The organism is Miniimonas arenae, from assembly GCF_006351005.1.
GTDB lineage: Bacteria > Actinomycetota > Actinomycetes > Actinomycetales > Beutenbergiaceae > Miniimonas > Miniimonas arenae.
On sequence record NZ_VENP01000001.1, the window covers coordinates 114,789 to 221,872 of the forward strand.

General features: G+C 74.2%; 92 protein-coding genes (1 of these 92 only partly in view). 22 read left to right on the top strand and 70 right to left on the bottom strand.

Annotated elements, in window-relative coordinates; translation table 11 throughout:
* Nucleotides 1–263 carry the 3' portion of a GNAT family N-acetyltransferase gene (locus FH969_RS00515; RefSeq protein ID WP_199916483.1) on the top strand. 382 nt of this gene lie to the left of the window's left edge, so only the last 263 of its 645 coding nucleotides appear in the window; its start codon lies beyond the left edge, outside the window; it ends in the stop codon at nt 261–263.
* Between the two features lie 95 nt (nt 264–358).
* The gene (locus FH969_RS00520; RefSeq protein ID WP_108719649.1) at nt 359–988 is read left to right on the top strand and encodes a TIGR00645 family protein; all 630 of its coding nucleotides are present in this window, start codon (nt 359–361) and stop codon (nt 986–988) included.
* 61 nt (nt 989–1,049) lie between these two features.
* Here FH969_RS00520 and FH969_RS00525 read toward each other — a convergent pair whose 3' ends face one another.
* The 13 genes from FH969_RS00525 to FH969_RS00585 form a co-directional block, all read right to left on the bottom strand.
* Entirely contained in the window at nt 1,050–1,520 is a 471-nt protein-coding gene (locus FH969_RS00525; RefSeq protein ID WP_108719648.1) for a tetratricopeptide repeat protein, read from the bottom strand.
* A complete protein-coding gene (dapB, locus tag FH969_RS00530; protein WP_139985367.1) occupies nt 1,517–2,260 on the bottom strand; it encodes a 4-hydroxy-tetrahydrodipicolinate reductase in 744 nt (247 codons plus the stop codon). The genes FH969_RS00525 and dapB overlap by 4 nt, the downstream gene beginning before the upstream one ends.
* Nucleotides 2,261–2,269: 9 nt before the next feature.
* Nucleotides 2,270–3,607: a M16 family metallopeptidase gene (locus FH969_RS00535; protein ID WP_108719646.1), complete on the bottom strand. Its 1,338-nt coding sequence runs from the start codon at nt 3,605–3,607 to the stop codon at nt 2,270–2,272.
* A 2-nt stretch (nt 3,608–3,609) separates the two neighbouring features.
* Entirely contained in the window at nt 3,610–5,838 is a 2,229-nt protein-coding gene (locus FH969_RS00540; protein WP_108719645.1) for a polyribonucleotide nucleotidyltransferase, read from the bottom strand.
* Nucleotides 5,839–6,084: 246 nt separating this feature from the next.
* Complete coding sequence (rpsO, locus tag FH969_RS00545; protein WP_108719644.1) at nt 6,085–6,354, bottom strand: 30S ribosomal protein S15; 270 nt, start codon at nt 6,352–6,354, stop codon at nt 6,085–6,087.
* A gap of 123 nt (nt 6,355–6,477) precedes the next feature.
* Nucleotides 6,478–7,428, bottom strand: a complete 951-nt coding sequence (locus FH969_RS00550) for a bifunctional riboflavin kinase/FAD synthetase (RefSeq protein WP_139985369.1) — start codon at nt 7,426–7,428, stop codon at nt 6,478–6,480.
* 45 nt (nt 7,429–7,473) lie between these two features.
* Nucleotides 7,474–8,202, bottom strand: coding sequence for an alpha/beta fold hydrolase (locus FH969_RS00555; protein ID WP_180359605.1), 729 nt, complete (start codon nt 8,200–8,202; stop codon nt 7,474–7,476).
* Nucleotides 8,203–8,708: 506 nt separating this feature from the next.
* Nucleotides 8,709–9,668 (bottom strand): tRNA pseudouridine(55) synthase TruB, encoded by a 960-nt coding sequence (gene truB / locus FH969_RS00560; protein ID WP_370445295.1) that lies wholly within the window; start codon nt 9,666–9,668, stop codon nt 8,709–8,711.
* A gap of 62 nt (nt 9,669–9,730) precedes the next feature.
* Complete coding sequence (rbfA, locus tag FH969_RS00565) at nt 9,731–10,246, bottom strand: 30S ribosome-binding factor RbfA (protein WP_139985373.1); 516 nt, start codon at nt 10,244–10,246, stop codon at nt 9,731–9,733.
* Nucleotides 10,243–13,290: a translation initiation factor IF-2 gene (gene infB / locus FH969_RS00570; protein ID WP_139985375.1), complete on the bottom strand. Its 3,048-nt coding sequence runs from the start codon at nt 13,288–13,290 to the stop codon at nt 10,243–10,245. Before infB ends, rbfA begins: the two co-directional genes overlap by 4 nt.
* Nucleotides 13,291–13,360: 70 nt before the next feature.
* The gene (locus tag FH969_RS00575) at nt 13,361–13,819 is read right to left on the bottom strand and encodes a YlxR family protein (protein WP_139985377.1); all 459 of its coding nucleotides are present in this window, start codon (nt 13,817–13,819) and stop codon (nt 13,361–13,363) included.
* Nucleotides 13,820–13,823: 4 nt separating this feature from the next.
* Nucleotides 13,824–14,864, bottom strand: coding sequence for a transcription termination factor NusA (gene nusA, locus FH969_RS00580; RefSeq protein WP_139985379.1), 1,041 nt, complete (start codon nt 14,862–14,864; stop codon nt 13,824–13,826).
* On the bottom strand, nt 14,864–15,361 hold the full coding sequence (locus FH969_RS00585) for a ribosome maturation factor RimP (RefSeq protein ID WP_139985381.1): 498 nt from the start codon (nt 15,359–15,361) through the stop codon (nt 14,864–14,866). The genes nusA and FH969_RS00585 overlap by 1 nt, the downstream gene beginning before the upstream one ends.
* A gap of 136 nt (nt 15,362–15,497) precedes the next feature.
* On the opposite strand from FH969_RS00585, the gene FH969_RS00590 reads away from it, so the two are divergent.
* Nucleotides 15,498–16,517: a hypothetical protein gene (locus FH969_RS00590; protein WP_139985383.1), complete on the top strand. Its 1,020-nt coding sequence runs from the start codon at nt 15,498–15,500 to the stop codon at nt 16,515–16,517.
* Between the two features lie 28 nt (nt 16,518–16,545).
* Here FH969_RS00590 and FH969_RS00595 read toward each other — a convergent pair whose 3' ends face one another.
* The 10 genes from FH969_RS00595 to rpsB form a co-directional block, all read right to left on the bottom strand.
* Entirely contained in the window at nt 16,546–18,348 is a 1,803-nt protein-coding gene (locus tag FH969_RS00595; protein WP_139985384.1) for a proline--tRNA ligase, read from the bottom strand.
* Between the two features lie 287 nt (nt 18,349–18,635).
* Nucleotides 18,636–19,484 carry a GNAT family N-acetyltransferase gene (locus FH969_RS00600; RefSeq protein ID WP_246071616.1) on the bottom strand — a complete coding sequence of 283 codons (849 nt, stop codon included), beginning with the start codon at nt 19,482–19,484 and terminating at the stop codon, nt 18,636–18,638.
* A 15-nt stretch (nt 19,485–19,499) separates the two neighbouring features.
* Nucleotides 19,500–20,807 (bottom strand): M50 family metallopeptidase, encoded by a 1,308-nt coding sequence (locus tag FH969_RS00605; RefSeq protein WP_139985387.1) that lies wholly within the window; start codon nt 20,805–20,807, stop codon nt 19,500–19,502.
* Nucleotides 20,807–21,361, bottom strand: coding sequence for a DivIVA domain-containing protein (locus FH969_RS00610; protein WP_108719632.1), 555 nt, complete (start codon nt 21,359–21,361; stop codon nt 20,807–20,809). The genes FH969_RS00605 and FH969_RS00610 overlap by 1 nt, the downstream gene beginning before the upstream one ends.
* The gene (gene rlmN, locus FH969_RS00615; protein WP_139985389.1) at nt 21,358–22,614 is read right to left on the bottom strand and encodes a dual-specificity RNA methyltransferase RlmN; all 1,257 of its coding nucleotides are present in this window, start codon (nt 22,612–22,614) and stop codon (nt 21,358–21,360) included. Before rlmN ends, FH969_RS00610 begins: the two co-directional genes overlap by 4 nt.
* An 11-nt stretch (nt 22,615–22,625) precedes the next feature.
* Nucleotides 22,626–23,879 carry a phosphatidate cytidylyltransferase gene (locus tag FH969_RS00620; RefSeq protein ID WP_246071617.1) on the bottom strand — a complete coding sequence of 418 codons (1,254 nt, stop codon included), beginning with the start codon at nt 23,877–23,879 and terminating at the stop codon, nt 22,626–22,628.
* 8 nt (nt 23,880–23,887) lie between these two features.
* Complete coding sequence (gene frr / locus FH969_RS00625) at nt 23,888–24,445, bottom strand: ribosome recycling factor (RefSeq protein ID WP_108719630.1); 558 nt, start codon at nt 24,443–24,445, stop codon at nt 23,888–23,890.
* 97 nt (nt 24,446–24,542) lie between these two features.
* Complete coding sequence (gene pyrH / locus FH969_RS00630) at nt 24,543–25,262, bottom strand: UMP kinase (RefSeq protein WP_139985391.1); 720 nt, start codon at nt 25,260–25,262, stop codon at nt 24,543–24,545.
* Nucleotides 25,263–25,424: 162 nt separating this feature from the next.
* Nucleotides 25,425–26,270 carry a translation elongation factor Ts gene (gene tsf, locus FH969_RS00635; RefSeq protein WP_108719628.1) on the bottom strand — a complete coding sequence of 282 codons (846 nt, stop codon included), beginning with the start codon at nt 26,268–26,270 and terminating at the stop codon, nt 25,425–25,427.
* 129 nt (nt 26,271–26,399) lie between these two features.
* Nucleotides 26,400–27,368: a 30S ribosomal protein S2 gene (rpsB, locus tag FH969_RS00640; RefSeq protein WP_139985393.1), complete on the bottom strand. Its 969-nt coding sequence runs from the start codon at nt 27,366–27,368 to the stop codon at nt 26,400–26,402.
* A 368-nt stretch (nt 27,369–27,736) separates the two neighbouring features.
* On the opposite strand from rpsB, the gene FH969_RS00645 reads away from it, so the two are divergent.
* Together FH969_RS00645 and FH969_RS00650 are read left to right on the top strand one after the other, a co-directional pair.
* The gene (locus FH969_RS00645; RefSeq protein WP_139985394.1) at nt 27,737–28,417 is read left to right on the top strand and encodes a M23 family metallopeptidase; all 681 of its coding nucleotides are present in this window, start codon (nt 27,737–27,739) and stop codon (nt 28,415–28,417) included.
* Between the two features lie 107 nt (nt 28,418–28,524).
* A complete protein-coding gene (locus tag FH969_RS00650) occupies nt 28,525–28,719 on the top strand; it encodes a hypothetical protein (protein ID WP_108719625.1) in 195 nt (64 codons plus the stop codon).
* 173 nt (nt 28,720–28,892) lie between these two features.
* Here the strand turns inward: FH969_RS00650 and FH969_RS00655 are convergent, their stop codons facing one another.
* The 5 genes from FH969_RS00655 to FH969_RS00675 all read right to left on the bottom strand — a co-directional run bounded on the left by FH969_RS00655 (nt 28,893) and on the right by FH969_RS00675 (nt 33,906).
* On the bottom strand, nt 28,893–30,014 hold the full coding sequence (locus FH969_RS00655; protein WP_281285311.1) for a tyrosine recombinase XerC: 1,122 nt from the start codon (nt 30,012–30,014) through the stop codon (nt 28,893–28,895).
* 81 nt (nt 30,015–30,095) lie between these two features.
* Complete coding sequence (gene dprA / locus FH969_RS00660) at nt 30,096–31,274, bottom strand: DNA-processing protein DprA (protein WP_139985396.1); 1,179 nt, start codon at nt 31,272–31,274, stop codon at nt 30,096–30,098.
* Complete coding sequence (locus FH969_RS00665) at nt 31,267–32,793, bottom strand: YifB family Mg chelatase-like AAA ATPase (RefSeq protein ID WP_108719623.1); 1,527 nt, start codon at nt 32,791–32,793, stop codon at nt 31,267–31,269. Before FH969_RS00665 ends, dprA begins: the two co-directional genes overlap by 8 nt.
* Nucleotides 32,793–33,149, bottom strand: coding sequence for a YraN family protein (locus FH969_RS00670; protein ID WP_139985398.1), 357 nt, complete (start codon nt 33,147–33,149; stop codon nt 32,793–32,795). Before FH969_RS00670 ends, FH969_RS00665 begins: the two co-directional genes overlap by 1 nt.
* Before the next feature lie 175 nt (nt 33,150–33,324).
* Entirely contained in the window at nt 33,325–33,906 is a 582-nt protein-coding gene (locus FH969_RS00675) for a CGNR zinc finger domain-containing protein (RefSeq protein ID WP_139985400.1), read from the bottom strand.
* Between the two features lie 117 nt (nt 33,907–34,023).
* On the opposite strand from FH969_RS00675, the gene FH969_RS00680 reads away from it, so the two are divergent.
* Nucleotides 34,024–35,172 (top strand): EamA family transporter, encoded by a 1,149-nt coding sequence (locus FH969_RS00680; RefSeq protein ID WP_139985401.1) that lies wholly within the window; start codon nt 34,024–34,026, stop codon nt 35,170–35,172.
* Here the strand turns inward: FH969_RS00680 and FH969_RS00685 are convergent.
* The 23 genes from FH969_RS00685 to ileS all read right to left on the bottom strand — a co-directional run bounded on the left by FH969_RS00685 (nt 35,129) and on the right by ileS (nt 61,014).
* Nucleotides 35,129–35,431, bottom strand: coding sequence for a DUF2469 domain-containing protein (locus FH969_RS00685; RefSeq protein ID WP_108719619.1), 303 nt, complete (start codon nt 35,429–35,431; stop codon nt 35,129–35,131). The two genes, FH969_RS00680 and FH969_RS00685, sit on opposite strands and share 44 nt — an antisense overlap.
* Nucleotides 35,428–36,258, bottom strand: coding sequence for a ribonuclease HII (locus FH969_RS00690; protein ID WP_139985503.1), 831 nt, complete (start codon nt 36,256–36,258; stop codon nt 35,428–35,430). The genes FH969_RS00685 and FH969_RS00690 overlap by 4 nt, the downstream gene beginning before the upstream one ends.
* 47 nt (nt 36,259–36,305) lie before the next feature.
* Entirely contained in the window at nt 36,306–37,109 is an 804-nt protein-coding gene (gene lepB, locus FH969_RS00695; RefSeq protein WP_108719618.1) for a signal peptidase I, read from the bottom strand.
* Nucleotides 37,110–37,167: 58 nt separating this feature from the next.
* Nucleotides 37,168–37,509, bottom strand: coding sequence for a 50S ribosomal protein L19 (gene rplS / locus FH969_RS00700; RefSeq protein WP_139985403.1), 342 nt, complete (start codon nt 37,507–37,509; stop codon nt 37,168–37,170).
* A 156-nt stretch (nt 37,510–37,665) separates the two neighbouring features.
* On the bottom strand, nt 37,666–39,063 hold the full coding sequence (gene trmD, locus FH969_RS16010; RefSeq protein ID WP_139985405.1) for a tRNA (guanosine(37)-N1)-methyltransferase TrmD: 1,398 nt from the start codon (nt 39,061–39,063) through the stop codon (nt 37,666–37,668).
* Nucleotides 39,060–39,701: a ribosome maturation factor RimM gene (rimM, locus tag FH969_RS00710; protein WP_246071619.1), complete on the bottom strand. Its 642-nt coding sequence runs from the start codon at nt 39,699–39,701 to the stop codon at nt 39,060–39,062. The genes trmD and rimM overlap by 4 nt, the downstream gene beginning before the upstream one ends.
* 88 nt (nt 39,702–39,789) lie before the next feature.
* Nucleotides 39,790–40,026, bottom strand: coding sequence for an RNA-binding protein (locus tag FH969_RS00715; protein WP_139985407.1), 237 nt, complete (start codon nt 40,024–40,026; stop codon nt 39,790–39,792).
* 5 nt (nt 40,027–40,031) lie between these two features.
* Nucleotides 40,032–40,478: a 30S ribosomal protein S16 gene (gene rpsP, locus FH969_RS00720; protein WP_108719614.1), complete on the bottom strand. Its 447-nt coding sequence runs from the start codon at nt 40,476–40,478 to the stop codon at nt 40,032–40,034.
* Between the two features lie 223 nt (nt 40,479–40,701).
* A complete protein-coding gene (gene ffh, locus FH969_RS00725; protein ID WP_139985409.1) occupies nt 40,702–42,267 on the bottom strand; it encodes a signal recognition particle protein in 1,566 nt (521 codons plus the stop codon).
* Nucleotides 42,268–42,314: 47 nt separating this feature from the next.
* Nucleotides 42,315–44,210 (bottom strand): [protein-PII] uridylyltransferase, encoded by a 1,896-nt coding sequence (locus FH969_RS00730; protein WP_246071620.1) that lies wholly within the window; start codon nt 44,208–44,210, stop codon nt 42,315–42,317.
* A 6-nt stretch (nt 44,211–44,216) separates the two neighbouring features.
* A complete protein-coding gene (locus FH969_RS00735; RefSeq protein ID WP_108719612.1) occupies nt 44,217–44,555 on the bottom strand; it encodes a P-II family nitrogen regulator in 339 nt (112 codons plus the stop codon).
* A gap of 2 nt (nt 44,556–44,557) precedes the next feature.
* Nucleotides 44,558–45,868 carry an ammonium transporter gene (locus tag FH969_RS00740; protein ID WP_139985411.1) on the bottom strand — a complete coding sequence of 437 codons (1,311 nt, stop codon included), beginning with the start codon at nt 45,866–45,868 and terminating at the stop codon, nt 44,558–44,560.
* Nucleotides 45,869–46,112: 244 nt separating this feature from the next.
* A complete protein-coding gene (ftsY, locus tag FH969_RS00745; protein ID WP_139985413.1) occupies nt 46,113–47,279 on the bottom strand; it encodes a signal recognition particle-docking protein FtsY in 1,167 nt (388 codons plus the stop codon).
* Nucleotides 47,279–47,626 (bottom strand): hypothetical protein, encoded by a 348-nt coding sequence (locus FH969_RS00750; protein ID WP_108719609.1) that lies wholly within the window; start codon nt 47,624–47,626, stop codon nt 47,279–47,281. The genes ftsY and FH969_RS00750 overlap by 1 nt, the downstream gene beginning before the upstream one ends.
* Before the next feature lie 110 nt (nt 47,627–47,736).
* Nucleotides 47,737–51,402 (bottom strand): chromosome segregation protein SMC, encoded by a 3,666-nt coding sequence (smc, locus tag FH969_RS00755; protein WP_180359606.1) that lies wholly within the window; start codon nt 51,400–51,402, stop codon nt 47,737–47,739.
* 201 nt (nt 51,403–51,603) lie between these two features.
* Nucleotides 51,604–52,026, bottom strand: coding sequence for a nucleoside-diphosphate kinase (gene ndk, locus FH969_RS00760; protein WP_139985415.1), 423 nt, complete (start codon nt 52,024–52,026; stop codon nt 51,604–51,606).
* A gap of 11 nt (nt 52,027–52,037) precedes the next feature.
* Nucleotides 52,038–52,586 (bottom strand): DUF4233 domain-containing protein, encoded by a 549-nt coding sequence (locus tag FH969_RS00765; RefSeq protein ID WP_139985417.1) that lies wholly within the window; start codon nt 52,584–52,586, stop codon nt 52,038–52,040.
* A gap of 25 nt (nt 52,587–52,611) precedes the next feature.
* Entirely contained in the window at nt 52,612–53,373 is a 762-nt protein-coding gene (dhaM, locus tag FH969_RS00770) for a dihydroxyacetone kinase phosphoryl donor subunit DhaM (RefSeq protein ID WP_139985419.1), read from the bottom strand.
* Nucleotides 53,370–54,017, bottom strand: a complete 648-nt coding sequence (dhaL, locus tag FH969_RS00775; RefSeq protein WP_139985421.1) for a dihydroxyacetone kinase subunit DhaL — start codon at nt 54,015–54,017, stop codon at nt 53,370–53,372. Before dhaL ends, dhaM begins: the two co-directional genes overlap by 4 nt.
* The gene (dhaK, locus tag FH969_RS00780) at nt 54,005–55,003 is read right to left on the bottom strand and encodes a dihydroxyacetone kinase subunit DhaK (protein WP_139985422.1); all 999 of its coding nucleotides are present in this window, start codon (nt 55,001–55,003) and stop codon (nt 54,005–54,007) included. Before dhaK ends, dhaL begins: the two co-directional genes overlap by 13 nt.
* Before the next feature lie 299 nt (nt 55,004–55,302).
* Nucleotides 55,303–55,947 (bottom strand): nucleoside/nucleotide kinase family protein, encoded by a 645-nt coding sequence (locus tag FH969_RS00785; protein ID WP_139985424.1) that lies wholly within the window; start codon nt 55,945–55,947, stop codon nt 55,303–55,305.
* A 139-nt stretch (nt 55,948–56,086) separates the two neighbouring features.
* The gene (locus FH969_RS00790) at nt 56,087–57,520 is read right to left on the bottom strand and encodes a bifunctional folylpolyglutamate synthase/dihydrofolate synthase (protein WP_139985426.1); all 1,434 of its coding nucleotides are present in this window, start codon (nt 57,518–57,520) and stop codon (nt 56,087–56,089) included.
* Nucleotides 57,517–61,014, bottom strand: a complete 3,498-nt coding sequence (gene ileS, locus FH969_RS00795) for an isoleucine--tRNA ligase (RefSeq protein WP_139985428.1) — start codon at nt 61,012–61,014, stop codon at nt 57,517–57,519. Before ileS ends, FH969_RS00790 begins: the two co-directional genes overlap by 4 nt.
* A gap of 450 nt (nt 61,015–61,464) precedes the next feature.
* Between ileS and FH969_RS00800 the strand changes: the two genes are divergently transcribed.
* The 3 genes from FH969_RS00800 (at nt 61,465) to FH969_RS00810 (ending at nt 66,166) form a co-directional block, all read left to right on the top strand.
* Entirely contained in the window at nt 61,465–62,145 is a 681-nt protein-coding gene (locus FH969_RS00800; RefSeq protein ID WP_139985430.1) for an HAD hydrolase-like protein, read from the top strand.
* Between the two features lie 176 nt (nt 62,146–62,321).
* Complete coding sequence (locus tag FH969_RS00805; protein ID WP_139985432.1) at nt 62,322–64,355, top strand: ABC transporter ATP-binding protein; 2,034 nt, start codon at nt 62,322–62,324, stop codon at nt 64,353–64,355.
* Complete coding sequence (locus FH969_RS00810) at nt 64,352–66,166, top strand: ABC transporter ATP-binding protein (RefSeq protein WP_139985434.1); 1,815 nt, start codon at nt 64,352–64,354, stop codon at nt 66,164–66,166. Before FH969_RS00805 ends, FH969_RS00810 begins: the two co-directional genes overlap by 4 nt.
* A gap of 31 nt (nt 66,167–66,197) precedes the next feature.
* Here the strand turns inward: FH969_RS00810 and FH969_RS00815 are convergent, their stop codons facing one another.
* From FH969_RS00815 to FH969_RS00830, 4 genes are all read right to left on the bottom strand, one after another.
* Nucleotides 66,198–68,180 (bottom strand): YhgE/Pip domain-containing protein, encoded by a 1,983-nt coding sequence (locus FH969_RS00815; protein ID WP_139985436.1) that lies wholly within the window; start codon nt 68,178–68,180, stop codon nt 66,198–66,200.
* Nucleotides 68,177–69,298 carry an ABC transporter ATP-binding protein gene (locus tag FH969_RS00820; protein WP_139985438.1) on the bottom strand — a complete coding sequence of 374 codons (1,122 nt, stop codon included), beginning with the start codon at nt 69,296–69,298 and terminating at the stop codon, nt 68,177–68,179. Before FH969_RS00820 ends, FH969_RS00815 begins: the two co-directional genes overlap by 4 nt.
* 19 nt (nt 69,299–69,317) lie before the next feature.
* Nucleotides 69,318–70,085 (bottom strand): SDR family NAD(P)-dependent oxidoreductase, encoded by a 768-nt coding sequence (locus tag FH969_RS00825; protein WP_139985440.1) that lies wholly within the window; start codon nt 70,083–70,085, stop codon nt 69,318–69,320.
* Nucleotides 70,086–70,249: 164 nt separating this feature from the next.
* Nucleotides 70,250–71,608: an aspartate aminotransferase family protein gene (locus FH969_RS00830; protein ID WP_425462440.1), complete on the bottom strand. Its 1,359-nt coding sequence runs from the start codon at nt 71,606–71,608 to the stop codon at nt 70,250–70,252.
* A 272-nt stretch (nt 71,609–71,880) separates the two neighbouring features.
* Between FH969_RS00830 and FH969_RS00835 the strand changes: the two genes are divergently transcribed.
* The 3 genes from FH969_RS00835 to FH969_RS00845 are packed head-to-tail and all read left to right on the top strand — an operon-like array spanning nt 71,881 to nt 75,037.
* Nucleotides 71,881–73,014 carry an ABC transporter substrate-binding protein gene (locus FH969_RS00835; RefSeq protein WP_139985444.1) on the top strand — a complete coding sequence of 378 codons (1,134 nt, stop codon included), beginning with the start codon at nt 71,881–71,883 and terminating at the stop codon, nt 73,012–73,014.
* Nucleotides 73,015–73,061: 47 nt separating this feature from the next.
* Complete coding sequence (locus tag FH969_RS00840; protein ID WP_425462441.1) at nt 73,062–74,141, top strand: putative F420-0 ABC transporter permease subunit; 1,080 nt, start codon at nt 73,062–73,064, stop codon at nt 74,139–74,141.
* The gene (locus FH969_RS00845; RefSeq protein ID WP_246071622.1) at nt 74,138–75,037 is read left to right on the top strand and encodes an ABC transporter ATP-binding protein; all 900 of its coding nucleotides are present in this window, start codon (nt 74,138–74,140) and stop codon (nt 75,035–75,037) included. Before FH969_RS00840 ends, FH969_RS00845 begins: the two co-directional genes overlap by 4 nt.
* Before the next feature lie 177 nt (nt 75,038–75,214).
* On the opposite strand, the gene cofE is transcribed toward FH969_RS00845, so the two are convergent.
* Entirely contained in the window at nt 75,215–76,021 is an 807-nt protein-coding gene (gene cofE / locus FH969_RS00850) for a coenzyme F420-0:L-glutamate ligase (protein ID WP_234417544.1), read from the bottom strand.
* Nucleotides 76,018–77,025: a TIGR03557 family F420-dependent LLM class oxidoreductase gene (locus tag FH969_RS00855; RefSeq protein ID WP_139985446.1), complete on the bottom strand. Its 1,008-nt coding sequence runs from the start codon at nt 77,023–77,025 to the stop codon at nt 76,018–76,020. The genes cofE and FH969_RS00855 overlap by 4 nt, the downstream gene beginning before the upstream one ends.
* 68 nt (nt 77,026–77,093) lie before the next feature.
* Here FH969_RS00855 and FH969_RS00860 point away from each other — a divergent pair, with 68 nt between their 5' ends.
* On the top strand, nt 77,094–77,702 hold the full coding sequence (locus FH969_RS00860) for a helix-turn-helix domain-containing protein (RefSeq protein ID WP_139985448.1): 609 nt from the start codon (nt 77,094–77,096) through the stop codon (nt 77,700–77,702).
* Here FH969_RS00860 and FH969_RS00865 read toward each other — a convergent pair.
* Complete coding sequence (locus FH969_RS00865) at nt 77,615–78,430, bottom strand: DUF1028 domain-containing protein (protein WP_108719588.1); 816 nt, start codon at nt 78,428–78,430, stop codon at nt 77,615–77,617. The genes FH969_RS00860 and FH969_RS00865 overlap by 88 nt on opposite strands.
* Nucleotides 78,431–78,549: 119 nt before the next feature.
* Between FH969_RS00865 and FH969_RS00870 the strand changes: the two genes are divergently transcribed.
* The 4 genes from FH969_RS00870 to FH969_RS00885 all read left to right on the top strand — a co-directional run bounded on the left by FH969_RS00870 (nt 78,550) and on the right by FH969_RS00885 (nt 83,762).
* Complete coding sequence (locus FH969_RS00870; protein ID WP_108719587.1) at nt 78,550–80,121, top strand: ABC transporter substrate-binding protein; 1,572 nt, start codon at nt 78,550–78,552, stop codon at nt 80,119–80,121.
* Between the two features lie 97 nt (nt 80,122–80,218).
* The gene (locus tag FH969_RS00875) at nt 80,219–81,187 is read left to right on the top strand and encodes an ABC transporter permease (protein WP_234417543.1); all 969 of its coding nucleotides are present in this window, start codon (nt 80,219–80,221) and stop codon (nt 81,185–81,187) included.
* Complete coding sequence (locus FH969_RS00880; protein WP_108719586.1) at nt 81,184–82,137, top strand: ABC transporter permease; 954 nt, start codon at nt 81,184–81,186, stop codon at nt 82,135–82,137. The genes FH969_RS00875 and FH969_RS00880 overlap by 4 nt, the downstream gene beginning before the upstream one ends.
* On the top strand, nt 82,134–83,762 hold the full coding sequence (locus FH969_RS00885) for an ABC transporter ATP-binding protein (RefSeq protein WP_139985450.1): 1,629 nt from the start codon (nt 82,134–82,136) through the stop codon (nt 83,760–83,762). Before FH969_RS00880 ends, FH969_RS00885 begins: the two co-directional genes overlap by 4 nt.
* 49 nt (nt 83,763–83,811) lie before the next feature.
* Here FH969_RS00885 and lysX read toward each other — a convergent pair whose 3' ends face one another.
* The 9 genes from lysX to pnuC all read right to left on the bottom strand — a co-directional run bounded on the left by lysX (nt 83,812) and on the right by pnuC (nt 96,288).
* Nucleotides 83,812–87,186 carry a bifunctional lysylphosphatidylglycerol synthetase/lysine--tRNA ligase LysX gene (gene lysX / locus FH969_RS00890; protein ID WP_108719584.1) on the bottom strand — a complete coding sequence of 1,125 codons (3,375 nt, stop codon included), beginning with the start codon at nt 87,184–87,186 and terminating at the stop codon, nt 83,812–83,814.
* 64 nt (nt 87,187–87,250) lie between these two features.
* Nucleotides 87,251–88,972 carry an AMP-binding protein gene (locus FH969_RS00895; protein ID WP_108719583.1) on the bottom strand — a complete coding sequence of 574 codons (1,722 nt, stop codon included), beginning with the start codon at nt 88,970–88,972 and terminating at the stop codon, nt 87,251–87,253.
* Nucleotides 88,959–89,582, bottom strand: coding sequence for a hypothetical protein (locus FH969_RS00900; protein ID WP_139985451.1), 624 nt, complete (start codon nt 89,580–89,582; stop codon nt 88,959–88,961). Before FH969_RS00900 ends, FH969_RS00895 begins: the two co-directional genes overlap by 14 nt.
* A complete protein-coding gene (locus FH969_RS00905; RefSeq protein WP_139985453.1) occupies nt 89,579–91,327 on the bottom strand; it encodes a hypothetical protein in 1,749 nt (582 codons plus the stop codon). The genes FH969_RS00900 and FH969_RS00905 overlap by 4 nt, the downstream gene beginning before the upstream one ends.
* Entirely contained in the window at nt 91,324–92,589 is a 1,266-nt protein-coding gene (locus tag FH969_RS00910; RefSeq protein WP_139985455.1) for a hypothetical protein, read from the bottom strand. The genes FH969_RS00905 and FH969_RS00910 overlap by 4 nt, the downstream gene beginning before the upstream one ends.
* Nucleotide 92,590: 1 nt before the next feature.
* Complete coding sequence (locus tag FH969_RS00915) at nt 92,591–94,186, bottom strand: AAA family ATPase (protein WP_246071623.1); 1,596 nt, start codon at nt 94,184–94,186, stop codon at nt 92,591–92,593.
* Nucleotides 94,187–94,272: 86 nt separating this feature from the next.
* A complete protein-coding gene (locus FH969_RS15045) occupies nt 94,273–94,410 on the bottom strand; it encodes a hypothetical protein (protein ID WP_180359607.1) in 138 nt (45 codons plus the stop codon).
* A gap of 178 nt (nt 94,411–94,588) precedes the next feature.
* Entirely contained in the window at nt 94,589–95,650 is a 1,062-nt protein-coding gene (locus FH969_RS00920) for an AAA family ATPase (RefSeq protein WP_139985457.1), read from the bottom strand.
* Nucleotides 95,647–96,288, bottom strand: a complete 642-nt coding sequence (gene pnuC, locus FH969_RS00925; protein WP_139985459.1) for a nicotinamide riboside transporter PnuC — start codon at nt 96,286–96,288, stop codon at nt 95,647–95,649. Before pnuC ends, FH969_RS00920 begins: the two co-directional genes overlap by 4 nt.
* 68 nt (nt 96,289–96,356) lie before the next feature.
* On the opposite strand from pnuC, the gene valS reads away from it, so the two are divergent.
* Together valS and FH969_RS00935 are read left to right on the top strand one after the other, a co-directional pair.
* Nucleotides 96,357–99,155 (top strand): valine--tRNA ligase, encoded by a 2,799-nt coding sequence (valS, locus tag FH969_RS00930; RefSeq protein ID WP_139985461.1) that lies wholly within the window; start codon nt 96,357–96,359, stop codon nt 99,153–99,155.
* A 124-nt stretch (nt 99,156–99,279) separates the two neighbouring features.
* Nucleotides 99,280–101,103, top strand: a complete 1,824-nt coding sequence (locus FH969_RS00935) for an AMP-dependent synthetase/ligase (RefSeq protein WP_139985463.1) — start codon at nt 99,280–99,282, stop codon at nt 101,101–101,103.
* A gap of 6 nt (nt 101,104–101,109) precedes the next feature.
* Here FH969_RS00935 and FH969_RS00940 read toward each other — a convergent pair whose 3' ends face one another.
* The 3 genes from FH969_RS00940 to FH969_RS16100 are packed head-to-tail and all read right to left on the bottom strand — an operon-like array spanning nt 101,110 to nt 103,135.
* Complete coding sequence (locus FH969_RS00940) at nt 101,110–102,228, bottom strand: CU044_5270 family protein (protein ID WP_108719579.1); 1,119 nt, start codon at nt 102,226–102,228, stop codon at nt 101,110–101,112.
* The gene (locus FH969_RS00945; protein ID WP_159096582.1) at nt 102,225–102,761 is read right to left on the bottom strand and encodes an RNA polymerase sigma factor; all 537 of its coding nucleotides are present in this window, start codon (nt 102,759–102,761) and stop codon (nt 102,225–102,227) included. The genes FH969_RS00940 and FH969_RS00945 overlap by 4 nt, the downstream gene beginning before the upstream one ends.
* Entirely contained in the window at nt 102,755–103,135 is a 381-nt protein-coding gene (locus FH969_RS16100; RefSeq protein ID WP_108719577.1) for a peptidase inhibitor family I36 protein, read from the bottom strand. Before FH969_RS16100 ends, FH969_RS00945 begins: the two co-directional genes overlap by 7 nt.
* Nucleotides 103,136–103,334: 199 nt before the next feature.
* Between FH969_RS16100 and FH969_RS00955 the strand changes: the two genes are divergently transcribed.
* Genes FH969_RS00955 through FH969_RS00965 form a run of 3 tightly spaced genes read left to right on the top strand, consistent with a single transcriptional unit; the run spans nt 103,335 to nt 106,870 of the window.
* A complete protein-coding gene (locus tag FH969_RS00955; protein ID WP_139985467.1) occupies nt 103,335–103,730 on the top strand; it encodes a hypothetical protein in 396 nt (131 codons plus the stop codon).
* Nucleotides 103,731–103,769: 39 nt separating this feature from the next.
* The gene (locus FH969_RS00960) at nt 103,770–104,453 is read left to right on the top strand and encodes an ABC transporter ATP-binding protein (RefSeq protein WP_139985469.1); all 684 of its coding nucleotides are present in this window, start codon (nt 103,770–103,772) and stop codon (nt 104,451–104,453) included.
* Nucleotides 104,450–106,870 (top strand): hypothetical protein, encoded by a 2,421-nt coding sequence (locus FH969_RS00965; RefSeq protein WP_139985471.1) that lies wholly within the window; start codon nt 104,450–104,452, stop codon nt 106,868–106,870. Before FH969_RS00960 ends, FH969_RS00965 begins: the two co-directional genes overlap by 4 nt.
* Nucleotides 106,871–107,084: the final 214 nt, after the last annotated feature.

Below are 107,084 nucleotides of genomic sequence, written 5' to 3' on the forward strand. Positions count from 1 at the left end.
TCCTCGCGCTCGAGGTGGCGCCCGACGCGCGCCGCGCGGGGCACGGCTCACGCCTCCTGGCGGCCGTCGCGGACCTCGCCCGCGAGCGCGGCGCGCACCACCTCGCGACGTGGACGGTGCGCAGCGACGCCGAGCGCACGGCGTTCCTCGAGGCGGCGGGTCTCGGGGAGGCGGGACTGCGCCGTCGGCTCGACGTGCCGGGCGGCGAGGTCGAGGAGATCCTGCTCACGGCGGTGCTCCCGGCGCACGGGAGCGCCCGGTAGCACCCGTGAGGACGCGAGCAACTTTCGAGCGGCCGGATACGTTAGGACGTTCGTCCCGGACCAGACCGTCCCAGCCCTAGGAGTCAAGGAACCCCGTGAGCACCTCCACGAGCCCGACCGCGGCGCCCGCGCGTGCCTTCTCGTCCCTCATCTTCGCGTCGCGGTGGCTCCAGGCCCCGCTCTACCTGGGCCTGATCATCGCCCAGATCGTCTACGTGGTGCAGTTCGCCAAGGAGCTCGTGCACCTCATCGACTACGCGATCGACAACCACCACGTGCCGGAGCAGTACGTGGGCTTCTCCGGCGAGGCGATCACCATGCTCATGGTGCTCGGACTCGTCGACGTGGTGATGATCAGCAACCTCCTCATCATGGTCATCATCGGCGGCTACGAGACGTTCGTCTCCCGGATGAACCTCGACGGCCACCCCGACCAGCCCGAGTGGCTGAACCACGTGAACGCCAACGTGCTCAAGACCAAGCTCGCGATGAGCATCATCGGGATCTCCTCGATCCACCTGCTGCGCACGTTCATCGAGTCCGCCTCGCGCGACGTCGACACCGACGAGATGATGTGGCAGACGTTCATCCACCTCGCGTTCGTGGCCTCCGCGCTCGCGCTCGCGCTCATCGACCGGATGACGCTCAGCCCGCGTCAGCGTGCCGCGAACGCCGAGCGCGGCGACGAGGGCGTGGCCTACCGCGTGGACGAGCCCGCCCACTGAGGACCCGACCGACGACAACCGATCCCCCGGCCGGCGCACGTGCGCGCTGGCAACTGACCGCTCAGCCGCGCCGTCCGGCGCGCTCGACCCGCTCGAGCCGGACGGCGCGGCGCAGCGACTCGCGCGCGTGCCGCCGGTCGCCCGCCGCGTCGTAGGCCCAGCCCAGGTGGAACCACGCGCGCCAGCTGTCCGGCTCGGCCGCGACCGCGTCCCGGGCCGCGAGGAACTGCTCGGCGGCCACGCTGCGGTCGATCCGCCCACCGGGCGAGCGGGGCAGGTCGTCCTCGTGCAGCCCGCCCTCGTCGGCGAGCCGCTTCGTGAGCGCGTCCACGGCCATCGCCTGACCGACCTCGCGCACCACGAACCACACCACGAGCAGCGGGATGATCAGCACGGCGAGGCCCAGGGCCACGCCGACCGCGCGGCCGCTCGTCACGAGCGCCCAGCCGCGCCACGCGACGGCCCACACGTAGAGCAGCAGGAGCGCCACGGCGATCGCCGCGACTCCGATCCCCCGCGCGCGCCGGCTCACAGGTCGAGGTAGGCGTCGAGCCCGACGGCGAGCCCCGGCCGGGTACCGATCTCGCGGATCGCGAGGAGCACCCCGGGCATGAAGCTGCTGCGGTCGAAGGAGTCCGTGCGGATCGTGAGCAGCTCCCCGGGGTTGGACAGGAAGACCTGCTCGTGCGCCACCAGCCCCTCCAGCCGCAACGCGTGCACGTGGACGCCGTCGACGTCGGCGCCGCGGGCACCGTCGGGGTCGAGCTCGGTGGCGTCCGGCATCGGGGGTGCACCCGCGGCCGCACGGGCCTGAGCGACGCCGCGGGCGGTGTGCACCGCGGTGCCCGACGGCGCGTCGACCTTGCGGGGGTGGTGCATCTCGACGACCTCGACCGAGGCGAACAGCGGGGCGGCGATGGCGGCGAACCGCATCGCGAGCACCGCCGAGAGCGCGAAGTTCGGGGCCACGAGCACCCCGAGGTCGGGGGTCTGTGCGAGGTGGGTGCGCACCCGCGCGAGGGCGGCGTCGTCCCAACCGGTTGTGCCGACGACAGCGTGCACCCCGGAGTCGAGCAGCGCGTGCACGTTGCCCTCGGTCACCGTGGGGACCGTGAAGTCGACCGCGACGTCGGCCACGCCTGCGAGGGCGGTGACGTCGTCACCCGCGTCGAGCTCCGCGACGAGCTCGAGGCCCTGCGCCGCGCGGACGGCCTGCGCCGTCGTCGTCCCCATCCGTCCCGCCGCGCCGAGCACGGCCACCCTGATCGTCACGGGGCAACCCTAGGCGAGGGACGCGAGCACCTCGCCCGCGACGTCGTGGGTCGCCGGGCCGACGACGACGAGCGAGCGCGGCCGGGCGAGCAGGTCGACGGCGAGCGCTCGCACGTCCTCGGCCGTCACCGCGCGGATGGCGGCGAGCGTCTCGTCGACGTCCCACCACTGCCCCAGCGTGACCTCGGCGCGGGACAGCCGCGACATCCGCGAGCCGGTGTCCTCCAGGCCGAGCACGAGCGAGCCGACGAGCTGGCCGATCGCCCGGTCGAGCTCCTCGGGTGTGACGCCGTCGGTCGCGAGCGAGCGCCACTCCTGCGCCATGAGCGTGGCGACCTCGGCCACGCGCGCGGGCTGACAGCCGGCCGCGAGGCCGAAGTACCCGGCCTCGGTGTAGCTGGTCGCGAACGAGTAGACGGAGTAGGCGAGGCCACGCTTCTCGCGGATCTCCTGGAACAGGCGCGAGGACATCCCCCCGCCGAGCACCGCGTTGAGGACGGAGAGCGCGAACCGGCGCTCGTCGTCGGCGGCGATCGCGCGGCCGCCGAGCACCACGGTCGCCTGCTCGGTCGAGCGGTGCACGGTGAGCGCCGTCCCCGGCGCCTCGGCGGGCGGCTGCTCGGTGCGCCGCGGCGCGGGCCGCGCGCCGCGGGCGAGCTCCCACCCGCCGTCGAGCGCGCCCTGGCGCACCATGGCGCACAGCGCGTCGTGGTCGACGGCGCCCGCGGCCGTGACGACCAGCTCGGCCGGGGTGTAGGTGCGCCGGTAGTGGTCCCAGACCGCGTCACGCGGGACCGCGCGGATCGTCTCGGGGGTGCCGCCGATCGGGCGGCCGAGCGGGTGGCCGGCCAGCACCGCGGCGGCGAAGGCCTCGTGCGCGACGTCGTTCGGGTCGTCGTCGGCCATCGCGAGCTCCTCAAGGATCACGCCGCGCTCGAGCTCGACGTCCTCGACGTCGAGCGTCGCCGAGGTGACCATGTCCAGGAGCACGTCGGTCGCCATGGCCTGGTCGGCCTGGAGCACGCGCGCGTAGTAGGAGGTGCTCTCCTTGCCGGTGACGGCATTCGCCTCGCCACCCACGGCGTCGAAGGCGGCGGCGATGTCGAGCGCGTCCCGGCGGTGGGTGCCCTTGAAGAGCAGGTGCTCGAGGAAGTGCGTGGAGCCGTGGTGGCCGTCGCGCTCGTCTCGCGAGCCGACGGCGACCGTGGCCGAGATCGAGACCGACCGCGTCGCGGGGATGGTCTCGGAGAGGACGCGGACCCCGCCCTCCAGGACGGTGCGGCGCAGCCGCGAGCCGTCCTGGAGGGTGAGGTCGAGCTCCTCGGTGGAACCGAGGGGCAGGGGCATGCTCAGGCGTCCGCGCCCACGGGCGCCTCGGCGCCGGCGGCCTTCTCGTCCTCGTCGATCACCGCGTGCAGCGACAGCTTGCCGCGCGGGTCGATCTCGGCGAGCTCGACCTGGACCTTCTGGCCGATCGAGAGGACGTCCTCGACGTTCTCCACCCGCTTGCCGCCGACGAGGCGACGGATCTGGCTGATGTGCAGCAGACCGTCCTTGCCGGGGCTGAGCGAGATGAACGCGCCGAAGGTCGTCGTCTTCACCACGGTGCCGACGAAGCGCTCGCCGACCTCGGGCATGTGCGGGTTCGCGATCGCGTTGATCGCCGCCCGCGCGGCCTCGGCGGACGGCCCGTCCGTCGCGCCGATGAACACGGTGCCGTCGTCCTCGATGGAGATGTCGGCGCCCGTGTCGTCCTGGATCTGGTTGATCATCTTGCCCTTCGGACCGATGACCTCGCCGATCTTGTCGACGGGGACCTGGACCGTGATGACGCGCGGCGCGGTGGCCGCCATCTCGTCGGGCGCGTCGATCGCCTCGGCCATGACGTCGAGGATCGTCAGGCGCGCCTCCTTGGCCTGCCCGAGGGCGCCGGCCAGGACGTGCGCGGGGATGCCGTCGAGCTTGGTGTCCAGCTGGATGGCGGTGACGAACTCGCGCGTACCGGCGACCTTGAAGTCCATGTCGCCGAACGCGTCCTCGGCACCGAGGATGTCGGTGAGCGCCGCGTAGCGGGTCTCCCCGTCGACCTCGTCCGAGACCAGGCCCATCGCGATGCCCGCGACGGCGGCACGCAGCGGCACACCGGCGTTGAGCAGCGAGAGCGTGGACGCGCAGACCGAGCCCATCGACGTCGAGCCGTTGGACCCGAGCGCCTCGGAGACCTGACGGATCGCGTAGGGGAACTCCTCGCGGCTGGGCAGCACCGGCACGATGGCGCGCTCGGCGAGCGCGCCGTGGCCGATCTCGCGGCGCTTGGGGCTGCCGACGCGACCGGTCTCACCGGTGGAGTAGGGCGGGAAGTTGTAGTTGTGCATGTAGCGCTTCTTGGTGACGGGCGACAGCGTGTCCAGCTGCTGCTCCATCTTCAGCATGTTCAGCGTGGTGACACCCAGGATCTGGGTCTCACCGCGCTCGAACAGCGCCGAGCCGTGCACGCGCGGGAGCACCTCGACCTCGGCCGAGAGCGGGCGGATGTCCCGCAGGCCGCGGCCGTCGATGCGGAAGGAGTCCGTGAGGATCCGACGGCGGATCGCGGCCTTGGTGAGGGAGCGGTACGCGGCGTGCAGCTCCTTCTCGCGGCCGTCGAAGCCGGCCTGCAGGGCGCCGACCGCGGCGTCGCGGACCTCGTCGAGGCGAGTCTCGCGGGTCTGCTTGTCCGCGATCGTGAGCGCCTCCTCGAGGGCGTTGCCGACCTCGGCCTTGACGGCCTCGAGGGCGTCGGCCTCGTAGTCGGGGAACAGCGGGAAGCTGCGCACCTCCTTGGCGGCGCGCGACGCGAGGTCGAGCTGCGCCTCGCAGAGCGCCCGGATGAACGGCTTCGCGGCCTCGAGACCGCCGGCGACGACGTCCTCGGTGGGCGCCTGCTGACCCTCGTTCTTGATGAGCTGCCAGGCGTTGTCGGTCGCCTCGGCCTCGATCATGGCGATCGCGACGTCGTCACCGACGATCCGCCCCGCCACGACCATCTCGAAGACGGCGGTCGCGGACTCGCTGTAGCGCGGGAACGCGACCCACTGGCCGTCGATGAGGGAGATGCGCACGGCGCCGACCGGGCCGGAGAACGGCAGGCCGGAGATCTGCGTGGACGCGGACGCGGCGTTGATCGCCAGCACGTCGTAGGTGTCGTCCGGGTGGATCGCCAGGACGGTCTCGACGACCTGGACCTCGTTGCGCAGGCCCTTGACGAACAGGGGGCGCAGCGGGCGGTCGATGAGGCGGCACGCGAGGATGGCCTCGGTGCTGGGGCGACCCTCGCGGCGGAAGAACGAGCCGGGGATCTTGCCCGCGGCGTACTGCCGCTCCTCGACGTCGACGGTCAGCGGGAAGAAGTCGAAGCCCTCGCGGGGGTGCTTGCCCGCGGTGGTGGTGGACAGCACGACGGTGTCCTCGTCGAGCGTGGCCAGCACGGCGCCGGCGGCCTGCTTGGCCAGCCGACCCGTCTCGAAGCGGATCGTGCGGGTGCCGTGGCGCCCGTTGTCGATGGTGGCCTCGGCGAACGTGATCTCGGGACCCTCCATGGGTGCCCTCCTTGTCGGTTCGTGCGCCGCGCCCGACGGAGGTCTTCGATCGAGGCCCACGCCTCGCCGTCGGACGTGCCGACCCGCGAGCCCGGGGGCCACTACCGAGGACCGACGGCGGAGCGCCGGCGCGGTGGTGAGGTGTTCAGTTGTGCACTGCGCCGGCCCGCTCGTCCAGGACGCGCGGAGCCGCGCAGCATGCGGCACCGGCCCGGTCCCTGGCGGGTCCGGGCCGGTGCGCGGGGTTCAGCGACGCAGACCGAGGCGCTCGATGATCGAGCGGTAGCGGTCGATGTCGATCTTCTGCAGGTAACCGAGCAGGCGACGACGCTGACCGACCAGGAGCATCAGGCCCCGGCGGCTGTGGTGGTCGTGCTTGTGGGTCTTGAGGTGCTCGGTCAGGTCCTTGATGCGCTGCGAGAGCATCGCGATCTGGACCTCCGGCGAACCGGTGTCACCCTCATGGGTCGCGTACTCGGCGATGATGGACTGCTTCACGGCGGCGTCGAGGGCCACGGTTCTCCTTCGTTGTTCGTTGCGCGGCGCGCCCGGGCTTGTTCACCGGGGCATGGGTTGTCCGCGGCCGTTCTGACGGCTCCCCCACCTTACACCAGCGGGCGCACGACGGCGTGGACCGCGTCAGCGCGCGACGCCGAGGATCGCCAGCGCGCGGGCGCAGTCGGCGTGCATCTGCGCGACGAGCGGGTCGATCCCGTCGAACCGGAGCGTCGGGCGCAGCAGCGCGACGAACTCCACGACGACCTCCTCGCCGTACAGGTCCAGGTCGGTGCGGCCGATGACGTGCGCCTCGACCTGGCGCGTCTCGCCGTCGAACGTCGGGTTGGTGCCCACCGAGATCGCGGAGGGCAGGCGGTCCCCCGCGCCGCCGTCGCGCACGAGCCAGCCCGCGTAGACGCCGTCCGCGGGGACCGCGCCGGCCGAGGCCGGGTCGAGGTTCGCCGTCGGGAAGCCCAGCTGACGCCCGCGCGCCTCGCCGTGCACGACGGCGCCGCGCATGTGGTGCGGTCGGCCGAGCAGCTCGGCGAGCTCCTCGACGTTGCCCTCGGCGAGCAGGGCCCGTGCCCAGGTGGAGGACCAGCGGCGCTGCTCGTCGGGGTCCAGGACGTCCTCGAGCACGTCGACCTCGAAGCCGAACCGCTCCCCGAGCTGCGCCATCGTGGCGCGGTCGCCGGCGTTGCCGGCGCCGAACCGCACGTCGTGGCCCACCACCACGAGGACGGGGGCGAGCGAGTCGACGAGGTAGCGCCGGACGAACCGCTCCGCCGGCTGCGCCGCGAAGTCGGCCGTGTACGCCACGACGAGCACGGCGTCCAGGCCGGTCTCGGCGAGGAGCGTGAGCTTGTCGGCGAGGCCGGTGAGCTGGGGCGGCGCCTCGCCGGGACGGTGCACGACGGCGGGGTGCGGGTCGAACGTCATCGCGACGGCGAGCGCACCCCGCGTGCGAGCCTCGCTCACCACGCGAGCGAGCACCTCGCGGTGGCCGGCGTGCACGCCGTCGAAGTTCCCGATCGTCACGACGCTCGGACCCGTGCCCGGCGGCACCTGCCCGAGTCCCTGCCAGACCTGCACGCTCGCTCCGCCTCCGTCCACCGCGCCGGCGGCGCGGACCGACGTCTAGCCTGCCACGCCCGCCAGGTGCTGACGCACGAGGACCGCAAGGACCTCCGGGGCGTCGCGCGGCACCATGTGGCCGACGCCGGGCACGATCTCCACGCGGGCGTGCGGCAGGGCCGCGCCGATGAGCGCGGTGTGCTCGGGCCGGATGACGTCCCGCTCGCCCGCGACGACGAGCGTCGCCACCTCGACCGTGTGCAGCGCGAGGGGATCGATGTCGGGGTCGTAGACCATGAGCCCGAGGCGCTCGGCGAGCGGGCGCAACGCCGGCAGGAACCGGGCGCCGAACGCCGACACGGCGTGGGCGGCGTCCGTGCTGGCTTTCGACACGGGCTTCAGCCCCGCCGGGAACAGGTTCGCACCGACGACGACGAGCGAGGAGACCGCACCCGGGTGCCGCAGCGCCAGCTCGAGCGCCATGTTGCCGCCGTCGCTGAACCCGAGCACGGGGACGCCGTGCAGGCCGAGGCGCCTCAGCACCTCGGCGACGTCGTCGGCCATGGACGCAATCCGCAGCAGGCCGTCGCCGTGCGGGGAGTGCCCGTGCGCGCGCGAGTCCAGGCCGACCAGGGTGTGGTGCGGTGCGAGGAGCGGAACGAGCCGGTCGAACAGGTGGTGGGTCTCGGAGTTGCCGTGCAGCACCACGAGGGGCGTCCCGGTGCCCGTGGCGACCGCCCAGAGCGGACCGATCAGCCGGCCGGGGTGGTGCAGCGTGGCGAGGTCCGTCATGGCGCTGACTGTGCCACGGGTGACGGTCATCGAGTGAGCATGCGCGCGGCGGCTGGGACCGCCCTGTGCGCGCGGGCGGAGCCACCCGTGTGCTCTGCCCGCGCCGGGCGCGGGCACCCTGCGGGCCGCCGGGCGCAACTGCGGGCCGCCGGGCGCAGCCGCGGGCCGCCGGGCACAGCCGCGGACCGCCGGGCACAGCCGCGGGCCGCCGGGCACAGCCGCGGACCGCCGGGTGCAGCCGCGGATCGCCGAGCGCAACTGCGGACGGCAGTGCACCGGTGCGGACAGCCGCCCCCGGCCCCCGGCGTGTCCTCCCCGACACGCCGCGCCGACGGGCTCCAGCCGCGTACCCGTCCGCAGTTGCGTACGACCCGTCCGCGGCTGGGCGGCGCCCGTGCTGGTCAGAGCGGCTCGGCCGGCTCAGGCGCCCTGCTGATCAGGCAGCTCAGGCGGCTCAGGCGGCCAGGCGGCCAGGCGGCTCAGGCGGCTCAGGCGGATCGGGCAGCTCAGGCGAGCACGATCACCGGGCGCGCGAGCATTTCCCCGCGGCGCGACTGGTCCTCCAGCACCGCGAGGAGCCGCCCGGTCCCGTCGATCGCGGCCACGGCGCCCAGCGATCCCGTGGGCGCGAGCCACCGTCCGAACGCGAGGTCCGCGGCCTCGGCGTCGTCGACCGGACGCACCGGCATCACGGCCGCCGCGGCCCGGGCCGGCGGCAGCAGGGCAGGCGCCAGCCCGGCGTCGGACTCCGACAGCGCGGCCGCCTCCTCGAGCGTGAGCGCGTCGGCGAGCGTGAACCCGCCCACGCGCGTGCGGCGCAGCGCGGTGAGGTGGCCGCCGCAGCCGAGCGACGCCCCGAGATCGCGCGCGAGGGCGCGGACGTAGGTGCCCGACGAGCACGTCACGGTGACGTCGACGTCGAGCACCTCGACCGGACCGCTCGGACCGAACGAGCCGCCCGGGGAGCTCGAGCCGCCCGAGCCGTCGCCGGCGTCGGCAACCGGAGCGACACCCCGCCGGATCGCGTGCACGTCGAACGCCGAGACCGTCACGGGCCGCGCGGCGAGCGCGACCTCCTCCCCCGAGCGGACGCGCGCGTAGGAGCGCTTGCCGTCCACCTTGATCGCGCTCACGGCGCTGGGCACCTGCTGGAGCGCTCCCGTGAGGCGAGCGACGCCGTCGTGCACCGCGGCGTCGGTGACGACCGTGGCACCGACGGCAGCGGTCACCTCGCCCTCGGCGTCGTCCGTCACGGTCGCCTGGCCCAGGCGGATGGTGGCGTCGTAGGTCTTGTCGGCGCCCACCACGTAGGTGAGCAGCCGGGTCGAGCGCCCGACGCCGAGCACCAGCACGCCGGTCGCCATCGGGTCGAGCGTGCCGGCATGGCCCACCTTGCGCGTGCGCAGCAGCCGGCGGGAGCGGGCGACGACGTCGTGCGACGTCCAGCCCGCGGGCTTGTCCAGCACGAGGAGGCCGTCCGGCTCCGCGGGTGCGGAGCCGGACGGCCTCGGTGTGCTCGTGTGCTCGGTCAGCGGGACGCCTCGTCGTACGCGGGCCCGACGGCGTCGCTCACGTCCGCGTCGCTCTCGCCGTCGGCCTCGCCGTCGGTCTCGTCGACGGACGCGTCCTCGGGTCGGCGGTACGGGTCGGCGTCGCCCGCGTAGGTGGCGCCCTCGGCGAGAGCGCGCACCTCCGCGTCACGCGCGGCGGCGATCCGCAGCGCCTCGGCGATGTCGGCCGCCGTCTGCGGCGTGTGGTCGAGCTGGAACGCGAGGGTCGGCGTGAGCCGCACCCCGGTCCGCTTCCCGACCTCCGAACGCAGCAGGCCCTTGGCCGACTCGAGCGCGGCGGCCGTGGCCGTCGCCTCCTCCTCGGTCCCGAGCACCGTGTAGAACACCGTGGCGTTCTGCAGGTCGCCGGTCACGTTGACGTCGGTGACGGTGACGAACCCGAGCCGCGGATCCTTGATCCGCTGCTCGAGCATCGTCGCCACGATCGTCTTGATCGCCTCGCCGAGCCGGATCGCGCGTGAGTTGTCGCTCATGCGCGCTCCTTCTCGCGGGTCTCGAACGTCTCGACGACGTCACCCTCGCGGATGTCGTTGAACGAGCCGAGCCCGATACCGCACTCGAAGCCGTCGCGCACCTCGGTGACGTCGTCCTTCTCGCGGCGCAGCGACTCGATGCGCAGGTTGTCCCCGACCACGACGCCGTCGCGCAGCACTCGCGCGGACGCGTTGCGCCGGATGAGACCGGAGCGCACGCGCGAACCCGCGATGTTGCCGAACTTGGAGCTGCGGAAGATCTGCAGGATCTCCGCCGTCCCGAGCTGGACCTCCTCGTAGATGGGCTTGAGCATGCCCTTGAGGGAGTTCTCGACGTCCTCGATGGCCGCGTAGATGACCGAGTAGTAGCGGATGTCGACGCCCTCGCGGTCGGCCAGCTCGGACACCCGGACGTCCGGGCGCACGTTGAAGCCGATGATGACGGCGTTGTCCACCGTCGCCAGGTTGACGTCGTTCTGCGTGATCGCACCGACACCGCGGTGGATGATCCGCAGGTCGACCTCGTCGCCCACGTCGATCTTGAGCAGCGCGTCCTCGAGTGCCTCGACGGCACCGGACACGTCGCCCTTGATGATGAGGTTGAGCGTGTCGACCTTGCCCTGCTCGACGGCCGCGTTGAAGTCCTCGAGGCTCATGCGCTTGCGACGCTTGGCCAGGAGGGCAGCACGCTCGGCGGCGTCACGCTTGTCGGCGATCTGCCGGGCCGTGCGGTCGTCCGGCGCCACCAGGAAGGAGTCGCCGGCCCGCGGGACCGAGGTCAGACCCAGCACCTGGACGGGCGCGGACGGGCCGGCCTCGCTCAGGTTGTCGCCGCGGTCGTCGAACATCGCCCGGACTCGGCCGTAGGCCGTGCCCGCCACGATGGAGTCGCCGACCTTGAGCGTGCCGGACTGGACCAGGACGGTCGCGACCGAGCCGCGACCCTTGTCCAGGTTCGCCTCGATGGCCACGCCGCGCGCGTCCTTGTTCGGGTTCGCCCGCAGGTCCAGGGCCGCGTCCGCGGTGAGCAGGACGGCCTCGAGCAGCTCGTCGATGCCCGTGCGGTTCTTGGCGGACACGTTGACGAACATCGTGTCGCCGCCGTACGCCTCGGCCACCAGGTTGTACTCGGTGAGCTGCTGCATCACCTTGTCGGGGTTCGCCCCCTCCTTGTCGACCTTGTTGACGGCGACGACGATCGGCACGTTGGCGGCCTGGGCGTGGTTGAGCGCCTCGACCGTCTGCGGCATCACGCCGTCGTCGGCCGCGACCACGAGGATCGCGATGTCGGTGACGTCGGCACCACGCGCACGCATGGCGGTGAACGCCTCGTGACCCGGGGTGTCGATGAAGGTGATCGCGCGGTCCTCGCCCTCGTGCTCCACCGACACCTGGTAGGCGCCGATGTGCTGGGTGATGCCGCCGGCCTCGCCCGCGACGACGTCCGTGGACCGGATGGCGTCGAGGAGCTTGGTCTTTCCGTGGTCGACGTGACCCATGACGGTGACGACCGGCGGGCGTGCCACCAGGTCCTCGTCGCCCTCGGCCTCGAGCTCGGCGTCCAGGTCGATGTCGAACTGGCCGAGCAGCTCGCGGTCCTCGTCCTCCGGGGACACGATCTCGACGACGTAGCCGAGCTCGACGCCCAGCGCCTCGAGGGTGCCCTCGTCGAGCGCCTGCGTGACAGTGGCCATCTCACCGAGGTGGAACAGCACCGTCACGAGGCTCGCGGGGTTCGCGTCGATCCGGTCGGCGAAGTCCGTCAGGCTCGCGCCACGACGGATCCGCACCACGGTGGTGCCGTCGCCGCGGGGAACCTGCACGCCGCCGATCGACGGCGCGGACATCTGCTCGAACTCCTGGCGCTTCGCCCGACGCGACTTGCGTGCGCGGACCGGCTTGCCCCCGGCGCGACCGAACGCGCCCTGGGTGCCGCCGCGACCACCACGGCCCGCGGGACCGCCGCCACCGGGACGACTCCCGCCGCCGGCGCCACCAGCACCGCCGCCGGGACCGCCGAAGCCGCCACCGCCGCCGGGACGACCACCGCCGCCGCCGTAACCGCCGCCGCCACCGGGACGACCGCGTCCGGGCGCGCCGGCGCCACCGCGTGCCGGGGCACCGGGACGGCCGACGGCGCTGCGGCCGGGCATCGAGGAGGGTGAGGGGCGAGGACCGCCGGGACGCGGGCCGGCCGCACCCGTGCCGCCGGGACGCGGACCGGCGGTGCCGCCGGGACGGGGCCCGGCGCTGCCACCGGAACCACCGGGACGAGGCATGCCCTGCGAGGCCGCGAACGGGTTGTTGCCCGGACGCGCGCCGGGACGCGGACCGGCAGCGCCACCGCCGCCGCCCGAGCCGCCGGAGCGCGGCATGCCCTGCGAGGGCGCGAACGGGTTGTTGCCCGGTCGCGTGGACTGACGCGGCCCGGGGGTCGCGCCGCGTGCGCCGTCGGGGCGCATCTGACCGCCACCCTCGGCGCGCCGCTGGTCACCCGGACGCGGGGTGCTCGCGGGACGCGGAGCCGGGCGAGCCGGCGCGGGCCGGAACTCGGCCGACGAGGAGCCCTCGGTCGGAGCCGGGGCCGTGGACGCGGCCGACCCAGCGGGGGCGGCCGGACGCTCGGACTCGGCCAGGCGCGGGGCGGTCTGCCCGGCCGGCGTGGCCGGGGCTGCGGCTGCGGGTGCCTGGGGCGCCGGCGGAGCGGGAGCCTGAGGCGCTGCGGGCGCGGGTGCCTGGGGTGCCGCCGGGGCGGACGCCTCGGCGGGGGCGGCGCTCGTCGCGCTCGTATCGGCCGGACGTGCCGTCGGACGGCTCGTGCGGGGCGCGGGGGTCGAGCCCCCGGCTGTCGGGGCGCCACCGGCCGGCGCACCCGCGGGCGCTCCGGAACCGGCGAGCTGCTCGCGAACGCGCCGCACCACGGGCGGCTCGATCGTCGAGGACGCCGACTTCGCGTACTCCCCCATCTCTTGCAGACGGGAGAGCATCGTCTTGCTGTCTATCCCGAGCTCTCGTGCCAGCTCGTGGACTCGGACCTTGGCCACAACACTCCTTCTCCGGGTCCACCCGGGAAGGGGGGACCACGATCAGTGGGTCGAGCTCATTGCTGAGTACTCATCGGGTGCCCATCGGCGTGTCAACCCGCTCTCGTCGCTCGTTGCTCTGCTCGATGCTCCTGCCTGGTGCAGAAGCTGATGCGGCGCCGTGCACCGCCCCCGACTCGAACCACGCGACCACCGCCGTCGTGTCCACCGGTCCCTGCAGACGCAGGGCCCGGACGACACCGCCGCGGCGGAGCGCCAGCTCGAGGCAGGACTGCGACGGGTGAAGCCACCCGCCACGCCCCGGTGCGCTGCGGCCCTCGTCGACGACCACCCGGGGGTGGTCGCCGTCCCGGACCAGGCGCACCAGCTCAGTTCGTGCCCCCTTGCCGCGGCACCCGACGCACGTGCGGACCGGGCCACCTGGACCCGGCGCGGGCCGCGCGTCAGCGCGGCTCGAGGTCGGGGCGGAGGTGGTCACCGGCTCGCGGACGTCGGGTGCGGACGAGCGTGGGGACACGGAACCGTCCATCAGTCTACCCCCGGGGCTGCCCGGCGGGCGACCCGGGGTCGCTCGGACCCTGCTCACCCTCGCCCTCGGCGTCGGACCGGATGTCGATCCGCCAGCCCGTCAGCCGCGCCGCGAGCCGCGCGTTCTGGCCCTCCTTGCCGATCGCGAGGGACAGCTGGTAGTCCGGCACGACGACGCGCGCGGCGCGCGCCTCGAGGTCCACCACCGTCACGCTGCTCACCCGCGCCGGCGACAGCGCCGCCGCGACGAACCGCGCCGGGTCGGTGTGGAAGTCGACGATGTCGATCTTCTCCCCCCGCAGCTCCGCCATGACGGCGCGCACGCGCTGACCCATCGGACCGATGCACGCCCCCTTGGCGTTCAGCCCGGCGACGCGCGAGGCGACGGCGACCTTGCTGCGGTGACCCGCCTCCCGAGCAAGGGCGATGATCTCCACGCTCCCGTCGGCGACCTCGGGCACCTCGTGCTCGAACAGCTTGCGGACGAAGTTGGGGTGCGTGCGCGAGAGCGTGATGAGGGGGCCGCGCGGACCGCGGGCCACCTCGGTCACGTACGCCCGGATGCGCTCACCGTGCTCGAACACCTCGCCCGGCACCTGCTCGTGCGCCGGCAGCGTGGCCTCCACGCCCTTGGCGAGCTCCACGAGCACCGCGCCCTGGCGGCCGCCCTGCTGCACCACACCCGACACGAGCTGGAGCTTCGTCCCGCGGAAGTCGCCCAGCACGCGCTCGTCCTCGGCGTCGCGCAGCCGCTGCACGATGACGCTGCGCGCCGTCGCGGCGGCCATCCGGCCGAAGCCCTCGGGAGTGTCCTCGTAGGTCTGCGTCACGGGCGGCTCGCCGTCGTCGCCCTCCGAGACGACCTCCGTGACGAGCACCGCCACGTGGCCCGTGGACCGGTCGAGCTCGACGCGCGCACCCGGCTTCGCGCCCGGCGTGCGCTCGTACGCGGTGAGCAGCGCCTGCTCGATCGCGCCGATCAGCACGTCGAGGGGAATCTCGTTCTCGCGGCCGATCAGCCGCAGTCCTGCCATGTCGACGTCCATCAGTCCTCCTCCAGCCGTCGCAGCTCGACCTCGACGACCGCGTTCTCGATCGTGGAATAGGGCACGACGGCGTCGCTCCCGTCCACGCGCAGGGTCACCCCGGTCTCGTCGGCACCGACCACGCGGCCGGTCACCGAGCGCGCCGCACCGTCCGCGATCGCGGCCGCCGTGCGACGCGCGGTCACCAGCCGACCCTCGGCGCGACGGAAGTGCCGAGGCGAGGTGAGCGGGCGGTCCACGCCGGGCGTGGTGACCTCGAGCGTGTAGGCGCCGGGGATGACGTCACGCTCGTCGAGGGCGGCGGAGATGGCCCGCGAGGCCTCGCCGAGCAGGTCCGACCCGAGGGACCCGGGTCCGTCGGCGAGGTCGAGCACCACGCGAACGAGGCGCCGCTTGCCGACCGAGCGCACCTCCACGGCCTCCAGAGCGAGGTCGTGGAGTCGGACGACCGGCTCGACCACGGCTCCGATGCGTCGGTCCAGGGTGTCGCTCGCCATCTCGTCTCCAGTTGTCGCCGTGCCCAGTCGCCCCGCGCGGGGCGCCCCCGGCGGACCGGCGCGCGGCGATCGAGACTCAGGTCCGATCGGCACGGCGTGGTCACCACCGGGGCCGCACAAGACTACCCTCGACCGCGTGCCAGGCCGTCCCCGCGCTTCGATCGCGCGCGCTCTCGCGGTGGCGAGCCTCGCCGTCGGGCTCTGCGTCGGACTCTCGGGCTGCGGGGTCCGCCTCGACGTCCCGCCCCCCGCGATCCCGACGGCGGACGCCGCCGAGCAGGCGCGTGCGGACGCCGTCGCGACGGCCGACGCGATCGCCGCACAGGCGACCGCGCTGGCGGGCCTCGGCGTGGCGGACCCGACCCTGGCGACCCAGATCGCGGCGGGCAGCACGGCCCAGGCCGGCGCCCTCGGCGGCACGTGGACGCCGCCGGCGCGGCCGAGCGCGAGCGCCGATCCGAGTGACGACGGGGCGAGTGCCACCGACGACGCCACCGGCGCGCCCACCTCGGCGGATCCGACCGTGGACCTCGTGAACGCCCTCGTCACCGGTGCCGCGCAGGCGCGCGCCGGCGCGGGTGCGACCTCGGGCGACACCGCGACGCTGCTGGGCTCGATCGCCGTCTGGCGCTCGCTCGCGGCGCACCAGCTCGCCTCGACCCTGCCTGCGGAGACGCTCACGGGAATCGCGCCCACCCTCCCGGCCGGGGGCACCGACCTCACCGCCGTCGGCCTGTCGAGCCTCTCGGGCGTCGACGACCTGATCCGCGGCCTGGACGCCGCGGCGTTCGGCTACGAGACGCTCGCGGCCCGCACCGACGACGACGCCCGGGCGGCCGACTGGGCCGCGCGCGCCACGGCGCTGCGCCGCGCGGGCGAGGCCGTGGCGAGCGCGGCCGACGTCTCGGGGACCGCGGCCGATCCGCGCGAGGCGCTGTACGACGTCGCCGATCTCGTCGCGCTCGACCCGTCCGCCGCGGCCGCCTCGCTCGAGACCGAGGTGGCCGGGCTCTGGCTCACGGCGCCGCTGCCCGCGGGCCTGCGCCCGGCGGGCGTGGACGCCGCCGTCGAGGCGCTCCTGCGTGCCCGCGAGCTGGGTCCGCTCGCGGCGCTCGACTCCCCCGCAGCCGTGCTGCCGGGACTCGCGGCGCCCTGACGCCGAGCCCGCCGCTGCCCGACCCGACTCAGCGCAGCGAGTCGACCGTCTCGGCGACCACGCCCACGGCCTCGGCCACCGGGACCTCGCGGGTCACGCCCGAGGCGCGCTGACGCACCTCGACCACGCCGTCCGCGAGGCCGCGGCCGACGACGACCACCACGGGCACGCCGAGCAGCTCGGCGTCGGCGAACTTCACGCCCGGTGACACCTTGCGCCGGTCGTCGTAGAGCACCTCGATGCCCGCGAGCTCGGCACCGGCAGCGATCGCCTCGGCCGCCTCGAACACGGCCTCGTCGCGGCCGGTGGCCACGAGGTGCACGTGCGCGGGCGCGACGGCGACGGGCCAGGTCAGGCCCTTGTCGTCGTGGTAGGCCTCGGCCAGGGCGGCGACGGCGCGGGAGACCCCGACCCCGTAGGAGCCCATGTGGACCAGGCGCGCCTTGCCGTTCTGGTCCAGGACCGTCAGGCCGAGGGCCTGGGAGTACTTCGTGCCCAGGTCGAACACGTGGCCCATCTCGATCCCGCGGGCGAGCTCGAGCGGGCCCGACCCGTCCGGCGCGGAGTCGCCGGCGCGCACGTCCGCGCCCTCGACCGTGCCGTCCGCGGTGAAGTCCCGGCCGGCGACGAGGTCGAACACGTGCCGGCCCGGCTGGTCCGCGCCGGTGATCCAGCGCGTGCCGGGCACGATGCGCGGGTCGAGCAGGTAGCGCACGGCGCCGGCCGTGATCGTGCCGTCCTCGGCGAGCGTGCGGGGCGCACCGTTCGGTCCCAGCGCGCCCGGGCCGATGTAGCCCTTGACGAGCTCGGGGTGCGCGGCGAAGTCCGCCTCGCCCGCCTGCTCGACCTCGGCCGGCGCGAGCGACGCCTCGAGCCGCTTCATGTCGACCTCGCGGTCGCCGGGCACGCCGATCACCACGACCTCGCGACGGCCGTCCGGCCAGGTGAGCGCGACGACGACGTTCTTGAGCGTGTCGGCCGCCGTCCAGGCGCGGTCGGGGCGCGGGAAACGCTCGTTCGCGACGGCTACGAGGGTCGCGATCGTCGGGGTGTCCGGCGTGTCCTCGACGTGCGCGGCCGGGACGTCGGAGGCGTCCACGTCCGGCGGAACCGGGGTCGTGACGGCCTCGACGTTCGCGGCGTACCCGCCGGGCGAGCGCACGAAGGTGTCCTCGCCGATCGGCGAGGGCACGAGGAACTCCTCGCTGCGCGACCCGCCCATCGCGCCCGACGTCGCCGTCACGATCACGTACGGCAGGCCGAGCCGGGTGAAGATCCGCTCGTACGCGTCGCGCTGCGCCTGGTAGGAGGCGCGGTGGCTCTCGGCGTCGAGATCGAACGTGTAGGCGTCCTTCATGATGAACTCGCGCCCACGCAGCAGGCCCGCACGCGGACGGGCCTCGTCGCGGTACTTCGTCTGGATCTGGAACAGCGTGAGCGGCAGGTCCTTGTAGGAGGAGTACAGGTCCTTGACGACCAGGGTGAACATCTCCTCGTGCGTGGGCGCGAGGAGATAGTCGTTCTCGCGGCGGTCCTTGAGCCGGAAGAGGTTGGGTCCGTACTCGGTCCACCGGTTGGTCGCCTCGTAGGGCTCGCGCGGCAGCAGCGCCGGGAAGTGGATCTCCTGGGCCCCCGCAGCGGCCATCTCCTCGCGCACGACTGCCTTGACCTTCGCGAGCACCCGCAGACCCAGCGGTAGCCAGGTGTAGATGCCGGGGGCCGCGCGCCGGATGTATCCGGCGCGCACCAGCAGCTTGTGGGAGTCGACCTCGGCGTCGACCGGGTCGTCGCGCAGGGTGCGCAGGAACAGGGAGGACATCCGCATCAGCACGCGAACCAGCCTAGTTCGCTGCGGGTGCGGCCCGTGCACGACGGCGAGCCCGCCTCGCGCGGGCGGGTGGCACCCGCGCGGGAGCGCCGGGTTGCGGTGACGGGCCACGCCGAGCGCTGGGTTACGGCTACGCGGCGACACCGAGCGCCGGGTTGTGGTCACGAGTGAGCGCCGTGGTGACCACAACTCAGCGCTCGCCGAGGCCCGGTGACCACAGCTCAGCGTTCGCGAATGCCGGGGCGCCGAACGCCGGCTCCGGCTCCCTCCGGCTACAACCGCACCTCCGGCTACAGCACGATCGTCGTGTACCCGCCGACCTGGTCGAACCCCACCCGGCGGTACGTGCGCCGCGCTGCGGTGTTGTAGTCGTTGACGTACAGCGAGACGGTGCGCGCTCCCAGCTCCCGGGCGCGCTCGACCACGGCGGCGGTGCCGGCCGCGCCGAGGCCACGCCCGCGCGCGTCGGGCGCCACCCAGACGCCCTGGATCTGCGCCACGCCGAGCGACATCGCGCCGATCTCCGCCTTGAACAGCACCCGCGCCGTCGGACCCTCGCCCTCCATCACCACGAACGAGCGGCCCGCCTCGAGCAGCTGGCGCACCCGCGCGGCGTAGCCGCCGCCGGCGGACAGCGGGGAGTACCCGTACTCCTCGGTGAACATCGCCACGCTCGCGGGGAGCATGACGTCGATCTCGTCGGGGCGGGCTGGGCGCACCCGGACGTCGCCGGGGATCCGGGGTGGCGTGGCGAGCGCGAGCGAGGGCTGCTCACGCACCTGGCGCGGCTCGGGCCACGCGAGCGCGAGCCGGTTCCACACCGCGTGCACGGCGGTGGCGTCGCCGACGAGCGACGCGAACCGCCGGCCCTGCTCGATCACGGCGCCGGCGATCTGGTCGAGCCCGCGTCCGCTCGGGCTCACCGGCACGATGTTCGGGCCGACCCAGGCGAGCGCCTGCAGCTCACCGTGCTCGAACGTCCCCCAGGCGCCGGCCCCCGCGTAGGAGCGCACACCGGACTCGTCCAGGCGCACCGACGCGAGCACCGCGGCGACGGGGTCGCGCGCGCACAAGGCGTACGCCGCGCCGAGGTCCTCGGGACGCAGCGGTCGCGCGCCGCTCGCGGCTGCCCACCTCACGCCGGCCACCTCACGTCAGCCGCCAAGGCTGACGGGCGCGACGAGGTCGCCGACGGTGAGCAGCACGAAGATCAGCAGGAACACGCCGACCACGACGTACGTGAGCGGCAGGAGGCGCGAGGTGTCCACGGGCCCGGGGTCGGGCCGTCCGCGCAGCCGGGCGATCCATCGTCGCGCGCCCTCCCACAGCGCCCCCGCGACGTGCCCGCCGTCGAGCGGCAGCAGCGGGATGAGGTTGAACACGAACAGTGCGAGGTTGAGCGACGCGAGGAGCTGCAGCTGCGTGAGGGCGAAGCCCGCGACGCCGAAGTCGGTCGGGGTCGCCGCGGCCTCGCCCGCGATGCGCCCGACCCCCACGATGCCGATGACGCCGGTGTCGCGCTCGCCGCCGCCGAAGGTCGCCGAGGCGATCGACACGAGGTGAGCGGGCAGCGACGCGACCCCCTGGAACGTCAGCCCCAGCATCGTGCCGAAGTCGCCGACGAGCTCCCCCACGCTCGCGGGCTCGAGCTCCGAGCGCGGGCTCACCCCGACCGTGGGCACCTCGCGCGTGACCGTGGCACCGTCGGCGTCCAGGACCTCCCGCTCGACCAGCTCGGGCGTCACCTCGAGCGTGACCTGCGCGCCGTCGCGCTCGACGACGACGGCGGTCGGTCCCGTCGAGGCGGCGATCGCCGCCTGGGCGTCGGCCCAGGAGGCGATCGGCGTGCCGCCCCACGACACGAGCGTGTCGCCGGGCTGCAGGCCGGCCGCCTGCGCGGGCGACGCGGGGTCTGACGCCGTGCACTCCTGCCCGGCGGCGGGCATGCAGGGCGACACGGCGCCGAGGGTCGTGGTCGAGGTCGGGAGCCCGATGCCGAGGTAGCACACGGCGAGGAGGACGAACGCGAGGACGAGGTTGGCGACCGGTCCGCCGAGCATGACGACGATGCGGCGCGGCACCGCGAGGGCGGTGAAGGTCCGGGACAGGCCGCCGGGCGGGATCTCGCTCGCGGAGAACTCCCGGGCGTCGGCTGCGGCCTCGCGCGCCCACCGACGCAGGCCGCGGGTGCCGGCCAGCTCGCGGCGGGAGGCCTTGGCCGGCGAGAGCTGCTCGGCCGTGGGGTACATGCCGACCATCCGGATGTATCCGCCGAGCGGGATCGCCTTGACGCCGTACTCGGTCTCGCCGCGCCGGCGCGACCACAGCGTCGGGCCGAACCCGACCATGTACTGGGTGACCAGCACCCCGAACCTCTTCGCGGGGACGAGGTGGCCCAGCTCGTGCCAGGCGATCGAGGCCAGCAGGCCGAGCACGAAGACTCCGACGCCGAGCCAGAACATCACTCGACGGCGAGCAGGACGTCCACCACGCGGTCGAGATAGGCGTCCACCGGGCCCTCGGCGTAGGCGCGCGGGCGCGGCGCGCTGCCGAACGTGGCGGCGCGGACCTCGGCCGCGGTGAGGGGTGTGCCGTCGTCGAAGTACGCGACGAGGCGGTCCAGGAGTGCGTCGACCGCGGCGGCGTCGTACCCGCGGCCGCGCTCGGGAGGGGCGAAGCGCGACCCCGCGGGGCGGGTCAGGCGCTCGTAGAGCACGGTCGCCCGCTCGACGACCCCGGACAGCCACGCCCCCTGGCCGTTGTCCGCGATGAACTCGGCACGCTCGGCGGAGACGAAGGCGGCCTCGAGCCGGTCGAGCGCGGCGTCGACGCTGGAGGCCCGGTAGCCGCGCCGGACGAGGTCGAACGCCGCGCTGCGCACGGCGTGCGCGTCGATGTCCGCGGCGCCGTCGTCGGTGGCCTCGTAGGCCTTCCTCGCGCGGGCGAAGAACTCGTCGACCTGCTCGGTGTCGTACCCCCGATGGGTCGGGGCGACCCGGGGGAAGAGCTGGGTCACGCCGTCGCCTCCTTCAGTCCTGAACCGCGCCGCGGCCGGCCCGGCTGCTCGTCTGCACCCGCGGCGAGCTGGCCGCACGCGCCGTCGATGTCACTGCCCCTGGTGTCACGGATCGTGGTCGGGATCCCTGCCCTGCGCAACCGTGCCACGAACTCGGCCTCGACGTCGGGAGCGCTCGCCGTCCACCGGGAACCGGGCGTCGGGTTGAGCGGGATCGGGTTGACGTGCACCCAGCCCCGCCCGCGCTTGACGAGCTCGTCCGCGAGCAGCGACGCCCGCCAGGCGTGGTCGTTGACGTCCCTGATCAGCGCGTACTCGATGGAGACGCGTCGACCGGTGATCTCGAAGTAGCGGCGGGCGGCGTCCAGCGCCTCCCCCACCTTCCACCGCGCGTTGATCGGGATGAGCTCGTCGCGCAGCGCGTCGTCGGGCGCGTGCAGCGACAGCGCCAGCGTCACGGGGATGCCCTCGTCCGCGAGCTTGTTCATCGCGGGGACGAGCCCGACCGTGGAGACGGTGACGTTGCGCGCGGACAGCCCGAGGCCGGCCGGCGCGGGCTCGATCATCCGGCGCACCGCCCCGACCACCGCCTTGTAGTTCGCGAGCGGCTCCCCCATCCCCATGAAGACGACGTTGGACAGCCGGGTCGGGCCGCCGGGCAGGTCGCCGTCGCGGCTGGCACGTGCGGCGAGGCGGACCTGCTCGACGATCTCCGCCGTCGAGAGGTTGCGGGTCAGACCCATCTGGCCGGTGGCGCAGAACGGGCACGCCATCCCGCACCCGGCCTGGCTGGAAACGCACAGCGTGGTGCGGTCGCGGTAGCGCATGAGGACCGACTCGACCTTCGAGCCGTCGTGCATCGACCAGAGCGTCTTGACGGTGTCGCCGCCGTCGGCCTCGAGCGTGCGCACGGGCGTGACGAGCTCGGGCAGCAGCGCGTCGACGAGCTCGCCGCGGGCACCCGACGGCAGGTCGGACATGTCGCCGACGTCGCGCGTGAGGTGCGTGAAGTAGTGCCGCGAGAGCTGGTCGGCACGGAAGGCGGGCACGCCGAGCTCCGCGACGGCGGCCTTGCGGCCCGCGAAGTCGAGGTCGGCGAGGTGGCGCGGCGGCTTGCCGCGCCGCGGTGCGGCCATCTGCAGGCGGGGACGGCCGCCGGGCGCGGGCCGGTCGGCGGTCGCGGTCGTCGGGGCGCCCGGTCCGGTCGGGTCGGTGGGTCCGACGGTCGGGGTGGGCAGCGGGGTCTCGGTCATCACATCTCCAGTCAGCTCGCCGGCACGAGCACGGCGAGGAGCGTCACGGCGACGGGGGCGACCATGAGGAGCGAGTCGACCCGGTCCAGGACCCCGCCGTGACCGGGCAGCAGCGAGCCCATGTCCTTCATGCCGAGGTCACGTTTGATGAGGGACTCGCCGAGGTCGCCCACGAGCGCGGCGAACACGCCGACGATCGCCACCACGACACCGACCCACCAGTGCGCGCCGAGCAGCGAGGTGGCCATCGGCCACGCCACCAGCACCCCCGCGAGCAGTGAGCCGGCGAGGCCCTCCCACGACTTCTTGGGGCTCACCGACGGGGCGATCGGGTGGCGGCCGAACGCGACGCCCGCGGCGTACCCGCCCGTGTCGCACGCCACGGCCAGGGCGACGACGAGCAGGACGCGCCACACGCCGTCGTCGGCGGACAGGGCCAGAGCCAGGAACGAGGCGAGGAACGGCACGTAGGCCGTGACCAGCAGCGCGGCCGAGGCGTTGCGCAGGGCGCGCACACCGGGCACGTCGATGACGGTCCACACCACGACGCCACCCGCGGTGAGGATGAACGCGACGAGCAGCGCCTCGGCGCCCACGAGGTACGCGGACACGAGCATGCCGACCGAGCCGACGAGGATCGGCAGCAGCGGGACCTCGATCCGCACGCGCGCCAGCGCACCGCGCAGCTCGACCAGCGCGCCGACGACGCCGGCCATCACCAGCAGGCCGAACAGCTCCTTCTGCAGGAAGAGGCTGAGCAGGAGCGCCGCGCCGAGGCCGACGCCCACGCCGATCGCGACCGGGAGGTTCCGGCCGGCCCGCGACGGCGGTGCCGTCAGCACCTCGCTCGGCGTCGGGTGGTCCACGAGCGGCTCGCGCGACGCCGAGTCGACGTCGGACACCGTCGCCCCCTCGGGCAGGGCGTCGGGCGCGACGTCGCCGACGGTCTCGTCCCCGCCGTCGCGCACGACGGCGGGCACCGCCTCGGGCGCGAGGGCCGGCTCCGCGTCAGGCTCGGCCGTGCGCACGACGGCGGACGCCGCCTCGGGCGCGGCCGGCACCGTCGCGGGTGGCTCGGCCGTGTGCTCGACGGCGACGCCTGCCTGCTCGGGCTCGGCGAGGGGTGCGGGCGTCCGCCCGAGGCGAGGCTCGCCGTCGGGCGCGACCGCCGGAAGCACGCCGCTCTCCCGGAGCCGGCGCAGCTCGCGCCGGGTCAGAGGGGCGCCGACGGGGGCGGTGTCGCCCTCGCGCGGGGTGTCCGTCACGGCCTGGCTCACACCTCGAGGAGCTCGCGCTCCTTGTGCGAGAGCAGGGAGTCGATCGTGTCCACGTGGGCCTTGGTGAGGGACTCGAGCTCCTTCTCGGCGCGCACGACCTCGTCCTCGCCGCTCTCGCCGTCCTTCACGAGACGGTCCAGCTCGTCCTTGGCCTTGCGGCGCACGGCGCGCACGGACACGCGCGCCTCCTCGCCCTTGTGCTTGGCGACCTTGACGTACTCCCGGCGCCGCTCCTCGGTGAGGGCGGGCAGGTTGACGCGGATGACGTTGCCGTCGTCGGTCGGGTTGACGCCGAGGTCGGACTCGCGCAGCGCCTTGATGATCTCGTTGGTCGCGGAGCGGTCGTACGGGTTGATGAGCACCACGCGCGCCTCGGGGATGGTGACACCCGCGAGCTGCTGCAGCGGCGTCGGGGATCCGTAGTAGTCCACGAGCACCTTGTGGAAGAGGCCCGCGTTGGCGCGACCGGTGCGGATCGAGCCGAGCTCGTCGCGCGCGACCTCCACGGCCTTGTCCATCTTGTCCTCGGCCTCGAGGAGAATGTCGTCGATCACTGGAACTGCTCCTTCGTGCGCCGCAGCGCGTCGTGGTGAGGCGTGGACCGCCCGAAACCTGTTCACCCCCGCACGCGTGCGCGGCGGGCTCGGCACCTCAGGCGGTCACCACCGTGCCGATACTCTCACCCCGGAGCGCGCGGGTGACATTGCCGCGCTCGCTCATGCCGAAGACCCGCATCGTCATGCCGTTGTCGCGGCACAGGCTGAAGGCGGTGGCGTCGAGCACCTTGAGGTCGCGCTGCAGGGCCTCGTCGAAGGTCAGGTGGTCGAGCTTCACCGCGGTGGGGTCGAGCCGGGGGTCGGCGGTGTACACGCCGTCGACCCCGTTCTTGCCGACGAGCACCTCGTCGCAGTGCACCTCGAGCGCCCGCTGGATCGAGACGGTGTCGGTGGAGAAGTACGGCATGCCGGCGCCGGCGCCGAAGATGACGGCGCGACCCTTCTCCATGTGCCGGATGGCGCGCAGCGGGATGTACGGCTCGGCCACCTGGCCCATCGCGATCGCGGTCTGGACGCGGGTGCTGACGCTGGCCTTCTCGAGGAAGTCCTGCAGCGCGAGGCAGTTCATCACCGTGCCGAGCATGCCCATGTAGTCGGCGCGGGCGCGGTCCATGCCGCGCTGGGAGAGCTCGGCGCCGCGGAAGAAGTTCCCGCCGCCCACGACGATGGCGACCTGCACGCCGTCGGCCACGGCCTCGGCGATCTCCGCGGCGGTGCGGGCGACCACGTCGGGGTCGAGCCCGATCGAACCGCCGCCGAACACCTCGCCGGACAGCTTCAGGAGCACGCGGCGGGGCTTGGTCGCGCTGGTCATGATCGCGTTCCTCTCGTTCCTACGGCTCGGGTGTGCGGCTCGGGTCCTGCGGCTCGGGTCCTGCGGCTCGGGTGCGGCTCTGACGGGCAGCGCTGCTGGGCCCTGGTGTGCATGCGGCCCCGCACCGTCGGAGTCCGACGGCGCGGGGCCGCACGTGGGAGGTCAGGCGCCGACGCGGTAGCGAACGAAGCCGGTGAGCTCGCCACCCGACTCCTTCACGACCTGACCGACGGTCTTCTTCGGGTCGCGCGCGTAGGCCTGCTCGAGGAGGACCTGGTCCTTGAAGAACCCGTTGAGGCGACCCTCGACGATCTTCGGCAGAGCGGCCTCCGGCTTGCCTTCGTTGCGCGAGATCTCCTCGGCGATCCGGCGCTCGTCGGCGACCGTCTGCTCCGGGACGTCCTCGCGCGAGAGGTACAGCGGGGAGTACGCGGCGATGTGCATCGCGACGTCGGACGCCACCTGGGCCGCCGCCGCGTCGCTCGCCACGATGACGCCGACCTGCGGGGGCAGGTCCTTCGCCGTCTTGTGCAGGTAGACCGCCACCCGCTCGCCGGGGACCCGGTGCACGCGGCGCACCACGATCTTCTCGCCGAGCGTCGCGGCGGCCTCGTCCACGACCTCCTGGACGGAGCGGTCGCCCACGAAGGCCGCGAGCAGCGCCTCGGTGTCGGCGGCCTCGGAGGCGACGGCCGCACCGAGGACGGTGTCGGCGAGGGCGAGGAACCTCTCGTTCTTCGCCACGAAGTCGGTCTCGGCGTTGACCTCCACGAGGACACCGACCTGACCGTCGGCGTCGGGCGCGTCGACCACGGCGGCGGCGACGAGGCCCTCCGAGGCGGAGCGACCCTCACGCTTCGCGACGCCCTTGAGGCCCTTGACGCGGATGATCTCCATCGCCTTGTCGACGTTGCCGTCGGCCTCGTCCAGCGCCTTCTTGACGTCGAGCATGCCAGCGCCCGACTTCTCCCGCAGTGCCTTGATGTCGGCGGCGGTGTAGTTCGCCATCTGTTCCGTCTCTCTTTCGTCCGTACTGACGTGCGTGCTGCGTGCGTGCTGTGCGCGGCTGAGGGTGCTGCCTGCGGCCGCGTGCGTGCGACCGCCCCGGGACGCGAGGCGTCCCGGCGCGGAGCGACGTCAGGCCTGCGTGTCCTCGGCGGTATCGGCCTCGGCGGTCTCGGCGGCAACCTCGGCCTCGAGCTCCTCGGCGACCTCCTGGGTGGCGACGGCCTCGGCGACAGCCTCGACCGCCACGGCCTCCGCCTCGACGGCGAGCTCCTCGGCCACCTCGGCGGCGGCGGCGGCCTCACCGGCGGTGACCTCGGACTCGACCGCGGCGGCCTCACCGGCGAGCAGCTCCTGCTCCCACTCGGCAAGGGGCTCGGCGGTCTCAGCGCCGGCCGCGGCACCACCCGAGTGGCGCGCGATGGTGCCCTCGGCGACGGCGTCGGCGACCACGCGGGTCAGCAGCGCGACGGCGCGGATCGCGTCGTCGTTGCCCGGGATCGGGAAGTCGACCTCGTCGGGGTCGCAGTTGGTGTCGAGGATCGCGACGACCGGGATGTTGAGCTTGCGGGCCTCGGCGATCGCGAGGTGCTCCTTCTTCGTGTCGACCACCCACACGGCGGAGGGGACCTTCGCCATCGTGCGGATGCCGCCAAGGGTGCGCTCGAGCTTGTCCTTCTCGCGGCGCATCATGAGGAGCTCCTTCTTCGTGCGGCCGGACGCGGCCACGTCGTCGAAGTCGATCTCCTCGAGCTCCGCGAGGCGCGCGAGGCGCTTGCTCACGGTCTGGAAGTTGGTGAGCATGCCACCCAGCCAGCGCTGGTTGACGTAGGGCATCCCGACGCGCGCGGCCTGCTCGGCCACGGCCTCCTGGGCCTGCTTCTTCGTGCCGACGAACAGGATCGTGCCGCCGTGGGCGACCGTCTCCTTGACGAAGGAGTACGCGCGGTCGATGTCCGCGAGCGACTTCTGCAGGTCGATGATGTAGATGCCGTTGCGCTCGGTGAAGATGAAGCGCTTCATCTTGGGGTTCCAGCGACGGGTCTGGTGCCCGAAGTGGACGCCGCTCTCGAGGAGCTGGCGCATGGTGACGACGGCCATGGCTCGTCCTTCCGGCGCGGATCGCTCCGCGCGTCGGGCGGGCCGCACGAGCGACCCGCGTAACGGTTCTCCGCCGGTACGGCGGCCTGGTGCTCACGACGCGTCGCGACCACCCGGAGGTGGACCGTGGACGGCGCGTCCCGGGGGCGCACTCCGTCGCGCGAGGCGACGGCTGCCGACCGGTGTGTGGGCACGCGATGTCAACCGGCACGGACCGGTTGCACCGAGAATCCTACCCCGTCCGCGGCGGGCCCCCCACCCGATCTCCTGGCGCCCCGGCTTGTCCCCCGCGGGCGCTCGCGCCGCGTCGTCCACCACCCGGCGGCGGCGGCCATGCGGACCCGATCGGACCGGCGCACGCTCGGGTGATGAGCTCCCTGCTGTTGCGCTCGGGCGCGGCGATCCTCGCCGTCGGCGGTCTGCTCGCGACGGCGCACGCCGCGACGCACGACGGCGAGCGCGCGGACACCCTCGACTCGCCCGCGGCCGTGGCGGGCGAGGCGGCGGGCGCGACGGCCGGCGCGACGGCCGGCGCGACGGCCGGCGCGACGGCCGGCGCGGGAACCCCGGCTGGTGGCGCTGCGGGAAGCGGGGCCGCACGCCCCCAGGCCGGGGGTGCGGCCGAGCTGCCCGGCCGCGTGACGTACGGGTGGCCGATCGAGCCCGCCGACGTCGTGCGCCCGTTCGACGACCCGGCGCAGCCCTGGCTCGCCGGCCACCGCGGCGTCGACCTCGCCGGGTCGGTCGGCGTACCGGTGCGCGCGGCGGCCGACGGCGTGGTCGCGTTCGCCGGCACGGTCGCCGGGCGCGGGGTCGTCTCGGTCGACCACGCCGACGGCATCCGCACGACGTACGAGCCGGTGACGGCGAGCGTCGTCGCGGGTCAGGCGGTGGCGGCGGGCGACGCGCTCGGGACGCTGGACGCCGGGCACGGGCGCGGGTCCGACCTGCACTGGGGCGCCCGGCGCGGACGGGACGACTACCTGGACCCGACACTGCTGGTCACCGGCGACGTCGTGATCCGGCTCCTCCCGCTCGAGGCGGGGTGACCGAGCACCCGCACGTCAATCCACGTTGACATGCTCGCCCACGCGCGTCATCCTGGGTTGACACGCGGGACGCGAGATCGCGACCCGACCGGATCGGAGGTGACGCGATGACGATGGCGATGGAGGACGACGGTCCCCTCGGCGAGCTGCGACGGATCACGCAGACGCGACGCGAGCTCGATCGTCGGGAGGAGATCGCGGTGCGCCGAGCCCGCTCTGCCGGCTTCTCGTGGGCCGCGATCGCGACCATGCTCGGCGTCACCCGCCAGGCGGTGCACAAGCGGTACGGCCGCCGCACCTGAGCCGCGATCTCGGTCGAGCCGCACGGACGGGGCTCCACGCCCTCCTCCCCAGGAGCAGACAGGTGCACCCTCACGAGTCGGGGGCGACCGCGGCGCCGGGAGTCACGCGCGGGGGTGTGCCTGGCGAACCGTTCTCCGTCAGGAACCGGGCCGTCCACACCGAGCGCCGGGAGTCACGCGCGGGGGTGTGCCTGGCGAAAGGCCGCGAGCAACCGCTCCGAGCTGACATGGGTGTAGCGCTGCGTCGTCGCGAGCGAGGCGTGGCCGAGCATCTCCTGGATCGACCGCAGGTCGGAGCCACCCTCGAGCAGGTGCGTGGCAGCCGAGTGCCGCAGACCGTGCGGTGCGAGGTCGGGCAGGCCGGCTCCGCCGGTGACCCGGTGGACCAGGGTCCGCACCGTGCGGGGATCGATCCGACGACCGCGAGCCCCGACGAACAGTGCTCGCCCCGCGGCCTCGCTCGCGAGCTCGGAGCGCAGGTCCAGCCAGGCGCGCAGCGCCTGCGCGGCGGGTCGGCCGAACGGCACGACGCGCTCCTTGTCCCCTTTGCCCACGACGCGCACGAGGCGCTCACCCAGGTCGAGGGACGTCACGTCGAGCGCGCACGCCTCCGAGACGCGCAGCGCCGCGCCGTAGAGCAGCTCGACGATGGCCTGGTCGCGGGCCGCGAGCGCACGATCGTGGGCCGACGGCGCGACCGGGGGCTCGCCGTCGGGCGCGGGATCGAGGAGCCGTTCGCGCTGGTCCCGGGAGCCCGCGACGTCGGGCCCTGGCGGGGCAGCGGGCGGACGGTCACCCGCACCAGCCCGTTCCCCCCGCGGGGCGGGCGGCGCAACGGCGGGTTCGGCACCGCGCGCCCGGGCGTCGAGGCCGGCGAGCGCCGTCCGGGCCTGCTCGGGCGTCAGCACGGCGGGCAGGGTGCGGTCGGCCTTCGGGCTGCGCAGCCGCAGCGCGGGATCGTGCGCCAGATGCCCGCTGCGGACGGCCCACGCGGAGAAGGTGCGCGCGGCGGCGCTGCGGCGAGCCGTCGTCGCGCGCGACAGCCCACGGGCGTTCTGGCGGGCGAGCCACTGCCGCAGGACCGCCAGGTCCAGCCGCGACAGGTCCGCCCCGGACGGTCCGCCCGGCACCTCGGCCAGCAGGTCGAGGACGTCGCCCACGTACGCGCGGACCGTGTGCACCGAGCGCGCGCGCTGCAGCCGCAGGTGCGCCGCGAACTCCTCCACGAGCGCGGCGTCCCCCGGGCGGGTGCCGTCGGGCACCACGATCCCCGCGTCCTGCGCGCTGGTCGTCACCGTGCCACCGTCGTCGTCGCACGCCCCCGGGGCAAGCCACCACACCGCGGGCCGTTCCTCCCGCTCTCACCTGCGACCCGATCACCGGGCCACCCGGCGCACGCGGTCGCCGTCGCGCACCGCGTGCCCGCGCAGCTCGAGCAGCCCGAGCGCGGCAAGGACCTCGCCGTGGGCGAGCCCGCACACGCGCACCACGGAGTCCGGGTGCGCCGCCCCGCGCGCGGGCAGCGCCTCCCAGACCAGCGCCTCCCGGGGCGCGAGCCCGGGCGGCACGTCGTCGAGTCGCACCGCGGAGTCGTCCCGCTCCCGGTCGCGCTCCATCCCCGCCGTCGCGGCCGGCCCGAGCTCGGCCACGAGCTCGCGCACCTCCTCGGCGTCCGTCACGCAGACCGCGAGCTGCTCACGCAGCAGGCGGTGACAGCCGGCCGAGGACGCCGAGGTGACCGGCCCGGGTACGGCCCCGACCGGCCGCAGCAGCCGCGCCGCGTGCTGCGCCGTCGACATCGTGCCGGACCGCCAGCCCGCCTCGACCACGACGCACGCCGCCGCGAGCGCGGCGATGAGGCGGTTGCGGGTGAGGAACCGGCTCCGGCTCGGTGCGCTTCCCGGGCCGAGCTCGGACACCACCGCGCCCTCGCGCGCGACCCGGGTCAGCAGCTCCGTGTGGCCGGTCGGGTAGAACCGGTCGAGGCCGCCGGCCATGACGGCGACGGTCGGGCCGTTCACCGCGAGGCTCGCCCGGTGCGCGACGGCGTCGATCCCGTACGCGCCGCCCGACACGACCACGCGCCCGTCCCCCGCAAGTGCCGCCGCGAGCTCGAACGCCACGTGCTCCCCGTACGGCGTCGCGGCCCGCGCCCCGACGATCGCGACGCCGCCCTCGATCGCGTGCGCCGCGAGCTCCGGGTCGCCCCGCACCCACAGGCACTGCGGGGCGCGCGGCCCGAGGTCGTCGAACGCGCGCGGCCACCGGCGGTCGGCCGGGTGCAGCACGGTGCCGCCGAGTCTCGTGATCTGCGCCAGCTCGCGCGCGGGGTCGAGCCCGTCGAGCCGCGGTCGCCACCGGGCACGCGCCCGTTCCCAAGGCTCTCGCTCCCCCGCCGGCGGGTCCCAGGCCTCGCGGCGCAGCCAGGCGAGCGCCGCCACGGGACCCAGCGCGGCGACGAGACCCACGGCGAGCTCGTCCCCCGGTTCCGCGAGCCGTGCCCAGGCGACGGCCGCGAGCCGCGGGTCCTCGACGTCGGCCGTCGGCTCAGCCATGACGGCCCCGCATCCGCAGCGTCATCGCACGGCCCACGTCGTCCGCGCCCGGCTGGTCCCGGCCCGCAAGGTCGGCGAGCGTCCAGGCCACCCTCTGCACGCGTTCGGCGCCGCGCAACGAGAGGTGCCCGTGCTCGACGGCGCGCGTCAGGTCCGCCCGCGCCTCGCGGGGCAGCGGGTGGTGCTTGCGCAGCCACGCCCCCGGCACGCCCGCGTTCGTGCGCCACGGGCAGCCCGCCCACCGCACCCGCATGCGCTCGCGAGCCTCCAGGACGCGCGCGGCGATCGGCGCCGAGGGCTCCCCGCCCGGACCCGCGAGCGCCGCCATCCGCGCGGCCGGCACGTCGACCTGCAGGTCGACCCGGTCCAGCAGCGGACCGCTGAGCCGGGCCAGGTAGCGGCGCCGCGCGAGCGGCGAGCACTCGCAGTCGACACCCTTGCCCGCCGACATCCCGCACGGGCACGGGTTCGCGGCGAGGACCAGCTGGAAACGCGCCGGATAGCGAGCCGAGGCGTCCGCGCGGTCGATCACCAGCTCACCGCTCTCGAGCGGCTGACGCAGCGTGTCCAGCACGCGCGGCGCGTACTCCGGGGCCTCGTCCAGGAGAAGCACGCCCAGGTGCGCGCGGCTCGCGGCCCCCGGACGAGGCACCCCGGCGCCCCCGCCGACGACGGCCGCGGCGCTCGCCGTGTGGTGCGGCGCCTCGAGCGGGGGCCGACGAATGAGGCCCTGGCGCGGATCGAGCGTGCCGGCCACCGAGTGCAGCGCCGTCACCTCGACCGCCTCGGCCTCGGTGAGGTCGGGCAGCAGACCGGGCAGCCGGGCCGCGAGCATCGTCTTGCCCGTCCCGGGAGGTCCGACGAGAAACAGGTGGTGGCCGCCCGCCGCCGCCACCTCGAGCGCGAACCGCGCCTCGGGCTGCCCGACGACGTCGGCCATGTCGAGCGCACCCGCCTCCCGAGGCTCGAGGTAGGACCTGGGGACCGCCGGCAGGTCGGGCACCGCGACCTGTCCGCCGTAGGAGTGCAGCAGCTCGGCGAGGTGACGCACGCCCACCACCTCGGCGCCCGGCACCATGCTCGCCTCGGCGACGTCGGCCTCGGGCACCACGACGTGCCGCAGGCCTGCTCCGACCGCCGCGTGCACCATGGGCAGCACCCCCCGGACCGGGTGCAGGCGGCCGTCGAGGCCGAGCTCGCCGAGGTGGACGGCGTCGGGTCGCCCGTCGCCCGCGACCCCCGCGGCCGCGAGGATCGCGACGGCGATGGCGAGGTCGAACGCCGTGCCGAACTTCGGCAGCCCGGCGGGCCAGAGGTTGACGGTGACGCGCTTCTGCGGGAACGCGACCGCGCACGACGACACCGCGGAACGCACCCGCTCGCGCGCCTCCATGAGCGTCCGGTCCGGCCGACCCACGAGGCCGAACGCCGGCAGCCCGGGGGCGAGGTGCGCCTCGACCTCGACGACGTGCCCGACCAGACCCTGCAGCGAGATCGCACGCGTGCTCCCCAGGCCCATCAGCCCACCGCCTGCAGGTGCGACAGCCGGACGGGCCCGACGGCGGGCAGGAGCACCGCGACGACGTCCAGCCGGACGTCGCTCGCCCGCGTCTCGTGCGTCGCGAGCCACTCCCCCGCCAGACGCCGCAGGCGGGCGAGCTTCACCGGTGTGACCGCCTCCGCGGGGTGTCCCATCGCCGTGCCGGTGCGCGTCTTCACCTCGACGACCACGATCGTCGCGCCGTCGCGCGCCACGAGGTCGAGCTCGCCTGCGCGGCAGCGCCAGTTCCGGTCGAGCACCTCCCAGCCGCGGCGGTGCGCCCACTGTGCCGCGATGTCCTCCCCGCGACGCCCGACGTCGTCCTTGTGCGCCATGGCCCACCTCCTCGCGCCCAGCGTCGGCGCGCGGGGTCGAGCGCACCAGGCCGGGTGTGCACGGCGCACCCGGCGTCGACGCGCGAGAGGGCCGGGGACAACTGGCGCGCGGGCCGGGCCGCAGGACGACGAGTCGTGCGCCGAGGGCAGCCGCGCGCTGCGCGCCGCAGCCGACTCAGCTGCGCGCCGACTCAGCCGCGCGCCGCAACAGCTCAGCCGCGCGCCGCGCGCGGTAGGCCTCCACGTGGGCCCGGTTCGCGCAGTTGTTGACGTCGCAGAACCGCCGCGAGGAGTTGCGCGAGAGGTCCACGAGCACGGCGGCGCAGTCGGCGCCCTCGCACCGCCGCAGGCGGTCGAACGCACCGGACCGGATCACGTCGACCATCGCCATCCCGGTCTCGACGAGCATCTGCACGTCGAGCGGGGCGTCCATCGGCACGGCGTGCAGGTGCCAGTCCCAGCTGTCGTGCCGCATGAGCCGCGGCGTCGCGTCGCCGTCGGCGAGCATCGCGTTGACGAGCGCGACCGCCTCGTCGCGGCAGACGTCCCACAGGGGCGCGATCCGGTCGCGCACGGCGCGGACCGCCGCCACCTCCGCCTCGTCCCCGTCGCGGCGGCCGCTGTAGCCGTGCGAGGCGTAGAAGCACTCGAGTGCGGCGACCGAGGCCATCCGGTCGACGCCGTCGCGCATCCGAGCCGTGTTGACGAGCGCCGAGGCCGCCACGAGCGCCGACGTGGTGTCAGGGCTGAACAGCATGTTGACTCCTGACTGGATTCGGGCCTACGGTCAGCAGCATCCTAGGCAGACGCTCCTGACCACGTCCCGAGCGCACCGCTCCACCCGCACCTCCGGTGCCCCGTCGCGAAGGCCGTCATGTCGTCTGCCCTGCCGACCCCGACCGGCCCGTCCGCCGGCCCCGCGACCGGCCCGACCGGCGCCGCGGCCGGCCCCGCGACCGGCCCCGTGATCCCCGGCGCCACGCCGTCCGCGGCGCTGCACCCGGGTCGGGACCGCGCCGTCGGGCTCGCGATCGGACTCGCCGCGGCTGCGGCCTTCGCGACGAGCGGACCGTTCGTGAAGCCGCTCCTGCAGGCCGGCTGGACCCCCGGCGGCGCGATCGTGGTGCGGCTCCTGATCGGGGCGGCGCTGCTCAGCGTCCCGACCGCGCTGGCACTGCGCGGGCGGTTCGCGTCGGTGCGCGCCAACTGGCGCTGGATCCTCGTGTTCGGCCTCACCGGCGTCGCGGCGCCGTCGACCCTGTACTTCCTCGCCGTGGAGCGGCTTCCGGTGGCCGTCGCGCTGCTGATCGAGTACACCGGCCCGCTGCTGCTCATCGCGTGGTCGTGGCTGCGCACCCGGCGGATGCCGGCACCGGGCGTGCTCGTCGGCGCGAGCCTCGCGATGCTCGGCCTCGTCGGCGTGCTCGACGTCACGGGCGCCGTTGCCCTCGACCCGGTCGGCCTGGTCTTCGCGGTGTGCTCGGCCCTGGGCAACGCGGCCTACTTCGCGCTCTCCGCCCGTCCGCTGACGATCCCGCCGCTCGCGATGGCGGGGCTGGGGATGTGGGTGGGCGCCGTCGCCGTCGTCCTGCTCGGCCTCGTCGGCCTGCTGCCGGTCGCGATGGTCGCCGGCGACGTCCCGATGCTCGGCGGTGAGGTCCCGGTCTGGGTGCCGCTGCTCGTCATCGGCGTCCTGCCGACCGCGGTGGCGTACGGGCTCTCGGTGATCTCGGTGCGCAAGCTGGGTGAGCGCGTCGCGTCGTTCGTCGCGCTCGCCGAGGTGCTGTTCGCCGTCGTGCTCGCGTGGCTGCTGCTGCGCGAGGCGCCGACGCTGGTGCAGTGGCTCGGCGGCGCCGCCGTCGTGGCGGGCGTGGCGCTCGTGCGGCGGTTCGCGGAGGTGAGCCCGGACGACCTGCCGCCCGCCGCCGCGCACGCCGAGCCGGTCGATGAAGCCGCCGGCCGGACGCCCGCCGCGCGCGTCACGGCATCTGCAGATCGGCCTTCGCCAGCTCCTCGACGTTGACGTCCTTGAACGTCACGACCCGCACCTGCTTGACGAACCGCGCCGAGCGGTAGACGTCCCAGACCCACGCGTCCGTCAGCGTCAGCTCGAAGAAGACCTCCCCGCCCGCGGACCGCACCTGCAGGTCGACGTTGTTGGCGAGGTAGAAGCGGCGCTCGGTCTCCACGACGTAGGAGAACAGCCCCACGACGTCGCGGTACTCGCGGTAGAGCGCGAGCTCCATCTCGGTCTCGTAGTTCTCCAGGTCCTCGGCACTCACAAGACCATCATGCCGTCCGACGGCGAGTCCTGCGTCCGTGGCACCCTCGGCACCGCCGGCATCCCCGTGGCGTGCGCGGCGGCCTCCCCGGAACCGGCCTCGGCACCGGCGACACCGGGAAGCGACCACGACCGGCGGTGCAGCGCGCTCGGACCGTGCTGCGCGAGCGCCGCGATGTGCGACGGCGAGGCGTAGCCCTTGTTCTCGGCCAAGTCGAAACGCGGGTCGCGCGCGTGCTCCGCGCGCATGAGGCCGTCCCGCTCGACCTTCGCGAGGATGCTCGCGGCGGCGACGCCCGTGCACGTCATGTCCGCCTTGATCCGGGTCCGGACGCGAGGCACGACGGCGAGCACCGGCTCGGGTGCGGCGGCGAACCCCGAGAACAGGTCCTCCGGCGGCGTCAGCCAGTCGTGGTTGCCGTCGAGCAGCACCACGTGCGGTGGGAGCGGCAGGGCCGCCAGCGCCCGGTGCCCGGCCAGGCGCAGTGCGGCGATGATGCCGATCGCGTCGATCTCCGCGGGGCTCGCGTGCCCGACGGCGCACGCCACCGCCCAGCGCCGGATCGGCGCGACGAGCGCCTCGCGGCGCGGCGGAGGCAGGAGCTTGGAGTCGCGCAGGCCCGACGGCGCCCGGCGGTCCAGGCAGGACACCACGACGCCGACCGACACCGGGCCGGCGAGGCAGCCGCGGCCGACCTCGTCCATCCCGGCGACCACGAGGCCGCCCTCGGCGAGCTCGCGCTCGACGCGGCGCGACGGCGTCACGGTGCGCGGCGGCGGGACGGGGCGCGACCCTCGGCGCGGGGGCGCGGTCGCAGGGGCAGACATGGTGGCGGTCACGGCACCACGGTAGGACGGCGCGGTGGCAGGGCGGGTCAGGACGGGTCCGGGACGTCCGCGAACGTCGCCCCGGGGCTGCGCAGGATCGTCCACCGGTCGGCGGGCCAGATCGTCACCTTGGCGACGCCGACGACGTTGTCGATCGGGACCATGCCGCCGCCCGGGTCGCCGAGGTGGTAGCGCGAGTCCCGGGAGTCCGAGCGGTTGTCGCCCATCACCCAGACGCTGCCCTCGGGCACCGTGACGTCGAACGTGATCTCGCTGGGGACCGCGCCGTCGATCACGTACGGCTCGTCGATGCCGACGCCGTTCACGGTGATCCGACCCGACGTGTCGCAGCACGTGACGTGGTCGCCGGGCATGCCGATGACGCGCTTGATGAGGTGCGAGCCGGTGTTGGCGGGCAGCAGCCCGACGAACTCCCCGACCCGCACGAGCGCCGAGCGCACCGGGTCCGTCTCGGTCTGGGCGTCGTCGAGCCAGCCACCGGGATCGACGAACACGACGATGTCCCCGCGGTTGAGGTCGAGGGGCCCGGGGACGAGGCGCGAGACGAGCACGCGATCCCCGATGTCGAGCGTCGTCTCCATCGACTGGCTGGGGATGTAGAACGCCTGGACCAGGAACGTCTTGATGAGGAGGGAGAGCACGAGCGCCGAGCCGAGGACCACGACGGTCTCGCGCAGCGCCGACAGCCCGCGTCGGCCCTTCGCGGGACGGCCCGGCTGGGCCGATGCGTCGGTGCGTCGCCGCGCCTGCGCTCGTTCGCCGTCGGACGTCCCGTGCCCGTCGTTCGCGGAGCCGGACGCGCCGGAGCCCGGCTCGTCAAGGTCGGTCATGGTCCTCCCTCGTCGGCCGGGCTCCGGTGCGGTGCTCAGGGTCGCGCGCCGCGGACGGTCAGCGCTTCTCCTTGATCTTCGCGGCCTTACCGCGCAGGTTACGCAGGTAGTAGAGCTTGGCGCGACGCACGTCACCGCGGGTGACGACCTCGATGTGGTCGATCGACGGCGTGTGCAGCGGGAAGATGCGCTCCACGCCGACGCCGAAGCTCACCTTGCGGACCGTGAAGGTCTCGCTCACGCCGCCGTTGGCGCGCGCGATGACGACGCCCTGGAAGACCTGGATGCGGGAACGGGTGCCCTCGACGACCTTCACGTGCACCTTGACGGTGTCACCGGGCCGGAAGGACGGGATGTCGTCGCGCAGCGAGGCTGCGTCGACGGAGTCGAGCTTCTGCATGTCTGCTCCTCGTCGTGGGCCACAGGACCCACGATGAATCGTGGCGCGCGATGGCGCCTGTGTCTCGATCGGGAAGGTCACGGAACGATCGGGCGGAGCCCCGCACGCCTCCCCTGTGGCAGAGACAACGGGTGCCGCCTGGCGCGACCCAGCGTCCTAGTCTGCCACACCGCCCGGCGTCGGGCCGAACCGGGTGAGCATCACCACGTCGGAGTGCTCTGCGCCGCCCACGACGTACGTGCGCGTGCCGACGACGGCGAACCCGTGCCGTGCGTAGCGCCGCTGCGCCGCGGCGTTGGCCGCGTTGGTGCCGAGCCAGACCGCGGCCACGCCACGTCCACGCGCCGCGGCGAGCGCGGCGTCCATGAGCGTCCCCGCGAGGCCGGTGCCGCGCGCCCGCGGCAGCAGGTAGAGCTTGGAGAGCTCGGCGAGGCAGTCCTGACCGTCGACGCCCACCGGGGCGCCGTCGCCCTGCGCCGCGCCGACCAGCACGAGCGCGTAGCCCAGCAGCTCGCCGTCGTGGTCCTCGAGCACGAGCACGAGGTGCTCGGGGTCGGCGAGGTGGGCCTCGAACGACGCGACCGACAGGTGCTCGGCGACGTGCGCCCGCACCTCGCCGAGCGTCGTGGAGTCCGGGCACGCGAGCGGGAACGTGATCGCGGCGACGTCGGCGAGGCGCGCCGCGTCGTCGGGCGCCGCGGGGCGCACCCGCACGGGACCGAGCAGCCGCCCGTCGCGCCCGACGACGACACCCGCCTCGGCGAGCACCGCACGGTCGCGCACATCGAGATCGGCGACGGCGAGTTCGCGCAGCAGCGCGGGCCGGCGCCGCGCGGTGCGGGTCAGCGCGACGTCGCGTCGCCAGCGCTGCACCGCGCCGTGGTGGCCGGACGTGAGCACGGCCGGCACCTCGAGGCCGTCCCAGTCCGCGGGCCGGGTGTAGACCGGGTACTCCAGCAGGGGCTGGGAGAACGACTCCTCGACCACCGACTCGGGGTTGCCCAGGACGCCGGGCAGCAGCCGCACGACCCCCTCGATCATCGCGAGCGCGGCGACCTCGCCGCCGTTGAGCACGTAGTCGCCGAGGGAGAGCTCGTGCACCGCGCGCACGCCCGGGGTGTCGGCGAGGCGCTCCACGAGTCGCGCGTCGATGCCCTCGTACCGGCCGCACGTGATCACCGCACGCACGTCGGGGCTGGCGAGGGTGGTCGCCAGGTCGGCCAGCGTCGCCTGCGTCAGCGGGACGCCCGACGGCGTGGGCACCAGCACGAGCACCTCGCGCGGGTCGGTCGTCGGCTCCGCGGAGGGGTCCGGCCGGTGCTGCGCCGTGGCCTCGATCGCCCGCAGCCACACGTCCGGACGCATCACCATGCCGGCGCCGCCGCCGAACGGCGCGTCGTCCACGGAGCGGTGCCGGTCGGTCGTGACGTCGCGCAGGTCGTGCACGCGCAGGTCCACGAGCCCGCTCGTGCGGGCCTTCCCGACCAGCGACAGGTCCAGGGGCGCCAGGTACTCGGGGAAGATCGAGACGACGTCGATCCGGGGCGTGCTCACGCGTCCGACCCGGGCGTCGGTGCCTCGGGACCGCCCGCCGGAGCCTCGTCGTCGGGGTCTTCGTCGAGGTCGTCGTCCTCGGGCTGGGGCTCGTCGGCGAGCAGCCCGCCGGGCGGGTCGAGCACGACGAACCCGCCTGCGACGTCGACCTCGGGCACGATCGCCGTCACGAACGGCACGAGGGTGCGCGCCCCGGACGGCTCGCGCACCACGAGCACGTCGTGCGCGGGCATCGACTCGACGGCGAGCACCGCCCCGAGCACGCGGCCGTCGCGAGCGCGCGCCTCCAGCCCGACGAGGTCGGCCGGGTACCAGGCGTCGCCCTCGAGCACCGCCGGCCCCAGCAGGAGCAGGCCGGACATCGCCTCGGCGTCGGTGCGGTCGGTGACCTGCTCGAAGGCGATGAGCGCGGCGGACCCGCTCGTGCGCCGTCGGGCGATCGTGAGCTCACCCACGCGCGGGTCGTCGGTGACGACCCGCTGACCCGGCGCGAGGCGGGACGGGTCGTCGGTGCGGATCTCCAGGCGGACGTCACCGCGCAGCCCGTTGGCCGCGCCGAGCCGGGCGAGGATGACGTAGCCGTCGGGGATCATGCGCTTCTCCTGGTCGGTCGGGCGGAACGTGCTGGTCGGCCGCATCGCGTGGATCGGCAGGTGGGCCGGAGACGCCGCAGGGCCGCCCGAGACGGACGGCCCTGCGGGGTGCTGCGGTGCTGCGCCCGAGTCCTCAGCGCCGGTCGACGTCGACGACGTCGATGCGCACGGGACCCTCGGCGATCGCGCCGACCACGGTGCGCAGCGCGCGCGCCGTGCGGCCGGACCGGCCGATCACCCGGCCGAGGTCGGCCGGGTTGACGCGGAGCTCGAGGTAGTCGCCGCGTCGCGCGGAGCGCGCGGTGACCTGCACGTCTTCGGGGTTGTCGACGATCCCCCGGACCAGGTGCTCGAGCGCGTCGGCCAGCATGGGGCTCAGGACTCCGTGCTCTCGGCGTCCTCCGCGGCCTCGGCCGCGGGCTCCTGCGCCGCGGCGGCGGCCTTGGCCTCGGACGCCTTGGCCTTGCGGAGCTCGGCGTCGGCCTCGACGGCGGCGATCGCCTCGGCGGTCTTGTCGGCGCTCACGGCGCCGTCCTTCGTGCGCAGGGTGCCCTCGGCGCCCGGGAGGCCCTTGAACTTCTGCCAGTCGCCGGTCACCTTGAGGAGCGCGAGGACCTGCTCGGTCGGCTGCGCGCCGACACCGAGCCAGTACTGCGCGCGGTCGGAGGAGATGTCGATGACCGACGGCTCCTCGGTCGGGTGGTACTTCCCGATCTCCTCGATGACGCGGCCGTCCCGGCGGGTGCGGGAGTCGGCGACGACGACGCGGTAGTACGGCGCGCGGATCTTGCCCAGGCGCTTGAGGCGAATCTTGACAGCCACGGTGGTGGTTACTCCTATGTCGGTGGTGAGCGCGGCCGACCCTGGGCGTGGGGACACCCGCCGGGGCGCTCGGGACACGACGTCCACCGGAGAGAGGGCCGGAGTCGTCGGGTTCAGCGGACCATTGTGCCAGACTCGCGGGCCCGTTCCGACATCGCACCGGTGCCGGCGCGAGCGCCCGGTCCGGGCGGCCCGCGTCGAGAGGCCTCGGCCGGCCCGGCTGCTAGCGCCCGAGGTACTTCGTCAGGTCCTCGGGCAGGTCGAGCGACGGCGGCGCCGACGGGTCGGTGAGGCCGAACGCGGAGCCCCTGCTGGCCGTCGGACGCTCGAGCGCCGCTCGCTCCGCGGCGGCGCGCTTGGCGGGGTTGCCGCTGCGGGACTTCTTGCCGCGCTGCACGGGCGGGGCCATCTTGCCCTTGGACTTCTTGCCCATCCCGGGCATCGAGCCGAGCCCGAAGCCGCCCCCGGCCATGTTCGGCGCGCCGCCGCCGCGGGCCATCGACCGCATCATCGTCTTGGCCTGCTCGAACCGGTCGAGCAGCTGGTTGACCTCGGTCACCGTGGTGCCCGAGCCGCGCGCGATGCGCGAGCGGCGGGAGCCGTTGATGATCTTCGGGGTGTCGCGCTCAGCGGGCGTCATGGACCGCACGATCGCCTCGACGCGGTCCACCTCGCGCTCGTCGAAGTTCTCCAGCTGCTCGCGGATCTGGGCCATCCCGGGCAGCATCCCGAGCATCTTCTTCATCGACCCGAGCTGCCGCATCTGCTGCATCTGGGTGAGGAAGTCCTGGAGGGTGAAGTCGCCGTCGCCCGCGATCTTGTTCGCGAGCTCGGCCGCCTGGTCCTCGTCGAAGGCGCGCTCGGCCTGCTCGATGAGCGTGAGCATGTCGCCCATGTCGAGGATCCGCGACGCCATCCGGTCGGCGTGGAACCGCTCGAAGTCGCCGACCTTCTCCCCCGTCGAGGCGAACATCACGGGTACGCCCGTGACGGAGGCCACCGACAGGGCGGCACCACCGCGCGCGTCACCGTCGAGCTTGGACAGCACGACACCGGTGAAGCCGACGCCCTCGGCGAACGCGTTCGCGGTGGTAACGGCGTCCTGGCCGATCATGGCGTCGATGACGAAGAGGATCTCGTCGGGCTGCGTGGCGTCGCGGATGTCCGCGGCCTGCTGCATCATCTCGGCGTCGACACCGAGGCGGCCCGCGGTGTCGACCACGACGACGTCGTAGAACTGCTCCTTCGCGTGCGCGACGCCGGAGCGCGCCACCTCGACCGGGTTGCCCACCCCGTTGCCCGGCTCGGGCGCCCAGACCGCGACGCCGGCGCCCTGGCCGACGATCTGCAGCTGCTGGACGGCGTTCGGACGCTGCAGGTCGGCGGCGACGAGGAGCGGGGTGTGGCCCTGCTCGGTGAGCCAGCGGCCGAGCTTGCCGGCGAGCGTCGTCTTGCCCGCACCCTGCAGACCGGCGAGCAGGAACACCGTCGGGGGCCGCTTGGCAAACCGCAGCTCGCGGGCCTGCCCGCCGAGGATCCGGGTGAGCTCCTCGTGGACGATCTTGACGATCTGCTGCGCGGGGTTGAGCGCCTTCGACAGCTCGGCCGCCTCGGCCCGCTCGCGCACCGTGGCGGTGAAGTCGCGCACCACCGGAAGGGCGACGTCGGCGTCCAGGAGCGCACGGCGGATCTCGGAGATCGACGCCGCGATGTCGGCGTCGGAGAGGCGGCCGCGGCCACGCAGGGACGAGACGGCGGCGTTGATGCGGTCGGACAGGCTGGCGAACACGTGACCTCGCTGGTTCGGGGGGAACGGCCCTCAGGGTATCGCGGGCGTCAGTCCACCAGCTGCGCGAGGGCCCGCCGGTACAGCGCCTCGACGAGCTGCGCGCGCCACGGCGTCCACGCCTTCGGCCCGGCCGCGCGCGCGTCCGCCTCGGTGAGCACCCGCAGGAGGGTGAGCGTCTCGCGGTCGTGGCCCACGCCGTCGAGCAGGCGCGCCGTGGTCGCGGGGTCCTCGAGGTCCGCCCGGGTCGCGAGGTCGGGGAGCAGCAGGTGGTGGCGCACGAGGCCCACCACGGCGTCGGCGTCCGGGGCGGGGACGCCGAGGGTGCGCAGCAGCGGCGCGACGCGGCGGGCTCCCTCGACGCTGTGGTCGGCGACGCCGGACACCTTGCCGAGGTCGTGGAAGATCGCGGTGAGCAGGAGGACGTCGCGCCGCGGCACGTCCTTGCCCAGCTGGGAGGCGTTCGCCGCGGTCTCGACCATGTGCCGGTCCACGGTCCAGGTGTGGATCGGGTTGCGCTGCGGACGGTTGCGCACCTCGCGCCACTGCGGGAACCAGGTCGTCACGACGCCGGCGAGGTCGAGCGCCTCCCACACGTCGACCTGCGAGGCGCCGGAGCCGAGCAGCGCGAGCAGGTGCTGGCGGGCCAGGGCCGGCCACGGCTCGGGCGGCGGCGGAGCGGTGGCGAGCGAGGCGACCGTGACGGGCGAGAGCGGCAGGCCCGTGCGCGCCGAGGTCGCGGCGGCGCGCAGCGGGAGGAGCGGATCCTCCTCGGGCCGCACCTGCGCGGCCAGGACGACCTCGCCGTCGTGCTCCACGAGGCCGTCTGCGAGCGCGCGCAGGCGCGGCGCGACCCGGCGGCCGCGGACGAGGAACGGTGCGCGCACCGAGGGCCGGCGCAGCGCCTGACGCGCGCTGCGCACCGTGATGTCGAGCGTGTAGGAGACCGTGCGGGCCGACTCGGCGATGGAGGCGAGCAGGTCGTCGCGGTCGGCGTAGCCGCAGCGCGCCGCGACGGCGTCCGCGTCCACCTGGAGCAGGCGACTGGTGTGCCGGCCGGTCTCCAGCGCGACGGCGTCGCGCACCGTGAGCAGGTGGTCGTGCGCGCGGTCGAACGCGCCGTGCGGGCGGTCGGTGAGCCACGTCGCGACGAGCGCCTCGACCACGACGGCGTCGCGGATCCCGCCACGCGCCTCCTTGAGGTCGGGCTCGATGAGGTAGGCGAGCTCACCGCTGCGCTCGGCACGCTTGCGGGTCGAGGTGAGCAGCTCCGGCAGGCGCCGGCGGGCGGCGCCGCGCCAGTCCTCGAGCACCGCGGTGCGCGCGCGGCTCACGACCACCGGGTCGCCGGCGACCCCGCGCAGGTCGAGCAGGCCGACGGCGGCGACGAGGTCCTTGGAGGCGATCTGGCGGCACTGCGCGAGCGTGCGCACCGAGTGGTCCAGGTCCAGGCCCGCGTCCCACACGGGGTACCAGAGCGCGCTCGCGAGCGCCTCGACCTGGTCAGGGGTGAACGTGCGGCCGTCGTGCACGAGCAGGCAGTCCAGGTCCGACGTGGGCCCGGCGTCGCGCCGCCCCTGCGAGCCCACGACGGCGAGCGCGGCACCCTCGGACAGGTCGAGTCCCAGCTTCTCCCCCGCATCGCGCCACAGCGCGGCGAGCGCCTCGTCGACGACGTCGGCCAACGCCCGACGGTAGGCCTGACCCTCGAGCAGGTCGGAGTCCTCGTCGGCCGCGAACGGCGCGACCGCCGGCCGCACGCCGTCGGCGAGGCCCGCCGTCGGGCCCTGCCCTGGGCTCGCCATCGGGCCCTGCCCCTGGCTCGCTGCCGTGCTGGCTGTGCTGGAGCCCGGTCCGCCGGGCAGCTCGAGCCGGACGCGGCGGAGGTCCCGCACCGTGCGGTGCGGGACCTCCCCCGGCACGTCCGCTCCGGTCTGAGCGGTCACGCGCTGCTACAGGGCGCCGGGGCCGTGCTCGCCGGTCCGGACGCGCACGACGTCGTCGACCGGGACCACCCACACCTTGCCGTCACCGATCTTGCCGGTCTGCGCTGCCTGCACGACGACGTCCGCCACCGTGCCGGCCGCCTCGTCCTCGACGAGCACCTCGACGCGGACCTTCGGCACGAGGTCGACGGTGTACTCGGCGCCGCGGTAGACCTCGGTGTGACCGCGCTGACGGCCGTAGCCGCTCGCCTCGCTCACGGTCATGCCGCGGATCCCGGCGGCCTCGAGGGCCGCCTTCACGTCGTCGAGCCGGTGCGGCTGGATGACTGCGGTGACAAGCTTCATGCTCACGCCTCCCCGAAGTTGCGGGACGTACCCAGGGTCTCGTACGCGGTCTCGCCGTGGGTGACGAGGTCGATGCCGCTGACCTCGTCATCCTGGCTGATCCGCAGACCCATCGTCGCCTTGATGATGGAACCGATCACGAACGTCAGCACGCCGGAGAACACCACCGCGAAGAGCGCCACGATGATCTGCGCGAGCAGCTGGTTGACGCCGCCGCCGTAGAACAGACCGTTCATCGCGCCGTCCGGGATCCAGGTGCCGTTGACGTTGTCGCCGACGTGCGCGAACAGCCCGATGAGCACCGTACCCGTGAGGCCGCCCACGAGGTGGACGCCGACCACGTCGAGCGAGTCGTCGTAGCCGTACTTGTACTTGAGCCCGACGGCGAGCGCGCACAGGATGCCGGCGATGATGCCGATGGCCAGGGCGCCCACCGTGTCCACCGCGGCGGCGGCCGGCGTGATGGCCACGAGGCCCGCGACGATGCCCGAGGCGGCGCCGAGGGACGTGGCGTGTCCGTCGCGGACCTTCTCCGTGGCGAGCCAGGCGATCATCGCGATCGCGGCGGCGGCCGTCGTGTTCACCCAGGCACGTCCGGCGGTGCCGTCGGCCGCGAGCTCGGAGCCCGCGTTGAAGCCGAACCAGCCGAACCACAGCAGGGCGGCGCCCAGCATGACGAACGGCAGGTTGTGCGGACGCATCGGCTCCTTGCCGAAGCCCTTGCGCCGGCCGAGCAGGATCGCCAGCACAAGGCCTGCGACACCGGCGTTGATGTGGACGACCGTGCCGCCCGCGAAGTCGATCGGCGTGGCGATGGACGACGTGATGCCGTCCGCGCCCAGGAGGCCGCCGCCCCAGACCATGTGCGCCATCGGGATGTACACGAAGGTGACCCACACGGCGGCGAACACGAGCCAGGACGAGAACTTCATCCGGTCCGCGACCGAGCCGGAGATCAGCGCGACCGTGATGATCGCGAACGTCGCCTGGAACCCGATGAACACGAGGACCGGCAGGCCCACCGCGGAGACGAAGCTCGTCGCGTCGTCCAGGTTGTTCGACCCGAAGAACTCGAACGGGTTGCCGATGATCCCCCCGATATCGGTCCCGAATGCGCCGGAGTAGCCGTACAGGAACCAGATCGGCGCGATCAGTCCCATGGCTCCGAAGCTCATCATCATCATGTTGAGCACGGACTTGCCCCGCACCATGCCGCCGTAGAAGAACGCCAGACCCGGCGTCATCAGCAGCACGAGAGCGGAGGAGGCCAGCATCCAGGCGGTGTTGCCCGTATCCAGCACGAACTCTTCCATCCACGTCCCCTCTCCTCACCAGCCGGGTGGCTGGGTCCGGGAAGGAATCTCGCGGAGCCATGTCACGCGCCGCGGCGCGCGACGTTACGGGAACGTGACAGCGGCCCTGGCCACGTGAACTTCTCGTTGCGCGGGCTGCGAAAGCGGCCCACGCCGTCCGGATCGTGGGACAGCGCGCCCATGACGTGGCGCGACGGCGGCACGCCGAGGCGCTGGGACGGCGCTGGAAGAGCTCGCGGCCGTCTCAGCCGAGCAGGGCGTCGACGAACGACTCCGGGTCGAACGGTGCGAGGTCGTCCGGGCCCTCGCCCAGGCCGACGAGCTTCACGGGGATGCCGAGCTCGCGCTGGACCGCGACGACGATGCCGCCCTTGGCGCTCCCGTCGAGCTTGGTGAGCACGATGCCGGTGAGCTGGGCGACCTCGGCGAACACGCGTGCCTGACGCAGCCCGTTCTGCCCGGTCGTCGCGTCCAGGACGAGGAGCGACTCGGTGATCGGCGCGCGCCGGCTCGCCACACGGGCGATCTTGCCGAGCTCGTCCATGAGGCCGGCCTTGTTCTGCAGGCGACCGGCGGTGTCGATGATGACGACGTCCACGCCGTCGGCGACGCCGCGGTCCACCGCGTCGTGGGCCACGCTCGCCGGGTCCGCGCCGTCACGGTCGCTGCGCACGACCTCGACGCCGACCCGCTGGGCCCACGTGGCAAGCTGGTCGGCCGCGGCCGCGCGGAAGGTGTCGGCGGCGCCGAGGAGAACGGTCTGGTCCTGCGCGACGAGCAGGCGCGCCAGCTTGCCGACGGTGGTGGTCTTGCCGGTCCCGTTGACGCCGACCATGAGCACGGTCGCGGGCAGCCAGGTGCCGTCCACCTCGCGGCGCGCCGTCGCGAGCGTGCGGTCCATCGTGGGGTCGACCTGGGCCAGGAGCAGCTCGCGCAGCGTGGCCCGGATCGCGACGGGGTCCCGCGTGCCGTCCACGCGCAGCCGGGTGCGCAGCTCGGTGAGCAGCGCCGTGGTCGGCTCGAGGCCGAGGTCGGCCTGCAGCAGGGTCTCCTCGAGCTCCTCCCACGCCGCCTCGTCGAGCCGGTCGCGGCCGAGCACGGCGAGCAGGGCCTGGCCGAGCGCGCCGGACCGTGCCAGCCGCGAGCGGAGGCGGACCAGCCGGCTCGGCACGCTCTCCGGGGTGGTGAGCTCCGGCGCGGTGGCGGCGGGTGGTGCGCGGGACGGCTCGGCCGTCTCGACCGGTTCCTCGCCCGAGGGCGGCGCCGGCCCGGTCGGCGGGGTGGTGGGCTCCGCGACGGGCGGGGCCGCAGGCGGGAGCGCGCGACGGCGGCGGCGCGGGACGAGCAGCGCCAGCGAGCCGACGACGAGGACGACGACGCCGATGAGGACCGGCAGGACCCAGTCGGCCATCAGGAGTGGGAGTCTCCCCGCACACGGCCCGCGAGGGCGCGCGAGGAGCTGACGATCGACTCCAGGCCGTGCTCGATCCCGTGCTCGACGCGGGCCGGGACCGTCACGTACCCGTCGGCCTGCTCGGCGTCCGCGAGGAGGTCGGCGATGCCCACCGTCTCGCCGTCCGCGGCGGCGCGATGCTCCTCGACGATGCCGGGACCACCCACGCGTTCACCGCGCACGAGGTCCGACAGACGGTTGCGCCAGCCCTCCTCGGGGCGCCGCACGACCATCATGACGGCGAGCAGACCCCCGGCGAGCAGGACGGCCAGGACGATGGCCCAGACGGCGGAGAAGGCAGGCATGCGTCCAGTATCGCCCGGGCGTCCCGGCGCGTCGGGGGCGCCACGCCCGTCGAGAAGCGAAGGGGTCGTGAAGGTGCGTGAGGTCGCTCACCCGCGCGGAGCGGGGCCGGTCAGACGTCGGGATCGCCGGGCTCGCCGTCGCGCTCGATGCGCTGACCGATGACGGCGGACACGCCGTCGCCCCGCATGGTCACCCCGTACAGGGCGTCCGCGATCTCCATCGTGCGCTTCTGGTGCGTGATGACGATGAGCTGGGAGCTGCTGCGCAGCTCGGCGAAGATCTCCAGGAGCCGACCGAGGTTGACGTCGTCGAGCGCGGCCTCGACCTCGTCCATGACGTAGAACGGGCTCGGGCGGGCGCGGAAGATCGCGACCAGCAGCGCCACGGCCGTCAGCGAGCGCTCGCCACCGGACAGCAGCGACAGCCGCTTGACCTTCTTGCCCGGCGGGCGAGCCTCGACCTCGATCCCGGTGGTGAGCATGTCGTCGGGCTCGGTGAGCAGCAGCCGCCCCTCGCCGCCGGGGAAGAGCCGCGCGAACACGCCGCGGAACTCGCGCTCGGTGTCGACCCACGCCTCGGTGAACACCTGCTCGACGCGCGCGTCGATCTCCTTGACGATCTCGAGCAGATCCGCGCGGGACTTGCGCACGTCGGCGAGCTGCTCCACGAGGAACGCGTGCCGCTCCTCCAGTGCCGCGTGCTCCTCCAGGGCCAGCGGGTTGACCTTGCCCAGCAGCGCCAGGGCGCGTTCGGCCGATCGCAGGCGCTTCTTCTGCCGGTCGCGGTCGTAGGGCTCGGTGGGGGTGCTCGCGTCCGGGTCGTCGGGGGCGTCGGTGGCTTCGGTGGCGTCGGTGGCGTCGGATCCCGCGACCCCGAGCAGCGGCACCGGCACGTCGGGTCCGAACTCGGCCAGCAGGATCTCGGGGTCTAGTGCGAGCTCGTCCAGGCTGCGCTGCTCGAGGGCCTCCACCCGCATCCGCTGCTCGGCGCGCGCGAGCTCGTCGCGGTGGAACGCGTCGGTGAGCTCCGCCAGGCGCCGCGCGAGCACGTCGACCCGCGTGCGAGTCGTCGCGATCCGCTCGTCCACCTCGGCCCGCTGCTGCTGGGCGGCGTCGCGGTCCTCCGCCGCGCGCGCGAGCGAGGTCTCCAGCAGCACGAGCGTGGCCGACGCCGCCTGCCGCACGCGGTCGGCCACCGCGGCGCGACGCTGCCGGGCCGCCTCGAGGCTCGCCGCCCGCGCCCGGGCGTCCCGCTCGACCCGGGCGGCCCGCTCGAGGCTCGCCGCGCGGCCGGCGGCCGCCCGCGTGCGCTCCTCGACGGTGCGCATGGCGAGGCGTGCGTCGGTCTCCGCGGAGCGGGCCGCGCGCGCCGCGTCGGCGCACGCGTCCCGGTGCTCGGTGGCGCGGTCGAGGTCGGCTGCCGCGTCGGCGGGCTCGGCCTGGGCCACCTCCAGGCGCGCGAGCAGGTCCGCGAGCTCGCTCTCGCGCTCCTCGCGGCCTGCCTCGGCGGCGGCGATCGCGGCCTCGGCCCGCTGCGCCTCGCCGCGCGCACCGCGGATCGCGGCGCTCAGCCGGCCCAGCCGCTCGGCGACGGCGGTGAACGCGGCGTCGGACGCGTGCAGGTCCGCCAGGGTGGCGTCGTAGGCCGCCTGCGCCGATGCGGCGCCCTCCCGCGCCGCCTGGAGCGCGAACCTCGCCCGGTCGCCGCGCTCACGCGCCGCGTCCCGCTCCCGCGCCGCCTCCTCGCGCGCCGCCGTGATCGCGAGCAGGTTGGCCTCGCCCGACACCCCGCCGCTCGCGTGCGTCGCGGTCAGCACGTCGCCCTCGCGCGTCGCCACCACGCGCACCCCGGGTGCGGCGAGCGCCGCACGGGCCGCGCCGAGGTCCTCGACCAGCGCCACGCCGTCGAGCAGGCCGACGACGGCGGAGCGCACGTCCGCGCGGATCGTCACCTCCGCGAGGGCCCAGGTCGCCCCGGGGGGCGCGGCGGGCGCGTCGGGCGCAGCGGCGGGCGCGGCGGGCGCAGCGACGGCGGCGCTCGCCTCGGGCTCGCCGTCGGGGGCGTCCTGGGCGAGCACGAGCCGGGCGCGGCCGGCGTCGGTCTCGCGCACGCGGCGCAGCGCGTCGACCGCGGCGCCCACGCCGTCGACCACGGCCGCGTCCACCAGCTCACCGAGGGCCGCCGCGACGGCGGCCTCCCACCCGGGTGCGACCGCGAGGGCGTCGGCGAGCGGGCCGCGCAGGCCGGCCACGCCGTCGTCCGCGAGCAGGGCACCCGTGCCGTCACCGCGCTCGGCCGAGAGCGCGAGGGCGTCGTGCCGCGCGGTCCAGCGGTCCGCGTCCCCGGTCGCGGTGCGCAGCTCGGCCTCGAGCCGCGCGATCTCCTCGCGCGCCTGCTCCAGCCGCGCGCTCGCGGACTCGTGCGCGGCGTCCAGGCCCTCCTCGCCGTCCTGCACCCCGGCGGCGGTGAGCTCGAGCTCGGCGAACTCGACCTCGGCCTCGCTCGCGCGGCGGGACGCGTCTGTGAGCACCGCGCCGAGCCGCTCGAGCTCGGCCTGCTGGGCCTCGACGCGGCTGCGGACGGCGCCGACCTTGCCCGCGAGCCGGGCCAGGCCCTCGCGGCGGTCGGCGACGCCCCGGTGCACGGCGGCGAGCTCCTTCTCGGCCGCCGCGGCCGCCTCCTCCGCGACCCGCCGGGCGCCGAGCGCGGCCTCGAGCGCCGCCGTCGCCGCCGCGAGCTCGGCGCGGGTCAGCCGCTCCGCCTCCCGCGCGCGCTCGGCCTGCGCGTCCAGGTCGTCCGGGTCGGGGCCGTCGTGCTGCGCGACCGCCGTGCCGAGCAGCCGGCACCGCTCGTCGGCGAGCGTCGCCGTGCCGCGCAGCCGCTCGCGCACCCCGGACAGCCGGTACCAGACCTCGGTCGCCTCGGCGACGGCGGGCGCGAGCCGCGCGCCCTCGGCCTCCGTCCGGGCGAGCTCGGCGCGCGCCGTCTCGAGCGCGGCCTCGACCTCCTCACGGGCGGCCTCCAGCGCCGTGACGTCGGCGACCTCGGCGGCGTGCGCGGCCCGCGCCTGGGCGAGGTCGTCGGCGAGGAGGCGGGCGCGTGCGTCGCGCAGGTCGGCCTGGACGGTCGCGGCACGCCGGGCGACCTCGGCCTGCCGGGCGAGCGGGCCGAGCTGACGCCGGATCTCGCCCACGAGGTCGGTGAGCCGGGCGAGGTTCGCCGCCGTCGACTCGAGCTTGCGCAGCGCCTTCTCCTTGCGCTTGCGGTGCTTGAGGATGCCCGCGGCCTCCTCGATGAAGCCGCGGCGCTCCTCGGGCGTGGCGCGCAGCACGGCGTCGAGCTGGCCCTGCCCCACGATGACGTGCATCTGCCGCCCGAGCCCGGAGTCGGAGAGCAGGTCCTGGATGTCGAGCAGCCGGCAGGGCGTGCCGTTGATCGCGTACTCCGAGCCGCCGGAGGAGAACATGGTCCGCGAGATCGTGACCTCGGCGTAGTCGATCGGCAGCGCGCCGTCGGAGTTGTCGATCGTGAGGGCGACCTCGGCGCGCCCGAGCGGGGGGCGCGAGGAGGTGCCGGCGAAGATGACGTCGGACATCTGTCCGCCGCGCAGCGACTTCGCGCCCTGCTCCCCCATCACCCACGCGAGGGCGTCGACGACGTTCGACTTGCCCGAGCCGTTGGGGCCCACGACGCACGTGATGCCCGGCTCGAGGTGCAGGGTGGTCGCGGACGCGAACGACTTGAAGCCGCGCAGCGTCAACGTCCGCAGGTACACGCCTGGAACTCTATGGGGTCGTGCGGCCGCGGCCGGGCAGCCCGCGACCTGCGGTGGCGTCGAAGTGGCCGGCCGGCGCGGTCTCCGGCGCGGTCATCAGCGCGGCGCTCGGCGCGGTCATCGGCGCGGCGCTCGGCGCCGTGCTCGCCGGCGTGCTCGGCGCCGTCCGTGCCGTGCGTGCCGACCACGCGCGCCGATCCGTCAGGACGGGAACCAGAGCGCGATCTCGCGCTCGGCGGACTCCGGGGAGTCGGAGGCGTGCACGAGGTTGCGCTGCACCTTCTCGCCCGTGTCGGCGCCGAGGTCGCCGCGGATCGAGCCGGGCGCGGCGGCCGTGGGGTCGGTCGCGCCGATGATCGTGCGCACGCCCTCGATCACCCGGAAGCCCTCCACGACCACGGCCACGAGCGGGCCGGAGCCCATGAACTCCAGGAGCGGGGCGTAGAACGGCTTGCCGACGTGCTCGGCGTAGTGCGCCTCGAGCAGCGGCGTGTCCGCCGTGCGCAGGTCGAGGGCGGTGAGGCGGTACCCCTTGGCCTCGATGCGGCGGAGGATCTCGCCGGTGAGGTTGCGGGCGACGCCGTCGGGCTTGACGAGGACGAGGGTGCGCTGAACGTCGGTCACGGGTCGTGACCCTACCGCCCGGGCTCGGTGGCGCTCGTCCCGCCCGGGTCTCCGGCGGACCCGGTGTCGGCGGGGGTGCCGCGCTCGGTGTCGGCGTCCCCGTCAGCCGTGCCGTCGACCCCGCCGGCGGCACGCCAGTGCGCCAGCTCGGCGACGTGCCGCTCGGCCCGCTCGCGGTCGATCCGCGCCCCGACCCGCAGCGACACGACCCACACCACCCCGAACACCACGGCCACGGTGAGCAGGTGCGCGCGGAGGTCGGCCATGAGCAGGCCGGCCACCAGGAGCGCCACCTGGATCGCCGAGCCGAGCACGTAGCCCGCCCGCGAGCGCAGCGACCCGGCCGCGACGAGGCACAGCACGGCCGCGCCCGCGCCGACGGCGAGGATCGCCGGCGTCGGCGCGGAGCGCAGCCCGTAGGCGGCCACGGCCGCGAAGAACACCACGAAGGCCTCGAGCCCGAGCACGGTCGAGCAGAACATCCGCAGCGCCGACCGGGGCGCACGCGGCGGCGGGCCGGGGTCGGTGGCGTCGGGACTGGTCGCGTCGGGATCGGTCACCGCGCCCACTCCCTCCTGCGTCGGGCTAGAGCTCACCGAAACCGCTCTCGAACGTGTGCGCGACGGCGTCGATCGCCTCGTGCGCCTCGGGTCCGGTCGCGGCGAGGGTCACCTCGAGCCCCTGGGTGAGCCCGAGCCCCATGAGCGAGAGCAGGCTGCCTGCGTCCACGCCGTCGATCGTGACCTCGGCGTCGAACGACGCCGCGAGCTGGGCGAGCGTGGCGGCCGGGCGGGCGTGCAGGCCCTGCGGGTTCGTCACCCTGACCCGCCGGCTCACCGCTCCCGAGGCGGTCGGGACCGCAGCGCGGTCGTTGGAGGCGTCCGAGCCGGTGACCCCGCGGGGCTGCTCCGGGTCGAGCTCGTCCTGTACCTGCCGGGTCGCGGCGGCCGCGGCGGCCACGACGTCGCGCACCGAGCCGCCGGTCTGCGCGGCGACGGCGGCCGCGACCGCCCCCTCGACGAACGCGCCCCCGGCGAGCACCACGCGGGAGTCCTCGAGCGCCTCGACGACCGACTCGGCCGTCATCCGGGCCGAGCCGATGTCGGCGAGGATCACCACGCCGTCGCAGCCCGCGTCCAGCTCGGCCGCGACGGCGCGCTCGACGACGTCGAAGCTCGTGCCGAGTCGCGCGTCGTCGGTGCCGCCCGCGGGGCGGAGCACGACGTCGGGCGCCATCTGGGCGGCGAGCTCGACCACCCCGGCGGCGAGCAGCGCGGAGTGCGAGACGAGGACGAGGCCGGTGGTGCTCTCGGTCCGGCCCGGACCGCCGGGGCGGCGCAGGCTCATGCCTGCGCCGCCCGGGCGGCCGCATCGAGCAGGAGCGCGCTGGAGGCCGCACCCGGGTCGCGGTGGCCGACGCTGCGCTCGCCGAGGTAGCTCGCGCGGCCCTTGAGCGCCACGAGCGGATCGGTGTCCACGGCGCCCTGCTGCGCCGCGTCGGCGGCTGCGCGCAGGACCTCCGCCGGGCTCGCTCCCGAGGCGGCCGACGACTGGGCCGCGGCGACGGCGGGGGTCCACGCGTCGACCATCGTCTTGTCACCCACGTTGGCCTTGCCGCGCGCGACGATGCCCTCGAGCCCGGCGTCGAGCAGGGTGTGCACGCCCTCGGCGTCGATCTCCGGCGCGTCGCTCACCTTGGCCGCACGCAGGAACGCCGTGCCGTAGAGCGGGCCAGCGGCGCCGCCGACGGTCGACATCAGGGTGGTCGCGACGAGCTTGAGCACCCCGCCGACCGTCTCGGCGCTGGAGCCGTCGACCGCGGCGGCCACCGCGGTGAAGCCGCGGGCGAGGTTCTCGCCGTGGTCGCCGTCGCCGATCTCGCGGTCGAGCTCGGACAGCTCGACCCGGTGCTCGACGACGGTCTCGGTGGCCAGGGTGACGAATCGCCGCGCCCACGCGACGTCGAGGGTGGCTGCGCTCACAGCTCCCACCGTAGTGCCGCCGTACGGACGGGCGCGTCGTAGAGGGCGGTGAGCTCGTCGTCGAGGACGAGCACGGTGACGCTCGCGCCCTGCATCTCCAGCGACGTGACATAGTTGCCCACGAGGGACCGCGCCACCGTGACGCCGCGCGCCTCGAGCTGCTTGCGCGCGTGCCGGTAGACGATCGACAGCTCCGACGCCGGGGTGCCGCCCATGCCGTTGACCAGCAGCAGGACGTTCTCGCCGCCGGACAGGCCGAGGTCCTCGACCACCGGGTCGAGGAGCAGGTCCGTGATCTCGTCCGCGCTCGCGAGCGGGATGCGCCGCCGGCCGGGCTCGCCGTGGATGCCGATGCCGATCTCGATCTCGTCCTCGGCCAGGTCGAACGACGGCTTGCCCGCGTGCGGCACGGTGCACGCCGTGAGGGCCACGCCCATCGAGCGCACCTGCGCGTTCACCTTCTGCGCGACGGCGAGCACCGCCTGCAGGTCGTCGCCGCGCTCGGCCGCGACGCCGGCGATCTTCTCGACCAGGACCGTGCCCGCGACGCCGCGACGGCCGGCCGTGTAGAGCGAGTCCTCGACGGCGACGTCGTCGTTCACCACGACGGTCGCGACCTCGATGTCCTCGGCGTCGGCGAGCTCCGCGGCGGTCTCGAAGTTGAGCACGTCGCCCGTGTAGTTCTTCACGATGTGCAGGACGCCCGCGCCGCCGTCGGCGGCCTTCGTGGCGACGAGGATCGGGTCCGGGGTCGGCGAGGTGAACATCGCGCCGGGGACCGCGGCGTCGAGCATGCCGACGCCCACGAACCCGGCGTGCAGCGGCTCGTGGCCGCTCCCGCCGCCGGAGACGAGGCCCACCTTGCCCTGCACCGCGCCGCCCTTGCGCGCCACCACGAGGCCGTCCAGCTGGACGACGATGTCCTCGTGGGCGGCGACGAAGCCCTCCACCGCCTCCTGCGTGACGGTCGAGGGGTCGTTGATCAGCTTCTTCACGTCGAGCTCCTTCGCTGCGTGTCTTGCTCCGCCGGGTCTCCCCCGACCCACGCGCCGGAGCACGCGTGGGCCACGTCCCACTCTGCACCCGCACGGTCATCCGTGCGAGCAGTGTGCACGGGCGTGCCGACGCGGTGCCTCGCAGTGGCCGTCCGTGCGCCCACCCCGTTCGCGAGGTACTTTCCGTCCTTTCGCGAGAGGAAGTCCGTCCTTTCGCGAGGTGCTTTTCGTCCTTTCGCGAGGTGCCTTTCGTCCTTTCGCGAGAGGATCTCCGTCGCCCGCCTGCGCGGAGCGACCTCTCAGGCGAGCGAGCCCGGCACGACGAGGTCGGCGCGGTCCCGGGTCGACTCGACCACGACGGCGTTGGGCCCGTCGACCTCGGCGGCCCACGCCGTCGCCGCCTCCACCGAACGCTGCCGGGAGTGCCGCGCGACGAGGCGGCGGGTGCGCTCGCCGTCGGGCGTGCTGACGAACCACACCTCGTCGAGCGCGGCACGCACCTCGTCCCAGGGCGCCTGCGCGACGAGGAGGTAGTTGCCCTCTGTGACGACGATCCGGTGCGCGGGCTCGACGGCGATCTCCGCCGCGATCGGTTCGCCCACCTCGCGGCGGTAGCTGGGCGCGTACACCGTCCGGTCGACCTCGTGGCGCAGCCGGGTGAGCAGCGCGAGGTAGCCCCAGCCGTCGAAGGTGTCGAGCGCGCCCTTGCGGCCGCTCCGCCCGAGCGCCGCGAGGGTCCGGTTCGCCAGGTGGAAGCCGTCCATCGGCACGTGCACGGCGTCGGGTCCGAGCTCGGCCACGAGCCCGGTCGCGAGGGTCGTCTTGCCCGCACCCGGGCTCCCGGTCAGGCCGAGAAGCACGCGACCCGGCGGCGTGCCGGGCGACGACGGCGTGCCGAGCGTCCGCACGCGGGCCACGAGTGCGTCGAGAGAGTCGGCGATCACGCCGACAGCCTGACACGTGGGCGGCGGCCGCGGCCCATCGACCGTGCCGACGACCGGGATCCTCTCGCGAAAGGACGGAAAGTACCTCGCGAAAGGACGGACATCCTCTCGCGAAAGGACGGAAAGTACCTCGCGAACGTCAGGGGCGGCCGAACAGCGCGCGCACCTCCGCCGCCAGCACCACGGACCCCAGCGCGATGACGCCGGCCCCCGTCCCCACGCCCATGGCCTCGGACTCCGCCAGCTCGGCGGCCAGCGTCAACGCGTCGGAGAGCCGGTCGGCCACGTGCACGCGGTCCTCCCCGAACACGTCGCGGGCCAGCTCGGCGAGGTCCTCCAGCTCCATGGACCGCACGGAGGAGGAGTGCGTCACGACGATCTCGTCCAGCACCGGCTCGAGCTCGGCGAGGATCCCCTCGACGTCCTTGTCCCCCATCACGCCGAACACGCCGACGAGCCGCTCGAACGCGAACGCCTCCTCGAGCGTGGCGACGGCGGCCCGCGCCCCCGCGGGGTTGTGCGCCGCGTCGACGAGCACGGTCGGCGAGGACCGCACCAGCTCCATCCGCCCGGGCGAGGTCACGCCGGCGAACGCCGCCTCGACCACCTCGCCCGGCAGCGCGACGCCGCCGAGGAACGCCTCGACGGCGGCGACGGCGAGCAGCGCGTTGTGCGCCTGGTGCTCGCCGTGCAGCGGGACGAACACGTCCTCGTACACCGCGCCGATGCCGCGCAGCGTGACGACCTGACCGCCCACCGCGACCGACCGCGCGAGCACCGCGAGCCCGGGCGTGAGCAGCAGCTCCTCGCCCTCGACGTCGTCGGGCACCTCGACCACGACCCGCGCGCCGACCGCCTCGGCCCAGTCGAGCACCACGGCGAGCGCCTCGTCGCTCTGGCGCGCGAGGACCGCCGTCGCGCCCGGCTTGATGATCCCGGACTTCACGCCCGCGATCTCGGCGACGGTGTGCCCGAGCCAGCGCTCGTGGTCCAGCGCGATCGGGGTGAGCACGGCGACCTCGGCGTCCACGACATTCGTGGAGTCCCACTCCCCGCCCATGCCGACCTCGAGCACCGCGACGTCCACCGGCGCGTCCGCGAACGCGGCGAACGCCATGGCCGTGAGCACCTCGAAGAACGACAGGATCCCGGTCGCGCCGTACTTGCCCGACGCGACGAGCTCGTCGTCGACCAGCCCGACGTACGGCGCGATGTCGTCCCACGTGCGCACCCAGGCCTCGGCGCTGATCGGCTCGCCGTCGATCGCGATGCGCTCACGCACGTTCGCCAGGTGCGGCGACGTGAACCGCCCGGTGCGCAGGTTCAGCTCGCGCAGCAGCGCGTCGATCATCCGCGCGGTCGACGTCTTGCCGTTCGTCCCCGTGAGGTGGATGGCCCGGAAGGAGCGCTGCGGCTCCCCCAGCAGGTCCACGATCCGGCGCACCCGGTCGATCGTCGGGTCGAAGTCGTGCTCCGGAGTGCGGCGCAGGATCTCGTGGTAGATCTCCCGCGCCCGCGCCTCGATCGCGCGGTCCTCCTCGCGGCGCGACGCGTCCGCACCGCCCCGGCTCACTCGGTCACCTCCGCCGTCGCACGCTCGGCGTCGCCGGTCTCGGCGTCGGCCTCGGCCCGCGCGAGCTCCACGACGGCGACGCCCCCCTTGGGCACGTCGACCTCCGGCACGACGTCGAGCTCGAGCGCGACGGCGAGCGTCTCCTTCGCGATGAACGCGCGGTGGGCCTGAGCCGCGGCGCGATGGTGCTCGGCGACCCCGAGGCGCAGCACGATCCGGTCGGTGACGTGCAGGTCCGCGGCCTTGCGCGCGTCCTGCACCTGCCGCACGACGTCGCGCGCGTACCCCTCGGCGCGCAGCTCGGCGTCCAGCGCCAGGTCGAGCACCACGAACCCGCCGCCGGGCAGCACCGCGACAGCGAGCTCGCCCTCGCCGGTCCCCGCGGCCTGCGTGACGAGCTCGTACTCGCCCTCCACGAGGGCGACCCCGCCGGCGGTGACCGTGCCGTCGGCGTCCTGCGCCCAGTCACCCTCGCGGGCCGCCCGGATCACCTGCTGCACCTGCTTGCCCAGGCGCGGTCCGGCCGCCCGGGCGTTCACGGTGAGCCGCGTGACGACGCCGTAGCGCGCTGCGGCGTCGGAGCCGAGGTCCTCCAGGCGCACCTCCTTGAGGTTCACCTCGCTCGCCACGATCGGCGCGAAGGGCTCGAACGCGGCGGCCTCGGCCTCGTCGGCCAGCACGACGGCGAGCGAGCGGAGCGGTTGACGCACCCGGACCTTCGCGGCCTTGCGCAGCGCGTGCGCCGTGGAGACCACCTCGCGCACGCGGTCCATCGCCGCGACCAGGTCGGGGTCGGGCACGAGCGCGGGCTCGACGTCGTACAGCGTGCGTGCGGGCCGGGAGGTGAACGCGTCCTCGTGCGATGCGCTCTCCGCGCGCGCCTCGGTCCGCACCGTCACCGGCCAGTCGGTGAGGTGCACCGACTCCTCGCCGGTCAGGCCGCGCCAGATCTCCTCGGTCAGCAGCGGGGCGAACGGCGCCATGATCCGGGTGAGCGCCTCCAGGGCCGTCCACAGCGTGTCGTAGGCGGTCGTGTCCTCGTCCCAGAACCGCTGCCGCTGCGTGCGGACGTACCAGTTCGTGAGCAGGTCGATGTGCTCGCGGATGAGCTGGCACGCGCCGGCGATGTCGTACGCGTCGGCCGCCCGCGTGACGTCGCGGGCGAGGTCGTGCGTGCGCGCGAGGAGGTAGCGGTCCATCTCGGTGTACCCGGCCAGCCGGCCATCGGCGTCGGGCGAGACGCGCTGCGCGCGGTAGCCCTCGCCGTCGTGCATGGTGTTGGCGTAGAGCGCGAAGAAGTACCACGCGTTCCACAGCGGCAGCAGCACGCCGCGCACCTCGGCGCGGATGCCCTCCTCGGTGACGACGAGGTTGCCCCCGCGCAGGATCGGGCTGGCCATGAGGAACCAGCGCATCGCGTCCGAGCCGTCGCGGTCCAGCACCTCGGTCACGTCGGGGTAGTTGCGCAGCGACTTCGACATCTTGCGCCCGTCGGAGCCGAGCACGATGCCGTGGCTGATCGCGCTGCGGAACGCGGGCCGGTCGAACAGCGCGGTGGCCAGCACGTGCAGCGTGTAGAACCAGCCGCGGGTCTGGCCGATGTACTCCACGATGAAGTCGCCCGGGTAGTGATGCTCGAACCAGTCCGCGTTCTCGAACGGGTAGTGCACCTGGGCGAACGGCATCGAGCCGGAGTCGAACCAGACGTCCAGCACGTCGGGGATGCGGCGCATCGTGGACCGCTGGTCGTCGGGTCGAGGATCGTCCGGGTTGGGCCGGGTCAGCTGGTCGACCCACGGCCGGTGCAGGTCGGGCTGGCCGAGGTCGTTGCGCGGCACGTCGCCGAAGTCGCGTGCGAGCTCCTCGAGCGAGCCGTAGACGTCGATCCGCGGGTAGGCGGGGTCGTCGCTCACCCACACGGGGATGGGCGTGCCCCAGTAGCGGTTGCGGCTGATCGACCAGTCCCGCGCGCCCGCGAGCCACTTGCCGAACTGGCCGTCGCGGATGTGCTCGGGCGTCCAGGCGATCTCCTGGTTCAGCTCGACCATCCGGTCGCGGAACTGCGTGACCCGGACGAACCAGCTCGACACCGCCTTGTAGATGAGCGGGTTCCGGCACCGCCAGCAGTGCGGGTAGGAGTGGTCGTAGGTCTCGTGGCGCAGCACGATCGGCCGCGCGTCCGCCGGCACCGCGGCGAGCGGGCCGGAGCCCGCCTTGAGGTCGGCGATGATCGCGGCGTTGGCGTCGAAGACCTGAACCCCCTCGTAGTCCGGCACGAGCGCCGTGAACCGGCCGCCGGAGTCCACGGTCACCACGGGCGTGATCCCGACGGCGTCGCACGCCGCCATGTCGTCCTCACCGAACGCGGGGGCCATGTGCACGAGGCCCGTGCCGTCCTCGGTGGTGACGAAGTCGCCCGCGATCACTCCGAAGGCGTGCGGGTTGTCCTCCGGTGCGACGCCGAGCGCGTCCCGGGCGGCCTGGTCCCGCTCCGCGTAGGCCGCCTCGTCGGCGAAGAACGGGAACGGCGGGTGGTAGTGCGCGCCCACGAGGTCGCTGCCCTGGATGGTCTCGACCACGCGCGCGTCCTCGCCCAGCTCGCGCGCGTAGGCGGCGAGCCGCGCCTCGGCGAGGATCACGCGGGGCGGTGCCTCGCCGTCGGGCACGGACGCCGCGAGCGGGGAGCCCTGCGCGGGCTCGACGACGACGTAGGCCACGTCCGGGTTGACCGCCACCGCCTGGTGGCTGGGCAGGGTCCACGGCGTCGTGGTCCAGATCAGCAGGTACTCCCCGCTCAGCAGCCGCAGGCCGACGGTGAGCGCCGGGTCCTGGCGCATCTGGTAGACGTCGTCGTCCATCCGCAGCTCGTGGTTGGACAGCGGCGTCTCGTCGCGCCAGCAGTACGGCAGCACGCGGAAGCCCTCGTAGGCCAGGCCCTTGTCGTAGAGCTGCTTGAACGCCCAGATCACCGACTCCATGAAGGTGGGGTCGAGCGTCTTGTAGTCGTTCTCGAAGTCCACCCAGCGCGCCTGGCGGGTGACGTAGTCCTGCCACTCCTTGGTGTAGCGCAGCACCGACTCGCGGCAGGCGGCGTTGAACGCCTCGATGCCCATCGCCTCGATCTGGGACTTGTCCGTGATGCCGAGGATGCGCTCGGCCTCGAGCTCGGCGGGCAGGCCGTGGGTGTCCCAGCCGAACCGGCGCTCGACGTGCTTGCCGCGCATCGTCTGGTACCGCGGCACGACGTCCTTGACGTAGCCGGTGAGCAGGTGGCCGTAGTGCGGCAGGCCGTTGGCGAAGGGCGGGCCGTCGTAGAAGACGAACTCGTTGCTGCCGTTCTCGCCGGCGTCGCGGTTGGCGACGCTCCTGCGGAAGGTGTCGCCGGCCTCCCACGAGGCCAGCACGGCGCGCTCGATCGCCGGGATCGACGGCGAGGCCACGAGCGGGGTCGAGGGCGCGGCGTCGCGGCTGAGGGGGTAGTGCGAGCTGGTCAACGGTGCTCCTGCGGGGTGCGGGTGGTGCGGCCGGCCGCGCGGTGCCAGGGCGTCGCGCGGGTCGTGCGTGCCACCGGCCTCATCTGCTGGCCGGCGACGGGCACGAGGACGACCTCCCGGCGCTGGCCGGTGGACCGCGGTACCACCCCGCTTGCCACGCGCTGCACCGCATCCCGGACGTGGCGTCCGAGGCCCGGCCCGCTGCGCGCGGCCACTCGTTGACGGCTGTGACGGGCCTGCCCGTCCGGTTCTACTGAGGTCCGCGCCGTGTCGTCCTCGCACCGGGTGCGCGGACGGGCGGCCGGTGCCCGTTCTTCCGGAGGCTCGCCGGTGATGGCCGGGTCGACGCCTGTGCCTGAAGTCTAGCCGCCCGGGTCCGGGGGCGGTCACGGCAGCGCACTGGGAGCGCACTCGGAGCGCACTCGGAGCGCACCTGGGAGACTGGAGGCGATGACCACCCGCCGCTCCCCCCTCGTCCTGCTCGACCTCGACGGCACGCTCGTCGACTCCGCCCCCGGCATCACCGCCTCCGTGGTCACCGCCTTCACCGCGATGGGTCTGCCGGTCCCCGACGCGGCCGGCCTGCGTTCGTTCGTCGGGCCGCCGCTGCCCGCGTCGATGACGGCGCACGGGGTCGCGGCGGAGCGGATGTCGGAGGCGATCGGCTCCTACCGCCGCGCGTTCGAGGACGGCGGGATGTGGAACTCCCAGGTCTTCCCCGGGATCCCCGACCAGCTGCGCCGCCTGCGCGCGGCCGGCGCGACGCTCGCCGTCGCGACGTCGAAGCCCGAGGTGTACGCGCGCCCGATCTGCGAGCGGTTCGGGCTCGCGGAGCTGGTCGACGGCGTGTACGGCGCCCCTCTGGACCACGTCCCGTCCACCAAGGCGACCGTGATCGCGCACGCCCTCGAGGAGCTCCCGCTGCTCGGCGTCGAGGTGCCGCCGGTCGAGCAGATCCTCATGGTGGGCGACCGCCACCACGACGTCACGGGCGCCGCGGAGCACGGCATCGCGTGCCTGGGCGTCGCATGGGGCTACGCCGAGCCGGGTGAGCTCGACGACGCCGCCGGGCTCGTGCCCGCCGTCGGGGTGCTCGCTGACACCGTGCTCGCGCAGCTCGCGCGCCACTGACGCGGAACAGACGCGCCACTGACGCGGAGCGTGCGCGGGGCTGCGCGAAGCCGATCCTGGGCCGACGCTGGCCGCTCCTCGACCGCCACCCGACCCGTTGCACCACGAGCAACGGCCGTCCCGCCTGGCGAACACCCCCTCCCGCACGGAGAGACGCGCGACGTACAATCGATTCGATGACTGGCGCCGAGGCCCCCACCCCGAAGGACCACGGCCGGGAACGAAACCCGGCCCAGGCGGGGAGTACCCGCAGACCGGCAGCACCGCCGCCGCCCGCACAGTCCGGACCCGAGCGCCCTCGCTCCACGCCCGCGACGCTCGCGCAGCTGGTCCGCTGGGCCCGCCCCGCCATCCCCCGGATCGCGATGGGCGGCGTCGCCGCCCTGCTCGCCAGCCTCCTCGCGCTCGCGATCCCCCAGGTGCTCCGCGCGCTGGTCAACGGGCCGCTGCTCACCTCCGGCTCGACGCGGGGCGTGGTCCAGGCCGCCGGTCTCGTGCTCGTCCTCGGCGTCACCGAGGCGGTCCTGGTCTGGTCCCGCCGCGTGTTCGTCGCCACCCCCGCCACGCTCGCCGAGCACGAGATGCGCGTCTCGCTCTTCGACCACCTGCTCGACCTGCCCGCCTCGTTCCACGACCGCTGGTCCGGCGGTCAGCTCCTCTCCCGGATCATGGGCGACCTCTCGGCCGTGCGCCGGTGGCTCGCGTTCGGCTTCGTCATGCTCGTCGTCTCGAGCGTCACCGTGGTCGTGGGCCTCGGACTCATGGTCGCGACGGCCTGGCAGCTCGGCCTGCTCTACCTCGCCGGCGCCATCCCGATGGTCGTGCTGACCTTCCGCTTCCGCACCGCCTACGCCCGCGCCGCGCGCCGCGCCCGCGACCAGGCGGGCGACCTCGCCACCACGGTCGAGGAGTCCGTGCACGGGATCCGCGTCATCAAGGCCTTCGGCCGCGGCGACGAGGCCCACGAGGACTTCGTGCGCCAGGCCGACGAGCTGCGTGAGACCGAGGTGATGAAGGCCCGCACGCTCGCGCGGGTGTCCTTCTCCCTCACCACGATCCCCGAGGCCGTCACGGCCCTGTGCCTGGGCACCGGCGTGTGGCTCGTCGTCGAGGGCCAGGCCAGCGTCGGCGCGCTCGTCGCGTTCTTCGCCACCGCGGCCGTGGTCAACCGACCCGTCGAGGCGATCGGCAACCTCCTGGCGATGACGCTCGACGCGCGCGCGGCGACCGACCGGTACCTCGAGGTCATCGACAAGCCCAACACGCTGGCCGACCCCGCCGCGCCCGCCCCCCGTCCGGCGCCCGCGTCGCGCGAGGGCTCCACGGTCGAGCTGCGCGACGTCGTCGTGCACTTCCCGGGGTCCGCCGACCCCGTCCTCGACGGCGTGACGCTGAGGCTTCCGCCCGGCCGCACCACCGCGCTGGTCGGGGTGACGGGCAGCGGCAAGTCGACGCTCCTCGGCCTCGTCCCGCGTCTCACCGACGTCACGTCGGGTGCCGTCCTCGTCGACGGCGTGGACGTGCGCGACCTGCGCCGCACCGACCTGCGCGCCCTCGTCGCCCCGGCGTTCGAGGACAGCGTGCTGTTCTCGGCGAGCGTGCGCGAGAACGTGCTGCTCGGCGTCGGGAACGACGAGGACCCACGCGACGGCGAACCCGCCGACACGGTCGACGCCACTGCCGACGACGACGCGCGCCTCGCGGACGCCCTCGCGGCCGCGCAGGCGACGTTCGTGCGGGACCTGCCCGACGGCGTCGACACGGTGATCGGCGAGGAGGGTATGAGCCTGTCCGGCGGGCAGCGCCAGCGGCTGGCGCTCGCCCGCGCGATCGCGGCTCGACCCCGCGTCCTCGTGCTGGACGACCCGCTCTCGGCCGTCGACGTGACCACCGAGACCGCCGCCACCGAGGCGCTGCGCACGCTGCTGCCGGGGACCACGACGCTCGTCGTCGCGCACCGGCCCTCCACCGTGGCGCTCGCCGACCACGTCGCCGTGCTCGAGAACGGCCGCATCACCGGCACCGGGACGCACGCCGAGCTGCTGCGCGACCACCCCCACTACCGCTACGTGCTCACGGCGCTGGCGGAGGAGCACGGCGAGCACGTGGCCGACGCCGACGCCGCGCCCGACGGCGAGGCACCGCCTCCGTACCGAGGCGGCAGCCTTGCCGGGCTGCGGTCCGGCACGCCGACGGGAGGCCGCCGATGACCACCACGACGCCCGCGAGCGCGACCCCCGACCTGCCGGACAGCTCCGACCGCGCCCCGGCGCACGAGGGCGCCAACCCCTCCCTCGCCCTGCTCGGCTCGCTCGTGCGACCCGTGCGTGGGCGCGCGATCCGGCTGGCGCTCACCGTCGCCGTCGCGCAGCTCGCGCTCGTGTCGGGCCCGGCGCTGGTCGCCTACGGCATCGACACCGGGATCCCGGCGCTGGTCGACGGCTCCCCGACCCCCGCCCTGGTGGCGACGTTCGGCTACCTGGGCGTCGCCGTCGTGGGCGGCCTGCTCTCGGCCGAGACCGTGCGGCTCGCCGCGCGGGTGAGCCAGGCGATGCTGCTCGACCTGCGCTCCCGGCTGTTCCGGCACACCCAGCGCCTGGACCTGGAGTTCCACGAGCGCTACACCTCGGGCCGGATCATCTCGCGCCAGACCTCCGACACCGAGGCCCTGCGCGAGCTCCTCGACGGCGGCGTGACCGCGCTCGCCGCGAGCGGGCTGTCGATGATCCTCACTGCCGCGTCGCTGGTCCTGCTGGACTGGCGCAGCGGACTCGTGCTCATCGCGGCGCTCGTGCCCGGTGCGATCGTGACGCGCTGGTTCCAGCTGCGCAGCCAGGTGCAGTACCGCCGCCAGCGCAACGCCGCGGCCCGCGTGATCGTGCGGTTCGTCGAGTCCATGACCGGCATCCGCGCGCTCCAGGCCTTCCGCCGCGAGCGAGCGACGTCGAAGGAGTACTCCACGCTCGCGCTGGAGTACCGCCAGGCGAACCTCGAGGGCATCCGCCTGTTCGGCGTCTTCGACACGAGCCTCACGCTCATCGGGAACGTCTCGGTGGCCGCGGTGCTGCTGGTGGGCGGCCTGCGCGTGCTCGACGGCGGGATGGACGTCGGCGTGCTCGCCGCGGCGGTCCTGTACTCCAAGCGGTTCTTCGCACCGCTGCAGCAGATCGGGACGTTCTACAACTCGATGCAGTCCGCGGTCGCGGCGCTGGAGAAGCTCGCGTCGCTGCTCGGCGAGGAGCCCACGGTGCCCGAGCCGACGCGTCCCGTCCCGCTCCCCCGCCCGCGCGGCGAGCTGCGCCTCGACCACGTCGAGTTCGGCTACGGCACCCACCCGAGCGTGCTGCCCGACCTGGACCTGCACATCCCCGTGGGGCAGAACCTCGCGCTCGTCGGCACGACCGGCGCGGGCAAGTCCACGATCGCCAAGCTCGTCGCGCGGTTCTACGACGTGCGCCAGGGCGCCGTGCGCCTGGACGGCGTGGACGTGCGCGAGCTGTCCACGCGCGACCTGCGCCGCGCCGTCGTGTTGGTCACGCAGGAGTCCTACCTGTTCTCCGGGTCCGTGGCCGCGAACATCGCGATCGGTGACCCGGGCGCGAGCCGCGAGCGGATCGAGGCGGCCGCACGCGCCGTCGGCGTGCACGACGCGGTGCTGGCGCTCCCCCAGGGCTACGACACCCCGGTGGACACGCGCGGCGTGCGGCTGTCCGCGGGTCAGCGCCAGCTCGTGAGCTTCGCGCGCGCGTTCCTCGCCGACCCGGCGGTGCTCGTGCTCGACGAGGCGACGAGCGCGCTCGATGTGCCCGGCGAGCAGCAGGTCCAGGAGGGCCTGCGCACCCTGCTCGCGGGGCGCACCGCGATCGTCATCGCGCACCGGCTCTCCACCGTCATGGCGTCGGACCGCGTGATCGTGGTGGAGCACGGCGCGATCCTCGAGGACGGCACGCCGGCCGAGCTCGTCGCGGCCGGCGGCCGGTTCTCCGACCTCTACCACGACTGGCAGGCCACGCTCGCCTGAGCGCTTCTGCGCCCCCCGCGGGTCCCGCCGCTCAGTCCTCCAGCGGCGGGTGCACGTCCGCCATCGTCCACGTGCGCCGCCGCGCCGCGACCGCCCACGTCCCCACGAACGCCGCGACGCCGACGCCGACCAGGACGAGGACCGCGCGCTGCAGCGTCTGCGGCGAGCCGCCGGTGAACGTCACCCGCAGCCCCTCGATGAGGTAGGTCATCGGCAGGTACGGGTGCAGCGCGAGCAGTGCGGGCGGCAGCGTCTGCGCCGGGTAGATCCCCGCCGACGCGGCCAGCTGCAGCATGAGCAGGACGAGCAGCACCGCCGAGCCCACGAGCCCCAGCGCGCTGCGGCACAGGTGCGCGATGAGCGTGAACACGGCGACGGCCAGGGAGATCAGCCCCACCGACGCCCACGCGTGCACGGGGTCGAGCCCGAGGGCGACGTCCGCGACGGCGAGCAGCAGCCACGACCCCGCCAGCCCGACGCCGAGGATCGGCAGCCAGCCCGCGAGCGCGACCCGCCACGACGGCGAGCGCGAGACGAGCGCGCGGCCCGACGTCGGGCGCAGCACGAGGAACACGACGATGCCGAACACCCAGAGGGCGATCGAGAAGAAGAACGGCGCGAGGCCTCGGCCGTACACCTCGGCGGGGTTGTCCACCGTGAGCGTGACGTCGGTCGGGTCGCCGAGGATCGCGGCGTTCGCCTCGCGCTGGTCGGGGTCGAGGGCGGGAACCGCGGCCACGAGCTGGTCCAGCCCGGAGGCGAGGTCGGTGGCGCCGGTGTGCGCCGTGGTCACGCCGGAGGAGAGCTCGGCCGCGCCGTCCTTCGCCTCGGTGAGCTTGGTGGCGAGCTCGGCGGCGCCGTCGCGCACCTCCCCCGCCCCGGTCGCGACCTCGTGCGCGCCGTCGTTGAGCTCGTTCACCTGCGACTGCGCGTCACGCACGGTGTTCTGCAGGTCCGGCACCGAGCTCTGCAGCGCCTGCGCGTCGCTCTGCAGGGACTGGGCGTCGGTGTGGATCGCGTCGAGCGTCGTGCTCACCTCGGTCACCCGGGTGTCCACGCGCCCGACGGCGGAGGCGAGCGCCTCGTAGGCCGGGTCGCCGGCGAGCTCGGGGTGCGCCGCGAGCAGGTCCGCGAGTGCCTGGTTGCCGGCGTCGACCCGCGCCGTGAGGGAGTCGGCGCCGGTCGAGACGGTGCCCGTGAGGTCGGCCACGGCGGTGGTGAGGTCCGCGGCGCCGTCGGCGACGGCGGGGATCGCGGGCACGAGGTCGTCGGCGATCGGGTTCACGACGTCGGCGATCTGCTGCGTGCCGTCCGCCACCTGGGTCGCGCCGTCGGCGACCTGCGTCGCGCCGTCGGCGAGCTGGGACGCGCCGTCCTGGGCGTCGACGAGGCCGGACGCGAGCGCCGCGGCACCCGTGTCGGCGGTCGCGAGGCCGTCGCGCAGCTGTGCGGCGCCGTCGTCCGCCTGGGCGATCCCGTCGCGCAGCGTCGCGAGGTTGCCGTAGACCGACTCGAAGTACGCCTCGGTCGCCGCAGAGTTGATCTGCTCGTGCAGCGTGGCCTGGACCGTCTCGGCCATCACGCCGATCACGTACCCGTTGGCGTCGTTGCGGCGCATCTCGACCTCGGCGCGCTGCGGCGTCGCGTCGGCTCCCGAGGCCAACCGTGCCGAGAAGTCCTCGGGCACGGTGATCGTGAGGTAGTAGTCACCGTTCTCGAGGCCGGTGGCGGCGTCCGCCGCGTCGGTGAAGACCCAGTCGAAGATCGGGTCGTCCTTGAGGTTCTGCACGACCATCTCGCCGGCGTCGACGGTGCGGCCGTCGACCTCGACCGGCTGGTCCTCGTTCACGACCGCGACGGGGATCTGGTCGAGCTTGCCGTACGGGTCCCAGTTCGACCACAGGTACAGCGCCCCGTAGAGCGTGGGGACGATGAGCAGGAAGACCAGCGCGATCCGGTGCAGCGGGCGGTGGTGGCGGGCGATCTCGGCCCACGCCAGGCGGACGGTCCTCACGGCTGCGGCTCCTCGGGGGTCTCGCGGATCGACTGACGGCGGGTCGGTGGGGGGTCCTGCGGCCCGCCGTCGGGCGCGGCCTGGGGCTGGTCGGCGTGCGCGCCGTCGGGCGGATCGGACTGGTCGGGGTGCGCGGCGTGCCGCGGCTGGTCGCGGGAGAGGCGGATCACGGTGTCGGCCCCGAGGGTGAGCTCGTCCAGGGTGGCGGCCACGACGACCGGCCCCGAGCTCGCGACCTCACGCGCGATCTCCCAGATCCGCCGGCGATCGTCGACCTGCAGGTCGGCCGTGACGTCGTCGATCACGACCAGCTCGGGTGCGCCGAAGGTCGCGAGGACGAGGTGCGCGGCGCGCTGCTCGAGCGCCGGGAGCTCCGAGACTCGCGCGTGCGGGTCGAACGAGAAGTCCAGTCGCTCCCACCACTGCTCGACGTGGTCGAGCGCGCGGTGCCGGTCGACCCGGGCCCAGTCCGCGGCGTCGCGCACGTTGTGTCGCAGGGTGAGCTCGGGGTCGAGCCCGACGTGGCCCCCGATCAGCGCGACGGCGACTCGCGAGCGGTACCCGCGCAGCGCCGCGCCCCGCGTGCCCGCCGCGATCCGGCGCTCGCCGAGCGTCACGCTGCCGGCGGTCACGCGCATCCGTCCGGCGAGCGTGAGCAGGAGGCTCGTGCGGCCGCTCCCGGCCGCCCCGACCACGGCCGCGACCGAGCGCGGGGCGAGCTGCGCGTGGACGCCGCGGAACACCCAGTGCCGCGGCGTGCGGACACCGAGCGCCTCGACCACGACGGCGGGCCTCGCCTCGTCCTCGCCCGCACCGCCGGAGAGCTCGTGCCCCGCGGCGTGCCGGTGCGCGGGCGGCGCCTCGAGCACCGTGGTGCGCGCGCGGTCGTCGCCCTCGTCCGGCCGCGCGGGAGGCGGCACGACGGCGGTGGCGGGCTCGGCGGCGGCGGGCTCGCCGTCGGGCGACGCGACGGCGGTGGCGGGCTCGCCGTCGGGCGCGGCGACGGAGGCAACCGGCACGGCGGTGGCGGGCTCGCCGTCGCGCGACTCGCTCTCGAGTGCGACGGGCGTCTCGTCGGACTCGTCGGTCGGCTGCGTGGGCTCGGGCGAGGAAGTCACGCAGGCGAGGCTACGACTCTCAGCGCCCCTCGGACCGCGCCACGAGCGTGTTCGTGGCCTGGGCCACAGGACGGATCATCAGCAGGTCGACGTTCACGTGCGCGGGACGGGTGAGTGTCCAGGCGATCGCGTCGGCGATGTCGGCGGCCACGAGCGGTTCGGCGACCCCCGCGTAGACCTTCTCGGCACGCTCGGCGTCGCCGTCGAACCGGTTGAGGGCGAACTCCTCGGTCTTCACCATGCCGGGCGCGATCTCGATGATCCGCACGGGGCGGCCGACGAGCTCCTGGCGCAGCGTGAGCGCGATCTCCCGCTCCGCCCGCTTGGCCGCGGTGTAGCCGCCGCCGCCGGGGTAGGCGCCGTGCGCGGCGGTCGAGGTGACGAACACGAGGTCACCTCCGCCGTCGGACTCGAGCGCCGGCAGCAGCGCCTGCGTGAGGCGCAGCGTCGCGAGCACGTTCATCTCGTACATCCCGAGCCAGTCGGCGACGTCGGCGTCCGCGACGGGGTCGAGCCCGATCGCGCCCCCGGCGTTGTTGACGAGCGCCCGGAGCGGGCCGTCCGCGGTCGCACGGTCGGCGAGTGCCGCGACCTGCGCGGGGTCGGTGAGGTCGGCGGCGAACACGGCACAGCCGGTCTCCTGCGCGAGCGCCTCGAGGCGGTCCGTCCGGCGTGCGGTCGCCAGCACGTCCCAGCCCCGCTCGCGCAGGGCGCGCACGGTCGCGGCGCCGATGCCGGTCGAGGCGCCGGTCACGACGGCGCGGGGCGGGCTGGTCTGCTCGGTCACGGTCACTCCTGGGTCGGTCGGTCGAGCTTGTTCGGGTGGGGCGAGGTCGGGTCGGGTGGGGCGAGGTCGGGTCGGGTGGGGCGAGGTCGGGTCGGGTGGGGCGAGGTCGGGTCGGGTCGGGTCGGGTGACGTCGGGTGCAGTCAGGTCGAGTGCGGCCGGAGCGTCACAGCGCCGCTAGCGCGTCGTCGATGATCGCGAGGCCCTCACGCGCCTCGTCGGGCGTGATGACGCAGGGCGGCACGACGTGCAGGCGGTTCTCCGCCACCATCGGGAGCACCCCGCGCGCCACCAGGTCCTTCTTCAGCGCACCCATCGCGCTCGCGGGCAGCGGCTCGCGTGTGGTGCGGTCGGCGACGAGCTCGACGGCCCAGAAGACGCCGCGGCCGCGGACCTCCCCGACGACGCCGTGCCGCTCGGCGAGCGCGGCGAGGCCCGGGCCGAGGACGTCGGCGCCGATCGCGGCGGCGTGCTCGACGATGCCCTCGCGCTCCATCGCCTCGATCGTCGCGACGATCGAGGCCATCGCGAGCGGGTGGCCGGAGTACGTGAGCCCGCCGGGGAACACGCGGTCGTCGAACGCCGCCGCGATCGGCTCGGACACGAGCACGCCGCCGGCGGGCACGTACCCGGAGTTCACGCCCTTGGCGAAGGTCACGAGGTCGGCGGCCACGCCGTCGGCGGTGTGGGCGAACCAGTCCCCCGCCCGCCCGAACCCGGCCATCACCTCGTCGAGGATGAGGACGATGCCGTGCTCGCGCGCGAGCGCGCCGACGCCCGCGAGGTAGCCCGGCGGCGGGACGAGGACGCCCGCGGTCCCGGGGATCGACTCCAGCAGGATCGCGGCGATCGTGCCCGGGCCCTCGGCCTCGATCGTGCGACGCAGGTGGCGCAGCGCGCGCTCGGACTCCTCCTGGGGCGACGTGGCCCAGAACTCCGAGCGGTACAGGTACGGCCCGAACACGTGCACGTGCCCGCGGGCGTACTCGTTCGGCATCCGCCGCCAGTCGCCGGTCGCGACGATCGCGGCGCCGGTGTTGCCGTGGTAGCTGCGGTAGTGGCTCACCACCTTGTCGCGCCCCGTCACGAGGCGGGCCATCCGGATGGCGTTCTCGTTCGCGTCCGCGCCCGCGTTCGTGAAGAACACCTTCGCGAACCCCTCGGGTGCGTGCCGGAGCACGGCCTGCGCCGCCCGGCCGCGCACCAGCACCGCGTTGGCCGGGGCGGCCGTGGTGAGCACGTCGGCCTGCGCCTTGATCCCGGCGACGACGGCGGGGTGCTGGTGCCCGAGGTTCGTGTTCACGAGCTGGCTCGACAGGTCGAGCAGCGTGCGCCCGGCGTGGTCCCACACCCGGCTGCCGGCACCGCCGGCGATGACGAGCGGGTCGAGCGACGCCTGGGCGGACCACGAGTGCAGGACCTGCCGGTCGAGCCGGCGGGTCAGCGCGTCCAGGTCCTCGTCACGGCCCGGGACGTCGGCGGCGCCCGCCTCGCCCGTCACGGCTGCGGTCTCGGGAGAGCTCACGATCCACCTCTCGTCGGTGTGCGCCGGGTGGGGCACGGACGCCTCCATCGTGCCGCACGGCGCACCCCGCGGAGTGCGGACCGGGGCGACGGCGAGCCAGGCGGACGACGCTCGGGCGGCACCCGTGCGCGGCGGCGGTCGGGTGCGTGCCCCGGCGTAGGATCGAGCTGCGGGGCCGGTGCTCGCCCCGATGCACCTCGTGTGCCGCACACCCGTGCACCCTGGTCCGCCTGACCTCGGCTCCCCCTCGCTCGACCGCCCCTGGAGCTCCCGTGCGCCGCCCCGCCGCCCTGCCCGTCCTGTGCGTCCTCACCGCCACGCTCGCGCTCGCCTCCTGCGCGGGCGGCACCTCGTCCGGCGGGTCCACGCCCGGGGGGACCACCGCCGACGGCGAGGCGACCTCGGGGACGCAGGCGTCGCCGTCGGGCACGGACGCGGCCTACGCGCCGTTCGAGGCGGACAACTGCGGCACCACGGTGACGCGCGAGGACGCGCCGGAGCGGATCGTCACGGTGAAGTCCGCGATGACCGACCTCGTGCTCGCGCTCGGCGTGGGCGACCGGCTCGTCGGGACGGCCTACCAGGACGGCACGCCCGACCCCGCGGACCCGATCACGTCCGGCGAGGTCGCGACCGGCACGGCGCAGGACTCCGCCGCGATCCTCGCGGCCGTGCCCGCCCTGGGCGACCGGATGCCCTCGCACGAGGCCGTCCTCTCGGTCGAGCCCGACCTCGTCCTGGCGGGCTGGGAGTCGACGTTCGCCGCGGACGCCGCCGGTGAGCGGTCCTCCTACGCCGACCTCGGCATCACGACGTTCGTCGCGCCGTCCGCGTGCACGCAGGCGCCGTACACGCCCGACCCGCTGACGTGGGACGACGTGTTCGGCGAGGTCGAGCAGGTCGGCGCGCTGCTGGGCCGCACGACCGAGGCCGACGCGCTGGTGGACCGGCTCGACGCCGATCTGGCGAGCGTCGAGCAGGACGTCCAGGCCGACGACGCGGGTGCCGAGCCGAGCGACGGACCGACGGCGCTGTGGTGGTCCTCGGGCACCGACACGCCGTTCGTGGGCGCCGGCGCGGGAGCACCGCAGCTCGTCATGGAGACGGCCGGCCTGCTCAACGTCGCCGTCGACCTGCCCGGCGGGTGGGGCCCGTACTCGTGGGAGGCGGCCGCCGCGGCCGACCCCGACGTCATCGTGCTCGTGGACTCCGTCTGGAACTCGGTGGAGAAGAAGAAGGCGTTCCTCGCCGAGAACCCGGTGACCTCGGCGATGACCGCCGTGCAGCAGCAGCGCTACCTCGTCGTGCCGTTCGCGGCCACCGAGGCGGGCGTGCGCAACGTCGAGGCCGTGACGACGCTGCACGAGCAGCTCACCGCGCTCGACACGCAGCCCCAGCAGGGCTGAGCCGGCAGCGTCGCGTGGTCGAGCCCGAACCAGTGCCGCCCGTGCCCGTGACCTCGCCGTCGCGCGTGCCGACGCCGTCCGGTCCGCGCCCGCGCCGCTCGGCCACCCCCTGGCTCGTCGTCGGCGGGGCCCTCGTGCTGATCGCGTCCGCGGTGCTCGCGCTCGGCGTCGGGCCGGCGGACCTGTCGCCCGCGCAGATCCTCGGCTCGGTGCGCGTGCACGTGGTGGGCTGGTTCGGCGGCGACGCCGGGCCCTCGCCGCTCTCGCCCGTGCAGGAGGCGATCCTGTGGCAGGGGCGGTTGCCGCGGCTGCTCACCGCGGTCGGCGTGGGCGCCGGGCTCGCGATCGCGGGCACCGTGATGCAGGCGGTGCTGCGCAACCCGCTCGCCGACCCCTACCTCCTCGGACTGTCCTCGGGCGCCACCCTCGGCGCGGTCGCGGTGCTGGTCCTCGGCCTCTCGCTGCTGCTGCCGGTCGCCGCGTTCGGCGGCGCCGTGCTCGCCCTCGCGGCCACGCTCGCGCTCGCCGGGGCGGTGTCCGGCGGGCGGCTCACCCCGGGGCGCACGGTGCTCGCCGGGGTGGCGGTCGCGCAGGCGTGCTCGGCCGTCACGTCGTTCGTCCTGTTCACCGGCACCCAGGGGGACTCCTACCGGGAGGTGCTCGGGTGGCTCATGGGCACGCTCGCCGCGGCGACCTGGACGTCGGTCGCGATCGTGTGGATCGCCGTCGCCGTCGTGGGCACGCTGCTGCTCACGTCGGGCCGCACGCTGGACGCGTTCGCCTTCGGCGACACCGCGGCCGCGGCGCTCGGGGTCGACGTCGCGCGGACCCGCTGGGTGCTGCTCGGGCTCGTCGCGCTGCTGGTCGGCGCGCTCGTGAGCGTGAGCGGGGCGATCGGGTTCGTCGGCCTGGTGGTGCCGCACGCGGTCCGGCTGCTCGTCGGCGCGCGCCACGTGCGCGTCCTCCCGCTCGCTGCGCTCGCGGGCGCGGTGGTGCTGCTGTGGGCGGACACGGCTGCGCGCGTGGTCATCTCGCCGCGCGAGCTTCCCGTCGGGATCCTCACCGCGGCGATCGGCGCGCCCGTCTTCGCGGTGCTGCTGGCGCGGCGACGCGGGGGCGTTGCGTGAGCGGCGGGGCCGGGGTCGGCGTCGACGGCGGGCCCGGGCTGCCGGGTGACCTGCCGGTGGGGTGCGCCGTCGACGCGGAGGTGGGGTTCGCCGTCGACGCGCAGGTGGGGTTCGCCGTCGACGGCGTGCGGTGGCGGGTCGGCGACCGCGCGATCCTCGCGGACGTCGGCCTCCTCGCGCCTGCCGGGCGCCTCACGGCCGTCCTGGGGCCGAACGGGTCGGGCAAGTCCTCGCTGCTGCGGGCCGTGGTCGGGGCGCTCGACGTCGACTCAGGCGCCTGGTCGCTCGACGGCGAGGACCTGCGAGCGATGGGCCGGCGCGAGCGAGCCCGTCGCGTGGCGCTCGTGGAGCAGGAGGCGCCGACCGACGTCGCGCTCACGGTGCTCGACGTCGTGCTGCTCGGCCGCTCACCGCACCGCTCGCGCTGGCAGGGCGACACGCCGCAGGACGTCGCGCTCGCGCACGCGCTGCTCGCCCGGTGCGGCGCCGCGCACCTCGCGGCCCGCGACGTCGCGACGCTGTCGGGGGGCGAGCGGCAGCGCGTGCACGTGGCCCGGGCGCTCGCGCAGGAGCCGCGCCTGCTGCTGCTCGACGAGCCGACGAACCACCTCGACGTCGCGGCGCAGCTCGACCTGCTCGCGCTCGTGCGCGACGTCGCCGACGCCGACGGCGTGACCGCGGTCCTCGTGCTGCACGACCTCAACCAGGCGCTGCGGTGGTGCGACCACGCCGTCGTGCTCGACGCGGGGCGCGTGGTGGCAGCGGGCCACCCGCACGACGTCGTCACGCCGGCGCTCGTCGCCCGCGTGTACGGCGTGCGGGCGGAGGTGCTCGTCGCGGGCGACGGCACCCCGACGCTGGCGTACCTCGGGACGGGCGTCGACGCCGAACGCTGAGCCCTGGCTACCGGGCCGCGCCGAACGCCGCGTTGTGGTCACCGGCTCGCGCCGAACGCTGAGATGTGGTCATCAGGGAGCCCCACGGTGACCGAAGCCCAGCGCTCGGCGCAGCCGCTTGACCGGAACCCAGCGCTCGACGTCGCCGCATGACCGAAACCAGCGCTCGGCGCCACGTCAGCCGAGCGGCTGCCCGGCCCTCCCGCGCTCCCACGCCTCCCGCGCGCCGAGCGCGAACAGGTCCTCGGGCCCGGTGCGGTTGAGCGACCGGGCGCCGGGGCCGTCGTCGGTCGTCACGAGGTGCCCCACGCCGCGCAGCACCGCGACGGGTCGCCCGCCGGTGGGCCGCTTGAGCAGGTCCGCCGTGGCCGCGATCTCGTCCGCAGCCGCCACGACCGTCGCCTCGAGCGCGCGCCCGGCGTCGTCGGTGCTGCCGCGCAGGTCGTCAAGCACGACGATGCCCGCGGCCCCGATCGCGAGGTCCGTGATCCCCGCGCGCCACGGCCGGCCGGCCGAGTCGGTGAGGACCACGCCGGGCCGCACCCCGCCCAGGCGCGCGGCGAGCCCGCGGCGCAGCCGGCGCGCGGACTCGTCGGGGTCGACGGGCAGCAGCAGGATCGTTCCGGGCAGCGTGTTGGAGGCGTCGACGCCGGCGGCGGCCATCACGATGCCCTGCCGGTTCTCCACGATGCGCAGCGGCGGACGTCCGTCGTCGTAGGCGCGAGTGGCCACGACGCGCACGCTCTCGCCGTCGATCGCCGCCTCGCGGTCGGCCGCCCGCACCAGGCGGCCCTCCGCCTTCGAGACGATCTTCGAGGACACGACCACGACGTCGTCGCTCCCGATCCCGACGCTGCCGTCGGGCCAGCGCAGGTTCGCCAGCACGGGGGTGAGCACCGCCGCGAGGTCGACGCCCGACGTGATGGTGGGCACGCCGTCGGGCGCCACGAGCTGCAGCGCGCTCGTGGCGGGCAGACCCGTCACCGGTGGAGCTTCGGGAGCACGTCGCGGCCGAACACCTCGACCCACTCGGCCTGGTTGCGCCCCACGTTGTGCAGGTACACGCGGTCGAAGCCGAGGTCGACGTAGCGCTGGATCTCGGCGCGGTGCACGTCCGGGTCCTCGGAGATCACCATGCGGCCCTCGAAGTCCTCGGGCCGCACGAGCTTGGCCATCGCCGCGAAGTCGAAGGGCGAGCGGATGTCGCCCTTGGGGAACTTCATGCCGCCGTTCGGCCACTGCGTGACGGCGTTGTCGAGCGCCTCCTCGTACGTGGGCGCCCAGGACAGGTGCAGCTGCAGCACGCGCGGCATCGTCGAGGGGTCCTTACCGGCCTCGCGCGCACCGGCCTCGAACTTCTCGAACAGGCCGCCGATCTTCTCCAGCGGGGCGCCCACGGTGATGAGGCCGTCCACGGTCCGGCCCGCACGCTTGGCGGTGACGGGACCGGCGGTCGCGACGAGGATCTCCGGCGGCACCTCGGGCATCGTCCACAGCCGCATCGACTCCAGGTGAAAGAACTCCCCGCGGTGCTTGACGTCCTTGCCCGCGAGCGAGCCCGTGAACAGCTTCTGGATGATCTCGATCGCCTCGAACATGCGGTTGATCCGCTCCGGCGCCTCGGGCCAGTACCCGGCCACGACGTGCTCGTTGAGCGCCTCGCCGCTGCCCAGGCCCAGCCAGTGCCGGCCCGGGTACATCGCCGCGAGCGTCGCCGACGCCTGCGCCACCATCGCCGGGTGCCAGCGCATGCTCGGGCACGTCACGCCCGGGCCGATGTCGCCGCTCGTGCGCTCCCCCAGCGCCGCCAGCACGTTCCACACGAACGCCGCCTCGCCCTGCGCGGGCACCCAGGGCTGCACGTGGTCGGCGGCCATCACGCCGGAGAAGCCGTGCTCCTCGGCCTGAGCCGCGAGGGCGACGATCTCGTTCGGGGGGAACTGCTCGAGGGCGGCCGCGAGGCCGACGGTCAGACCGGTCGAAGGCATGTCCCCATCCTCGCACCGGCGTGCCCGACGGCGCCCCTCGAGTCGCTGCCCTGGCTAGGCTCCCCATCATGAGCGGACAGCCCACGTCGCCCGAGCGCGTCGAGGATGAGGACGCCTCGCTCGTCGTCATCGGTCACACCGTGCGCGTGGAGCGCAAGCGCCGCGGCTGGTCCGTGGCCAGCCTCAGCGAGCGCGCGGGCGTGAGCTTCGGCCTGCTTTCGGGCCTGGAGCGCGGACAGGGCAACCCCAGCTATCGCGCGCTGCACCGCATCGCGGCCGCCCTGGAGATCCCCACGACGAAGCTGCTCACCGCCGACAGCGCCACCGACCTCGTGGTCCGCGCCGGAACCGGACGGCTGCTGCCGGTGGAACCCGCCGCCCCCGCGCACCAGCGCGTGCGCCGCGAGCTGCTCACCCCGCACCAGCAGACGACCCTGCAGCTCATCCGCTCGACCATCCCGCCCGGCTTCAGCAACGAGCACAGCCCGTTCCGCCACCTCGGCACCGAGGTCGTCACCGTGGAGTCGGGCCGGCTTCTCGTGGTGCACGGCGAGCGCCGCGCCACGCTCGAGGTCGGCGACAGCGCGACCTACGGCTGCTCCACGCCCCACTGGTGGGCGAACGAGTCCGACGGCGTCACGGTGGTCCTCGGCGCGGTCACCCCGTTCGAGGGCTGAGCCAGGTCGCGCTCGCGCAGCGCGAGAAGGCGCGCGAGCGCGCCGAGGGGATCCTCGCCGTCGTCCACGCGCAGGTCGAGGACGAGCTGGGGCGGGGCGATCGACACCGGCTGCACGCGCGCGACGAGCAGCGCCGCGGACTGCCGGCCGCGGCGGTCGCCCCCGACGCGCTCCCCCGCGCGCAGCGCGTCCAGCAGTCGCCGGCCGAGCGCGGCGGCCGCGGGGTCGTCGGCGTCGGGCGCGCCGACCGTCATCCCGTCCGGATGGACGGCCACGCCCGGGGCGGGCACCGCGGCGTCGGTCGCGACCCGCACTGGCGGCCGCGGGCGGTGGAACGCCTCGACCATCGCGTCGAGCACGTCCGGTCCCGCCAGCAGGTTCCCGACGGCGAGCCACCCCTCTCCCGTGCGGTGGCCCGCCCAGGGGGTCGTCTCGGCACCGGTGAACACGCCGACCGAGCCGTCGAGACCGACGGCGCCGACCTGACGGAAACGTGCGCCGCCGTCGCGAGCGACGGCGAGATCGACCGCCGCCGGCGCCCCGACGCCCGCGCGCAACCTCTCGAGCACGAGCGCGCGCAGCACGCGGTTGGTCCAGGCCTGGCTCACGACGACGCCGGCAGCGGGGTCGAGCCCGGGCACGCCGGCGCCGACGGCGAGCGACCGGGAGGCCGTGGCCACGCCGAGCACACCGAGGGTCCGGTCGAGCGCGAGGAACGAGAACGTCATGCCCGCCCTTCCTCATCATGTGACGAGTTGGTTACGAGGTGCGCCGAGACCTTGCCTCGCCTCCACGATCGTGTCACATTCTGATCAAACAATCATCTGACCGATGGTGGGAGCCCGACATGATGCGACGAATCCTCACGGCGACGGGTGCGGTGGCTGCGGTCCTCGCGCTGGCGGCGTGCTCCGGTGGCGGTGACGCCGTGGACATCGACGGCTCGGCCGATGCGACCGCGGCCGAGGGCGGTGGCAGCGACGGCGGCAGCGGCGGCAGTGATGACGTCTTGATCGCCGCGATCGGCGGCGAGCCGGACCAGCTCGACCCGCACAAGTCCTCGGCGTACTTCACGTTCGAGGTGCTGGAGAACGTCTACGACACGCTCGTCGAGCCCGACGACGACCTGAAGATGCAGCCCGCGCTCGCCGAGTCCTGGGACCTGTCCGAGGACCAGCTGACGTGGACGTTCCACCTGCGCGACGGCGTGACGTTCCAGGACGGCTCGCCGTTCACGTCGGCCGACGTCGTGTACTCCTACAACCGGATCATCGACGAGGACCTCTCGCCCGCGTGGCGGTTCTCCGCCGTCGAGAGCGTCGAGGCGCCCGACGACGACACGGTCGTCATCACGGTGAGCCAGCCGACGCCGAACCTGCTCTCGAGCCTCGGCTCCTACAAGGGCCTGGCGATCGTCAAGGAGGACAACGTCACCTCGGGCGACATCACGACGGCGCCCATCGGGACGGGCCCGTTCAGCCTCACCGAGTACGTGAGCGGCGACCACATCACGCTCGAGGCCAACCCCGACTACTGGGGCGGTGCACCGAAGATCGGCGGGGTCCGCTTCACGTTCATCTCCGAGCCGGCCACGGCGCTCGCGGCGCTGCGCAGCGGCGAGATCGACTGGACCGACACCATCCCGCCGCAGCAGGTCGAGACCCTCGAGGGCGACGCGGACGTGACGTTGGGCGTGGGCCCGAGCAACGACTACTGGTACCTCGCGCTCAACCAGCACCGCGAGCCGTGGAACGACGTTCGGGTGCGCCAGGCGGTCGCGTACGCGATCGACCGGGACTCGATCCTGCAGGCGACGAGCTACGGCACGGCCGTGGCCAACCAGCTCGCGATCCCCGAGACGTCCGGCTGGTTCACCGCGTACGACACCTACAGCTACGACCCCGACAAGGCCCGGGAGCTGCTCGCCGAGGCCGGCGTCACCTCGGCGACCATCGACATGCTCGCGACCTCGGACTACCCCGAGACCTCGACGGCGTCGCAGATCATCGCGGCCAACCTCGCCGACGTCGGCATCACGATGAACATCCGCACCCCCGACTTCGCGACGTGGCTCGACGAGCAGAACACCGGCAACTTCGACATGCTCATGATGAGCTGGATCGGGAACCTCGACCCGGACGACTTCTACTACAGCCAGCACCACTCCGGCGGCGGCTCGAACGCGCAGGGCTACTCCAACCCCGAGGTCGACGCACTCCTCGACGCCGGCCGCACCGAGACCGACGAGGCTGCACGCAAGGACATCTACGCCCAGGCCGCCACGAAGATCGCCGACGACGCGAGCTACATCTACCTTTACAACCCCGCCGTCATCCAGGCCTGGAGCCCCGACCTGGTCGACTACGTGGCGCGCGGCGACAAGGCGATCCGGTTCCGCGGCGTGTCGTTCGCGCAGTGAGCGTGAGCGAGGTGTCCTGACGATCACCGCCGGGCGCGTGTCCCGCGGGCCGACCGGCCCGTGGGACACGCAACCGGCTCGAGCACCCGGGAGCGCCGTGCCCGCCTTCCTCGCCCACCCCGTGGCACGCTTCCTCGCGCGCCGCGTCGTCTACTCCGCGATCGTGCTGCTCGGTGTCATGGTCGTGACGTTCTCGATCGTCCACCTCGTGCCGGGCGACCCGGTGCGGATCGCGCTCGGCACCCGGTACACCGAGGAGGCCTACACCGCCCTGCGCGCCGCGTCGGGTCTGGACCGCCCGCTCCCGGCGCAGTTCGTCTCCTACGTCGGGAGTGCGCTGACCGGCGACCTCGGGGTGAGCTTCCGCACCGGCCAGCCGGTCGCGGTCAGCCTCGCCGACCGGCTGCCGGCGACGGCGTCGCTCGCCGTCGTCGGTCTCGTCATCGCCCTCGTCATCGCGCTACCCCTGGGCATCTGGGCGGCCCTGCACGAAGGGCGCGTGTCCGACGCCGTGATCCGCGTCGGCAGCCAGCTCGGCGTCTCGGTCCCGGACTTCTGGCTCGGCATCCTGCTCATCACGCTGTTCGCCGCCACGCTCGGCTGGCTGCCCTCCAGCGGGTACACGCCGTTCCTCGAGGACCCCGGCGGGTGGCTCAGCCACGTGCTGCTGCCCGGGCTCACGGTCGGGCTCGTGGCGGGCGCGATCATGACCCGCTACATCCGGGCCGCGGTGCTCGAGGTGGTCTCCATGTCGTACGTGCGCACCGCGCGCTCGAAGGGCCTCCCACCGCGGATCGTCACGCTGCGCCACATCCTGCGCAACGCCCTCGTCCCGGTGCTCACGATCGCGGGCATCCAGCTCGCGACCATCCTCGGCGGCGTCATCGTGGTCGAGGTGGTCTTCGCGTGGCCCGGGCTCGGCCGCCTCGTCTACGACGCCGTGGCCGCGCGCGACTACCCGCTGATCCAGGGCGCGGTGCTCCTCATCGCGGCGATGTTCCTCCTGGTGAACCTCGTCGTCGACGTGCTCTACGCCGCCATCGACCCGAGGATCCGGCTCTCATGACGCTCGTCGACCCCTCCCTGCCCGACCCGCTCCCGCACGAGCCGGGCGTCGCCGAACCCGCCGACGGCGCCCCGGTGCCCCCCGAGCCCGCCGGCCGCCTGTCCGCGGTGCGGCTCCTGGCGACCAACCCCGTGACGGTCGCGGCCGCCGTCGTGCTCGTCGTCGTCGTGGTGCTCGCCGTGCTCGGCCGATGGATCGCGCCGTACGGCGAGAACGAGGTCGACGTCGTCAACGCGCTGCAGCCGCCGTCGGGCGCCCACTGGTTCGGGACCGACGAGCTCGGGCGGGACGTGCTCTCCCGGGTGGTCCTCGCCACCGGGGTCTCGCTGCAGGTGGCCCTCGTGTCGGTGACGTTCGCGTTCGTCGTCGGGGTGACGGTCGGCATCGTCTCGGGCTTCACCCGCGGCTGGCTCGACACCGTGCTCATGCGCCTCGTCGACGTGATGTTCGCCTTCCCCGTGCTGCTGCTCGCCCTGGCGATCGTGGCGGTGCTGGGGCCCGGGCTGCTGACGACCATGCTCGCGATCGGCGTCGTCTACACCCCGATCTTCGCCCGGGTGGCGCGCGCCTCGACGCTCTCGGTCGCCGTCGAGCCCTACGTGCAGGCCTCGCGCACGATGGGCACGCCGTCGTGGTTCACCCTCGGCCGGCACGTCCTGCCCAACATCTCCGGGCCCCTCATCGTCCAGACCTCGCTCTCGCTGGCCTTCGCGATCCTGTCCGAGGCGGCGCTGTCCTTCCTCGGGCTCGGCGTGCAGCCGCCGTCGCCGTCGTGGGGCCGCATGCTGTCCGAGGCCCAGGGGTTCCTCGGCCAGGCGTGGTGGATGAGCGTGTTCCCGGGCCTGGCGATCTTCGTCACCGCGCTCGCGTTCAACCTGCTCGGCGACGGGATGCGCGACGTGCTCGACCCCAAGCAGCGCACCGTCATCGAGGCGAGGAGGAAGCGATGAGCCCCGAGACCGCCGACGGCCCCGTCATCGAGGTCACCGACCTGCGGGTGGCGATCGGCCGCCGCGAGATCGTGCACGGCGTCTCGTTCGCGCTGCACCGCGGGCAGACGCTCGGCCTGGTCGGGGAGTCCGGGTCGGGCAAGTCGATGACCGTGCTCGCGGCGACCGGGCTCCTGGACGCCCCCGCCTCGCGCGTGACCGGGTCGAGCGTGCTGCGCGGAGCCGGCACCACGCAGCTGGTCGGCGCCTCCCCGCGCACGCTGCGCGCGGTGCACGGCAACGAGATCGGGTTCGTCTTCCAGGACCCGTCCACGTCGCTCAACCCGCTGCTCACGCTCGGCCGGCAGATCACCGAGCCGCTCGAGGTGCACCGCCACCTGACCCGGCGCGCCGCGCGCAGCCGCGCGCTCGAGCTGCTCACCGCCGTCGGGATCCCCGACCCCGAGACGCGGCTGGACGGCTACCCGCACCAGCTCTCGGGCGGCCAGCGCCAGCGCGTCATGATCGCCGTGGCGCTCGCCTGCGACCCCCTGATGCTCGTGGCCGACGAGCCGACCACGGCGCTCGACGTCACGACGCAGGCCCAGATCATCGAGCTGGTCCGGGACCTGCAGGAGCGCACCGGCACCGCCGTCGTCTGGATCAGTCACGACCTCGGGGTGATCGGCCAGGTCGCCGACGACGTCGTCGTGCTGCGCGAGGGCGCGGCCGTCGAGCAGGCGCCGATCCTCGACGTCGTGGACCGCCCCCGGCACCCGTACACCCGCGAGCTGCTCGCCGCACGCCCCGTGCTCGGCCACCCCGGCCCCGCGCCGGCGGACGCCGACACGCCGGTCCTCCTGCGGGCCGAGGAGCTCGACGTGCACTTCCCCGTGACGACGCCCACGGGCCGCTCGACGGTGCACGCCGTGGACCACGTCTCCTTCGCCGTGCGGCGCGGCTGCACACTCGGCATCGTCGGGGAGTCCGGCTCGGGCAAGTCGACGATCGCCAACGTGCTCACCGGTCTCGTCCGTGCATCGTCCGGCTCCGTGCACCTCGAGGACACCGACGTGCTCGCGGCGCGCGGATCAGCGCTGCGCGCGCTGCGCCGGCGCATCGCGATGGTGTTCCAGGACCCGTTCTCCTCGCTCGACCCGCGGGTCCGGGTGGACGGCGCGATCGGCGAGCCCCTGCGCGTGCACCGCCTCGCGGCGCGGCACGGCGGGCGTGACGCCCGGGTGCGCGAGCTCCTCGACCTCGTGGGCCTGCCCGAGGCGTTCGCGTCGCGCTACCCGCACGAGCTCTCCGGCGGGCAGCGCCAGCGCGTCTCGATCGCCCGCGCCCTCGCGCTCGACCCCGAGGTCGTCATCCTGGACGAGTCGACGGCGTCGCTCGACGTCTCGATCCAGGCCAAGGTGCTCGACCTGCTCGCGGACCTGCAGCGCGAGCTGGGGCTGACCTACCTGTTCATCGCGCACGACCTCGCGGTGGTGCAGCAGATGAGCCACGACGTCCTCGTCATGCAGCACGGCCGGACGGTCGAGCAGCGCCCGGCCGCCGCGCTCTTCGAGGCGCCCGAGGCGGACTACACGCGCCGGCTGCTCGCGGCGATCCCGCCCGCACGCCCGCGCGTGGCCGGCTGAGCCCGCGGCGTCGTCCACTCGGCGACGACGGACGACGGCGAACCCCGCGTCAGGTGCGGCTCTGCGGCTTCGTGAACGGGAACGTCAGGGTCTCCCGGATCGTCGCGCCCACGACGAACATGTAGCACCGGTCGACGCCCAGCCCGAGTCCGCCCGTGGGCGGCAGCCCGAACTCGAGCGCGGAGAGGAACTCCTCGTCGATCTCCATCGCCTCGGGGTCACCCAGCGCCGCGAGCATCGACTGCCGGGTGAGCCGGTCCCGCTGGTCCACGGGGTTGACGAGCTCGGAGTACGCGGTGCCGAGCTCGGAGCCGAACGCCACGAGGTCCCAGCGCTCGGCGAGGCGCGGGTCGGTGCGGTGCTCGCGGGTCAGCGGCGAGGTCTCCTTGGGGAAGTCGGTGTAGAAGGTCGGGAACGTGGTCTGGCCCTCGACCAGCTCGTCGTACAGCTCGGCGACGAGCAGGCCGTGCGTCTCGTCGGGGCCGAACGCGATGTCGTGGAGCTCGCACAGCTCGCGCACCCGCTCGATCGGCGTGTCCGGCGTGACCTCCTCGCCGACCGCGCGGGAGACGGCCTCGTGGCACGTCACCACGGGCCACTCGACGTCGAGGTCGATCTCCGAGCCGTCCGGCGCGATCGCGATCGGCCGCCCGTGCACCGCGACGGCCGCGGCGATGATGACCTCGCGGGTGAGGTGGCGCATCACGGTGTAGTCCGCGTACGCCTGGTAAGCCTCGAGCGAGGTGAACTCGGGGTTGTGCTTGTAGTCCACGCCCTCGTTGCGGAAGTTCCGGCCGATCTCGAACACGCGCTGGAAACCGCCCACCGCGAGCCGCTTGAGGAACAGCTCGGGCGCGATGCGCAGGTAGAGGTCCATGTCGTAGGCGTTGATGTGGGTGAGGAACGGCCGTGCGTTGGCGCCACCGTGCACCGTCTGCAGGATCGGCGTCTCCACCTCGAGGTAGTCGTGCGCCGCGAACACGTCGCGCATCGCCCGCACGGCGACGGACCGCCCCACCAGCAACCGGGTGGGCGCCGCGTTGAGCGCGAGGTCCACGTGGCGCAGCCGGGCCTTGGAGTCGGCGTCGACGAGGCCGCGGAACTTGTCCGGCGGCGGGGTCAGCGCCTTGGACGCCATGGTCCACGCGCTGGCGTGCAGCGAGAGCTCCCCCGTCCGGCTGCGGGTGACGTCCCCCGTGACGGAGATCGTGTCGGCGAGGTCGACGGTGCGGCGGAAGAGGTCCGGCCGGGACTCCGCGCGGTCGGCGGTGACGATGACCTGAAGCTCGCGGGAGTTCTCGCGGAGCACGGCGAACACCACCCCGCCGAGGTCGCGCAGCCGCACCACGCGGCCCGCGACCGACACGTGCTGCCCCAGCAGCTCCTCGGTCACCTCGCCCACCTGGTGCGTGCGCGGGACGCCGACCGGGTAGGGCTCCATGCCCGCGGCGCGCAACGTCTCGAGCTTGTCCACGCGCGCCCGCTGCTGGTCGGTGAGGCGCCGGGCGGGCGGGTCCGGCATGCGCAGCCGGGACTCCTGCTCGAGCACGGCCGCGACCACCTCGCGGCTCATCGACCGGTTCAGCTCGGGCGCCCGGTCCCGCCGGCGCGTCCAGCTGGGCCCCTCGGGGACGAAGCCCTCGGCACGCCCGTACGCGATGAGTGCCGCGGTGCGCTGGCTGACCGTCCCCGTCGCGAGGTAGCGCGTGAGCCACTGCGGGTCGTACTTCTGGTTGGACTTGTAGAGCGAGTCCAGCTGCCACCAGCGCGACCCGAGGAGCAGCACGCGTCGCTGCAGCCGGGCTCCGAACGAGGCGCCGACGCGCTCGCCCTGCTCGAACACGCCGCGCAGCATCGCGAAGTTGAGCGAGATCTTCTCGACGCCGAGCGCCCGGCCGCGGGTGGCGAGCTGGGACACCATGAGCTCGGTGACCCCGTTCACCGCCTCGGGCGAGCGCCGCATCACGTCCAGCGAGACTCCCGTGCGGCCCCACGGCACGAAGCCGAGCACGCCGCGCAGCCGCCCCTCGGCGTCGTAGGCGGACACGATGAGCTGGCGCGGGTCACGCGGGTCGCCGAACCGCGACAGCGACATCGAGTAGCCGCGCTCCTCCCCGTGCCGCCACTCCTCCGCCTCGTGCACGAGCTGTGCCAGGTCCTCGGGGTCGATCTCCGCGGCGCGAGAGATCCGCACGGTGTAGCCCTCACGATGCGGCTTCGCGATCGCGTGCCGCACGGGCGCGAGGGCGGGCGCGTCGAGCGAGAACGTCCGCGTGTCGATCACCGACTCGTCCCCGAGCACCACCACGCTCATGCCGAGCTTGGCGTAGGCCCGGGCACCGCGCTCGCTGAGCGCGGTGGCGGCGGGCACCCACCCGTACCGACGCACGCGGTCCAGCCAGTGCGCGATGGCGTCGTCCCAGTGCTGCGGGTCCCCGATCGGGTCGCCCGCCGCGAGCGCCACGCTGCCGACCACGCGGTAGGAGACGGCGGCCTCTCCGTTCGCGGAGTACGCCTCGGACCGGTCGTCGCGGGTCGCGAAGTATGCCAGGGAGTCCTCGCTCGGGTACTGCAGGAGCAGGCGCCGCGTGTGCAGCTCGTCCTCGAGGTCCTCGGTCGCGTTGCGGGAGCGCCCGCGCAGGAACACCACGATCGCGGCGATGAGGGCCAGCGTCGAGATGACGCTGGCCACGAGAACCAACCAGTGCGGGCCGTGCGCGTCGGTCGCGAACGGCGGTTCGTGCGGCGACGTCCCGGTCGCCACGGACAACGCCCAGTTCACCCGGTCCGCGGTGTCGTCGCTCGTGTCGTCCATCACGTCGAGCAGGAGGTAGGAGACGAGGACGGACACGGCCAGGCCGGCCAGCAGCACGAGCACGGCACGCCACCAGGCACCGGGTCGGACCCGGGCCACGAACGCGCGGCGCGCCGAGATCAGGATCACCGCCACGACCGTCGCGAACACCGCGCTCGCGATGGCGACCGTGGTCGAGCCCGTGTCGGCCGTGTCGTCGAGCACCGAGCCGCCGATGCCGAGGCCGATGGCGACCACCGCGCCGACGACCGCGGTCGGCACGACCCACACGAGCACGATGAACCAGAGCGCCGCCCGCAGTCGGCGCATCACCGCGCCGGCGATGACCGCCGTCAGCACCACGGAGAACAGCGTGGGGTGCGGCAGCGAGACGAACCCGAGGGTCATGTCGATCGCGCGAGTGAGGCGGGGCGCCGCGGGCCGCAGGAGGAACGACACGAGCATGACCAGGCTCGCGACGACGAGGACGCGTCCGGTCCAGACCGCGACGCCCTCGGCCCACGGGCTCGGCGGTGCCGCGAGACGGTTCTCGTTCTTCGTGGCGCGAGGCTCGGGGTGGGGGTCGGCGGCCCCGTCCGCGTGCGGCGCGCCGACGTCCGTCTGGGTCATGGATCCTCCGTCCCGATGTCGGGCAGGCCGATCGTACGGGTGAACCCCCCTGCCACGCGCGCGTTCACACCGCCCGGTCCGCGGCCGAGAACCGCCGCGGCTTGCCCGGCGGGAACGCGGCCACGGTCGGCGCGAGGGTGAGCTCGACGTCGCGCCCCAGCCAGTCCGCGACGGCGTCGCGCGCCTCCTCCGCACCCGCTCGGCCCACGCCGGGGCTGGGCAGCGCGAGCAGCGTCAGGCCGCCGTCGGCGTCCTGGTGGAGGTGCCACGCGAGCAGCCCGCACGCCTGCAGCAGCTGGGTCGCCTCGACGGACGGCCGCTGCCGGCCCGCCGCGTCGCGGTACAGGACGACGTGGCGACCCTCGAGCGCGACCAGCAGCACGCCGTCGGACCCGCGGCGCAGGGCCGCGGTGTCCCCGGTCCGGTAGCGCAGCAGCGGGAGGTAGGGGTTCTCCTCGACCGTCACCACGACCTCGCCGCGTACGCCGTCGGGGACGGGCCGGCCGGCCTCGTCGACCACCTCGACGTGCACCCGGCGCGGCAGCACGCGGTGCACGCCCTCGCGCGCCTCGTCCGGTCCGGCCCACGCGACGAGGCCGACCTCGCGCAGGCCGTACACGTCCACGACGGGTGCGCCCCACCGGTCCAGGACGAGGTCGCGCGCGGCAGGCGTGAGGTGGGTGGCGCCGTTGACCACGGCCAGCGGCCGCACGGCGAGCCCCCGCTCGGCGAGCGCGAGCAGGGTGAGGAGCGGGAGGGTCGACGTGGACACGACCTGGGGGTCGTGCCGGGCGAGCCAGGCGTCCCGGTCCGACGCCGACGCCCACGCCCGCGGGTCCAGGTTCACGCGGGCCATGAGCGGCGGCGAGGCGAGGCCGACTCCACCCGCGGCGGCGGACGAGCCCGGGAACGCCTGCATGAGCGAGGCGTACGTGAAGGCGCGCTCCTGGTCCACCAGCAGCGCCAGCGCGAGCCGGTCCGGCTCCGCGCGCCACGGCACGCCCACGCGCTCGACGAGCGCGTGCAGCGCGAGGAGGTCGGCCGCGACCGGCACGGGGTGCAGCGGGACGTGGATCGCGGCGCCGACCGAGCCCGAGCTCGACCCCTCGAGCACGCGGTCCAGGGGCACGTCGATCGGCACGTACGACGCCACGTCGCGCACCAGGTCCTCCCGCGAGACGAGCGGGAGGTCGCGCAACGCGCTCGACGGCCCCGTCAGCCCGGCGCGCTCGGACGCGCGGTAGCGGGGCACGACGGCGTGCGCGCGCTCCACGAGGGCGCGCACCCAGGCGGGTTCGCCGTCGGGCGTCGGCGCACCGCCCGAGTGCCGCTCGCCGTCGGGCGTCGTGCTGGTCGGGCCGTCGGGCGGGCCCGTCGTGGCGCCCGGTGCGAGCGAGCCGATCAGCGCGGCCTCGTCCCGGCGTGCGAGGGCCGCGAGGTCGGCGGCGGTGAGCCGGTCCCCCGTGCGGTGCGTCCAGCGCGGCGCCCCGGGCTCGGCGAGGAGCGCGGTCAGGTGCGCCCGGTCGCCGTCGCCCGCCCCGGGCCAGCGCTCGTCGTCGGTGAGGGCGATCGAGCCCATCGCCTCGTACTCCGCGGCGAGCTGGGCGAGCGCTCCCGTGGCGGGCCGTGCCTCGGCCCCGCCCCTGCCCGTCGTTCCGGGAGCCCTGTCCTCCCCATCGCTCGGGCCGCTCGTGCCCACCGGTCCGCGCGCGTCGCTCGCGCCGCCCGGGTCGCTCGCCTCGTGCGCCTCACCGGCGCGGGGAGCCGAGGCGTCAGTAGTTCGCATACTGCGCCGCCGCCTCTCGCGCCCGCTTCTCGGCGAGTGCGCGAGCGAGCTCCTCCGCCCGTGCCCGCTCGAGCGCCACGTCGCGGGCGACGACGCGCTGGTAGCGCGTGCTCGCCGTCGCCCAGGCGTCGGCCGACACGGCCGCGCTCTCCCCGGCCGGCTGCAAACCGCCGATCGCGAGGAAGGCGCGCGTCAGCTCCTCCGCGCCGTCGGTGCGCCACGCGGCGGCCGGACGCAGGCCCTCGAGCTCACCCGCGAGCTGGGTGAGCACCTGCACCGCCCAGGGTGCGGCGTCCTCGGCCGCCGCGCGGAGGGCGTCGCGCACCCCGGCGGTGCGCGCGAGCTGGCGGCCGAGCGCCACGACGGCGCGCCGGTCCGCGGGCGCTGGCGCACCCACGAGGGTGTCGAGGTGGCGCAGCCAGTCGGCGGGCAGCGGTGCGCCACCCAGCTCGACCGCGAGGTCGGCGACCAGCGCGGGCACGTCGGTCTGCGGGGCGAGCAGGTCGACGGGCGCGTCCGCGAGCGCCCGCCGCAGCTCGGCCAGCGACGGCCCGGGTACACGAGGCCCGGGCCGGACGGCCTGCGGGATCGCCCCGGAGCGCCGACTCATCGCGCCCTCCCCCACCAGCGCCGCGCAAAGTCGGCCGCGAACGGGACCAGGTCGTCGGCGGAGCTGACGACGTACCGGTCGAACGGCGCGACGTCGGGCGCGACGCGCACCGAGGAGACGTTGAGCACGGCGGACCCGCCGCCGCCCGCGGCCTCCAGCGCACGCGCCGCGATGCCGACGTCCTCGCCCTGGCGCGGGAACATCGTGCTCACCCCGGCGTCGGACACGACCGCGACGTGCACCGGCCCGGTCGGGCGGCGATCGACGCCGTCGAGGTAGGTGCGCCGCAGCACGTGGAGCGGGAACGACGTGCCGCCGCCGTAGTGCGTCATGAGGGCCATCATCGCCTCGTCGGGCCGGCGCACGAAGCCGGGCGTGCTCGCCACCTGACCCGGACCGCTCCAGATCGTGACGCGCACGCTCGCCCCCGCACGCAGCGCCGACAGCGCCAGCACCGCGCCGGCGAGGACCACGGGCGCGAGCGCGCGGGTCGGGTCGGGCATCGAGCCGGAGCTGTCCAGGAACAGGTCGAGGTGCACCGGCTCGTCGGCGTGCTGCGTCGAGGTGTCCTCGTCCATGACCCGCCGCCGGGTCGTGACGCCGGGGAGCACGACCGGGGAGGCGAGCACGGTCGCGGACCAGTCGATGTCGCCGATCTCCTCGCCGGGCTGCCACGGCTCGAGCGCCCCCAGCAGCGGCTCGCTCGCCCGGGCGGTGGGCCGCGCCGGGAACCGGACGAGGTACGGCGCCGCGTGCTCGCGGTACAACGTGGCGGCGACCGTGCGCGGGTCCGCCGCCATCCCGAGCGCCCGCATGGTCTCGGCGAGGTCGGCGGGGGTCGCCCCGTCCCGCGAGCTGCCGACGATGCCGTGCTCGGCGGCCTGCGGGGGCGGCTGCCCGCCCTGGCTCGTGCCGGTGCCGTCCCCGGCCACGTCGGTCTCGAGATCCCCGACCACCGCCGGGTCGAGCGCGGGATGCCTCACGGGGCCGGTGAGCCGGGGATCGGTCGCGATGCCGGCCGGGACGCCGTCGACGCGGGTGACGTCGGAGCAGCCGACCGGGCGCACCGAGGCCAGGTCCTCCCCCAGGTAGGTGCGCACGAGCGCAGCGAAGCCCGCGGCCCCGCCCACGGGGTCGGTCCGGTAGGCGCGCACGAGGCGGGAGAGCAGCAGCGCGTACGCCTCGCGGTCGGCCCGGCCGGACCCGCTCCGCGGTGTGAGGTCACCCGCGGGCAGGCGCCACAGCAGCTCGTCGGCGCGCAGTATCAGATCCATGAGCGGCTCGGGCGCTCCCGGGCCGTCGGGTCGGCGCAGCGCGCGCCACACCGCGGCCATGGACGCGCCGCCGGTGCGCTCGAGCCGGTCGTTGATGAGCATGTCCTGCCAGAGGTTCGCCACGGTGGCCACGAGGTCGGGCTGGTCGATCAGCCCGAGCCGGGTGCGGTGCGCGACGGCGACCCGGGTGCGCGCGTCGCCCGGCGCGAGGACGTGGTGGCCGATCTCGTGCCCGAGGACCGCGACGGCGTGGTCCTGCAGGCCGAACCGCTCGACCTGCACGAGGTCGACGTGCACCCGCACCGCCGCGCCGTCGAACCACGCGAACGACCTCGCCGGGTGGCGCGTGGCGCGCACGTGCAGGACCGGGTCGGCCACGCGCGTGGTCGTGCCCCACGCCCTCAGCGCATCGGGCCAGCTCGCGAGCCATCGCGCAGCCAGGGCGGCCCGTCGCTCCTCGGCGCGGCTCACGCGGGTCGCCGCACGGGGCGCACGACGTCGAGCACGTAGGAGTGCCGCCGGCTCACCAGGAGCACCTCGCCCTGGGCGGCGAGGCCCGTGATCGCGTCGTCCCAGGGCACGCTGCCCACGACGAGTCCGCGCAGGTCGACGTCGGCTGTGTCCGCTGTGTCGGCAGCGCCGGCGGCGTCGGCAGCGCCGGCGGCGTCGCCGCCACCCTCGCGGTCGGCGCCGGACGCGGGGACGAGCTCGGCGCCGAGCGCGTCGCCGAGCACGGTCCAGCGGGTGCCGTCGGCGGTGTCGCGCACGACCCACGCCGCGGGGTGGGGACCGGCGGGCGCCCAGGCCGCTTGGACGACCTGCGGGAGCCCGAGGCAGCGACCACCGTCGCCGCGGAACGTCGGGATCCGGGCGAGCACGCCGTGCTCGGGTGCGCCAGGCCACCACCAGGGGTCGGTCGCGGCGCGCGTCAGCACGCCGGGCACCCGGTCGGCCGGGACGCCCAGCGCGGCCTCGGCCACCGGCCCGGGCAGCGCGCCCGCGGCGTCGAGCGCCGCCGCCCGCAGTCGCACCGCGCCCGACCGCCACGCGCACACCGCGATCGCCTCCCGTGCGCGCTCGCCGGGGTCGGGCAGCCCCGCGAGGCGGTCCGCCCAGGCCCGGGCGGTGGGCGTGGGGGCCAGCACCTCCGCGGCCGCGACGAGGTCGCGCAGGCGGGCGGCCGACGCGCCGCCGACGGCGTGCCACCAGTCCAGCCGCGGGCCCACCTCGCGGACGGCCCACCGTGCCGCAGAACCCTCGCGCCACCGGGCCTGCCCGGCGAGGCGCAGCGCGAGCGTCACGACGGCGACGGCGAGCGCCGCGGCCTGGTCGGTGGCGTCACCGCCGGCCGACGCGCCCGCGGGGCCCGGGGTGCCGGGGACGCCCGAGGTTCCCGACGTGCCCGAGGAGCCGGCCACGGGCCGTTCCCCCGGCGCGCCCGCGGCACGCGTCGCACCGGCCACGACCGACTCCCACGGCTCGAGGTCGGCGACGACCTCGGCGGGATCGCGCACGCCGGCGGCGTGCGCGAAGGCGAGCGCCGCGTCCACCTCGTCGGCGCGGGTGCGCAGCGCCCGCGCGAACGCGGGCATCCGCTCGGCGAGCGAGGGAGGCCGACCACCCGACCCGGGCGACGCCGTCGTGCCTCCCGACCCCGTCGTACGGCCCAGCGGTGGCGACGTCACCGGCTGCGCGGTGCTCGGCGTCGGCTGCGCGGCGCTCGGCGTCGGCACCTCAGCGCACCTCGAGCCAGCGCAGGTAGGAGGAGTAGCGCTGGTGTGCGTACTTGAGCGCGAGCGCGTCGTCCACGACGTGGCCGTGCGGCTTCGTCGCGTGCGCCCACGCCCGCAGGATGCCCTCGATGCGCGACAGGCGACGGCGGACCTCCTCGGCCGGGACGCCGTCGAGCCCGCGGTCGAGCGTCGCGAGGATCTCCCCGACGGGGTCGATGTCGTCGAGCGACTCACGCTCGTACTCGCGGCACGCCGTCGCGAACAGGTCCCGGATCCAGGAGACGCGGTCGGTGCGCAGGGCGGCTCGACCCTCCTCCTCGAACGCGACGGCGTCCAGGTCGGGCTGGAGCTTGTCGTGCAGCACGAACGGCAGCACGGCGGCGACGTCCTCGACGCTCACCTCGGCGTTGCCGCGGAAGAACGCCATCGCCTTGGCGTAGACGACGAGCGACTGCAGCGCGCGCACCGACAGACCGGTCAGCGTCTGCATGCCGATGTCGGCGTACGGGTCGCGCGCGCCGCCGGAGGCCAGGAGGTCGTGCACGTCCACCGCGGCCAGGCGCGCGGTGTCCTTCGTGCGGTACTCCACCTGCCACCCCGCCTCGGGGAGCACCTCGAGCTGGGAGGCGAAGTACTCCAGCCGACGGCGCACCGGCCTCGGGAGCGGAACGGCCAGGACGGCGCGGTGCAGCGCGTCGTGCTCGGCGTGGGAGAAGATCACCGACTCCGGGACGGCGGCCTCCGGGTGGCGCCCGGTCTCGAGCCGCTCGACGAGGTCGCCGAGGAAGCGCGGGTTGAACGAGAGCGCCCGGACGACGACGTCGATGCGGTCACGCAGCGCGTCCACCACCTGGTACGTGCCGCCCCCGGCGTCGTCGTTGGCCGTGAGGTACCACGCGGCGGGCGGCGTCTCGTAGAGCTGGTCGAAGACCTCGACGTAGGAGTCCGCGAGCACGGTGAGCAGGGCGGACTGCGTGCGGGTGGGGATCCGGTTGTACTCGTCGACGATCTTCACCCGCATGCCGAGCCACGTGCGCCAGGCGACGTCGATCTCCGCCAGCGACTCCGCGGCGACGAGGTCGCGCGGCAGCGGCGTGCCGAACATGTCCTGCACGGTCAGCTGCGGGTGACCGTGCTGCACCGCGCGGCGCACCTCCTGCAGCGAGTAGCCCGCGAGCAGGCCCATGAGCAGCGCCGAGGAGGTCTTGCCGCGCCCCGGTCCGCCCACGAGCAGGCACCGGCCGCGGACCGCGAACGTGAGCAGCGGAAGCAGCACGAACGAGGAGTAGGACTGATCGCTCGGCAGCGTGACGCGCAGGCCCGAGTCGCCGATCGGCAGGTCGAGCCCGGGCCGGGTGGGGTCGGTGAACTCCACGTCGTAGTGCGGGGAGATGATCGCGTGGTTGACCATCCAGAAGTAGGCCTGACGCAGCTTCTCGTCGAGCCCCTCGACCGTGTCCGCCTCGGCGCCGTCGCCGAACAGCTCGGCGAGCGTCATCGCGTGCGCGGGCGCGGCCGCGGCATCCCCCTCGGCCACGGGTCGACCCGCTCCCGGGCGGGTCGGGGCGGACGGGACGTGGCCGTGGTCGTCGTTCACGCCGTCAGTCTGCCTGCTCGGTCCCCGGCCCGGCGCCCGGGCCGGCGTCCCGGGCCGGCCCGCGGCGCCGCCCCGACGCGCGCGCGTCAGTTCTTCTCCTCGGTCTCTCCGTTCGTGCCGTAGAAGCCCTTGCCCTCGACCGTCTCGCCGTCGGTGGCGGGCGGCTGGGTGGCCTCGTCGTCGTCGCCTGCGGGCTGCTGCGGCTGCGCGTTCTTGATGCGCATGGTGGGTCGTCCTCTCGTGCTGCCGGCCGCCCGGTGCGGCGGCGGGTCGGTGCTCCCAGCATCCTCCCAGGGACCGACATCCGGAACGCCCCTCGCGTGTCGACGTTCGAACCGCACCCGCCGCAGCACCGCACGGCGACGCAACCCGCCGCTGCCCCCGACCGGGACCGTCCGGCGGCTACGCCCCTGCTCCCGCCACTGCGGCGAAGTCCTCCCCGCCCACCTGCGGCAACGGGTCCGCGAGCGCGCGAGGGGTGGCCAGGAGCGGCTCGACGAGCGCGACGGCCGCCGCGAGCCGCTCCCCCGGGTCGCCGCGCAGCTCCACCCACGCCACCCCGCTCACCTGGAGCACCTCACGGAACCGCGCCTGCATCGCGTGCCGGATGTGCTCGCCGTCGCGCAGCCCGTCCTGCACGAACGGGATCTCGTCGCCGGTCAGGAGGTAGAGGTCCGGCCGGCGCGGCTCGGCGAGCGCGAGGACCGACGGCGAGGGGCCGCCCACGTAGCGCTCGTGCCACAGCGCGGTGGCGAGCGCGTCGGTGTCGGCGACGACGAGCGGGACCGGCGTGCGCCGGGCGGCGTCCTCCTCGAGTCGCGCCTGCTCGCGGGCGATGAGGTCGAACTCCGCGGAGTGCCACGGCGTCGCCAGGCCGCCGGGGCGGATCTCGCTCCAGGTCCGGCCGTACTCGGGCACCGGCGGGGTGCCGAAGTGCTCCTGGAGCGCGAGCGCCAGCGTGGTGGTGCCCGTCGACTCGGCGCCCGTCACGACCACGCGGCGTGCGTACCAGGCGCGCACCGCGGGCGGCAGGGCCCACCACCAGCGCGCGGGATCGGCGCGCACGGCGCGGCCGCTCACGGGGGTGCCGAGCCGACCCGGGTCGACCCGCAGCCACGTCGCACCGAACCGGCGGGCGAGCTCCTCGCCGTAGGCGTCGGACGTCACGACGGCGTCGACGGGGGCGTCGAGCAGGTCCCGCATCACCTGGACGTGCGCCTGCCACGCCGCTTCGCTCGTGTAGTCGACCGGGTGGTCGTCGCGGCCGACCACGACGTGCGCCGTCGGGCACTCCTCGCGCAGCCACGCGGCACGCAGCTCGCCGTCGAGACTCTCCACGTTCGAGACGTGCACCTGGACCGTGACCCGGTCGCACTGCGCGAGGGCGGCGCGGATGAGGGCGAGGTGGCCGACGTGCAGCGGGTAGAACTTGCCGATCACAAGACCGTGGGCGAACTGTCTCACGCGCGCGCCTCGGCGGCTGCGAACCGCCCGCCCGGGTCGCGGGCGCTCGCTCCCGTCCGCGCGGCCTGCCGCCAGCCGACCCAGCCGGAGACGGCGATCCCCGTGAACACCACGTAGAGCGCCGCCGTGAGCCACAGCCCGACGCTCGCGTACAGCCCGACGAGCGCGACGTCGGTGGCCACCCACACCGGCCACGAACCGACCCACCGCCGGTTGAGGAACACCTGCGCGAGCAGGCTCGACGCCGTGGTCACCGCATCCCACACGGGCTGCGTCGAGGCCCCCGTGCTGCGCAGCAGAAGCACGAGCCCCACGGCGACGGCGAGCGCCGCCGGGATCCCGACCCACCACGCGAGGCGAGGCGCCGGACGGACGGGGACCTCGCCGTCGTGCGCCCCTCCGTTCGCTGGGGCGCGGTTCCGGGCGCGCGCCCAGTCGACCCAGCCCGCGACGCCGAGCGCGAGGAACACGATCTGGAGCGCAGCGTTGGCGTAGATGCCGGTGCGCGCGAACAGCACGAGGAAGAGCGTGGAGTTGACGATCCCGACCGGGAAGTTCCACACGGCGCGGCGGGCAGCGAGCAGGACGCACGCCAGACCCGAGACGAAGCCGGCGATCTCCCACCACGTGAACGGCACGCGGGCCACCGTATCCGTGGACAGGACTGCGCTCGGTACGTGAGCGGCGTTCTGGGATGATGGGCACCATGACCGACGCCACCCCGGGCACACCGCTGCCCGCCGCCGCCCTGCCCGACGACGCGCCCACGGGCACCGTCGTCGTACCGGACAAGGTGGGCGTGGAAGGTCTCGAGGACCGCTGGGCTGCGGCCTGGGAGGCCGACCAGTTGCACGCGTTCGACCGCACCGCCACCCGTGAGCAGGTGTTCTCGATCGACACCCCGCCGCCCACGGCGTCCGGCAGCCTGCACATCGGCCACGTCTTCTCCTACACGCACACCGACGTCGTGGCGCGGTTCCAGCGCATGCGCGGCGCCAAGGTGTTCTACCCGATGGGCTGGGACGACAACGGCCTGCCCACCGAGCGGCGCGTGCAGAACTACTTCGGGGTGCGGTGCGACCCGTCGCTGCCGTTCGAGGGCGAGGACTTCGTGCCCCCGCACGCGGGCGGCGCCGCGAGCGTCAAGGCCGCGGACCAGGTGCCCGTCTCCCGGCGCACGTTCGTGCGCCTGTGCGAGCAGCTCACCGCCGAGGACGAGAAGCAGTTCGAGGCGCTGTGGCGCCACCTGGGCCTGTCCGTGGACTGGAACCACCAGTACCAGACCATCGGTGAGACCGCGCGCCGGACGGCGCAGACCGCGTTCCTGCGCAACCTCGCCCGCGGCGAGGCCTACCAGGCGCAGGCGCCGGGCCTGTGGGATGTGACGTTCCAGACGGCCGTGGCGCAGGCCGAGCTCGAGGCCCGCGACTACCCCGGGCACTACCACTCCCTCGCCTTCCACCGGTCCGACGCCGACGGTGCGGCAGGCCTGCCCGATGGCGAGCGCGACGTGGTCATCGAGACCACCCGCCCGGAGCTGCTCGCGGCGTGCGTCGCGCTCGTGGCCCACCCCGACGACGAGCGCTACCAGCACCTGTTCGGCACGACGGTGACGACGCCGGTGTTCGGCGTCGAGGTGCCCGTGCTGCCGCACGAGGCCGCCGAGGCCGACAAGGGCTCGGGCATCGCGATGTGCTGCACGTTCGGCGACCTCACCGACGTGCAGTGGTGGCGCGAGCTCAACCTGCCCACGCGCTCGGTCGTGCAGCGCGACGGCCGCCTCGTGCGCGAGGTGCCGGACTGGATCACGACCCCCGCGGGCATCGACGCGTTCGCCGAGATCGCCGGCAAGACGACGTTCTCGGCGCGCGCCGCCGTCGTGGACCGCCTGCGCGAGACCGGTGAGATGCTGGGCGAGCCGCGCGCCACGCAGCGCAAGGCGAACTTCTTCGAGAAGGGCGACAAGCCGCTCGAGATCGTCACGTCCAGGCAGTGGTACATCCGCAACGGCGGGCGCGAGTGGCAGCTCCCGGACGGGACGATCCGCGATCTGCGCAAGGAGCTGCTCGCTCGCGGCGACGAGCTCGACTTCCACCCCGACTTCATGCGTGTGCGCTACGCGAACTGGGTCGGCGGCCTCAACGGCGACTGGCTCATCTCGCGTCAGCGGTTCTTCGGCGTGCCCATCCCGGTCTGGTACCCGGTCGACGCCGACGGCGAGCCGGACTACGACCACCCGCTCGTGCCGGCCGAGTCCGCGCTGCCGATCGACCCGTCCGCCGACGTGCCGCAGGGCTACACCGCCGACCAGCGCGGCGTGCCGGGCGGGTTCGTGGGCGACCCCGACATCATGGACACCTGGGCGACGAGCTCCCTGACGCCGCAGATCGCGGGCGGCTGGCTGAGCGACCCGGACCTCTTCGAGCGGGTGTTCCCGATGGACGTGCGCCCCCAGGGCCAGGACATCATCCGGACCTGGTTGTTCTCCACCGTGGTGCGCAGCCACCTCGAGCACGGCGGCCTGCCGTGGCGGCACGCCGCGATCTCCGGCTGGATCCTCGACCCGGACCGCAAGAAGATGAGCAAGTCCAAGGGCAACGTCGTGACGCCCATGGACCTGCTGGTCGAGCACGGGTCCGACGCCGTGCGGTACTGGGCGGCCTCGGCCCGCCTGGGCACGGACGCCGCGTTCGAGATCGGCCAGATGAAGATCGGCAGGCGCCTCGCGATCAAGGTCCTCAACGCGAGCAAGTTCGCGCTCACCACGGCGCCCGACGCCGAGGTGGTCCTCGACCCGTCCGCCGTCACCGAGCCCATCGACCGCGCGCTGCTGGCCGACCTCGCCGACGTGGTGGACGCCGCGACCGCCGCGTTCGCGGACTTCGACCACGCCCGCGCCCTCGAGCTGACCGAGTCCTTCTTCTGGACGTTCTGCGACGACTACCTCGAGCTGGTCAAGGACCGCGCGTACGGCCGGGGCGCGACGGCGGACGACGGCTCGGTCGACGACCTCACCCCCGAGGCGGTCGCCTCGGCCCGGGCGACCCTGTGGCTCGCGCTCGACGTGCTGCTGCGCCTGTTCGCGCCGTTCCTGCCGTTCGCGACGGCGGAGGTGTGGTCGTGGTGGCGGCGCGGCTCGGTGCACGCCGCGTCGTGGCCGACGAGCGAGGCGCTGCGTGCGGCATCCGGGTCCGAGGGCTCGGCGGACGACGGCGAGCTCGCCCTGCGCGGTCTCGTCGCCACGGCCGGGGCCGCGCTCTCCGCGCTGCGCAAGGTCAAGAGCGAGGCGAAGGCATCCCAGCGCACACCGCTGCTCGCCGTCGTGCTCCTGGCGACGCCCGAGGCCGCGGACCAGGTCTCGCTCGTCGAGGGCGACCTGCGCGCGGCCGGCAAGGTGACGGGCGCGCTCACGATCGAGGTCGGTGCGCCGCAGGCCACCGACGGTGAGGCGCTGAGCGTGGTCGTGACGTCGGCGGAGCTCGGCGAGGCCGCACCCCGCGGCTGACGCCCGGGCCCGGTCCGTACGGACGCAAGCACGCCGACCCGGCTGCGCGTGTACCCGCCCCGGCACGCGGCCGCGCGGTGCGCCGAGTCGCCGTTGTGCGCCCCCGCCCGCGACAATGTCCGGCATGTCGTCCGTGTCCGAGTCGCCCGCCGTCGTCCCCTACCAGCCCGAGGTCTCGATCCCCGGCGCGCTGCGCGACCGGGCGGTGGCGCACGCGCACCAGGTGATCGTCGAGCGCCGGGTCGGCGGCCAGTGGCGCGGCGTGACCGCGGCGACGTTCCACCAGGAGGTCGTCGAGCTCGCGCGGGCGCTCGTCGCGTGGGGCCTGCAGCCGGGTGAGACCGTGGCGATCATGGGCCACACGAGCTACGAGTGGACGCTCGTCGACTTCGCCGTGTGGACCGCGGGCGGCCGGCCGGTCCCGGTCTACGAGACCTCCTCCACCGAGCAGGTGCAGTGGATCGCGAGCGACTCCGGCGCGGTGCTCGCATTCGTCGAGAGCGACCAGCACGCCGCCGTGGTGGCCGAGGCCGCCGTGGCCAGCATCCGCGAGATCGTGACGTTCGCGAAGCTCGCGGCGTTCACCGCGCAGGGCGGGTCCGTCGACCCGACCGAGGTCGCCAATCGCACGGCGGCCCTGACCGGCGACGACGTCGCGACGATCATCTACACCTCCGGCACGACCGGCCGCCCGAAGGGCGTCCAGCTCACCCACGGCAACTTCATCTACCTGGCGCGCAACGGCGCGCGCTCGGACCTGCGCGAGGTCGTCGGCCTGCCCGGGCAGCGCACGCTGCTCTTCATGCCGCTCGCGCACGTGTTCGCGCGGTTCATCGAGGTCCTGTGCATCACCGAGGCGGGCGTCCTGGGCCACTCCCCCGACACCCGCAACCTCGTCGCCGACCTGCAGTCCTTCCGCCCGACGTTCCTGCTCGCCGTCCCGCGCGTGTTCGAGAAGGTGTTCAACTCCGCGGCGCAGAAGGCCGCGAGTGGCGTGAAGAAGCGCGTGTTCGGGTGGGCCACGCGGGTGGCGATCGCATACTCGCGGGCGCTCGAGATGCCGTCGGGCCCCTCGCGGGCGCTGCGCGGCCAGCTCGGCCTCGCCCACCGCCTGGTGCTGGGAAAGATCGCCGAGGCGATGGGCGGCTCGCTGCAGTACGCGATCTCCGGCGGAGCACCGCTGGGCGCGCGGCTCGGCCACTTCTACCGCGGCCTCGGCGTCACGGTGCTCGAGGGGTACGGGATGACCGAGACGACGGCGCCCACCACGGTCAACCGACCGGTCGACATCCGGATCGGCACCGTCGGCCCGGCCTACCCGGGCACGAAGGTCCGGATCGCGGACGACGGCGAGATCCAGGTCGCGGGACCGCACGTCTTCCGGGGCTACCACGGCGACGAGGGCGCCACGGCCGAGGCGTTCACCGAGGACGGGTGGCTGCGCTCGGGTGACCTCGGGTCGCTCGACGACGGCGGCTACCTCACGATCACCGGCCGGCGGAAGGAGATCATCATCACCGCCGGCGGCAAGAACGTCGCGCCCGCGGTGCTCGAGGACCGCTTCCGCGGTCATCCGCTCGTCTCGCAGGTCGTCGTGGTGGGCGACCAGCGCCCGTTCATCGGGGCGCTCGTCACGCTGGACCCGGAGATGCTGCCCGGCTGGCTGGCCGGCAAGGGGCTGCCCGCGATGTCGGTGAGCCAGGCGGTGCAGAACCCGCAGGTGCAGGCGTCGCTGGTGAAGGCGGCGCAGCGCGCCAACCGCGCCGTCTCGCGCGCGGAGTCGATCCGACGGATCCGGGTGCTCGACGTCGACCTCACCGAGGCGAACGGCTACCTCACGCCCTCCCTCAAGGTGAAGCGGTCCCTCGTGCACCACGACTTCGCCGGGCCGATCGAGGAGATCTACGCCTCCGGCGGCGCCTCGCTGGACGTGCCGACCGTCGCGTAGCGGGACCTAGGCAGTGTCACCGATCTCCGCCACCCACCGGGCGTCGGTGATCGTGACGAACCCCGTGACGGTCGGCCCGTCGATCTCCATCAGGTCCGTCTCGAGCGCGACGGTCTCGGAGCCCACCACCTGGCCGGACGTCGGGTCGACGAGCAGGATCCGCACCGTGGTGTCGTACCCCGAGCCGTGGGGCGGCGTCGTGACGGTCTCGACGGCGCGTCCCTTCCGGTCCACCGCCGAGCCAAGGGTGCGGACTCCGGGTTCGCCCGCCAGCATCTCCCAGACCGCCGCCATGAGGTCAGGCGGAAGCAGATAGGTGGTGGTGAGGGCGTTCACCTGGTCCAGCAGGCACCAGGCGCGCTCGGCCTGGCTGTCCTCGCACGTCGGCGGCATGCCGACGAGCAGCTGGTCGACCAGCACGGCGGGGTCCCGGGAGAGTTCTGCCGGTTTGTCGGGAACAGTGCCGGGCGGTGTCTCGTCGGTGGAGTCCACGATGCCCGCGGTGACGGGGGCCGGGTCGATCGTTCCGTCGGGGCGCAGCTCGGTTCCTTGGCGCTGCGTGAGCGTCGCGGCCCCCGTGAGACTCAGCCACCACTGCTGCTCGAACGGGCGGATGGTCGCGTGCGGATCGTCGAGGTTGGCCGGACTGTTCCAGCCCCGGCTCTCGACGTACTGCACGTCCCCGCTGCCAACGGGCGTGGACGCGGCGGCAGCCGTGGACAGCTCGTGCAGCACGCCGGCCGCCTCGGGCGCCCGGTCCGCGTGCTCCGGGTCCTCCAGCGTGTAGTGCAGGCTCGGGGGCGACGCGATCGCCGATCCCGACGGCAGCAGGCTGAACACCACCGCGATCCCGAGTACGAGCACCGCAGCGACGGCGAGCAGCCACCGAGCCCGGTCCCGACGCGCGCGAGACGCGGGCTTCGCCGGCGCGGCGTCAGGGGCGTCGGCATCGGCGTCGCCGTTGCCATCGATGCGGTTCAGCACGCGCGCGAGAACCCTCACCTCGGGCTCGACCCGGCTCAAGTCCAGCCCGAGCAGGTCTCGGATGCGGGCCGCCTCGAGCTCCGCGTCCCGTTCGACGGCGAGCTCGCGATCGTCCGCCGTGTTCCGTTCCTCGCGGCTCATCGGTCACCTCCCTCCGACTCGATCAGTCGGCGCAGGCGCCGACGAGCCCGGTACAGCCGCGAGCCGATCGCGCTCGGGCTCACGCCGAGCCGGTCCGACACCTCCGACATGCTCAACCCGTCGATAGCGACGAGGCGCACGACCTGTTGCTCGTCTCCCGGCAGCGACTCGACGAGATCTTCGGCCCAGAGCGTCGCAACCACGAGAGTGTCGGCGGGCGCACCTGGGGCCGGCCGCTCACTCGTCAGCACAGCCAGCCGGTTGCGGGACAGCGCCTGCTCGTGCTCGTGCCGCCGCACCATGTTCTTCGCGATCCCGTACACCCAACGGCGCCGGGCCTCGACGCCGTCCGGGACATCCGCCCACCGTCGCCACAGCACAAGGAGTGTCTCAGCCAGTACGTCCTCGGCGGCCTGCGCACCCAACCTGGACGCGATGAACCGCAACAGCTCCGCCGAGACGCTGCGAGCAAACTGCTCGAAGTCACGCCGAACTGCCTCCCTCGTCCCGGCGACACCGGGATTCGTCAGCACGACGTCGTGAGGATGACCATCTTCCCCGTGGCGAGAAGCGTCGTCGACAGCTGCGTCCCCGCCGCCAGACACGTGCTCGACCCGCTTCCACTCGCCGATGCGTACACCCGCACGGCCTTGCCCGTCCGGTTCCACGCCGACCGTGCCGTGGACGCGGCGAGCGTACCCGTCGTGGATCGCCCGTACATCTGGCCGCCGTACTGCACGCTCGTCCAGAAGCACATCTGGCCCGCCGGGCAGTCACTCGAAGCCTGAGGTGACACGATCTCGTCCTCTGCCGCCGCAGGTTGTGCAAGCGCGGCCCCCATGAGCGCCACCGCGCCGACGACGGCGAAGAAACGCCGGCCCTTTCCTCCACCTCCCATGCCTGTCATCGCGTCAGGCCCGGGGCTCGTCACGAGATGTGATCTAGATCACATTCGGGGACGAACCGGCCTCCTCTCGTGATGTCTCGTCGAAGGCACAGCGGAACGGCGCTGTCCGGATGTGTCCTTCAACGACCGGGCAACCGCTCGGTCGCAACCGGCGGACGTTGCGCCGCCACGCGACCGAACCGCGCACGAAGGAGTGGGCATGGGTGCTGTAGGAAGTTCGGGAGCGCGCTCCCGGAGGCTCAAGGCCGCGATCGTCGCGGGGATCCTCACCATGGGGGCGATCGGTCTTCCGTTGGCCTCGGCGCAGGCGGGATCGAACCTCTGCGGTTCATCGTTGGCCTGCATCTACATCGATCCCGCCTGGGTCGGTCTCCTTGGCACAAAGTCGGGCGGAAGCGGCCTGTCGAACGTGAGCAGTGGCGCCGACAACAAGACGTCGGCGTGGGAGAACAAGACGGGCTCGAACGGCGCATGGTACACGCTCGCAAACGGCACCGGTTCGTGCTTCGCGATGCCGAAAGGCTCGGAGGTCTCGAGCATTCCCTTTCCGAACTACGACAAGCTGACGTCGTGGAAGGTGAACGGCGGTTGCTGACCCGATGAGCACAGCGCACGGTCTGTGCCGGGTGGTGCAGTGAGCCGGGTCGTGCTGGCCGGCGCCGGCAAGTGCTACGGCGAGGGCGAGTCGCAGGTGTGGGCGGTCCGGGACGCATCCCATGTGTTCGAGACGGGTTCGTTCACGGTGATCCAGGGCGTATCGGGCTCGGGTAAGTCGACTCTGCTCAACCTCATGAGCGGGCTCGACGTCCCGTCCCGCGGCCAGGTCCACGTGGACGGGCTCGATCTCGGCCACATGAGCGACCCGGCCCGCGCTGACTTCCGACTCCGACGCGTTGGGTGCGTCTTCCAGGAGCACCTGCTGATCGAGGAGTTCTCGGCGCTCGAGAACGTGATGCTCCCCCTCGAGGCCGTCGGCTCGGCGGCGAGCACGGCGCGCACCGCCGCTGGGAGCGCGCTGGGCGACGTCGGGCTCGCAAGGCTCGAGGATCGCCTACCGGCGCACCTCTCGGGCGGCCAGCGGCAACGGGTCGGGATCGCGCGTGCTCTTGTCGGTGACCGCACCCTCCTGCTCGCGGACGAGCCCTCGGGTGCGCTCGACTCCGTGACGTCGCGGGAGGTGTACCTGCTGCTCCGGGCGGCCGCGGACCGAGGAGTGACGGTCGTGGTGGCCACCCACGATCCCGCTCTGCAGGCTTTTGCCGACGTCGTGCTCGACATCATCGATGGCCAGCTGCACGCGCGTGAGGTGAGTTTGTGAGCTCCGGGCTCCACCTGCCCGCGCTGTGGCGCACGTTCGCGCGGAGCGGCGCGGCGCGGCGTTCGGGGATGCTGATCGCCGCGGTCGCCAGCGTCCTCGTGCTGGCGTACAGCGTCCTGATCGCGCTGAGCCCGACTCCTGAACAGGTCGCCGACCGTGAGCTGGGCGGGTACGACGGCGGGGTCCAAGTGGAGGCGGACGTGCGCGAGGACCCCGAACCAGCGGTTCGGGTCCGTGACGCCGCACGCAATGCGGGGGCAACGGCGGAGGCGACCCTGCTCGAGTCGCTGGACCTGCGAGTCACCGGCGGGCTCTACACCGCGCTGTACTACGCCGAGACGGACTGGTCGGACGCACTGTTCGACCGGTACACGCTGGAGTCCGGCCACTGGCCGAGGCAGCCGGCGCAAGTGGTGGTGACGGAACGCCTGGCGCGGGAGCTCGATGGAGAAGCACTCGAGGTGCTGTCGGGAACGGAGCGCCTCCAGGTGGTCGGTGTGGTGCGCGATGCCTACGGCCTGGACTCACGCCAGGTGCTCGCAGCGGAGGGGACGTGGAACGCGTTCGACTGGTCCTCCCTGAGTCGGACGTTCCCGAACGTCGCCGCCTCGCTCACGGTGTTCTGGGCCGGGACCTCGGCAGACGAGGTCGTCTCAGCCCTGGCCGAGGCCGGGCTCGTCGCGTCGCTCCCCTCGCTCGAAACTCGGGAGGATCTGCTCACGAACCCGTCGCCCACGCTCGTGGACCAGTACCCGTTCGCGTTCACGATCCCTGCGATCCTCGCGCCCGCCGGGCTCGCAGCAGTCGTGGTTCTGACCGCGGAGCGCCGGCTCCGCCGCTCGATCGGCGTGCTCCGGGTCCTCGGCATCGCGAGTGGCCCCGCCGTCGGTGCGGCCGTCGGGGCGTGGGCGACCTGGGTGGCGATCGGCGCAGGAGGGGGGAGCGTGGTCGGCGCTGGCCTGGGACTCCTGGCACGCCCGCTCACCGCGGCAGTCGCCCCCCACGTCCTGGCGCCGCCCGTCGTGCCGTGGGCGGGTGTCGCCACCGTGGTGGCGTCCACGCTGCTGGCGCTGGCCTTGACCGTGGTGGGCCTCGCGCTTCGCCGACCCGCGCGTGCACTGGCCGAGCTCGGTCACCGTGTACCGGCGAGGACGATGAGCTACCTCCGGCTCGTCGCGATCGCGCTGAGTGTCGTGGCGATACTCTGGCTCGGGGCCTCACTCCGCACCATGTTCGACATCGTCTGGCTCACGGCAGCGTGCGTGGCATGTGCGGCGCTCATCGCGCCCTCGGCCGTTCGCGTCGTCGTCGATCACCTGCCGGATCGACGGCCGTCGATCCGGCTCGCGAAGCGGCAGCTGGCCGGGGACCGCACCCGAGTCGGGATCGCCGTCGCCCTCCTGACAGCAACCCTCGCACCGTCGCTCGTCATGGCGACGCTCGTCGCGTCGGTTCAGTCCAGCGGCTCCGCGCTGATGCGCACGAACGCGGGACGCGACCAGCTCGTGATCGCGACGAACAACGCGTTCGTCGCACCGCCCTCCGAGGCCCTCGCCATCGCGCGGGAGAGCGCGCCGGACGCCTGGGAGGTCGAGCAGTTCGCGGTGGTCAGCGCGGAGCAATACGTCACGGTGAACGAGCCGGGGCTCGGCTATCTCGTCGCCCTCGGGTCGGCGGCCGACGCGGCGCGGATGTGCGGAGCGCTGGATGACGGCGCCGCTCAGGTCCTGGACCGGGGTGGGGTCCTCCTCCTGAACGGCGGTACCGGGCCGCTACAGACCCTCTGGTTCAACGACGGCAGCAAGACCGCACCGGTTCCGGCTGGTCCTGTGGCGTGCCCAGATTGGGGGAACGCGCTGGCGGGCGTCATGCTCACGTCGGGAGCTCACGAACTAGGCCTGGAGACCGCTCCTGAGGCAACCGTGTTCGGCCCTGTGACGGCGGACCAGTTCGCGCTGGTTCGCGATCGGCTCGAGGAGGCCGGCTTGGACGTCACACTCGCCCAGTTCGGTGGGGAGCGCCGAACGCCCTCGATTCCGCCCCCCGTCTGGATCGCACTCGTCGTCACGTCGAGCCTCGCGATCGGTGCTGCTCTCCTCGCCACCAGGTCCCAAGCGCGCATCCTGGACCTCTACAGGCCAACCCTGAGCGCCGTAGGTCTGAACAGGTCGTGGGCCTCCCGCGTCCTTCGGACCCAGGTCATGGTCATCACCGTCCTCGGCGCCCTGCTGGCCTTGGTCACGACGGCAGTTCCGCTGCTGATCGGCGCTTTGACCTTCCCGGCCGTCGTGGTCGTCGTTCCGTGGCCGGTGCTCTCAGCACTGGTGCTCGCGATCCTCGCCACCGCCTGGCTCGCATCTCCGGTTCGCACAGACGCGCGAAGCAACCGCGGAGTCGACAACGGACGGCGCTCGTAGACCGAAGCCACCCGCGCATGATGTGACATCCAAGCCACCTGTAGTTGACGACCCAGTCTCTTTGCACGATCTCAGTCCGTGCGGACCCAGCCCTCTGAAACGGGAGATCGACCGATGGAGATCCTCATGAAGGCAGCTGCTGTCACCTTGCTCACGGGACTGGCAGTAGGTTCGGCCGCCTCGGTCGCAAGCGCGGCGCGTACCAGGCCTGCCG

Coding starts and splice junctions, on each gene's coding strand:
- nusA (WP_139985379.1), bottom strand. CDS start 14,864: ATGGACGTCGACATGGCAGGACTGCGGCTGATCGGCCGCGAGAACGAG.
- FH969_RS00935 (WP_139985463.1), top strand. CDS start 99,280: ATGTCGTCCGTGTCCGAGTCGCCCGCCGTCGTCCCCTACCAGCCCGAG.
- dprA (WP_139985396.1), bottom strand. CDS start 31,274: ATGGCTGAGCCGACGGCCGACGTCGAGGACCCGCGGCTCGCGGCCGTC.
- FH969_RS00735 (WP_108719612.1), bottom strand. CDS start 44,555: ATGAAGCTTGTCACCGCAGTCATCCAGCCGCACCGGCTCGACGACGTG.
- rpsB (WP_139985393.1), bottom strand. CDS start 27,368: ATGGCCGTCGTCACCATGCGCCAGCTCCTCGAGAGCGGCGTCCACTTC.
- FH969_RS00675 (WP_139985400.1), bottom strand. CDS start 33,906: ATGCTGTTCAGCCCTGACACCACGTCGGCGCTCGTGGCGGCCTCGGCG.
- FH969_RS00940 (WP_108719579.1), bottom strand. CDS start 102,228: ATGAGCCGCGAGGAACGGAACACGGCGGACGATCGCGAGCTCGCCGTC.
- FH969_RS15045 (WP_180359607.1), bottom strand. CDS start 94,410: ATGCGCATCAAGAACGCGCAGCCGCAGCAGCCCGCAGGCGACGACGAC.
- FH969_RS16100 (WP_108719577.1), bottom strand. CDS start 103,135: ATGACAGGCATGGGAGGTGGAGGAAAGGGCCGGCGTTTCTTCGCCGTC.
- lysX (WP_108719584.1), bottom strand. CDS start 87,186: ATGACCCAGACGGACGTCGGCGCGCCGCACGCGGACGGGGCCGCCGAC.
- FH969_RS00750 (WP_108719609.1), bottom strand. CDS start 47,626: ATGCCTGCCTTCTCCGCCGTCTGGGCCATCGTCCTGGCCGTCCTGCTC.
- FH969_RS00645 (WP_139985394.1), top strand. CDS start 27,737: ATGAGCTCCCTGCTGTTGCGCTCGGGCGCGGCGATCCTCGCCGTCGGC.
- FH969_RS00540 (WP_108719645.1), bottom strand. CDS start 5,838: ATGGAGGGTCCCGAGATCACGTTCGCCGAGGCCACCATCGACAACGGG.
- rplS (WP_139985403.1), bottom strand. CDS start 37,509: ATGCAGAAGCTCGACTCCGTCGACGCAGCCTCGCTGCGCGACGACATC.
- FH969_RS00690 (WP_139985503.1), bottom strand. CDS start 36,258: ATGTCTGCCCCTGCGACCGCGCCCCCGCGCCGAGGGTCGCGCCCCGTC.
- rbfA (WP_139985373.1), bottom strand. CDS start 10,246: ATGAGCGACAACTCACGCGCGATCCGGCTCGGCGAGGCGATCAAGACG.
- FH969_RS00715 (WP_139985407.1), bottom strand. CDS start 40,026: ATGCTGGCCGACGCGCTCGAGCACCTGGTCCGGGGGATCGTCGACAAC.
- FH969_RS00900 (WP_139985451.1), bottom strand. CDS start 89,582: ATGAGTCGGCGCTCCGGGGCGATCCCGCAGGCCGTCCGGCCCGGGCCT.
- FH969_RS00880 (WP_108719586.1), top strand. CDS start 81,184: ATGACGCTCGTCGACCCCTCCCTGCCCGACCCGCTCCCGCACGAGCCG.
- FH969_RS00865 (WP_108719588.1), bottom strand. CDS start 78,430: ATGACGTTCTCGTTCCTCGCGCTCGACCGGACCCTCGGTGTGCTCGGC.
- FH969_RS00800 (WP_139985430.1), top strand. CDS start 61,465: ATGACCACCCGCCGCTCCCCCCTCGTCCTGCTCGACCTCGACGGCACG.
- FH969_RS00575 (WP_139985377.1), bottom strand. CDS start 13,819: ATGGACGGTTCCGTGTCCCCACGCTCGTCCGCACCCGACGTCCGCGAG.
- FH969_RS00585 (WP_139985381.1), bottom strand. CDS start 15,361: ATGGCGAGCGACACCCTGGACCGACGCATCGGAGCCGTGGTCGAGCCG.
- FH969_RS00535 (WP_108719646.1), bottom strand. CDS start 3,607: ATGCCCCTGCCCCTCGGTTCCACCGAGGAGCTCGACCTCACCCTCCAG.
- lepB (WP_108719618.1), bottom strand. CDS start 37,109: ATGACCGACCTTGACGAGCCGGGCTCCGGCGCGTCCGGCTCCGCGAAC.
- valS (WP_139985461.1), top strand. CDS start 96,357: ATGACCGACGCCACCCCGGGCACACCGCTGCCCGCCGCCGCCCTGCCC.
- FH969_RS00805 (WP_139985432.1), top strand. CDS start 62,322: ATGACTGGCGCCGAGGCCCCCACCCCGAAGGACCACGGCCGGGAACGA.
- FH969_RS00740 (WP_139985411.1), bottom strand. CDS start 45,868: ATGGAAGAGTTCGTGCTGGATACGGGCAACACCGCCTGGATGCTGGCC.
- rlmN (WP_139985389.1), bottom strand. CDS start 22,614: ATGACCGAGACCCCGCTGCCCACCCCGACCGTCGGACCCACCGACCCG.
- FH969_RS00650 (WP_108719625.1), top strand. CDS start 28,525: ATGACGATGGCGATGGAGGACGACGGTCCCCTCGGCGAGCTGCGACGG.
- dhaM (WP_139985419.1), bottom strand. CDS start 53,373: ATGAGCCTGCGCCGCCCCGGCGGTCCGGGCCGGACCGAGAGCACCACC.
- FH969_RS00885 (WP_139985450.1), top strand. CDS start 82,134: ATGAGCCCCGAGACCGCCGACGGCCCCGTCATCGAGGTCACCGACCTG.
- FH969_RS00860 (WP_139985448.1), top strand. CDS start 77,094: ATGAGCGGACAGCCCACGTCGCCCGAGCGCGTCGAGGATGAGGACGCC.
- FH969_RS00665 (WP_108719623.1), bottom strand. CDS start 32,793: ATGGGCCTGGGGAGCACGCGTGCGATCTCGCTGCAGGGTCTGGTCGGG.
- rimM (WP_246071619.1), bottom strand. CDS start 39,701: ATGCGGCCGACCAGCACGTTCCGCCCGACCGACCAGGAGAAGCGCATG.
- FH969_RS00855 (WP_139985446.1), bottom strand. CDS start 77,025: ATGCCTTCGACCGGTCTGACCGTCGGCCTCGCGGCCGCCCTCGAGCAG.
- FH969_RS00955 (WP_139985467.1), top strand. CDS start 103,335: ATGGGTGCTGTAGGAAGTTCGGGAGCGCGCTCCCGGAGGCTCAAGGCC.
- FH969_RS00605 (WP_139985387.1), bottom strand. CDS start 20,807: ATGTTCTGGCTCGGCGTCGGAGTCTTCGTGCTCGGCCTGCTGGCCTCG.
- tsf (WP_108719628.1), bottom strand. CDS start 26,270: ATGGCGAACTACACCGCCGCCGACATCAAGGCACTGCGGGAGAAGTCG.
- FH969_RS00870 (WP_108719587.1), top strand. CDS start 78,550: ATGATGCGACGAATCCTCACGGCGACGGGTGCGGTGGCTGCGGTCCTC.
- FH969_RS00555 (WP_180359605.1), bottom strand. CDS start 8,202: ATGACGGACCTCGCCACGCTGCACCACCCCGGCCGGCTGATCGGTCCG.
- ftsY (WP_139985413.1), bottom strand. CDS start 47,279: ATGGCCGACTGGGTCCTGCCGGTCCTCATCGGCGTCGTCGTCCTCGTC.
- FH969_RS00810 (WP_139985434.1), top strand. CDS start 64,352: ATGACCACCACGACGCCCGCGAGCGCGACCCCCGACCTGCCGGACAGC.
- FH969_RS00680 (WP_139985401.1), top strand. CDS start 34,024: ATGTCGTCTGCCCTGCCGACCCCGACCGGCCCGTCCGCCGGCCCCGCG.
- pyrH (WP_139985391.1), bottom strand. CDS start 25,262: ATGACCAGCGCGACCAAGCCCCGCCGCGTGCTCCTGAAGCTGTCCGGC.
- FH969_RS00670 (WP_139985398.1), bottom strand. CDS start 33,149: ATGGCGCACAAGGACGACGTCGGGCGTCGCGGGGAGGACATCGCGGCA.
- FH969_RS00895 (WP_108719583.1), bottom strand. CDS start 88,972: ATGCGAACTACTGACGCCTCGGCTCCCCGCGCCGGTGAGGCGCACGAG.